Origin of the sequence: Chryseobacterium sp. Y16C (assembly GCF_022488405.1) — a bacterium.
GTDB lineage: Bacteria > Bacteroidota > Bacteroidia > Flavobacteriales > Weeksellaceae > Chryseobacterium > Chryseobacterium geocarposphaerae.
This window is the reverse complement of sequence record NZ_CP092711.1, coordinates 1,959,749-2,075,091: the sequence shown is the minus strand read 5'-3', so window position 1 is coordinate 2,075,091 and position 115,343 is coordinate 1,959,749. Positions and strand designations below refer to the sequence as shown.

General features: G+C 33.4%; 106 protein-coding genes and 1 other RNA gene (2 of these 107 running past the window's edge). 81 read left to right on the top strand and 26 right to left on the bottom strand.

Going from position 1 to position 115,343, the window contains the following annotated elements:
- Positions 1-1,164: the 5' portion of a M3 family metallopeptidase gene (locus MKS83_RS09180; protein WP_240582911.1), read on the bottom strand. It extends 855 nt beyond the left edge of the window; only the first 1,164 of its 2,019 coding nucleotides appear in the window; its start codon is at positions 1,162-1,164; the stop codon falls past the left edge of the window.
- 203 nt (positions 1,165-1,367) lie between these two features.
- On the opposite strand from MKS83_RS09180, the gene MKS83_RS09175 reads away from it, so the two are divergent.
- The 6 genes from MKS83_RS09175 to rimM all read left to right on the top strand — a co-directional run bounded on the left by MKS83_RS09175 (position 1,368) and on the right by rimM (position 4,884).
- Positions 1,368-1,901: an SRPBCC family protein gene (locus MKS83_RS09175; RefSeq protein ID WP_240582910.1), complete on the top strand. Its 534-nt coding sequence runs from the start codon at positions 1,368-1,370 to the stop codon at positions 1,899-1,901.
- Between the two features lie 74 nt (positions 1,902-1,975).
- The gene (locus MKS83_RS09170) at positions 1,976-2,425 is read left to right on the top strand and encodes a hypothetical protein (protein WP_100376562.1); all 450 of its coding nucleotides are present in this window, start codon (positions 1,976-1,978) and stop codon (positions 2,423-2,425) included.
- 156 nt (positions 2,426-2,581) lie between these two features.
- Complete coding sequence (locus MKS83_RS09165) at positions 2,582-3,091, top strand: nitroreductase (protein WP_240582909.1); 510 nt, start codon at positions 2,582-2,584, stop codon at positions 3,089-3,091.
- A gap of 1 nt (position 3,092) precedes the next feature.
- Positions 3,093-3,677, top strand: a complete 585-nt coding sequence (locus tag MKS83_RS09160) for a hypothetical protein (RefSeq protein ID WP_240582908.1) — start codon at positions 3,093-3,095, stop codon at positions 3,675-3,677.
- A 106-nt stretch (positions 3,678-3,783) separates the two neighbouring features.
- Entirely contained in the window at positions 3,784-4,329 is a 546-nt protein-coding gene (locus MKS83_RS09155) for a 30S ribosomal protein S16 (protein WP_240582907.1), read from the top strand.
- 12 nt (positions 4,330-4,341) lie between these two features.
- Entirely contained in the window at positions 4,342-4,884 is a 543-nt protein-coding gene (gene rimM, locus MKS83_RS09150) for a ribosome maturation factor RimM (RefSeq protein ID WP_100376558.1), read from the top strand.
- Positions 4,885-4,957: 73 nt separating this feature from the next.
- Here rimM and MKS83_RS09145 read toward each other — a convergent pair whose 3' ends face one another.
- From MKS83_RS09145 to MKS83_RS09135, 3 genes are all read right to left on the bottom strand, one after another.
- Positions 4,958-6,532: a serine hydrolase domain-containing protein gene (locus MKS83_RS09145; protein ID WP_240582906.1), complete on the bottom strand. Its 1,575-nt coding sequence runs from the start codon at positions 6,530-6,532 to the stop codon at positions 4,958-4,960.
- 315 nt (positions 6,533-6,847) lie between these two features.
- Positions 6,848-7,648, bottom strand: coding sequence for a helix-turn-helix domain-containing protein (locus MKS83_RS09140; protein ID WP_240582905.1), 801 nt, complete (start codon positions 7,646-7,648; stop codon positions 6,848-6,850).
- A gap of 1 nt (position 7,649) precedes the next feature.
- Positions 7,650-8,576: a helix-turn-helix domain-containing protein gene (locus MKS83_RS09135; RefSeq protein ID WP_240582904.1), complete on the bottom strand. Its 927-nt coding sequence runs from the start codon at positions 8,574-8,576 to the stop codon at positions 7,650-7,652.
- 178 nt (positions 8,577-8,754) lie between these two features.
- Here MKS83_RS09135 and MKS83_RS09130 point away from each other — a divergent pair, with 178 nt between their 5' ends.
- The 4 genes from MKS83_RS09130 (at position 8,755) to rpoN (ending at position 13,162) form a co-directional block, all read left to right on the top strand.
- Complete coding sequence (locus tag MKS83_RS09130; RefSeq protein ID WP_240582903.1) at positions 8,755-9,354, top strand: LA_2272 family surface repeat-containing protein; 600 nt, start codon at positions 8,755-8,757, stop codon at positions 9,352-9,354.
- A gap of 4 nt (positions 9,355-9,358) precedes the next feature.
- Positions 9,359-9,958 carry a CDP-alcohol phosphatidyltransferase family protein gene (locus MKS83_RS09125; RefSeq protein WP_240582902.1) on the top strand — a complete coding sequence of 200 codons (600 nt, stop codon included), beginning with the start codon at positions 9,359-9,361 and terminating at the stop codon, positions 9,956-9,958.
- A 135-nt stretch (positions 9,959-10,093) separates the two neighbouring features.
- Positions 10,094-11,542, top strand: a complete 1,449-nt coding sequence (gene asnS / locus MKS83_RS09120; protein WP_240582901.1) for an asparagine--tRNA ligase — start codon at positions 10,094-10,096, stop codon at positions 11,540-11,542.
- A gap of 156 nt (positions 11,543-11,698) precedes the next feature.
- Positions 11,699-13,162, top strand: a complete 1,464-nt coding sequence (gene rpoN / locus MKS83_RS09115) for an RNA polymerase factor sigma-54 (protein ID WP_100376551.1) — start codon at positions 11,699-11,701, stop codon at positions 13,160-13,162.
- A gap of 49 nt (positions 13,163-13,211) precedes the next feature.
- Here rpoN and MKS83_RS09110 read toward each other — a convergent pair whose 3' ends face one another.
- From MKS83_RS09110 to MKS83_RS09100, 3 genes are all read right to left on the bottom strand, one after another.
- Positions 13,212-14,834 carry an AMP-binding protein gene (locus MKS83_RS09110; RefSeq protein ID WP_240582900.1) on the bottom strand — a complete coding sequence of 541 codons (1,623 nt, stop codon included), beginning with the start codon at positions 14,832-14,834 and terminating at the stop codon, positions 13,212-13,214.
- A gap of 62 nt (positions 14,835-14,896) precedes the next feature.
- Positions 14,897-15,571, bottom strand: coding sequence for a beta-carotene 15,15'-monooxygenase (locus MKS83_RS09105; RefSeq protein WP_100376549.1), 675 nt, complete (start codon positions 15,569-15,571; stop codon positions 14,897-14,899).
- The gene (locus MKS83_RS09100) at positions 15,564-16,055 is read right to left on the bottom strand and encodes an RNA polymerase sigma factor (RefSeq protein ID WP_039367723.1); all 492 of its coding nucleotides are present in this window, start codon (positions 16,053-16,055) and stop codon (positions 15,564-15,566) included. Before MKS83_RS09100 ends, MKS83_RS09105 begins: the two co-directional genes overlap by 8 nt.
- A gap of 172 nt (positions 16,056-16,227) precedes the next feature.
- Between MKS83_RS09100 and rnpB the strand changes: the two genes are divergently transcribed.
- An RNA gene (gene rnpB / locus MKS83_RS09095) (RNase P RNA component class A) lies at positions 16,228-16,552 on the top strand.
- An 81-nt stretch (positions 16,553-16,633) separates the two neighbouring features.
- Here rnpB and MKS83_RS09090 read toward each other — a convergent pair.
- The 4 genes from MKS83_RS09090 to MKS83_RS09075 all read right to left on the bottom strand — a co-directional run bounded on the left by MKS83_RS09090 (position 16,634) and on the right by MKS83_RS09075 (position 19,167).
- Positions 16,634-17,176 (bottom strand): hypothetical protein, encoded by a 543-nt coding sequence (locus MKS83_RS09090; protein ID WP_240582899.1) that lies wholly within the window; start codon positions 17,174-17,176, stop codon positions 16,634-16,636.
- Positions 17,177-17,215: 39 nt separating this feature from the next.
- Positions 17,216-17,593, bottom strand: coding sequence for a hypothetical protein (locus MKS83_RS09085; RefSeq protein ID WP_240582898.1), 378 nt, complete (start codon positions 17,591-17,593; stop codon positions 17,216-17,218).
- A 127-nt stretch (positions 17,594-17,720) separates the two neighbouring features.
- On the bottom strand, positions 17,721-18,590 hold the full coding sequence (locus tag MKS83_RS09080; protein ID WP_240582897.1) for a polyphosphate kinase 2 family protein: 870 nt from the start codon (positions 18,588-18,590) through the stop codon (positions 17,721-17,723).
- 97 nt (positions 18,591-18,687) lie between these two features.
- A complete protein-coding gene (locus MKS83_RS09075) occupies positions 18,688-19,167 on the bottom strand; it encodes a DUF1573 domain-containing protein (RefSeq protein WP_240582896.1) in 480 nt (159 codons plus the stop codon).
- Positions 19,168-19,296: 129 nt separating this feature from the next.
- Between MKS83_RS09075 and MKS83_RS09070 the strand changes: the two genes are divergently transcribed.
- The 5 genes from MKS83_RS09070 (at position 19,297) to MKS83_RS09050 (ending at position 24,809) form a co-directional block, all read left to right on the top strand.
- Positions 19,297-21,912, top strand: a complete 2,616-nt coding sequence (locus MKS83_RS09070; protein WP_240582895.1) for a valine--tRNA ligase — start codon at positions 19,297-19,299, stop codon at positions 21,910-21,912.
- Positions 21,913-21,980: 68 nt separating this feature from the next.
- Positions 21,981-22,622 carry a DUF4241 domain-containing protein gene (locus MKS83_RS09065; protein WP_240582894.1) on the top strand — a complete coding sequence of 214 codons (642 nt, stop codon included), beginning with the start codon at positions 21,981-21,983 and terminating at the stop codon, positions 22,620-22,622.
- A 99-nt stretch (positions 22,623-22,721) separates the two neighbouring features.
- Entirely contained in the window at positions 22,722-23,567 is an 846-nt protein-coding gene (locus MKS83_RS09060; RefSeq protein WP_240582893.1) for an alpha/beta fold hydrolase, read from the top strand.
- Entirely contained in the window at positions 23,560-24,204 is a 645-nt protein-coding gene (locus MKS83_RS09055; RefSeq protein WP_240582892.1) for an HD domain-containing protein, read from the top strand. The genes MKS83_RS09060 and MKS83_RS09055 overlap by 8 nt, the downstream gene beginning before the upstream one ends.
- A gap of 29 nt (positions 24,205-24,233) precedes the next feature.
- Positions 24,234-24,809 carry a hypothetical protein gene (locus tag MKS83_RS09050; RefSeq protein WP_240582891.1) on the top strand — a complete coding sequence of 192 codons (576 nt, stop codon included), beginning with the start codon at positions 24,234-24,236 and terminating at the stop codon, positions 24,807-24,809.
- A 14-nt stretch (positions 24,810-24,823) separates the two neighbouring features.
- Here MKS83_RS09050 and MKS83_RS09045 read toward each other — a convergent pair whose 3' ends face one another.
- The 7 genes from MKS83_RS09045 to MKS83_RS09015 all read right to left on the bottom strand — a co-directional run bounded on the left by MKS83_RS09045 (position 24,824) and on the right by MKS83_RS09015 (position 30,245).
- A complete protein-coding gene (locus MKS83_RS09045; protein ID WP_240582890.1) occupies positions 24,824-25,045 on the bottom strand; it encodes a hypothetical protein in 222 nt (73 codons plus the stop codon).
- A 193-nt stretch (positions 25,046-25,238) separates the two neighbouring features.
- Complete coding sequence (locus tag MKS83_RS09040) at positions 25,239-26,129, bottom strand: DUF72 domain-containing protein (protein WP_240582889.1); 891 nt, start codon at positions 26,127-26,129, stop codon at positions 25,239-25,241.
- 181 nt (positions 26,130-26,310) lie between these two features.
- The gene (locus tag MKS83_RS09035; RefSeq protein WP_100376537.1) at positions 26,311-26,511 is read right to left on the bottom strand and encodes a helix-turn-helix transcriptional regulator; all 201 of its coding nucleotides are present in this window, start codon (positions 26,509-26,511) and stop codon (positions 26,311-26,313) included.
- Positions 26,508-26,966 (bottom strand): hypothetical protein, encoded by a 459-nt coding sequence (locus tag MKS83_RS09030; RefSeq protein WP_240582888.1) that lies wholly within the window; start codon positions 26,964-26,966, stop codon positions 26,508-26,510. Before MKS83_RS09030 ends, MKS83_RS09035 begins: the two co-directional genes overlap by 4 nt.
- A gap of 126 nt (positions 26,967-27,092) precedes the next feature.
- Positions 27,093-28,760, bottom strand: coding sequence for a ribonucleoside-diphosphate reductase subunit alpha (locus MKS83_RS09025; RefSeq protein WP_262496332.1), 1,668 nt, complete (start codon positions 28,758-28,760; stop codon positions 27,093-27,095).
- Between the two features lie 49 nt (positions 28,761-28,809).
- Complete coding sequence (locus MKS83_RS09020; RefSeq protein WP_240582887.1) at positions 28,810-29,097, bottom strand: hypothetical protein; 288 nt, start codon at positions 29,095-29,097, stop codon at positions 28,810-28,812.
- A 173-nt stretch (positions 29,098-29,270) separates the two neighbouring features.
- Positions 29,271-30,245: a ribonucleotide-diphosphate reductase subunit beta gene (locus tag MKS83_RS09015; RefSeq protein ID WP_100376533.1), complete on the bottom strand. Its 975-nt coding sequence runs from the start codon at positions 30,243-30,245 to the stop codon at positions 29,271-29,273.
- Between the two features lie 430 nt (positions 30,246-30,675).
- On the opposite strand from MKS83_RS09015, the gene MKS83_RS09010 reads away from it, so the two are divergent.
- The 5 genes from MKS83_RS09010 to MKS83_RS08990 all read left to right on the top strand — a co-directional run bounded on the left by MKS83_RS09010 (position 30,676) and on the right by MKS83_RS08990 (position 36,942).
- Positions 30,676-31,365 carry an ABC transporter ATP-binding protein gene (locus MKS83_RS09010; protein ID WP_100376532.1) on the top strand — a complete coding sequence of 230 codons (690 nt, stop codon included), beginning with the start codon at positions 30,676-30,678 and terminating at the stop codon, positions 31,363-31,365.
- 86 nt (positions 31,366-31,451) lie between these two features.
- Positions 31,452-32,681, top strand: a complete 1,230-nt coding sequence (locus tag MKS83_RS09005; protein ID WP_100376531.1) for an ABC transporter permease — start codon at positions 31,452-31,454, stop codon at positions 32,679-32,681.
- Between the two features lie 52 nt (positions 32,682-32,733).
- Positions 32,734-34,002 carry an ABC transporter permease gene (locus MKS83_RS09000; protein ID WP_240582886.1) on the top strand — a complete coding sequence of 423 codons (1,269 nt, stop codon included), beginning with the start codon at positions 32,734-32,736 and terminating at the stop codon, positions 34,000-34,002.
- A gap of 81 nt (positions 34,003-34,083) precedes the next feature.
- The gene (locus MKS83_RS08995; protein WP_240582885.1) at positions 34,084-35,286 is read left to right on the top strand and encodes an efflux RND transporter periplasmic adaptor subunit; all 1,203 of its coding nucleotides are present in this window, start codon (positions 34,084-34,086) and stop codon (positions 35,284-35,286) included.
- Between the two features lie 129 nt (positions 35,287-35,415).
- On the top strand, positions 35,416-36,942 hold the full coding sequence (locus MKS83_RS08990) for a glycosyltransferase family 39 protein (RefSeq protein ID WP_240582884.1): 1,527 nt from the start codon (positions 35,416-35,418) through the stop codon (positions 36,940-36,942).
- A 30-nt stretch (positions 36,943-36,972) separates the two neighbouring features.
- On the opposite strand, the gene MKS83_RS08985 is transcribed toward MKS83_RS08990, so the two are convergent.
- Complete coding sequence (locus MKS83_RS08985) at positions 36,973-37,347, bottom strand: Fur family transcriptional regulator (RefSeq protein ID WP_100376528.1); 375 nt, start codon at positions 37,345-37,347, stop codon at positions 36,973-36,975.
- Positions 37,348-37,431: 84 nt separating this feature from the next.
- Between MKS83_RS08985 and MKS83_RS08980 the strand changes: the two genes are divergently transcribed.
- The 28 genes from MKS83_RS08980 to MKS83_RS08845 all read left to right on the top strand — a co-directional run bounded on the left by MKS83_RS08980 (position 37,432) and on the right by MKS83_RS08845 (position 74,788).
- A complete protein-coding gene (locus tag MKS83_RS08980) occupies positions 37,432-38,331 on the top strand; it encodes an NAD(P)/FAD-dependent oxidoreductase (RefSeq protein ID WP_240582883.1) in 900 nt (299 codons plus the stop codon).
- A 136-nt stretch (positions 38,332-38,467) separates the two neighbouring features.
- Positions 38,468-38,794, top strand: a complete 327-nt coding sequence (locus MKS83_RS08975) for an ArsR/SmtB family transcription factor (RefSeq protein ID WP_100376526.1) — start codon at positions 38,468-38,470, stop codon at positions 38,792-38,794.
- Between the two features lie 60 nt (positions 38,795-38,854).
- Positions 38,855-39,328, top strand: a complete 474-nt coding sequence (locus tag MKS83_RS08970; RefSeq protein ID WP_240582882.1) for a DUF6428 family protein — start codon at positions 38,855-38,857, stop codon at positions 39,326-39,328.
- 16 nt (positions 39,329-39,344) lie between these two features.
- Positions 39,345-39,956, top strand: coding sequence for a protein-tyrosine-phosphatase (locus MKS83_RS08965; RefSeq protein ID WP_240582881.1), 612 nt, complete (start codon positions 39,345-39,347; stop codon positions 39,954-39,956).
- A gap of 6 nt (positions 39,957-39,962) precedes the next feature.
- Positions 39,963-40,994, top strand: coding sequence for an ACR3 family arsenite efflux transporter (gene arsB / locus MKS83_RS08960; RefSeq protein ID WP_240582880.1), 1,032 nt, complete (start codon positions 39,963-39,965; stop codon positions 40,992-40,994).
- A gap of 96 nt (positions 40,995-41,090) precedes the next feature.
- A complete protein-coding gene (gene glyA / locus MKS83_RS08955; protein WP_240582879.1) occupies positions 41,091-42,356 on the top strand; it encodes a serine hydroxymethyltransferase in 1,266 nt (421 codons plus the stop codon).
- A 64-nt stretch (positions 42,357-42,420) separates the two neighbouring features.
- Complete coding sequence (locus tag MKS83_RS08950) at positions 42,421-42,882, top strand: regulatory protein RecX (RefSeq protein ID WP_240582878.1); 462 nt, start codon at positions 42,421-42,423, stop codon at positions 42,880-42,882.
- Between the two features lie 74 nt (positions 42,883-42,956).
- Positions 42,957-46,328, top strand: coding sequence for a beta strand repeat-containing protein (locus MKS83_RS08945; RefSeq protein ID WP_240582877.1), 3,372 nt, complete (start codon positions 42,957-42,959; stop codon positions 46,326-46,328).
- Between the two features lie 8 nt (positions 46,329-46,336).
- Complete coding sequence (locus MKS83_RS08940) at positions 46,337-46,573, top strand: hypothetical protein (RefSeq protein ID WP_240582876.1); 237 nt, start codon at positions 46,337-46,339, stop codon at positions 46,571-46,573.
- A gap of 243 nt (positions 46,574-46,816) precedes the next feature.
- Complete coding sequence (locus MKS83_RS08935) at positions 46,817-48,772, top strand: polysaccharide biosynthesis protein (protein WP_240582875.1); 1,956 nt, start codon at positions 46,817-46,819, stop codon at positions 48,770-48,772.
- A gap of 122 nt (positions 48,773-48,894) precedes the next feature.
- Entirely contained in the window at positions 48,895-49,704 is an 810-nt protein-coding gene (locus MKS83_RS08930) for a polysaccharide biosynthesis/export family protein (protein WP_240582874.1), read from the top strand.
- 24 nt (positions 49,705-49,728) lie between these two features.
- Positions 49,729-52,098, top strand: coding sequence for a GumC family protein (locus MKS83_RS08925; RefSeq protein WP_240582873.1), 2,370 nt, complete (start codon positions 49,729-49,731; stop codon positions 52,096-52,098).
- 119 nt (positions 52,099-52,217) lie between these two features.
- Positions 52,218-53,186 (top strand): SDR family oxidoreductase, encoded by a 969-nt coding sequence (locus MKS83_RS08920; protein WP_240582872.1) that lies wholly within the window; start codon positions 52,218-52,220, stop codon positions 53,184-53,186.
- Positions 53,187-53,194: 8 nt separating this feature from the next.
- The gene (locus MKS83_RS08915; protein ID WP_240582871.1) at positions 53,195-54,511 is read left to right on the top strand and encodes a nucleotide sugar dehydrogenase; all 1,317 of its coding nucleotides are present in this window, start codon (positions 53,195-53,197) and stop codon (positions 54,509-54,511) included.
- Between the two features lie 18 nt (positions 54,512-54,529).
- A complete protein-coding gene (locus MKS83_RS08910) occupies positions 54,530-55,723 on the top strand; it encodes a hypothetical protein (RefSeq protein WP_240582870.1) in 1,194 nt (397 codons plus the stop codon).
- Between the two features lie 17 nt (positions 55,724-55,740).
- Positions 55,741-56,997 carry an O-antigen ligase family protein gene (locus MKS83_RS08905; RefSeq protein WP_240582869.1) on the top strand — a complete coding sequence of 419 codons (1,257 nt, stop codon included), beginning with the start codon at positions 55,741-55,743 and terminating at the stop codon, positions 56,995-56,997.
- Positions 56,981-58,150 carry a glycosyltransferase family 4 protein gene (locus tag MKS83_RS08900; RefSeq protein WP_240582868.1) on the top strand — a complete coding sequence of 390 codons (1,170 nt, stop codon included), beginning with the start codon at positions 56,981-56,983 and terminating at the stop codon, positions 58,148-58,150. Before MKS83_RS08905 ends, MKS83_RS08900 begins: the two co-directional genes overlap by 17 nt.
- Positions 58,143-59,240, top strand: coding sequence for a glycosyltransferase (locus MKS83_RS08895; protein ID WP_240582867.1), 1,098 nt, complete (start codon positions 58,143-58,145; stop codon positions 59,238-59,240). Before MKS83_RS08900 ends, MKS83_RS08895 begins: the two co-directional genes overlap by 8 nt.
- Positions 59,241-59,330: 90 nt before the next feature.
- Positions 59,331-60,377, top strand: coding sequence for a glycosyltransferase family 4 protein (locus MKS83_RS08890; protein WP_240582866.1), 1,047 nt, complete (start codon positions 59,331-59,333; stop codon positions 60,375-60,377).
- 222 nt (positions 60,378-60,599) lie between these two features.
- The gene (locus MKS83_RS08885; protein ID WP_240582865.1) at positions 60,600-61,706 is read left to right on the top strand and encodes a glycosyltransferase; all 1,107 of its coding nucleotides are present in this window, start codon (positions 60,600-60,602) and stop codon (positions 61,704-61,706) included.
- Between the two features lie 209 nt (positions 61,707-61,915).
- Positions 61,916-63,070: a glycosyltransferase family 4 protein gene (locus MKS83_RS08880; RefSeq protein WP_240582864.1), complete on the top strand. Its 1,155-nt coding sequence runs from the start codon at positions 61,916-61,918 to the stop codon at positions 63,068-63,070.
- 3 nt (positions 63,071-63,073) lie between these two features.
- Positions 63,074-63,988 carry an NAD-dependent epimerase/dehydratase family protein gene (locus MKS83_RS08875; RefSeq protein WP_240582863.1) on the top strand — a complete coding sequence of 305 codons (915 nt, stop codon included), beginning with the start codon at positions 63,074-63,076 and terminating at the stop codon, positions 63,986-63,988.
- 26 nt (positions 63,989-64,014) lie between these two features.
- Positions 64,015-64,566 carry a sugar transferase gene (locus MKS83_RS08870; RefSeq protein ID WP_100376502.1) on the top strand — a complete coding sequence of 184 codons (552 nt, stop codon included), beginning with the start codon at positions 64,015-64,017 and terminating at the stop codon, positions 64,564-64,566.
- 48 nt (positions 64,567-64,614) lie between these two features.
- Positions 64,615-65,748 carry an aminotransferase class I/II-fold pyridoxal phosphate-dependent enzyme gene (locus tag MKS83_RS08865; RefSeq protein ID WP_240582862.1) on the top strand — a complete coding sequence of 378 codons (1,134 nt, stop codon included), beginning with the start codon at positions 64,615-64,617 and terminating at the stop codon, positions 65,746-65,748.
- A 235-nt stretch (positions 65,749-65,983) separates the two neighbouring features.
- Entirely contained in the window at positions 65,984-69,895 is a 3,912-nt protein-coding gene (locus MKS83_RS08860) for a response regulator (protein ID WP_240582861.1), read from the top strand.
- A 20-nt stretch (positions 69,896-69,915) separates the two neighbouring features.
- Positions 69,916-70,272, top strand: coding sequence for a response regulator transcription factor (locus MKS83_RS08855; protein WP_100376499.1), 357 nt, complete (start codon positions 69,916-69,918; stop codon positions 70,270-70,272).
- Between the two features lie 5 nt (positions 70,273-70,277).
- A complete protein-coding gene (locus MKS83_RS08850; protein WP_240582860.1) occupies positions 70,278-71,351 on the top strand; it encodes a HEAT repeat domain-containing protein in 1,074 nt (357 codons plus the stop codon).
- Positions 71,348-74,788, top strand: a complete 3,441-nt coding sequence (locus MKS83_RS08845) for a sulfatase-like hydrolase/transferase (protein ID WP_240582859.1) — start codon at positions 71,348-71,350, stop codon at positions 74,786-74,788. Before MKS83_RS08850 ends, MKS83_RS08845 begins: the two co-directional genes overlap by 4 nt.
- On the opposite strand, the gene MKS83_RS08840 is transcribed toward MKS83_RS08845, so the two are convergent.
- Positions 74,785-76,023: a YaiO family outer membrane beta-barrel protein gene (locus tag MKS83_RS08840; RefSeq protein ID WP_240582858.1), complete on the bottom strand. Its 1,239-nt coding sequence runs from the start codon at positions 76,021-76,023 to the stop codon at positions 74,785-74,787. The two genes, MKS83_RS08845 and MKS83_RS08840, sit on opposite strands and share 4 nt — an antisense overlap.
- Before the next feature lie 224 nt (positions 76,024-76,247).
- On the opposite strand from MKS83_RS08840, the gene MKS83_RS08835 reads away from it, so the two are divergent.
- From MKS83_RS08835 to MKS83_RS08730, 22 genes are all read left to right on the top strand, one after another.
- The gene (locus tag MKS83_RS08835) at positions 76,248-76,670 is read left to right on the top strand and encodes a hypothetical protein (RefSeq protein ID WP_240582857.1); all 423 of its coding nucleotides are present in this window, start codon (positions 76,248-76,250) and stop codon (positions 76,668-76,670) included.
- 314 nt (positions 76,671-76,984) lie between these two features.
- Complete coding sequence (locus tag MKS83_RS08830; RefSeq protein WP_240582856.1) at positions 76,985-77,512, top strand: hypothetical protein; 528 nt, start codon at positions 76,985-76,987, stop codon at positions 77,510-77,512.
- A gap of 80 nt (positions 77,513-77,592) precedes the next feature.
- On the top strand, positions 77,593-78,396 hold the full coding sequence (locus tag MKS83_RS08825; RefSeq protein ID WP_240582855.1) for a molecular chaperone: 804 nt from the start codon (positions 77,593-77,595) through the stop codon (positions 78,394-78,396).
- On the top strand, positions 78,389-79,411 hold the full coding sequence (locus MKS83_RS08820) for a hypothetical protein (protein ID WP_240582854.1): 1,023 nt from the start codon (positions 78,389-78,391) through the stop codon (positions 79,409-79,411). Before MKS83_RS08825 ends, MKS83_RS08820 begins: the two co-directional genes overlap by 8 nt.
- Before the next feature lie 15 nt (positions 79,412-79,426).
- Entirely contained in the window at positions 79,427-82,231 is a 2,805-nt protein-coding gene (locus MKS83_RS08815) for a hypothetical protein (protein WP_240582853.1), read from the top strand.
- A gap of 102 nt (positions 82,232-82,333) precedes the next feature.
- Positions 82,334-82,906 carry a sugar transferase gene (locus MKS83_RS08810; RefSeq protein ID WP_240582852.1) on the top strand — a complete coding sequence of 191 codons (573 nt, stop codon included), beginning with the start codon at positions 82,334-82,336 and terminating at the stop codon, positions 82,904-82,906.
- Between the two features lie 30 nt (positions 82,907-82,936).
- On the top strand, positions 82,937-83,563 hold the full coding sequence (locus MKS83_RS08805) for a DUF3575 domain-containing protein (protein ID WP_240582851.1): 627 nt from the start codon (positions 82,937-82,939) through the stop codon (positions 83,561-83,563).
- A gap of 185 nt (positions 83,564-83,748) precedes the next feature.
- Positions 83,749-86,100, top strand: a complete 2,352-nt coding sequence (locus MKS83_RS08800; protein WP_240582850.1) for a GumC family protein — start codon at positions 83,749-83,751, stop codon at positions 86,098-86,100.
- Between the two features lie 73 nt (positions 86,101-86,173).
- Positions 86,174-87,655, top strand: a complete 1,482-nt coding sequence (locus tag MKS83_RS08795; RefSeq protein ID WP_240582849.1) for a lipopolysaccharide biosynthesis protein — start codon at positions 86,174-86,176, stop codon at positions 87,653-87,655.
- Positions 87,656-87,765: 110 nt separating this feature from the next.
- Complete coding sequence (locus MKS83_RS08790) at positions 87,766-88,341, top strand: CatB-related O-acetyltransferase (RefSeq protein WP_240582848.1); 576 nt, start codon at positions 87,766-87,768, stop codon at positions 88,339-88,341.
- Between the two features lie 2 nt (positions 88,342-88,343).
- Positions 88,344-88,964 carry an acyltransferase gene (locus MKS83_RS08785; RefSeq protein WP_240582847.1) on the top strand — a complete coding sequence of 207 codons (621 nt, stop codon included), beginning with the start codon at positions 88,344-88,346 and terminating at the stop codon, positions 88,962-88,964.
- Positions 88,964-90,100, top strand: a complete 1,137-nt coding sequence (locus tag MKS83_RS08780; RefSeq protein ID WP_240582846.1) for an NAD-dependent epimerase/dehydratase family protein — start codon at positions 88,964-88,966, stop codon at positions 90,098-90,100. The genes MKS83_RS08785 and MKS83_RS08780 overlap by 1 nt, the downstream gene beginning before the upstream one ends.
- Positions 90,097-91,014 carry a glycosyltransferase family 2 protein gene (locus MKS83_RS08775; RefSeq protein WP_240582845.1) on the top strand — a complete coding sequence of 306 codons (918 nt, stop codon included), beginning with the start codon at positions 90,097-90,099 and terminating at the stop codon, positions 91,012-91,014. The genes MKS83_RS08780 and MKS83_RS08775 overlap by 4 nt, the downstream gene beginning before the upstream one ends.
- Positions 91,015-91,221: 207 nt before the next feature.
- Positions 91,222-92,307: an EpsG family protein gene (locus tag MKS83_RS08770; protein ID WP_240582844.1), complete on the top strand. Its 1,086-nt coding sequence runs from the start codon at positions 91,222-91,224 to the stop codon at positions 92,305-92,307.
- Positions 92,308-92,334: 27 nt separating this feature from the next.
- Positions 92,335-93,486, top strand: coding sequence for a glycosyltransferase family 4 protein (locus tag MKS83_RS08765; RefSeq protein ID WP_240582843.1), 1,152 nt, complete (start codon positions 92,335-92,337; stop codon positions 93,484-93,486).
- Positions 93,483-94,220, top strand: coding sequence for a glycosyltransferase (locus MKS83_RS08760; RefSeq protein WP_240582842.1), 738 nt, complete (start codon positions 93,483-93,485; stop codon positions 94,218-94,220). The genes MKS83_RS08765 and MKS83_RS08760 overlap by 4 nt, the downstream gene beginning before the upstream one ends.
- Before the next feature lie 52 nt (positions 94,221-94,272).
- A complete protein-coding gene (locus tag MKS83_RS08755) occupies positions 94,273-95,547 on the top strand; it encodes a GH39 family glycosyl hydrolase (RefSeq protein WP_240582841.1) in 1,275 nt (424 codons plus the stop codon).
- A 12-nt stretch (positions 95,548-95,559) separates the two neighbouring features.
- Positions 95,560-96,684: a glycosyltransferase gene (locus MKS83_RS08750; RefSeq protein WP_240582840.1), complete on the top strand. Its 1,125-nt coding sequence runs from the start codon at positions 95,560-95,562 to the stop codon at positions 96,682-96,684.
- Positions 96,685-96,829: 145 nt separating this feature from the next.
- A complete protein-coding gene (rfbC, locus tag MKS83_RS08745) occupies positions 96,830-97,375 on the top strand; it encodes a dTDP-4-dehydrorhamnose 3,5-epimerase (RefSeq protein ID WP_240582839.1) in 546 nt (181 codons plus the stop codon).
- A 95-nt stretch (positions 97,376-97,470) separates the two neighbouring features.
- Positions 97,471-98,856 (top strand): exopolysaccharide biosynthesis polyprenyl glycosylphosphotransferase, encoded by a 1,386-nt coding sequence (locus MKS83_RS08740; RefSeq protein WP_410679503.1) that lies wholly within the window; start codon positions 97,471-97,473, stop codon positions 98,854-98,856.
- A 125-nt stretch (positions 98,857-98,981) separates the two neighbouring features.
- Positions 98,982-100,283 (top strand): 30S ribosomal protein S12 methylthiotransferase RimO, encoded by a 1,302-nt coding sequence (rimO, locus tag MKS83_RS08735; RefSeq protein WP_240582837.1) that lies wholly within the window; start codon positions 98,982-98,984, stop codon positions 100,281-100,283.
- A gap of 325 nt (positions 100,284-100,608) precedes the next feature.
- Positions 100,609-100,980: a septal ring lytic transglycosylase RlpA family protein gene (locus MKS83_RS08730; protein WP_240582836.1), complete on the top strand. Its 372-nt coding sequence runs from the start codon at positions 100,609-100,611 to the stop codon at positions 100,978-100,980.
- 90 nt (positions 100,981-101,070) lie between these two features.
- Here MKS83_RS08730 and MKS83_RS08725 read toward each other — a convergent pair whose 3' ends face one another.
- From MKS83_RS08725 to MKS83_RS08715, 3 genes are all read right to left on the bottom strand, one after another.
- The gene (locus MKS83_RS08725) at positions 101,071-101,835 is read right to left on the bottom strand and encodes an exodeoxyribonuclease III (RefSeq protein WP_240582835.1); all 765 of its coding nucleotides are present in this window, start codon (positions 101,833-101,835) and stop codon (positions 101,071-101,073) included.
- A gap of 62 nt (positions 101,836-101,897) precedes the next feature.
- Positions 101,898-102,317 carry an MliC family protein gene (locus tag MKS83_RS08720; RefSeq protein WP_240582834.1) on the bottom strand — a complete coding sequence of 140 codons (420 nt, stop codon included), beginning with the start codon at positions 102,315-102,317 and terminating at the stop codon, positions 101,898-101,900.
- 35 nt (positions 102,318-102,352) lie between these two features.
- Positions 102,353-103,897: a bifunctional response regulator/alkaline phosphatase family protein gene (locus MKS83_RS08715; protein ID WP_240582833.1), complete on the bottom strand. Its 1,545-nt coding sequence runs from the start codon at positions 103,895-103,897 to the stop codon at positions 102,353-102,355.
- Positions 103,898-104,208: 311 nt separating this feature from the next.
- On the opposite strand from MKS83_RS08715, the gene MKS83_RS08710 reads away from it, so the two are divergent.
- The 6 genes from MKS83_RS08710 (at position 104,209) to MKS83_RS08685 (ending at position 110,293) form a co-directional block, all read left to right on the top strand.
- Complete coding sequence (locus tag MKS83_RS08710) at positions 104,209-105,420, top strand: HD domain-containing protein (RefSeq protein WP_240582832.1); 1,212 nt, start codon at positions 104,209-104,211, stop codon at positions 105,418-105,420.
- Positions 105,421-105,507: 87 nt separating this feature from the next.
- On the top strand, positions 105,508-106,539 hold the full coding sequence (lpxD, locus tag MKS83_RS08705) for a UDP-3-O-(3-hydroxymyristoyl)glucosamine N-acyltransferase (RefSeq protein WP_240582831.1): 1,032 nt from the start codon (positions 105,508-105,510) through the stop codon (positions 106,537-106,539).
- Entirely contained in the window at positions 106,532-107,929 is a 1,398-nt protein-coding gene (locus MKS83_RS08700; RefSeq protein WP_100376470.1) for a bifunctional UDP-3-O-[3-hydroxymyristoyl] N-acetylglucosamine deacetylase/3-hydroxyacyl-ACP dehydratase, read from the top strand. The genes lpxD and MKS83_RS08700 overlap by 8 nt, the downstream gene beginning before the upstream one ends.
- On the top strand, positions 107,930-108,721 hold the full coding sequence (gene lpxA, locus MKS83_RS08695) for an acyl-ACP--UDP-N-acetylglucosamine O-acyltransferase (RefSeq protein WP_100376469.1): 792 nt from the start codon (positions 107,930-107,932) through the stop codon (positions 108,719-108,721).
- A 29-nt stretch (positions 108,722-108,750) separates the two neighbouring features.
- Positions 108,751-109,317: an elongation factor P gene (gene efp, locus MKS83_RS08690; protein WP_027379799.1), complete on the top strand. Its 567-nt coding sequence runs from the start codon at positions 108,751-108,753 to the stop codon at positions 109,315-109,317.
- A gap of 73 nt (positions 109,318-109,390) precedes the next feature.
- Positions 109,391-110,293, top strand: a complete 903-nt coding sequence (locus MKS83_RS08685) for an LpxD N-terminal domain-containing protein (protein ID WP_240582830.1) — start codon at positions 109,391-109,393, stop codon at positions 110,291-110,293.
- Here MKS83_RS08685 and MKS83_RS08680 read toward each other — a convergent pair.
- Positions 110,271-110,654 carry a helix-turn-helix transcriptional regulator gene (locus MKS83_RS08680; RefSeq protein WP_240582829.1) on the bottom strand — a complete coding sequence of 128 codons (384 nt, stop codon included), beginning with the start codon at positions 110,652-110,654 and terminating at the stop codon, positions 110,271-110,273. The genes MKS83_RS08685 and MKS83_RS08680 overlap by 23 nt on opposite strands.
- Before the next feature lie 136 nt (positions 110,655-110,790).
- Between MKS83_RS08680 and MKS83_RS08675 the strand changes: the two genes are divergently transcribed.
- The 4 genes from MKS83_RS08675 to MKS83_RS08660 all read left to right on the top strand — a co-directional run bounded on the left by MKS83_RS08675 (position 110,791) and on the right by MKS83_RS08660 (position 113,727).
- Positions 110,791-111,057 (top strand): hypothetical protein, encoded by a 267-nt coding sequence (locus MKS83_RS08675; RefSeq protein WP_240582828.1) that lies wholly within the window; start codon positions 110,791-110,793, stop codon positions 111,055-111,057.
- Positions 111,058-111,123: 66 nt separating this feature from the next.
- A complete protein-coding gene (locus MKS83_RS08670) occupies positions 111,124-111,909 on the top strand; it encodes a GLPGLI family protein (protein ID WP_240582827.1) in 786 nt (261 codons plus the stop codon).
- A gap of 171 nt (positions 111,910-112,080) precedes the next feature.
- A complete protein-coding gene (sucD, locus tag MKS83_RS08665) occupies positions 112,081-112,953 on the top strand; it encodes a succinate--CoA ligase subunit alpha (RefSeq protein WP_100376467.1) in 873 nt (290 codons plus the stop codon).
- Between the two features lie 129 nt (positions 112,954-113,082).
- On the top strand, positions 113,083-113,727 hold the full coding sequence (locus MKS83_RS08660; protein ID WP_240582826.1) for a porin family protein: 645 nt from the start codon (positions 113,083-113,085) through the stop codon (positions 113,725-113,727).
- 79 nt (positions 113,728-113,806) lie between these two features.
- On the opposite strand, the gene MKS83_RS08655 is transcribed toward MKS83_RS08660, so the two are convergent.
- A complete protein-coding gene (locus MKS83_RS08655; protein ID WP_240582825.1) occupies positions 113,807-115,117 on the bottom strand; it encodes an ABC transporter permease in 1,311 nt (436 codons plus the stop codon).
- Positions 115,118-115,121: 4 nt separating this feature from the next.
- Positions 115,122-115,343, bottom strand: partial view of an ABC transporter ATP-binding protein gene (locus tag MKS83_RS08650; protein WP_240582824.1) — the 3' end only. Its footprint extends 690 nt past the window's final position; the window shows 222 of its 912 coding nt (coding positions 691-912); its start codon lies off the right edge, out of view; it ends in the stop codon at positions 115,122-115,124.

Genomic DNA, 115,343 nt, shown 5'->3' with positions numbered 1-115,343 from the left:
GTCTTTGTGATACTTCGGAATATCATTTCTTTCCTCAAAAGTAAGCCCGAAAAGTTGTTTTGATAATCTGAAAACAGCTTCCTGAACTTGTTCTAATGGGAAATAAGGTTTTAATTCCTCATCATTTAAATCATATTTTGCTTTACGAAGCTTTTCTGCATAGAAAGCGTGGTCATACGATTGCATCTCTTCAATTCCATCTGCTTTTGCCAAAGATTTTAATTCCTCAATTTCTTTGTCTGCATAAGGTTTTGCTTTTACCAATAATTCATTTAAAAAGTCAATAACTTTTGATGGGGATTTAGCCATTCTTTCCTCCAAAACATATTCTGCATAATTACTATACCCTAATAATTCAGCTTTTTGCTGTTTTAAACTAAGAAGTTCTTTAATTAGATTCTGATTATCGAATTCGCCACCGTCAAAAGATTTTTTACCATTAGCCAATGCGATTTCCTTTCTCAGTTCGCGGTTTTCCGCATAGGTCATAAAAGGAATATAGCTTGGATATTGCAAGGTTACCACCCAGCCTTCCAGATTTCTTTCTTTAGCTTCTTCAGCATATTGTTCCAAAATAGCATCAGGAATTCCAGCCAAATCTTCTTTATTCGTGATATGTTTGAAATAATTATTCGTTGAAGCCAGTACATTTTGCCCGAATTGCAGCGATTTTAAAGATAAATCCATGCTGATTTTCTTTAATTTCTCCTTGTTTTCTTCATTCAATAGAGCTCCGCTTCTTACAAAACCTTTATACGTTTCATTTAAAAGCATTTGCTGTTCTTCATTTAGGTTGTATTTTTCTTTCTCATCGTAAACTTTTTTAATTTTATTAAACAAAGCTTCGTTTTGAGAGATTTTTGAAGAATATTCCGTTAAAATCGGGGAAACTTCCTGTGCGACTTGCTGTAGTTCATCACTCGTTTCAGCAGAATTCAGATTGAAAAATATATTGGAAACCACATCCAGCTGTTCACCAGAATAGGCCAATGCTTCAATGACGTTTGTAAAAGTCGGTTCTTCAGGATTATTGACAATAGCATTGATCTCTTCTTCAGATTTTTGAATTAATTCCTTAAAAGCCGGGAGATAATCTTCGTTTTTGATAGCATTGAACGGTGCGGAATGATATGGTGTGTTAAAACGTTCTGTTAAAATATTCATTTTTTGATTTTTAATAATTGTAAATGTAAGGAATCATAGTGATTCGTGAGGGAATTGCTCAAAAATGATGCCCGAGTGAAAAGATGTGACAAAATTGTTTATCTTTATTAATCTTGTCATAGGCGAAGTTAAAATGAAGGTGGAATGACTACTTTTGGCAACAGCTTTACGTTTGGAAATTTTAACTTTAAATAAATTAGACTATGAAAACGATCTTAAAAATTCTTGGTGTACTTATCCTTCTGATTGTTGTGTATGCTGTGATTGCCATACTGGCTTTCGGCAAAAACTATCATTATGAAAAATCTATCGTTATTAATGCTCCCAAAGAAAAAGTATGGGAACAGGTAAGTTCTATGAAAGCTTTTAACCAATGGAATCCTTGGCTTAAACTTGATAAAAGTATGACACTTAATTATACAGGAAATGCTGGAGAAGTAGGAGATAAGTATTGTTGGGACAGTCAGAATAAAGATGCCGGAGCAGGCTGCCAGGAAATTAAAGAATTGATTCCGAATCAAAAGCAGAAAACGGAAATGATCTTTAAAAAACCATTCGAAGGTCAGGCTACTTCAGATATTATTTTAACACCTGAAGGCAATTCTACAAAAGTAACCTGGAGTATGGATACCGAACAGGATCCTATGATGAAAATAATGAGACCTATGATGGATTATCAGATGGGTAAATCTTATGGAGAAGGGTTGGATAATCTGAAGAAATTGGTAGAAAAATAAAATCAAAAGCCTTGTAGAAAATTTTACAAGGCTTTTTTATATAAAAATATTATCTTTATATAAAGATTCGATGTATGGAGAAGATAGTATTTGAAAAAAATGACATAAGAAATTATGTGAAAAGCGTGATTGCTGAAAAGATTGAGAAGCTTAAAAACTTCATTGAATTTACCCAGGAAGCAAGTCGCGATATCAAAAAAACTCCGAAATATGACAGTATGAGAGAAGAAATGCAGGAGGAAATCTACCAGATGCAAAGACAGCTTGGAGCTTTGAATGATTTGAGAAGAAATATGGCGAAGGTTTTAACAAATTCTACTGAACGTATACAGCTGGGTTCTCTGGTAATTACCAATAAAGCCCGTTTTTATATTTCGGTTTCACTGGGTGAGTTTTTCTTTGAGGGTGATCGTTTTTATGCGATTTCCCCGGAAAGTCCGATGGCTAAAAAAATGATGGGGATGAAATCCGGTGATGATTTTACATTAAATAAAATCCATCAGGAGATCGTTGAGGTTTTATAATGGTTCCTCACTGTCATTCTGAGTGGAGCGAAGCGTAAAGAAGAATCTGTTGTTATTGCTGAGGTTCTTCCTTCGTCAGAATAACAAATAGCTTTTTAAGCTTATTTAATTTAGAATAAGTAAAGTATATTGAATTTCATGTTGTAATTTTGCTTCATGAATAAAGCAGAAGTTTTAAAAGAAATCATAGAGCAAAGAAGAAGTATCTTTCCAAAAGATTATAATGAAAATGAAATTCCTCAGGAAATTATTGATGAAATTTTACATTCAGCAACATTAGCTCCCAATCACAAACGTACAAAACCTTGGCGTTTCAAAATATTCAAAGGAGAGGAAAAAGCCAAGCTGGCTTTAGAAATGCAGTCTATTTACAAGGCAACTCAACCCGAACAACTTTTTCTGGAAAAAAAATATAACGATATCGGTTTTAAAATCAATAAAGCTAATGCAGTTGTTTCTATTGTGGTTAACTTCAGCGGTATGGTTCCGGAATGGGAAGAAATCGCAGCGATTTCTATGGCGGTTCAGAATATGTATCTTACCTGTACAGCCAATGAAATAGGATGTTACTGGAGCTCTCCGAAAATTGTAGATCATCTGAAAGAATCTTTAACGATCGAAGAAAACCAAAAGTGCCTTGGACTTTTCTACATGGGACAAATTTGAAATGAAAAATATTTACAGGAACTATAACGAAGAAGATTTAATCGTTGCCTATCTTTCGATGGTAGAGCATACGGGGAAGATCAATGATGAAATGCGAGAGGCAATCAGTCAGAAATTCGATTATAATGAATTTGTAAAGAAAGCTAATTTCAGGACGGCTTTAATTAAAGAAAAAGGAAGAATTTCTTTTGAGGTTCATAATAGGGTTCAGAAGGGAGATGATTTTAATGTTATTGAGAGCAATATTTCATCTGATATTCTTAATAAAAGGGAATTGGAACATTTTATTATCGAAAAATACTATCAATTTTCATCCTACAAAGAAAATAATATAATCGACAAAAGAACTATTTACAGAAGCCTTTTGGGTATTTTAATATCAACATTTATCGGAATCTTGGTATTAGGAGATTTAGTTTCAATAACCAATGATGCTTCGTTTCTTTTATTGATTCCTCTCTATATCGTAAATTATTGGGTAATACGATTGATTACAGGAAAAACCAGAGACAATCTTATTGTATTTTTAGCTGTTTTCATTTCCGTAATCCTATCAACAGTATTGCCTTTCATTTTATTTTATTAAAAAGATGTAAAAATATCTTAGTTTCAAACCATTGAATTGAAAATTTTGTTTATCTTTGCACTCTTAAATATTTAACTGGGACGAGTTCCCTTAAAATTCAAACATTATGTCAGTAAAAATCAGATTACAAAGACACGGATCAAAAGGGAGACCTTTCTTCCACATCGTGGTTGCAGATTCTAGATCAAGAAGAGATGGTAGATTCATCGAAAAACTAGGAACTTACAACCCAATTACTAACCCTGCAACTATCGATTTGAACGTTGATTCTGCTGTGAAGTGGTTAAACAACGGTGCTCAGCCAACTGATACTGCAAGAGCTATCCTTTCTTACAAAGGTGCACTTTACAAAAAACACTTACAAGGTGGTGTTGCTAAAGGAGCTTTTGATGAGGCTGAAGCTGAAAAAAGATTCAATGCTTGGGTAGAAGCTAAAGAATCTAAAGTACAAGGTAAAGTAGAAGGTTTGGCTACGGCTAAAGCTGATGCTAAGAAAGCTGCTTTAGAAGCTGAAGTAAAAGTAAATGAAGCTAGAATCGCTGCTGCTGCACAAGCTGAAGCTGCTGAAGAAGCTGCTAATGCACCTGCTGAAGAAGTTGCTACAGAAGGAGAAGCTGCTGCTGAATCTACAGAAGAAAACACTGAAGCTTAAGAAAACTCCTGTATGCGTAAAGAAGATTGCTATTTATTAGGAAAAATCACACGCAGACACGGACTTGCGGGAAATGTAATCCTTAAACTGGATACAGACCAACCCGAGCTTTACAATAAACTGGAATCAATATTCGTTGAAATCAACGGATTATTGGTTCCTTTTTTTATTGCTAAATCATCATGGAGCAAACTGGATGCTCTTAACATTGCTTTTAAAAACTCTACAGAAGCTCTGGTAGACCAGTCTTTGGGTAAAAATGTTTATTTACCATTGACTTCACTGCCAAAACTATCAGGAAAGCAATTCTACTATCACGAAATCATCGGATATAATATTTTAGATGAAAACGGAAATGACTGTGGCGTAATCAGATCTGTAAATGATCAGACAGCACAAGTGTATTTCATTACCAATCTTGACGGAAAAGAAGTGGTAATTCCTATTATTAAAGACTGGATTCTTGAAGTGAACAGAGAAGAAAGATTTATTAAAATGGAACTTCCTGAAGGTCTTATTGATGTCTTTTTAGTTCCTTCTAAGAAAGACGAATAATTATTTTTTCTTTTGTGATGACCAATTTCCTGTTGACCATTCATTTTTTCATATACTTTATTACCAATTTTCATTACTCATAAATCGAGGGTAATAAATAATCCTGTACAATTTTGTCGGCTTGAGAATGGGCATATGGCTTGTTGTATGCTTTGGCTGTAATAACGATCACCACTGGTATTTCTGTAAAAATGATAATTTTGTTTCCGCCATTTCCGCTGGATTGATAGGCCTCAAAATTTCTGTTCCCGACTTTATAGACTTTTCTCCAGAACAGATATCCGTAACCTTCAAAATTTTTATTTTCAGTGAAATAATTGGTAAATGATTTTTTGATCCATACTTTTTCTAAAATTCTCTTACCGTTCCAGGTTCCGGTGTTTTTATAAAGCTGTCCGAATTTGGCAAGATCTAAAGCTTTCATCCTTAGTCCTCCCGCTAAAGAAGGCTTGTGTTGAGGTGTAAATTGCCATTTGTATTCTTTAATTCCGAGAGGTTGAAAAAGTTTTTTATCGGCATAATTTTCCAAGCCGTTGGGAACTGATTTATCCAGAATATCACCCGTTACTACAACACCGGCAGTGAAATAATTCCAGTTTTTCCCTATTTTATTTTGAGTCATCGGTAAATCTAAGGTGAATGTTACCCAATTTTTTGTAGGGTACATATTTTCTTCATTTCCGGGAGATTCGTAATCGTCATCATTGCCGTTAAATGCGGAGCTCATAGTGAGTAAACTTTTAATGGTAACGCTGTCTTTTTTAGAAGAATAATTTTTGAATTGTCTTACATTATAAAACTCTTTCAGACTTTGATTTTCACTTTTAATAAAGCCATCTTGTATCGCCATTCCCATTAATGCGGATGAAAAAGATTTTCCCACAGAACGGGTATCATTTAAACTGTCTCTGTTGTACCGGTTAAAATATTCCTCCAATAGCAGTTTCTCATCTTTTATTACAACAATTCCGGTAATATCCCGAAACCTGTTTTCTGCTATTTTTTGATTTAAAGCTCTTATCCGTTCAGTGCTGAACTTTTCTTCAGAAACCTTCCAGTCACTTCCGGGTTTGATTTTCTGGACCGCAATTTGTTGTTCAGAAATACTTTTTTTAGGAATGATTAATTGAATTTCTCCTTGAGCAATTACATTTCCTACCTTCAAGGCTGATGTTTTTAAATAAGGTTTTATTTCAATTTTCAGGATATGATTTCCAGGTTCTAGTGCATCAATTCCACCGTTTGCAAGATAAAACCGCATCCATAAATATCTTCCCCAGGAATCTTCGTTTGTCGTGCTTATAAAAGGAATTCTAAAATTTGTTTTGATTTTTTTGCTTTCTGCGGTTCCTGCTCCCGGATTCAGATTTTCAGTATATATCAGTTTTCCGTCAATGATGAAATTAAGTTGATAATTTCCGTTTTTCAAGAGTTCATCTGCAGATAAATGGGGTTCGAGCTGATGTAAATAATTGACCAGTGAATTACTGAGGAAGACACGAATATCAAAATCCTTATCCTCCTGAAAGGTCATGGTTTTCAGGAAATCACTCTCTTTTATATTTTCCAGAGGAATGACTTTGTCTAAAAACATAATCTTGCTCAAATTATTTTTCTGAACGGAGTTTTCAATTGTTTCTGGTTCCACAATGTTATCAATTTGTCCAGAAGACAAACAAGACATAAGAAATAACACAAAAAAGAAGATGGGTTTCATTGTCAATTTTATCTAAACAAAAATAGATATCAGTTTTTAGAAAAAATAGAATGAAATTAACATTTTAATTTTCCTTTGTACTACATATTAATATATACTGCTAATACACACTGTCATTCTGAACGAAGCGAAGCGCAGTGAAGAATCTATTACTGAAAGGTAAGATTCTTTCTTCGTCAAAATGACAACTGAATCAAATGAAATATAAAAAATATGTGCAATATCTGTGAAGATCTGTGGGAAAGACTATTTCAAAATATTCCGATATTTCCAAGGTGTAACTCCGATATTTGCCTTAAAACAACGGATAAAATGACTCTGGTCTGAAAATCCGCACTCCAATGCAACTTCCGATAAAGACTCAAATTCATTCAAAAGTTGTAAGGATCTTTCAACCTTTAATTTTCTCAGATATTCTCCCAGATTACATTGAAAATACTTCTGAAAATCTCTGCTCAAATGTGCTGGATGAATATTTAATGTTTGGGAAAGCTCAACTAAATTCAATTTTTCTGTAAAATGTTCATGCAAAATTTCATCAAGTTGTTTTACCCAGGCTGGCTTCTTTTTTGTATCGCTTTTTTGATTTGATAATTGATCAAAAAGATTTAATAAAAGTTGATGAACAGAAAGATCAGGGAAATCATCATTTAATTTTGTTTCTTTGAAAATCTGATGCATCAACAACTTTATGGCAGGGTTTTTAATAGTAAAGCTTCCTTCAACTTGAGTTTTCGGAACGTGAAATCTTTCAAACCAATCTTCTGTAATTTCGATGTGAAATCCACGGGTAAAAACATCTGGCTTTATATTGTAATGTGCATCTTCCCAATGATGATAAAGCAATGTTCCTGCTGAGCAATCATATATTTCTTTTTTGTTGCCTTCCGTCATATTTCCCTGTAGCAGAAACGTAAGATAAGGGTTTTCATGATAATGCCAATCAACAAAAGAATGGGTGTATTCTGTATCCGTAATAGTAACTCCATCGAAATTGAGAGTTTCGTTAGTCTGCCCGAAAAATTCACCATGACGAAGGCTTTTCATATTATAGTTTTTGGGTTAAATTTTCAATTTGCTGGTACATTTTATTGAAAAATATTTTCCTATCGCGATTTCCTGAAGTGTTCAGTGATTTTGAATTTTTGATTTGATGCTCAAAATAATTTAGCGTTTCGTTGCAGGTTTTGGCATCATTAATCAAAATATATCCGAACATATTTGTTGGTAAAGCAAAAAGTGACTGTTGAGGGTGATGAAAAAAGATGTCATTGGAAAGATGCATCAGCTCGTTTTCATAGAGATGAAATTTCGGATTGTTTTCAGTTTTTTTCTCAATAAACTCTATTAATTCATTCAGCTCCTGTAGAATGATGTGTGCTTCATTTCTTTTTAAAAGCCGGGTATCGTAATAGAATAAGACCTGTTGTAAAATACTGGAAATAGTCATGTCATTCCATAATTCAGCAACATGCTGTTCTTCGTATTTTTTTCTTAGTTCCTTCGTGTCAGCTTCAAACTGAGGAGGGGAGAACTGTAAAAATGGTACAAAAACCTGTTTAGCATTCAGCAGATTCATCCATACATATATTTTGAAACGGGAAAGTAAGGTATCCGAAAGTGTATAGAAAAACGGAATGTCTTTCGCGGAATAATAAATAGTCATCTCATCGGAAAGCGGCAAATTTTCAAAAATACTGAGGTTATTCTGAAAAAAAGACTGTAAATCTTCCGTTTGGGTAACTGCTGAAGTTTTCCGAACCAGGATCTGATGGTCGGAAGTAAGAAACTGATCTAAAGAAATCTGATAATATTTAGCCAGCTCCAAAGCTTCTTCAAAACTGAATTTTGCCTTCTGTGAGGTTCTTCTGTGGGCAGCATCATAGCTTATATTCAGGATATTGGCAATCTCATCATTCAATGATTTGTCGCCAATTCTTTTTCGGATTTCCCTCAGTAAAAATTCCTGATGCATGGTTTTGTGATTTTCACAAATTTAGACATTTATTTTAATTTTTTTTCACATTCGGATTTGTGTTTTTCGCGGATAATTTTGAAACATAATTTTAGAATAATGAATTATGAGAACAAGGATTTTATTAATAATGAGCTTTTTGATAATTAATTTTTTTCATGCTCAAAATAGCTTGAAAGTGCAAAAAACGAGATTGATTGCTTTAACTCCTTTAAATGATAGAATTGATAAAGTGAATGGATTGGCCATCGGATTGGGTTTTGATTCTGAACATATTATTAAAGAACAAAATGTAAAATTGCTCCAAAAAGTGAATGGATTAAATATAGATGTTAATGCTTTAGGATTTTTATTGTGGATGTTTTACGATCCTGCAAAAGGCGAAAATACAGAATTTATAAAGATTAACGGACTTAATATTTCTGCTGCGGGATACTTACGAGGAGTGAGTCATAACGGGATGAGTATTTCTCTTTACAATTATGGTCATACGATGAATGGTATATCGGGCACCTTATTTACAACTTATATTGAAAAAGGAAACGGAATTTTTGTCTCTTCGTTGGGTGTTTATTCAAAGGAACTCAATGGAATGAGTCTCTCAGTTTTCAATGATGCAGAAATGGTAAGAGGAATACAGATTGGTGGATATAATGCTGGTGATGACGTAAAAGGGCTGCAGATTGGCTTAGTAAATACATCTAAAAAATTGAAAGGGCTGCAAATTGGTCTGTGGAACAAAAATGGAAAAAGAAGTTTACCCATAATTAATTTTTAAAATCATGAAAACAATACCCTATATTTTAATTATCATAAGATTTCTTCTTGCTCCAATTATTCTCTTCTTGGCTTATTTTCAAGGTATAGAAACACGATTCTTACTTCTCTCTTTAATGTATTTTGGATTGTTAACAGATATTTTCGACGGCATTATTGCCCGGAAAATTGGAGCTTCTTCGGAAAAATTAAGAAGATTAGACAGTCAGACTGACTTGGTTTTCTGGCTTTCGTTAGGATTTGCAGCCTATTTTCTGAATCCAGAATTGATAAAAAGCGAATGGAAAGGAATTCTTTTGATCCTGTTAATGGAAGCTTTGTGCTATGTTGTAAGTATTCTGAAATTTGGTAAGGAAACCTGTACTCATGCTTTTTTATCGAAAATGTGGGGAATAAGTCTGCTGATTGCCTTTACTTATTTAATTGGATTTCAGCAGGCAGGTTGGGCTTTTTATTTGACAGTTATATTAGGTTTTATTTCTCATATTGATGTTATCATGATTATTTTATTCCTTCCAAAGTGGCAGTATGATGTTCCCAGCTCTTACCATGCGTGGAAAATCCGGAATGGGAAAGAGCGTAAAAAGTCAATTTTCTTTAATTAATTCATATTTGAAGCATAGTTTTTCGCTAAGTAATTGATAAATCACTTTTTAATTAAGGCAGTGCAATCATCAAGTTGCGCTGTTTTTTTGTAACTTTGCGGACATTAATTTTTATATAAAAATTTTAATCAACAAATGAAAAAGCAGACAATTAAGGAAATCCTACAGGATTACAAGAAAGTATTACATCATGACATTACGGTTTACGGTTGGGTAAGAGCGTTCCGTTCAAATCGCTTCATTGCGCTTAATGATGGTTCTACGATTAATAATTTGCAAATAGTTGTTGATTTCGAAAATTTCGACGAAGAGATTATTAGTAAAATCAGTACTGCGGCTTCTTTGAAAGTGGTAGGTGAAGTTGTAGAAAGTCAGGGAGCGGGACAGACGGTAGAGATCATCGCTAAAAAGATTATTATTTTAGGAGACAACTTTACTGAGGAAAGAGATAAAACGATTCTTCAGCCTAAGAAGCATTCATTGGAAACGTTGAGAGAGCAGGCTCACCTAAGATTCAGGACCAACTTATTCGGAGCGGTTTTCAGAGTGCGTCATGCAGTAAGTTTTGCGGTACATTCATTCTTTAATCAAAACCAGTTTTTTTATATCAATACCCCTGTAATTACGGGAGCTGATGCGGAAGGAGCTGGAGAGATGTTTGGAGTTACTAACTTTGATCTAAATAATATCCCAAGAGATGAGCAGGGAGATATCGATTTCTCTCAGGATTTCTTCGGAAGAAAAACTAACTTAACGGTTTCCGGGCAGCTTGAAGGGGAAACTGCAGCAATGGGATTGGGAAGAATTTATACGTTCGGGCCTACTTTCCGTGCTGAAAACTCAAATACAACCCGTCACTTGGCAGAATTCTGGATGATCGAGCCGGAAGTTGCTTTCAACAATCTTGAAGATAACATCGATTTGGCAGAAGATTTCCTGAAATATGTGATTCAGTATGTGTTGGATAACTGTAAAGATGATTTAGAGTTCTTGGACAAGCGTTTTGCTGAAGAACAAAAAGGAAAAGCAGAAAAAGACAGAGCAAAAGAAGGATTGATCGAAAAACTTGAAAATGTTGTTGCTAAACGTTTCAAGAGAGTTTCTTATACGGAAGCTATTGAGATCCTAATGAACTCTAAAGAAAATAAAAAAGGAAAATTTGTTTATCCGGTGGAAAACTGGGGAACTGATCTTCAGTCTGAACACGAAAGATATCTGGTTGAAAAACATTTCGAAAGCCCGGTAGTTCTGTTTGACTATCCGAAAGAAATCAAGGCATTCTATATGAAACTCAATGATGATAATAAAACCGTTGCGGCAATGGATGTACTTTTCCCTGGAATCGGAGAGATCATCGGAGGTTCCGAAAGAGAAGCGAGGCTAGATGTTCTGAAACAGAAAATGGCCGAAATGCACGTAGATGAACATGAGCTTTGGTGGTATTTGGATACCAGAAAATTCGGTTCTGTACCACATGCAGGATTTGGATTGGGGCTAGAAAGGTTAGTACTTTTTGTAACGGGAATGACCAATATCAGGGATGTAATTCCTTTCCCAAGGACTCCGAAAAACGCAGAATTCTAAAAATAAAAAGCCTTAAAGTAATTTTTAAGGCTTTTTCGTTTATTTAAAATAGTTTATTATAAAGATCTATACTACAAAAATCGTGCTAAAAATTATTATTCTACAAATAAATTTATTAAATTCGTAGAATATGTATGTTAAAACACAAAGACAGATATGCTTAAACAACACTTACAGCTCAAATTAGGACAAAAGCTGGCGCCTCAGCAAATTCAGTTGATGAAGTTGATTCAGCTTCATACTCTGGAGTTTGAGGAGGAATTGGAAAGAGAGTTAGAGGAAAATCCTGCGTTGGAAATAGCAAAAGAAGACTCTAAGGAAGATGATTATTCTTCTCTTGAAGATTCTTACGAGAGTGAGGGTACAGAAAGCATTGAAACAGATTTCGATGTGAACGAATATCTTTATGATGATGAGCCAAGCTATAAAACAGCATCCAGCAACTACTCTCCTGATGATGAAGAATTTGATAATGAAAGTCTTCTTACAGAAGGGCAGTCTTTATATGATTACTTAATGGAGCAAATTCATTTGGTGAATATTTCGGATGAAGATGTGAAAATTGCAGAATATATCATCGGAAACCTGGATACAGATGGTTATCTGAGAAGGGAAATCAAGTCGATTGTGGATGATTTGGCCTTTTCTCAGGGAATTTATACGACAAAAGAAAAAGTAGAAGATATTCTTGAAAATTATATTCAGAAGCTTGATCCATCCGGTGTGGGAGCCAGAAACCTGCAGGAATGCCTTCTTTTACAGATTGAAAAGAAAGTAAGCTCTGATAAAGCAGTTTCTTTGGCTGCCAATATTTTAAGACATCAGTTTGATGCACTTACCAATAAGCATTACAATAAGATCATTCAGAAGTATGATATTGAAGAAGAAGATTTGAAGGATGCGCTGGATGAAATATCCAAACTATCACCGAAAGTAGGAGGTAATTTCGATACTCAGACGATTACTATTAATCAGGAGATCATTCCCGATTTTGTCATTCAGGTAAAAGACGGACAGGTAATTCCGATGTTGAACAGTAAGAATGCGCCTACTTTAAGAGTTTCTGAAGAGTATAAGGATATTTTATCAACGTATTCCCATGATAAGAACTCTGCAGAACATAAGCAGGCCGCTTTATTTATTAAACAAAAACTGGATGCGGCAAAATGGTATATTGACGCCATCAACCAACGTCAGAATACTTTATTGCAGACCATTACTGCCATTGTGAAATTCCAGAAGGACTATTTCATTACAGGCGATGAGAAATCATTAAAGCCGATGATTTTAAAGGATATCGCAGATATTACCGGTTTTGATATTTCCACAATTTCCAGAGTGGTAAAAAGTAAATATGCAGATACTCCAAATGGAATTGTTTATCTTAAAGATTTATTCTCTGATAGTTTAACGAATGATGATGGTGAAGAAGTTTCGACAAAAGAAATTAAAACCCACCTTCAGGAAGTTATTGATAAGGAAAATAAGAGAAAACCATTGACAGACGATGCATTGGTGGTAATTTTGAAAGAGCAAGGCTATAATATTGCAAGAAGAACGATCGCAAAATATCGTGAACAGCTGAATATTCCTGTAGCAAGATTAAGAAAAGAACTCTAAAAAAATAAAAAAAAGCATTTCGATCTGAAATGCTTTTTTTATTTACGGATTATTCTTTTATATGTTCCAGGCCAAGCTCTTTCACAGAGACTTCCCGCATCTCTACTTTTCTTATCTTTCCTGAGATCGTCATCGGGAATTCTTCTACAAACTTCCAGTATTTTGGAACTTTATAATGGGCAATTCTTCCTTTGCAATAATTTACAAGTTCATCTTCTGTTACATTGAAGCCTTTTCTTACTTTTACCCAGGCCATAACTTCTTCTCCAAATTTTTCACTGGGTACTCCAATGATCTGAACATCTAAAATATTAGGATAGGTGTATAAAAAATCTTCGATTTCTTTGGGTGAAATATTTTCACCACCGCGGATAATCAGATCTTTAATTCTTCCGGAAATGGTAACGTAGCCTTCCTCATCCATTACGGCCATATCTCCTGTATGCATCCATCTGCCCTCATCAATAACTTTTTTAGTGTTTTCAGGATCGTTCCAGTATTTCAGCATAACAGAATATCCTCTTGTGCATAGCTCTCCATGTTCCCCGCGTTTAAGGATTTTGCCGTTTTCATCAATGATTTTTATTTCTAAATGATTCTGAACAGTTCCTACGGTATTTACCTGCTTTTCAAAAGACGTTCCAATTAAAGTCTGGGTAGAAACAGGAGAGGTTTCCGTCATTCCATAGCAAATGCTCATTTCTTTAATATTCATGAGGCTTTCCACTTTTTTCATGATTTCAGGCGGACAGACAGAGCCAGCCATTACCCCAGTTCTTAAGCTCGAAAAATCAAAAGTATCAAAATCTTTTACAGCCAATTCAGCGATAAACATGGTAGGAACTCCATATAAAGAGGTACATTTTTCATCCGAAACCACTTTCAGTGTAATATCCGGATCAAAGCTGTCGTTAGGAATCACCATACAGGCTCCGTGAGTTGTGCAACAAATATTTCCGATCACCATTCCGAAGCAGTGGTAAAATGGAACGGGAATACAAACCCTGTCATTTTGTGTGTATTTTAATCGTATTCCGATAAAATATCCGTTATTTAAAATATTATGATGGGAAAGCGTTACGCCTTTAGGAAATCCGGTTGTTCCTGATGTATATTGAATGTTTACCGGATCATCAAATTGAACATGTTCTTCATAGCTATGTAGCACATCGTCAGAAATATCCTGTCCGTTATTTAAAAAATATTCCCAATTATCATCAAAGAAAATTTCTGATTTTAAAGTAGGGCAGAATTCTCTTGCATCGGTAATCATTGCTTTATAGTCACTTGATTTAAAAGCTAGGGAAGAGAAAAGGTGTGACATTTCGGACTGATTGATCACAAAAATCAGCTCACTGGTTCTGTACGCAGGATTTATATTCACTAAAATAGCACCGATTCTGGCTGTGGCATATTGTAAAAGAACCCATTCGTAACGGTTGGTAGACCAGATTCCGATTCTGTCGCCAGCTTTTGCTCCCAAAAATATAAGAGCTTTTGCAACAGCAGTGGTTTGATTATAAAATTCCTGATAAGTGGCACGGTAATTTTGATGCACACAAATCAATGCTTCTTGATGTGGAAATTTTTCTACGGTATTTTTTAGATTGGCTCCAATAGTCTGTCCCAACAATGGAATATCAGAAGCTCCATGAACGTAAGATAAAGGCATAGATTAAGATTTGATAAAATAAAATTAACAATTATATCTTTATCTTGGAACGGATGGGTGAATTAAATTTCCTGAGAATCTATTTCTTTCAGCTGTTTTAAGTTCTTATCCAGTTTTCTGATGATGATTCCATAAACAAGTTTGTAATACAGCCAGATAAGCAACACACATAATGCTGTACTAACTATAATTATGGCAATAACGATCATAAGGTCTGAACCTTTAGGCTCTATGTTTTGGGAATTCAGTGCGTAAAAAATAAATGCTGTAAATGTCAAAATAAAAACAAGTAATATGGCAATGCTTATTAAAATAAAAGCATTTACAGTTTTCTTAAACTTAATGATACGGGTGATAAGACCTTTTAAGTTTTCCTCGATTTTTATCTTATGATAATTTTGATAGAATTTAAATACAAAATAGGCTGTAACGAGCAAACTTAGAACCTTTATTGCCAGATAAATGGTGTCAAAATTGGCAATGATTTCAGGGGTTTTTTGTGCTCCCAATCTCTCCAGAAGTTTTAAAAAACTATTGGATTCATCACCTTTTATGATGTAAAATAACCCTATTCCGGAAAAGAATAATAACTCTACAACACTGATCCAGAAAATATATTTAACGTAGTTACGTGATTTTCTGTTCAGCATCTGAAGAATCTCAGTGTTGTCGTATTTTTCTTGAACAGGCTGTTCTTGCCATGTTTTCTTAAAGCTGTCTAAATCAAATTCAGGCATGTTTTTCCATCTTTTCTTTAAGGGTTTTCTTTAATCTGTTCATTTTCACACGCGCATTGACTTCGGTGATCCCGAGGTTTTCTGCAATATCCTTATAAGGCAAATCATCCAGATACATCATGACGATGGCTCTCTCTATATTGGGAAGGGTTTTAATCACGGTATATAAAAGAGAAATCTGCTGCTGTTTCTCATCGTCATCCTCTACAAAATCTTTGTGATTAATATCCAGTTCGTTCGTAAGCGGGCTTTTGCTTTTTTTTCTGAAAAGCGTAATGGCTGTGTTTAAAGCTACACGATACATCCAGGTAGAAATTTTAGAATTTCCTTTAAAGGAACCGTAGCTTCTCCAAAGCTGTAAGACGATCTCCTGGAAAAGATCTTCCTCATCCTCAAGAGAATTGGTATAAAGACGCGAAACTTTGATAATCAATCCCTGATTATCTTTAATAAGCTGTGCAAATTCTTTTTCTTTTGAACCCAATGAGGATGTGTTGTTTAGTTGCACGAATATATGATATAATTTGAGAATTTAAAAATTAAGTAATTTGAAAATGAATGAATCATGTGAAACAGGAATAATAAATCTTCTTGCGAATTGAAAATTTTCAAATTATCACACTGCTACATTTTCAAATTATCTATCTTTGCAGCCACGAGAAAATCGGCTTGTTGATTCTTACTTCGGTAAGGGTAGGAAAGTCCGGACACCATAGAGCAGCAAAGCGGATAACATCCGTCACCCGCGAGGGTAGGACAAGTGCAACAGAAAGGATGTACAGTTCGGCTGTAGTGAAATCAGGTAAACTCTTTGTGGTGCAATGATAAGTATATCGGTTCTTTTCAGTAATGAAAATAGGGGTTGCTCGCTCTGAAAGCCGAGGGGTAATCAGCTAAAGTTTTGCAGCAATGCACGACGCAGATAAATAACAGGCGCTTCTTTTTGAAGAACAAAATCCGGCTTATAGATTTTCTCGTTTTTTTTTTTCTGAAAATTTAAATTGCATAAAATAGAAAAGCGGAGAGATTATCTCCGCTTTTTCTGTTATCTAAGGTCTTTAATTATCCTATAAATAAATAAACAATAGAACCTACATATGCCCATTCTACAGGAATACCGGTATTAGCTCCAAGTTGATTTGTATATACAACAAAACTTGCATTGGCAGCAATTACCGGATTTCCAATTGCAAAACTATCAATAGAGTCTCCTGTTGCAGGATCTACTAAGTTAAAAAGAAACCCTGCCCATTCATTTAATGTGGTCATTGAACTTACTGCAGGAGAGTTATAAGCCTGAGGTCCGTTGTATGCAGGATTGGGATTATTGATGATATTCCAGCCGGGAATGGGAAAAGATACGGAAGAGCCTCCTGTTGTATCAAAATGATCATAATCTGCAGTTTGGCCGGAAGGAACTGTGAATGTGCCATAAGGAGGATTAGGAAATGCAAACATTGCAGGTCCGCCGGGAGTTGTACGGCTTGCTGTAATAAGTCTGCCTACAGCATCAAGTCCTGTATTATTAACAATGACTAAAGTATGGCTTTGAGAAAATGCGAAAATTCCTAAGAATAGGAATATAAATAGTGTTAGTTTTTTCATGGTGAATACATTTGTTTGGATTAAATAATAATAAATGAATTAATTTTCAAGCTTCAGACTTCTATTGATTTGCTTCTTTTTTTCAAAATAAATCTTATTGGCCCAAACAATTATTTTTGTTTTATCACCTCCGGTTTCATGCATCATTTCTTTTTCGGAAATACCTGTAGAAAGAATTAAATCCTTTGAAGCGGGAACTAAAAGTTCTTTTCTTGAATCGCTCATTTCTAAAGAATGTTGTTTTCTTTCTTCTGCAGTAGGTCTGTTTTTAGGTTGGTTTACACTTCTCAATGCTTTGTTGAAATTTTCCATTTCTGGACTTTTCATACTTTCCACATTGTCGATTGCCGCTCTTTCATTACTGCAAGATGTTAAGCCTAATATTAGAAAGGCTGATAACAATAAATGTTTTTTCATGTTTAAAGTTTAATAATTTAGTGTTATAAATATAAATAAAAAAAATACACTAAAATGAAATTATTCACTTTTTAGTGTATTTTTTAATCACAAAACTTGCAATCAGTTATTGAAAGAGCTTTAATGTTTACTCGTTTTCCAGTTGTTTTTTTGCATCTTTCAGTTCCTGTTTATCTTTTTCCGAAAGTTGGGGATATTTTAAATTCATTTTTTCCATAGTATCAATAATGATCTGGATAGCAGCTACTCTTGCAAACCATTTATCATCTGCTGGCAAAACATACCATGGTGCATAATCCTTTGACGTTTCGTTGATAGCCTGTTCATAACAGTTCATATACTGATCAAATAATGCCCGTTCCGGAAGGTCACCCATAGAAAATTTCCAGTTTTTTTCCTGTTCATTAATTCTGTCCAAGAATCTTTTCTTTTGTTCATCTTTGGAAACATTTAAAAATATTTTTACAATAGTGGTCCCGTTTTGAGAAAGATGTTTTTCAAAATTTCGGATACTTTCATAGCGGTTTTCCCAGAATTTTTTATCAAAATCTTTGACCGATTTCCAGGTTTTTTCACTTAGATTATATTCAGGGTGTACCTTGCATACCAAAACACTTTCATAATGTGAGCGGTTGAAAATCCCGATCATCCCTTTTTGTGGTAATGCTAAATAATGTCTCCATAAAAAATCGTGGGAATACTCTTTTGAACTGGGAGTTTTAAAACTTGTCACATTACAGCCTTGCGGATTCACTCCTCCGAAAACATGTTCTACTAAACTGTCTTTTCCTGCGGCATCCATGGCCTGCAGCACAACGAGAAGAGATTGGCTGCCATCCGAATACAATTTTTCCTGCAGCTCGCGAAGCTTTTCTTTTTCCTGAACCAGAAGAATTTCTCCTTCCTCTTTTGTAAGTTTCCCTTTATATTGAGTTGAAGCTTTTTTTATAGAAAAACTTCCTTTGATGAGAAAATTGTCTGAAAAATCTTTATCCATAAATTGTATGTGTTTAAATTTTAATGAGTAAACGTAGTATAAATGTAATAAAAAAACCGTCTCAATGGAGACGGTTTTAATTTTTTTGAGTAGAGATTTATTTTGCTGCTGCAGCTTTTTTAGCTTCTTTGGCAGCTATCTTAGCTGCTTTCTTCTCAGCTTTTGCTTTTGCTTTTAGCTCTTCAGGAGTCAAAGGTTTTGGCTCAGGAGCATTAGGATCTACATTACCTTTAATATAGATTACGCTTCTGCTGTTTACCGGATCATTAGAAAATACTTCAATCATTTTGTTGAAAGCACCAGGATTAGCTGTGTTGTATCCAACTTTGATTTTTGCAGATTTTCCAGGAAGAATAGGATCTGTGCTAAATTCAGGAGTTGTACATCCGCAAGATGGTTTTACGTTTGAAATAATCAAAGGCTTATCTCCTGTATTCGTTACATTAAAAAATCTTGTTCCGTCTGCTCCCGGTTTAATAGCACCATAATCAAATGTTGTAGTGTCGAAAGTGATGCTCTGTGCAGATGCAACAGCAAATGTCCCGAATAATGCAATTCCTGCAATTAATTTTTTCATATTCTTGAATGTTAATACGTTTGTTTAGATAAATATTAAGAAACAAAGTTAAAAATTATTTTAATTCATACTTAAAATTTTTTTTCTTTAGACTATTTTTGCAAATTGTAAATTAAAGTAATAGAATTTATGCAGATTTCAGAAAAGTACAATCCACAGGAAACAGAACAAAAGTGGTACAATTACTGGTTGGAAAACAAATATTTCCATTCAGAGCCGAATGACAAGCCGCCTTACACTGTTGTAATTCCTCCGCCAAACGTTACGGGGATCTTACACATGGGGCATATGCTGAACAATACCATTCAAGATGTTCTGGTCCGTCGTGCAAGAATGCAGGGCTTCAATGCTTGTTGGATTCCGGGAACAGATCACGCTTCAATTGCTACTGAAGCCAAAGTTGTTGCTAAACTGAAATCAGAAGGGGTCAGCAAGTCTGATATTACCCGTGAGGAATTTTTGAAACACGCTTGGGACTGGACAGATAAATACGGAGGAACAATCCTTGAGCAGTTGAAAAAGCTAGGTTGCTCTTGTGACTGGGACAGAACCCGTTTTACCATGGAGCCTAAACTTTCTCAGCAGGTTATCAAATCTTTTGTTGATCTATACAATAAAGGATTGATTTATCGTGGCTACAGAATGGTAAACTGGGACCCTGAAGCGAAAACCAATATTTCAGATGAAGAAGTAATTTTCAAAGAGCAAAACGGAAAACTTTATTTCCTTAAATATAAGATCGAAGGTTCGGAAGAATTCCTTTCGGTAGCTACAACACGTCCGGAAACTATTTTCGGGGATACTGCGGTTTGTATCAATCCCAATGATGAGCGATATGCTCATTTAAAAGGTAAAAAAGTTATCGTACCGATTGTTGACAGAGTCATTCCGATCATTGAAGACGAATATGTTGATATTGAATTCGGAACGGGAGCTTTGAAAATTACTCCGGCTCACGATATCAATGACTACGAAATCGGACAAAAACACAATCTTCAGATGATTGATGCTTTGGATGATGATGGTAATCTGAATGATTACGGTTTACATTATGCCGGAAAAAACAGATTTGAGGTAAGAAAGCAAATTGCAAAAGAATTAGAAGAAAAAGATCTTTTGTTGAAAGCAGAAGATTATGTAAATAAAGTTGGAACTTCTGAAAGAACAGGAGCGGTGATCGAACCTAAAGTTTCCGTTCAGTGGTTCTTAAAAATGTCTGAAATTGCAAAACCGGCTTTGGATGTTGTAATGGATGATGAGGTTAAATTCTATCCTGAAAAGTTTAAAAATACCTACAAACACTGGATGGAGAACATCCGTGACTGGAATATTTCCCGTCAGCTTTGGTGGGGACAGCAGATTCCGGCGTATTATTACGGTGATGGAGAAAATGATTTTGTAGTTGCCGAAAATCTCGAAGACGCCTTAGCTTTAGCTAAGGAAAAAACTGGAAACCCGAATCTCGAAATCTCGAATCTAAAACAAGACGAAGACGCTCTTGATACATGGTTCTCATCATGGTTATGGCCAATGTCAGTGTTTGATGGATTGCTCGATCCTGAAAATAAAGACATCAATTATTACTATCCGACTTCAGACTTGGTAACAGGTCCGGATATTATCTTCTTCTGGGTGGCAAGAATGATCATGGCAGGATTGGAATACAGAAAAGAAGTTCCGTTCAAAAATGTTTATTTCACAGGAATTGTAAGAGATAAGCAGAGAAGAAAGATGTCAAAATCTTTAGGAAATTCACCTGATCCGTTGGAACTGATGGACAAATATGGAGCGGATGGAGTTCGTGTAGGAATTTTATTGAGCTCTGCAGCTGGAAATGACCTTCTTTTTGATGAAGATCTGATGCTTCAGGGAAGAAACTTCATGACAAAGATCTGGAGTGCATTCCGTTTGATCAACATGTGGAATCATGAAGATAAACCTGCCAATACAACGGAAATTCAGACGATCGAATGGTTTGAAAATAAATTGAATAAAACGATTGTTGAAATTAATGATCAGTTTGAAAAATTCAGAATTTCTGATGCCTTGCATTTGATTTATAAACTCATCTGGGATGATTTCTGTGCTTGGTATCTGGAAGCGATTAAGCCAAATTATGGTGAAGGAATTTCTAAAGAGGTTTACAATAAAACAATTTACTTCTTTGAGGAATTAATGAAATTATTGCATCCTTTCATGCCGTTCTTAACAGAGGAGTTGTGGCAAACAATTTCTGAAAGAAGTATTGAAGAGGCATTAATTATTGCTCAGCAGAAAAAAGCAGATGCATTCAGTGAAGATATTATTAAAAACTTCGAAACAGCATCTGAAATTATTTCGGGAGTTAGAAACTATCGTCAGACAAAAGGAATTTCCCCAAGAGAGACCGCTGAAATTTATACTAACGCATCAGAATTTGCGAATGAATCTGTTATTAAAAAATTAGCAAACGTTTCTGAAATTCATTTTGGTACGAAAACTGATAAACCTAGTTTTACATTCCTGGTGGGTGCAACGGAAATTTCAATTCCTTTAAGTGAAAACTTAGATTTGGAGGAGGAAAAAATCAAAACGGAAGAAGAATTGAAATATCTAAAAGGATTCTTAATTTCAGTTGATAAAAAACTTTCAAACGAAAAGTTTGTTGCCAACGCAAAACCGGAAATTGTAGAAGTTGAGCGCAAAAAACAAAAAGATGCTCTTGATAAGATTGCGATTTTGGAAGAAAAGCTGAAAAGTTTATAATTTAAAGGTTTAGGTTAAGGTTGAGTCTCAAGCTTAGCCTAAACCTTAATCTTAGCCTAAAAAATAAAATGACACACCTAGAAAATATACAGAAATTATTCTCTAAGAACTTCGTGGAAAGTCCGTTACTGGAAAGCTTCGAAGTTGGGAAAATCTACCTTTCAAGCGGAAAGCTTGTGTCTTGTGATCCTCTGATTACAAACGATATGCAGCCTTTCTCAACAGAATTTCCAAAAGGAGATTTTTCTGTTTTACTGCACAAAGAAAGAGAAAGTAATTGTGTTGCCTATGCTGAAATTATTTTCAGTGATTCAGAGATTGCTGAGTGGAAAATGGCGACAACAGTCGGACAAAATGTGAAAGATTTAGCTGAAGGAGAAGTTTTTGGTTACCCTGTAGAAAGTGGAATGGGCTGCTTTATGGATGTTGATACCCAAAACAGTCTTAATGAGCTCGAACAGAAATTATACAAAAGCAAAGGAGTAGACTTCATGGGGATTTATGAAGAATTTTTTCATGAATATTTCTTTGATGAAAACGGTGCGATTGATCAGTATGCATTCTTGAAGCCTTCAGAAGAACATCCGGGAACTATTTTTGCTTTTGAAACCGGATATGGAGAAGGATTTTATGCGAGCTACATAGCTTACAACAAAAATGGTGAACCTGTAAAAATTGTAACCGAGTTTATAGAAGTACTTGTGAGTTAATCAATTTAAATAACTATTTACCGCATACTGAAATAAAGTTTTCAGATAAAATATTTTAAAATAAAAAGTCCATTTTTGAAGTGGACTTTTTATTGTTTTATGGAAAAAATTATTCTTAAAACTGAAGATAATGTAGATCTGGCAGTTCATGTTTTTATTCCCGAAAGAAGTAATCATCGAGTTTTGCTGATTAATTCTGCAACAGGAGTAAAGCAGCAGATCTATTTTTCATTTGCTCACTTTTTCGCAGAACATGGGTTTACGGTCATTACCTATGATTATGCAGGAATTGGTCTCTCAAAACCTTTAAAGATGAAGAATTTTAAAGCTTCCATGAGAACTTGGGGAACAAAGGATTTTAAAACACTTACCCATTATATACAGGAGAATTTCCCGACCTATAAAAAATATTGTTTAGGACATTCTGTTGGCGCATTGATTTTAGGAATGAACCGGGATGCTGAGATATTTGATGAATTTGTCTTTGTGGGTACACAGAATGCTTTTGTAGGGAATTTAAGATGGCGAACGAAGGTAGAGGCATTTTTCGGATTTGGTGTTGCGCAACCACTATTTACGGAGCTTTTTGGCTATTTTCCTGCAAATTGGTTTGGCTTGGGAGAAAGTCTTCCAAAAAATTGCGCTTATGACTGGAGAACCTTAATTTTGAACAGGAAATCTACCAACCGATTGTTGGATCAAATAGAGGACTATTCTAAAAAATTAACTCAAAAAGTATTTGTGATCCGTGCAGAAGATGATGTATGGCTAACCGAAAAAGGCGTAAAAAGTTTATTGGAAGACACTTATCCGAATCTTAAGCCAACGTATAGAATTGTAAAAACCTCTGAATCGGAAAAAGGAGAAATAGGGCACATTAATTTTTTTAGAAGTTATAATAAAAAACTTTGGGAAATTATTTTAAAAGAATTGGTAAATGAATAATTTAATTGGAAACACGATAGAATTTGTAAAAGAAAAATTGGAAGGAGCGGAAGCAGGGCATGACTGGTTCCATATTGAAAGAGTGTGGAAACTTTCCAGAAAAATTGCGGAAAAGGAAAATTGTAATATTGAAGTGGTAGAACTTTCTGCATTGTTGCATGATATTGCAGATCCTAAGTTTCATAACGGAGATGAAACATTAGCTTTAAAAATTTCCCGTGAATTTTTAGAAAGCCAGAATGCTCCTGAAGATATCATAGAACAGGTTTTATTTGTGATTAAAAATATTTCATTTAAGAATAGAGGTGAAGCACCTAAAAATCTTCCGATTGAACTTAAGATCGTACAGGATGCAGATAGAATTGATGCAATCGGAGCGATTGGAATAGGCAGAACTTTTAATTTTGGTGGTTTTAAAAACAACCCGATGTATGATCCGAATAGTAAGCCTAATCTGAATATGACGAAAGAAGAATATAAGAAGTCTAATGGCACAACGATTAATCATTTCTACGAAAAACTCCTTTTACTGAAAGATTTGATGAATACTTCTGAAGGAAAAAAAATAGCAGAGGAAAGACATGATTTTATGCTGAAATTCCTTGATCAATTCTATAAAGAATGGAATGTTGATTAGATGATTTCTTAATTGACTATCTTTGTAATATGGGGTATCTTCTTTTTATCATATTGATTACTTTGATCATCTCGCTTCTTTTATCGAAGGTAAAGTTTGGGTGGGCAAAGATTTTCAGAGCTGTAATATTGGTTTTTTCCATTTCTCTTTTTACGTATTGGTTTATTAAAAAAAGTTCAATTGGTGTTGTGCAGAATGCCGTTGCTTTACAGCTTATCAATAAACTTCCCCAACCGCTGGACTTTTATGTGTTAAATATTAATAACAATAAAAATGATGCGTTAGAAGTTATGCACCTGGGTAAAATTCGTCCCGAATATTACAGAGTTGAATACCTGAAAATGACCAACTCGGATGAATACTGGATTATTGGTTATCTGGGTAAAAAGAATGCTGTTTATTTTTCTCAGCATTCGGTTCCTAATAAAAATATTGATCAGATGATCGAGGTACAGAATTACATCAATCAAAGTGTAAAACTTTCGGGCATTGCCAAAAAAGAAATAGAGGCCTATAATCAGGAAAACACTAAACTTGGAGTTTTAATTACTTTAAATCTCCTGCTTCTGTTTTTAAATCTTTCTTTATTCGTAAGAAAAAAATAAATTAGATTATCCTGTTAAGGATAATCTAATATTTGCATTACGATTTCTTTCACATCTTCCGGACAGTTTCTGATGATTCTGTCTTTATTATGTTTGTTGATCTGATTGGGGGTAACCCATTCAATTAATGGACTAGTATCATTATTTTCTACTTTTTTTATTGTATTGTCATTGTAGAATGTATACTGTTCCGCCTGGTCTCCTGTGAGGGTGATGGTACAAATTTCTTTTTCCATTATTTTAGTTTTATTAATTAATCTACATAGTGTGATTTAATCTGTCACAATATAGTGAATTTTATAAAATATTTAAAAATATTTTAAAGTATTGATTTTTTGTGCTTTTCGATGTGTTTTTTTGTGCTTTTAGGAGAGTGTTTTTAGATATTTTTTATTGATAATGTTGTTTTAATAAATTTTTCGTTGGCTATTAAAATAAAGTTTGCATGCTTTCGGTAGCCATTTGAGGTACTTTAAGCTCGGTTTTCCATTCTTCATTCATTTTTTTGATAAAATAAGCCGATAAAAGTGGAGAGGCTTTTTCAATATTTTGATGGACGAAGAAATAAAGATTTTGGAGTCCTTCTTTCTTCCATTCTGTAAGATGTTTTAGCCAGTCGTCCAATCTTTCATAATCGCTCTCTGCATTCGCGCCCACATATCTGATAAAAGCGTTGGGAGTAGTAAGCCTCATGTGAAGCATATCTCTTCTTCCGGCTGTGTCTACAATGATATTGGTTATGTTGTTTTTCTCAAAAAGGTCACAGGTTTTATTCAGAATTTCCTCATCACTGAACCAGTCTGTATTTCTTAATTCTATGGCTAACGGAACTTCTTGTGGCCAGTTATTCACGAATTTTTCCAATCTTTCATAATCTTTTGGCTTAAAGTTGTCATGAAGCTGAAGAAAAACCATTCCTAATTTTTTATCAAAATTCAGTACGGCTGAAGCAAATTGTGTGACCACATCATCAACATTTAATAATCTTCTAAAGTGAGAAACTGTATTGGTGATTTTAGGGAAAAACTTAAAATCTGCCGGTGTTTTTTCTTTCCAGGTTTCTACCTGTTCCGGAGTGGGCATTCCGTAGAAAGTAGCATTCAGTTCAATAGAATTGAATTGCATAGAATAGTAAGAAAGCTCGTCTTTAGTTCCCTTGGGATAAAATCCTTTAAGATCGGTTTTGTTCCATTTAGCACACCCGATTGAGATATTTTCAAGCCCTTTTTTATTTTGCTTCAAAATGTCTTTCGTTCTGGGGTGATCTTTTGGTAAAGTGAAATCTATTTTTGAGGGGTCTTCTACTTGTCCGAATTTCATAAGAATAACATTTTAGTCTATAGCTAATTTAAGAATTTAAGGGGGTAATAGCATTATTTATTCATTCTAATATTTGTGAATTAGTTCTTTTTTTCTGTAAAAAATGTTTGTTAAAAGATAATCATAAACAAAAAAACATAGAATTTCTATGGTTTATTTTTCGGATGAGATGAAATAATAATCAATCATTATCTTCAAGTAAAAAGATATTTTCCACATTTTTTTCGAAATATCTTGCAATTTTTAAGGCTAAAACTGTAGAAGGAATATATTTTCCTGCTTCCATTGCATTGATGGTCTGCCTTGAGACACCTATTATTTTTGCAAGGTCTTCCTGAGTAATATTTTTTACCGCTCTTTCTATTTTAATCGTATTTTTCATTGTTTAAGCAATACATAATTAAATCTGAAAACATACAGAATCAGTGGTAAAAATATAATAAGAATCATTACGGTAAAAAATGCGATCCCGAATACGGTCAGAAATAAGAGTAAAATAAGAGAGTAGGTCACTGCTAAGCTCCAGAATACAGATTTTAACCTTAAACCTGAAATATACTCATCTTCAATTTTTTCTTTTGAGAATCCGATTAATATTCCTCCTATAATGATGAGTATTCCAAAAATATTCGGAAAGAGATCGATCTCCGCTTTTGTAAATAATCCGGACTTTTCATTGCTTAGGGGAAATCCTGAATTGTAAAAAACAGGTAAAGAAATTTTAGGAAAAGCGAAAAGATTTGTCAGCGTTAATATTCCCATAATTAAAGAAGGAATAAAAATAAACCATCCTATTTTTTTGAAACGGTTCGGGAAAAGTTTTAATGTATTTTTCATAATCTATTTTTGGTATCCAAATGTAATAAATATTTTACAAAATGTAAAGTTTATTTTTACTTTTTGTGAAAATAAAAACCGCAGAATATTCTGCGGTTCCCTAGTTTTTCAATTGTTTATTATTTGCTATGCTTCACAAGCTGAACAAGTAACAAAGTTTACCATCAGTTCTTTAGAAACTGAAGAACTTCTTTGATAGTATAATGTTTTTACTCCTTTTTTCCATGCTTCGATGTAAAGGTAGTTTACATCTTTTACAGGCATGGTGGAAGGAATCTGTAAGTTCAATGATTGAGCCTGGTCAATATATTGCTGTCTCTGTGCAGCCTGAGAAATGATCTCCATTGGAGAGATTTCTTTAAAGGTTTTAAATACAGCTTTTTCTTCGTCAGTCAATTCTTTCAAATGCTGAACAGATCCGTGATTCAACATGATGGTTCTCCATGTTTCTTCGTTGTCAAGGCCTTTCTCTTCTAATAATCTTGCTAAATATTTATTCTTACGCATAAAGTTTCCTTTAGCAAGCCCCGCTTTATAATAGTTGGAAGCAAATGGTTCAATCCCCGGAGAAGTCTGTCCTAAAATAGCAGAACTTGAAGTTGTAGGAGCGATCGCCATTGTGGTGGTGTTTCTTAATCCGTAACCTTTCAGTAATTCCGGCTCTCCGTAGATGTTCGCCAATTCTCTTGATGCCTGTTCAGCCTGTTCTTTAATATGTCTGAAAGCTCTTGCGTTGAACTGAGTTGCCTCAAAACTTTCAAACGGAATCATATTTTTCTGTAGGTAAGAATGGTATCCTAAAACTCCCAATCCAAGTGCTCTGTGACGCATTGCGAAGTTTCTTGCTCCCTGAAGATAATAATTACCTTCTGTTTTGTCGATAAATTCTGATAAAACCGCATCAAGGAAATAGATTGCCAATTTTACTGCATCTGTGTCTTTCCACTCATCATACAATTCTAAGTTCATGGATGATAAACAGCAGATGAAAGACTCCTCCATAGAAGAAGGAAGCATGATTTCAGAGCAAAGGTTACTTGCATTTACAGGTAATCCTAAGTCTTTATAGACCTGTGGTTTATTTCTGTTCACGTTATCGGTGAAGAAGATGTAAGGAAGTCCTTTTTGTTGACGGCTTTCCAACACTCTTGCCCAGATTTTACGTTTTTCCATGTCTCCATCGATCATATCCTGCATCCAGTAATCAGGAACACAAATTCCTGTAAATAGGTTCTGGATCGGACTTCCGATGTCTTTAATGGATAGAAATTCTTCAATATCTCCGTGGTCGATATCAAGATAAGCTGCAAAAGCTCCTCTTCTTACACCTCCCTGAGAAACAACGTCCATTGCTGTATCAAACAATTTCATGAAAGAAACTGCTCCTGAAGATTTTCCGTTATCTGTTACGGCAGTTCCCCTGTTACGAAGTTCTCCGAAATATCCTGAAGTTCCGCCTCCGATTTTTGTCTGCATGATTACTTCACCCATTTTATGCGTGATTCCTTCAATACTGTCCGGAATATGAACGTTGAAACAAGAAATAGGAAGACCTCTCTGTGTTCCCATATTGGCCCAAACCGGTGACGAGAAGCTGATCCATCCTTTTGTGATCATTTCTTTGAATGCCGGCTGAAGTTCAGGCTTATATAATCTTTTTGCAGCAGCAGTAGTAATTCTGTCGATGGCTCCTTCCACGGTTTCACCTTTCAGCAAATAGCCTCTGTTTAGCATTTGCTCAGACTCTTCATTGAGCCACCATATATTTGCGTTTTGTTCTTCCATAGTCTTTATATTTTCGAATTCCTGAATGCTTTTACACGCTCAGGAATTTTGTTGTTGTTTATATTGATTGTAAAATTTCTATTGTATGCGAACCGTTCAGCCCGCTTTCATCTCTTAATCTTTGAAATTCTTTAAAAGAAGGAACATTCAAAACCTCATGCTGTACCTCTTCATTGATGTAGTTTGAAGAATGTAAAAATGTAACACCATCTTCTTTCAGATATACTTTATACTCAAAAGTAGCTGGATCTAGTTTTTTAAAGTCATCCAAAAACTTCTGAATATTCGCTTTATTTTCTGAAACAAATTCCGGCTTTACGGTATAGGTTACCATTACATTGATCATGTTTTTGTGTTGTATTTTATGTTTTAAAAACGAACTGTCATTCCGAGGAACGAGGAATCTAAAAGATGCTTCGTGAACTTCGCTCGCAGATTTACAGTCAATCTGTGTTCATCATGACATCGCTAATACTAACTGCTTTGACGCTCGCTTCGCTCGCGCCTTTCGATTCAATTTTAAAAAAGATCGTTTGCAGTAATACTCTTATCGTGCTTTGTGTAATCTACCGGTCTTTTTGCAAAGAAATCATCCATAGAGTTAGCGAATACTTCTTCTTCGAACCAAACCATCGGTCTGTATTGTTCTGGAGAAACGTTGTATTTTGTATTCATGTTGATTTTCTTTAAACTGTCGTCAACACGGTATTTCATGAAGTTTAGAAGGTCTTCTTTTGAGAAAACGCTTAGTTCGCCCAATTCAAAAATCCAGTCTAGGATTTCTCCTTCCAATTCTACAGACTGATCAACCAAAGTATAGATGTCTTCGATATCTGAATCGGTTAATAAACCAGGTTGCTCTTCACGGATTTTATTGATTAAGTAAATTCCTGCATTGGCGTGAATCTGCTCATCAACAGAAGTCCAGGCAATGATATTGGAAACGTTTTTCATATACCCTTTAAATCTTGTGAAAGAAAGGATGATGGCAAACTGAGAGAAAAGCGAAACGTTTTCAATCAGAATACTGAATAATAAAAGAGAAGACACATATTCTTTAGGTGTTGCGGAATTGGCGTGTTTCAAAACATTTGACAGGAAGTCAATTCTCTTTTTTACAGCTGGAATTTCTACTACGTTTGAAAATTCTTCATTATACCCTAAAACTTCCAAAAGTCTTGAGTAAGCTTCTGAATGTCGGAATTCACATTCTGCAAAAGTCGCTCCCAAGCCATTCAGTTCGGGCTTTGGTAAATGATTGTACAGGTTTCCCCAGAATGTCTTTACTGATACTTCGATCTGTGCAATGGCCAACAATGCGTTTTTTACTGCATGTTTTTCATGAGGTTCAAGTTGTGAATGAAAATCCTGAACATCTGCAGTAAAGTCTACTTCCGAATGCACCCAAAACGATTTGTTGATCGCTTCTACGAATTGAAGAACCTCCGGATATTCAAATGGTTTATAACTTACTCTTTTATCAAAAATTCCCATATTAAAATAATGTCTTTAAAATTTTACAAAAAACGATCCGTGTGAATAACATTCAAGAAATAAATAATGGATTGATTGTCAAATGGTTGTTTAATAAACTTATCCACCTGAATTTTCCCTTCATCTCTTGTGACCTGCGAAGCACAAAGTTAGAAAACGGTAATCTATTTTGAAAGGGGAAAAGCTTAAATGTTTGAATTTTAAAGCTAAAAGTTTTCCACATTTGTTAGGAACCTGCTCTATCATTGGTTTCGAGATACTTAGCTTTAAAAATTAAATGATTTAGCATGTTTTTAATTAAACGTTTTATTTTAAAATGTTGATTTTTAATTATATAAATATTAAACAATTAAATATTTTAATTAATTGTAATTCTTGTAACAAAATAAAAATATCTTCTACTTATAAGAAAACTAAATGAAATCACTTAATGTTAGTAATTCAGAATTTACATAAATCATACGATACAGGTAAGAGTAAACTGCACGTTCTCAAGGGGATCAATCTGAATATTGATGAAGGAGAATTTGTTTCTATCATGGGAAGCTCGGGTTCTGGAAAATCCACTCTCCTTAATATCATCGGTATTTTGGACGAAAAAGATTCGGGAACTTATGAACTGGATGGTGTTCCTATTGAACACCTGTCTGAAGTGAAAGCTGCAGAATACAGAAGTAAGTTTTTAGGATTTATTTTTCAGTCTTTTAATCTGATCGGATATAAAACCGCATTGGATAATGTCGCGCTTCCTTTATACTACCAGAATGTATCGAGAAAAGAGAGAAATCAGAAAGCTATGGAATATTTGGAGAAAGTAGGTTTGGCTCAATGGGCAAATCACCTTCCGAATGAGCTTTCCGGGGGACAAAAACAAAGAGTTGCCATTGCGAGAGCTTTAATCACAAATCCAAAAGTCGTTTTGGCGGATGAACCCACTGGAGCTTTAGATTCTAAAACGACGCACGATATTATGAAGCTTCTTCAGGATATTAATAATGAGGGAAAAACAATCATTGTTGTAACGCATGAACCTGATGTAGCTGCGCAGACGAAGAGAAATGTTATTCTGCGTGACGGGATCATAGAGAGTGATGAGTTTATAAAGCAAGTTGTTTTATAAAAAACTTAATAATGAAAGAGCTTGAATATTAAACGTGTTCATGATGCTTTAATATTTCAATTTTTTAATCTTTTAATAATAAAAAAATGTTCGACCTAGATCGTTGGCAGGAAATATTCAGTTCAATTCGCAGTAATGTATTGCGGACGGTGCTTTCCGGTTTTACCGTGGCTTTAGGGTTATTTATTTTTATTGTGCTTTTCGGAATTGGAACGGGACTTCAGAATGCTTTCACACAAGGTTTTGCGAGAGATGCTCAGAATTTGATTTCAATTGTTACAGGAAAAACAACCATTGCCTATAAAGGGCTTCAATCTGACAGGACTGTCACGATGAATAATTCTGACTACGATTTCCTGGTAAATGTAGATAAAGAAAAAGTAGGAAGCTCTACACCCAGGTATACAGCAAACCTATTAGTAAAGTATGGTAAAGAAAGTGGGAATTATCAAATTAACGGAGCAGAACCTGAAGAGAAAATCATCGAAAATCGGAAAATGCTGGACGGTCGCTATCTGACACCAACGGATTTGGAAAGAAAGCAAAATGTTGCGGTAATTGGAAGAATGGTGCAAAGGGATTTAATTAAAAACGGAAGTCCGATTGGAAAAGAATTAAATATAAACGGTACGATGTTTAAAGTTGTAGGCGTTTTCTCCGATGACGGCGGTGACTGGGATGAAAGGCATATTACAGTTCCTATCACGACATTGCAGCAAATGAAAAAAGGTTCTGATACAGTTAGTATAAATTATATCGCTTATAATGATAAGCTAAGTCCGCAGGAAGCTATAAAATATGGTGACGAATTAAAAGAAAGATTAAAAGCCAGAAAAAATGTTTCTCCTAACGACGAAAATGGTGTAAGAGTCTGGAATAATGCTCAAAACATGAACGATACATTTACCTTCATGGCGGTTCTTACGGCAATTGTAGGATTTATAGGTATGGGAACATTGTTGGCGGGGATTATCGGAATCAGTAATATTATGGTTTATATCGTGAAAGAAAGAACCAAAGAAATCGGAGTTCGAAAGGCTATTGGTGCAAAACCGAGAAGTATTGTTGCTTTAATCGTTCAGGAAAGTGTTGTGATAACAGTAGTTTCAGGCTTTGTAGGAGTAGGATTGGGTGTTTTAGCTTTAAATTTAATCGGAAATAATCTTGAAGAATATTTTATTAAAAGTCCGAGTGTAGGATGGGGAACGATTGTTATGGCATTCATCGCGTTGGTTTTTTCAGGGCTGATTGCAGGGTTTGTACCTGCATATAGAGCATCTAGAATTAAGCCGATTGAAGCGTTAAGAACAGAATAGTTTAGACTGTAAGTGATTATTAATAATTCATCATCAATAATTTAAATAAAAAGTGAACATAATATTTAAAAAAGATACTTGGCAGGAAATTTATTATTCATTAAGAAATAATAAGCTTCGAACATTCCTTACCATGATTGGTGTGGGTTGGGGTATGTTTTTGTATGTAAGTTTGCTTGGAGCAGCAAAAGGGATGGAAAACGGTTTCGATAAATTGTTTTCAGGATTTGCAACTAATTCTATTTTCCTTTGGGCTCAGAATACATCGATTCCTTACGATGGTTTCCCGAAAGGAAGACAGGTTCATCTGAAGCTTGAAGATATTGAAATATTAAAAAGGAAAATTCCGGAAATAGACTACATTTCTCCTCAGAATTCAAGAGGAAATTTTGGAAATGCAGGAGAGCAAATGTCCAGAAACGGAAAATCTGCCACCTATACTTTGAATGGTGATTATCCTTTGGGAAATAAAATCTCAGAGAAAAAATTAATATTCGGAAGATATCTCAACGATGCGGATATTTCACAAAATAAAAATGTTGTAGTGATCGGAGAAGAGGTTTACAAAAACTTTTTTGATGCTAAAAAGAATGAAAATCCATTGGGAAAATCCATTAACATCAAAGGTATTTTCTTTAATGTGATAGGAGTTTTCAGGGTGAAAAAAGGAGGAGGAATGGAAAACGACCAAACGGTTTTTATCCCGCTTTCAACTTTTACAAAAATGTATAATAATGGTGATAATGTGGATTTTTTTGCTATTGTAAGCAAACCAAATGCAGATGTAAATAAGGTAGAGGAAAAAGTAAGGCAACAATTGAAATCCAAAAATAATGTGTCACCGGATGATACGAATGCTTTCGGAACTTTTAATCTTGGAAAAGAATTTAAAAAACTGACCGGATTTTTATCGGGAATGCAGCTTTTAACAATCATTGTTGGAACATTAACGATTCTTGCGGGAGTAATTGCTATTTCGAACATTCTATTAATTACGGTAAAAGAAAGAACCAAAGAAATTGGAATCAGAAGAGCTCTGGGTGCAAAACCTTCTGAAGTGAGAAACCAGATTTTGCTGGAGAGTGTGGTCATTACGCTTTCGTCCGGATTGCTCGGATTCATGTCGGGAATTTTCGTATTAATGATTTTAGATATTGCTACAAAGGGACAGGATTCATTTCCGTTTTATAATCCGACAGTAAATTACGGAAACGTTTTCGCAGCAATGGCGGTAATGGTTATTCTGGGATTAATCATCGGAATGATTCCGGCGCAGAGAGCTGTAAAAATCAGACCAATTGAAGCTTTAAGAACAGAATAATTTGAAAATAAGTCAATTTGAAAATTTGATAATGGAAAGTAACCTTTCATTTTAATAAAATTTAAAAAATAAACTATACATATGAAAAAGAAATTCACTTGGAAAAAAGCCATTTACATTTTCTTGGGGCTTTTATTTGTAGTGGCGTTATTCTCGGGAATCGGGTATTTGGTGAAATCAAATTCTAAAGAGAGCGAAGCTTTCCTTACTCGTAAACCTATCATTCAGAATATGGATGATAAAGTGATGGCTACCGGAAAAATTGTTCCAAAAGAAGAAATTGAAATTAAACCGAATATTGCCGGTATCATAGATAAAATTTTAGTAGATGAGGGTGATAAAGTAGAGATAGGACAGCTGATCGCAACGGTGAGAATCGTTCCGAATCTTTCTGATGTAAATAATGCCCAGCAAAATGTTGCCAACTCGCAGCTGCAGATCAACAATGCCAAGCTGAATGTAGATAATATGAGAAAGCAGTTTGAAATGCAGGCTAAATTATATAAGCAGGGAGTGGCTTCAAAACAGGAGTATTTAAATGCTCAACAGCAGTTGTATTCTCAGGAACAGACCCTTAAAAATGCTCAGCAACAATTGGTGACTGCACAAAAAACATTGCAGATTGCCAAAACAGGTTCCACCCCCGAATTGCAGGGACTAGCAACTACGCAGATTCGTTCCAAAGCATCAGGAACTGTGCTTGAAGTACCGGTAAAAGTCGGAAGCCAGGTGATTGAAGCTAACTCTTTTAACGCAGGTACAACTATCTGTTCTATTGCTGATCTTAATTCATTGATTTTCCAGGGAGAAATTGATGAGGCACAAGCCGGTAAGCTGAAGCAGGGAATGAGTATGAACATCGTAATTGGTGCTTTACAGAATAAAACTTTTCCTGGAAAGCTTACGATGATTGCTCCTAAAGGAAAAGATAATAACGGAACGATAAAGTTTCCGGTAGAAGGTGATGTTGAAAACCCGAATAATGAATATATCAGAGCCGGTTTTTCTGCTAACGGAGAGATTGTTTTGAAATCTGAAAAGAACGCTTTGTTATTGGATGAATCTTTGGTTCAGTATGAGAAGAAGAACGGAAAAGATGTTCCTTTTGTAGAAGTGAAGCAAAAAGACGGAAAGTTCAAAAAGACATATATTAAACTGGGAGCAAGTGATGGTATCAATGTTCAGATTCTTCCGGGATCAGGAATTGACCAAAATTCTGAAGTGAAAGTTTGGAATCCGTCCGATAAAGACAAAGAAGAATTAAAAGAAAAAACAAAAAAATAGTAAACTAACACTATAAATTTTAAACTGTGATCCTGGGATATCTTCTCAGGATTTTTTATTCCATTGATAATATGTAACAGAAACACAATTTAAAATGTCTTAATTTTAAATCTATAAATAACCGGTTCCATGAAAAAAGATTACCTGATTCTCTTTCTTTTTGTTCTTGTAAAATTCATCTTACAATATTCCCTGATCGATCCTGAATACGAACTTCACCGTGATGAATATTTACATCTGGACCAAGGTGATCATTTAGCTTGGGGATATTTGTCGGTTCCGCCTGTAAATTCTGTGTTGGCTTTTATTATTAAATCTTTAGGCAATTCTGTATTTTGGGTTAAATTTTTTCCGGCATTGTTCGGAGCTTTAACAATTGTTGTTGTCTGGAAGATTGTTGAGGAATTAAAAGGAAATTTATATGCTAAAATTCTAGCTTCAACCGGAATTTTATTATCTGTTTTGCTCCGTTTAAATATGCTTTTTCAGCCGACATCTCTCGAAGTTTTGCTTTGGACGATGTTATATTATGTTTTAATTAAATATTTTAATTCGGAAAAAGTAAAATGGCTTTACATGGCTGCTATCATTTTCGGCATAGGTTTTCTGAATAAATACAATATTACATTTTCGGTTTTAGGATTAATTCCGGCGATGTTGATCACCAAACAACGTAAAATTTTCCTTCAAAAGCATTTGTACTTTGTCGCATTATTGGCTTTGCTTATTATTTTACCTAATATTTTATGGCAGTATCATAATAATTTTCCGGTCATTCTTCATATGAAGCAGCTTTCGGAAAGACAGCTGGTGAATGTTGACCGTTTTAGTTTTGTGAAATCTCAGATTCTGTTTTTCTTTGGGGTGATTTTTGTGGTTGTTGCAGGATTTTATGCACTTATTTTTTATAAGCCTTTCGAAAAAATCAGATTTCTGTTTTGGGCATATGTTTTTACGATTGCACTGTTCTTGTTTTTCAGGGCCAAAGATTATTATGCGATAGGACTGTATCCTGCTTATATTGCTATAGGTTCGGTTTTTCTGGCTCGTCTTTTTGATAAAGGCTGGAAGAGACGCATTTTAGAGCCGGTTAGTATTTTAATTCCCGTTTTGTTATTCTTGCCTTTATACAACTTAGCTTTCCCCAATAAGAGCCCTCAATACATTGTAGAGCATCCTGAGAATTATAAGAAATTCGGATTGCTGCGCTGGGAAGACGGAAAAGATCATGCTTTACCACAAGATTTCTCAGATATGCTGGGTTGGAAAGAGCTGGCTCAAAAAGTGGATAAAGAATATTTAAAACTGTCGAAATCCGGAAAAACTTTAGTTCTTTGTGATAATTATGGGCAAGCCGGAGCAATTAATTATTATTCCAAACAAAACGTAAAAGCAGTTTCTTTCAATGCAGATTATCTTAATTGGTTTGATCTAAGTGAAAAATATTCCAACGTAGTTCGGGTAAAAGAACCGGGTAATGGTAAAAATGAGTTGAAGGAAACGGGTCCGATTTTCGGAAAATCTGAAATAGTAGATTCAGTGACCAATCCTTTTGCAAGAGAAAAAGGAGCAACCATTTTCAGTTTTGAAGGGGCAAAAATTGATATAAGGAAGAGATTACAGGATGAAATTAATGAAGAGAAAAACGGTTATTAACGTTGAAAGCTAATATCTAAATCCAGTCGATCAAGAGCAATCTTTACAATATCCCGAAATAAAGCCATTAAAATTCACCGATTGATAACCTTCGGGTAATTTAACTTCCATTTCATTTGGGAGGCATTCAATTTTGCCACATGACAAACATCTGAAGTGGAAATGATTGTGTTTATGTCTTTTTTCTGAACAATTTAAACAAATTGCAAAATAATATTTCCCGTCATCCCCTAAGATTTTATGAACAATTCCGTCTTCACAAAAACTATTCAACACTCTGTAAATCGTTGCTCGGTCTACAGCTTCTCCCAATTGCTTCTGTAAAATTTCCTGACTCACTGCTGATTTTGAACCTTTTAATGAATCTAGAATCAGCTGTTTGGTAGCGGTGTTTCTTTTTGCCATGTTGCAAATATAAAAATTATTATTGCGATTAAGTCGCATTAGTGAAAATTTATTTTACCTTTGCAACTATCAACAAGAAATATTATGGAAAATAAGTTTGACGTCATTATCATCGGAGGAAGCTATTCCGGTTTATCAGCGGCAATGGCTTTAGGAAGATCATTACGGAATGTTTTAATCATTGATAGCGGAAAACCCTGTAACAGGCAGACTCCACATTCGCACAACTTTATTACCCATGACGGGAAAACTCCGAAAGAAATTTCTGAATTGGCTAAAGCCCAGGTTTTAGAATATAAAACAGTAGAATTTCATAACGGAGCAGTGGCAAAAATGAAAAAAGAATCTGAAGGCTTCACAATAAAGACTGAAACGGGAGAAGAATTTAATACTAAGAAATTGATTCTCGCTTCAGGAATTAAAGATCTGATGCGCAATATTTCCGGATTTGCAGAATGTTGGGGGATTTCTGTGATTCATTGCCCATATTGTCATGGATACGAAGTGAGAGGTGAAGTAACGGGAATTATGGCAAATGGTGACCTGGCTTTTGATTTTACTAAGCTCGTTTATAATTTAACGAAAGATGTGACTTTGTTTACCAATGGAAAATCAACTTTAACCGAAGAACAGACTGAAAAACTTCATCAGAATAAAATCAATATTATTGAAGATGAGATAGAAAATATTCTACATGAAAACGGATACATTCAAAAAGTGATTTTTAAAAGCGGAAAAGAAGTTTCCTTAAAAGCATTGTATGCAAAAATCGGCTTCGAACAGAATATCAATACAGAAGATTTAGGAATTGAATTAAATGAAAATGGTTTCATTAAAGTAGATATGATGCAAAAGACAAATGTTCCGGGAGTTTTTGCGTGTGGAGACAATGTGACGATGATGAGGTCGGTTGCGAATGCTGTTGCACAGGGGAATTTTGCCGGAGCTGTTGTGAATAAGGAGCTTTCTGAAGAGGAGTTTTAGAATTTTACATATCTAATCTGTTTAAACTGATTTAAAAAAGTATAATTTTAGGATTCTATCAACCTTTGAATTAATTTTTTGAAATTTAATTGGCTGTGAAAATTTATTATCGTAATATTGCGATATAGTTTTGAATATGGGAGCCACCAAAACCGATTTTTTTACCGAACAGCAAAATAAAATGGCGATGCTTGCAAAAGCATTAGGACATCCTGCAAGAATTGCGATCATTGAATATTTAATGAAAGTGAATGAATGCATTTGCGGAGATATTGTGAATGAGCTTCCATTGGCACAGCCTACCGTTTCTCAACATTTAAAGGAATTGAAAAATGCAGGGCTAATTAAAGGGAATATTGAAGGAAATTCAATTTGCTATTGTATAGATGAGAAAGCATTTGAAGTTTTGAATGTATTTTTCTCCAATATCATCTCGACCGTAAAAAAGCAAAACTGTTGCTAAAAAATTTTTTGACACCAAACATCGTAATATTGCGATATTGCAATTTAAATATATACATTTATGACACTTGGAGACATTAAAGAAATTCTTCCGACATTAGACAATGTAGAATTTGAGCTTGAAAACGGGCAATTCGTACCCGAACATTTTCATGTAACAGAAATAGGAATGGTTACTAAAAACTTCATCGATTGCGGCGGAACCATCAGAAAAGAAGAAAAAGTAAATTTCCAACTTTGGAATGCCAACGATTATGAACATCGTTTAAAACCCGGAAAGCTACTTCGTATTATTCAGCTTTCAGAAGAAAAACTAGGCATCGGAGATTTTGAAATCGAAGTAGAATATCAGGATACAACGATCGGAAAATATGATCTTGAATTCAACGGAAAACATTTTGTTTTAAAAAATAAACTAACAGCTTGTCTTGCTCAGGATGCATGCGGAGTTCCTCCTCTAAAACAAAAAGTGAATTTGAATGAGCTATCAGGAAATAAACAAAATACTTGTTCTCCTAATTCCGGTTGTTGCTAATATTTAAATTACTATAATGAATTCAAAATTGTCAACTTATATAGAAATTATCCTCCAACAGGTAATTACCGATGATAGAAAAGAAGTTTTACAGCCTTTAATCAATTATATTCAACAGAAGGCTAAAGGTATGCAACCTATTTATCTTAATTTTATCTGTACGCACAACTCCAGAAGAAGTCATTTAGCTCAGGTCTGGTCTCAGGTTGCTAGTCATTATTATGGTATTTCTGATACTCAGTGTTACTCAGGAGGTACAGAAACGACAGCTATGTTTCCGAAAATTGCAGAAACATTTTCAGAGGCAGGTTTTGAGGTGTGGAAATTAAGTGAGGCTGAAAATTCTATCTATGCTATTAAGTACGATGAAAATGCATTGCCTATTATTGGGTTTTCTAAAAAATATGATGATACATTTAATCCTGTGAACCATTTTGCAGCAATTATGACCTGTTCACAGGCTGACGGAGGCTGTCCTTTTATCCCAGGCGCTGAAAAACGTATTCCGATTACTTTCGAAGATCCAAAAATTTCGGACAATACCGCTGAACAAACGAAAGTGTATAATGAGAGAAGTTTACAGATCGCCTCAGAAATGTTCTATGTTTTTTCACAAATAAAGAAATAATTCATCATGCAGCCTAAGTTAAAGTTTCTTGATAGGTATTTAACACTTTGGATATTTCTGGCAATGGTTTTCGGTGTGGCATTAGGATATTGTTTTCCTAATATTTCACTGGTTACAAAATCATTTTCTTCCGGAACAACCAATATACCTTTAGCGATCGGTCTCATTCTTATGATGTATCCTCCATTGGCAAAAGTGGATTACAGCTTACTACCGCAGGTTTTTAAAGATAAAAAAGTAATATCGATTTCATTATTTCTAAATTGGATTATCGGTCCGGTTTTAATGTTTGTACTTGCAATTATTTTTCTTAGAGATGAACCTGATTATATGATAGGGCTTATTCTGATTGGTTTGGCAAGATGCATTGCTATGGTAATTGTTTGGAATGACCTTGCAAAAGGCAATCGTGAATATGCGGCTTTACTGGTGGCATTAAATAGTGTTTTTCAAATTGTGTCTTACAGTTTTTTTGTATGGCTCTTTATTAATGTTCTTCCTCAGAAATTAGGACTGGGAAGTTTCACTGTTTCTGTTCCGATATACGAAGTGGTAGAAAGTGTGCTGATTTACTTAGGAATACCTTTTATAGCTGGTTTTTTGTCACGTTATTTTCTTATTAAGAGAAAAGGAAAAGAATGGTATAACAGGAAGTTTATTCCAATGATTTCACCAATTACTCTTTACGCATTATTGTTTACAATTGTGTTGATGTTCAGTTTGAAAGGAGATAAAATATTAGAATTACCAATGGATGTAATAAAAATTGCAACCCCGCTGGTTATTTATTTTGTCATAATGTTCTTTATCAGCTTTTTTATAAACAGGTTGATTAAAGTTCCTTATGATAAAAATATTTCGATTGCTTTTACAGCCACGGGAAATAATTTTGAACTGGCAATTGCTGTAAGTATTGCTGTATTTGGAATTCATTCAGCTCAGGCTTTTGTAGGTGTTATTGGCCCACTGATAGAGGTTCCGGTGCTTATTCTTTTAGTAAAGATAAGTTTGTACTTTAAACACAGATATTATAAGTAATAATTTAGAATACAGTTTTTTAATCGTATTTGATATACTAATCTCGCTGAAAATTTCGTATTTTTGACGTGAAAAATTTCAAAACTAAAAAGTAAAATGGACATTATTTTCGACCTGATTGAAAAAGAAAGACAAAGACAAACCCATGGAATTGAGATGATTGCATCAGAAAACTTTGTTTCTGATAACGTTATGAAAGCAATGGGAAGCGTATTGACTAACAAATATGCAGAAGGATATCCCGGAAAAAGATATTACGGAGGATGTGAAGTAGTAGATGAGGTTGAAACTTTGGCGATCAACAGAGCAAAAGAGCTTTTTGGAGTAGATTATGTAAATGTTCAGCCACATTCTGGTTCTCAGGCCAATGCGGCAATTTACTTGGCAGTTTTGAAACCTGGAGATAAAATCATGGGAATGGATCTTTCTATGGGAGGTCACCTTACTCACGGTTCTTCCGTGAATTTCTCTGGGATTCAGTATGATGTGGTTTCTTACGGAGTTCAGCAAGAGACTGGTCTTATTGATTATGATCAAATGAGAGAAGTGGCTTTGAGAGAAAGACCAAAAATGCTTATCGCTGGTTTCTCTGCCTATTCAAGAGATCTGGATTATGCTAAATTCAGAGAGGTTGCAGATGAGATAGGAGCTACACTTTGGGCAGATATTGCTCACCCTGCAGGTTTGGTGGCAAAAGGTCTTTTAAATAACCCGTTCGAACATTGTCATGTAGTAACCACTACGACTCACAAAACATTAAGAGGTCCAAGAGGAGGAATGATTATGATGGGGAAAGATTTCGAAAATACTTACGGTCACAAAACACCGAAAGGAGAGATCAAAATGATGAGCCAGGTTCTTGACGGAGCTGTTTTCCCAGGAATTCAGGGAGGTCCGTTAGAGCATGTAATTGCTGGTAAAGCAGTTGCTTTTGGTGAGGCTTTGGATGATCAGTTCTTAACCTATGCAAAACAGGTACAGTCTAATGCACAGGCTTTGGCAAAAGCAATGATCGACAGAGGATTTGATATTGTAAGTGGAGGAACAGACAATCACTTAATGCTTGTTGACCTTAGAAATAAAAATGTAAACGGTAAGGAAACAGAAAAAGCTTTGGTTCTTGCTGATATCACTTGTAACAAAAATATGGTTCCGTTTGATGATAAATCACCATTCACGACTTCGGGGATCCGATTGGGAACTGCAGCAATCACAACTCGAGGATTGAAAGAAAATGATATGGATACTATTGCCGGATTTATTTCTGAAGTGGTTGATAACATCAAAAATGAAGAAGTAATTACTTCTGTAAGAAAGAAAGTTAATGAATTAATGGAAGGTAAGGCATTATTCAATTATTAATATTTATCTTCGTCAACAAAATATAAGAATGGGCAATTGCTCATTCTTTTTTTATCCCTAAACTATGGAAAAGAAGTCTTTTACTTTTGATGAAATTAAGCTGAAACTGGTAAATTATTGCGTTTACCAGGATCGATGCCATGCGGAAGTGGAACAGAAAATGAAGGAGTTCCTTTTGATAGATGAAGCAAAAGAGGAAATTATGCTTTATCTTTTAAAAGAAAATTATTTAAATGAAGAAAGATTTACACGAAGTTATATCCGTGGAAAATTTTATATCAAACATTGGGGCAGGAATAAAATCAGGTTGAATCTCAAGCAGAAACAGATTTCCGAAAAACTCATCAATTCCTGTTTTGATGAAATTGATGAAACGGATTATGAAGCAACTCTTCGAAAAATATATGAAGATTATTACAGTAAACAAAAAGGGTTGAAAGAATTTCAAAAAAAAGCAAAAACTATTAAATATGTTTTAAGTAGAGGATTTGAATATGATGAAATTTTACATTTTATTGATACTTAACATTTATATAATTTTGATATTCTTGCTTTTTAAGAAAAAATATATAGTTTTGCTACATACTTAAAAATAAAACTATGATTTCAAAATTACAACCTCTGTCAAAGATGACCTTGGCATTTTTGATGGCGCTCTTTTCGGTTTGGACGTGGGGACAAACTATTACAATTAACTTAACATCTGCAGGAGGTTCTGCAAACCTTAGTTCTAATGCTTATGATAGTGGAGCAGAAAGAACCTGGACACAGAATGGAATTTCTTTTGGGGGTAAAGCTATTACAGCTGCTATATCTCCAAATTTAGGAACTATACAAGCTCAAGCAAGTAATGGTGTTATTTATAATACAATTGCCTTACCTGGTAAAATTAAAACTATTCAGATCAATCAAAGTGCTTCAACAAATTTTACTTTATATGGAGGAGTTTCAACAAGATTAGTAAATTCTGCTACGGGTAATTACACTGTAACTGGTGGTACATCAGAAGGTACAGTGACAGGAACTACTTGGACGTCGAGTGACTTATCTTCTAAAAATTATACTTTTTTTGCTTTAAAAAAAGGTGCAAATGTTGCATATATTAATTCTATTGTTATTACGTATGAAACAACTCCCAATCTAACTACTTCGGGAGCGTTTTCTTCTTTTACATACTTCCAAGGCAATGGACCATCTGTAAATCAATCAATCACAGCCTCTGGAAGTAACTTAGATGGTGTAACGCCTGTTACAGTAGCGGCTTCTTCTGGTTTTGAGGTTTCTTTAGATGGAACTAATTTTGCAGACAACCAGACAATTTCATATTCAAATAATACATTTACTAACCAAAACATATTTGCTCGTTTAAAAAGTGGACTTGTTGCAGGTAATTATCCAGGAAATATTACAATTTCAGGAGGAGGAGCATCTGACGTTATTAAAACAGTTAACGGAAATGTTGTGGATGTTCCTAGTGTTACTGCTTCATCATTTACCGGAACAATAGGAACTTCTTTTTCTCAAAATATCCAGGCAACTCAAAACCCCACTTCATATGCAATTGTTAGTGGAAATAGTTTACCAACAGGATTATCACTGAACACGACAACTGGACTTATTTCGGGAACGCCTACAGTAGCAGGTAGTTTTACGACAAATGTTACAGCAACGAATGGAGCTGGAACTTCTGCACCTGCAACAATTAATTTTACAATTGCTAAAGGAACTCAAACGTTGACGGGTTTTACAGATCAATCAAAATATTTGAGCAGTACTCCTTTCACATTTCCTGCAAATACAACCAATGCTAATTTGACGGTAACTTATGCAAGCTCCAACTCTGCAGTGGCAACGGTTTCAGGAAATATAATTACAATTACAGGTGTAGGAACATCAAATATTACAGCTACTCAGGCTGGTGACAATAATTGGAATGCTTTCAGTCAACAAATTGTTTTAACGGTTGCTAATGATCCGGTAGCCTATAATGGAGTAGGAAGATTTGAGAAAATTACTTCCTTAGCAGATTTAACAGATGGCTATTACGTAATTGTGGGCGACGGAACAAATGCTATGAATACAACAGTTGCAAGTAACAAGTTGCAAGCGACTACAGTTAGTGTTGTAAGTAATCAAATTGCCAATCCAGCAACGTCTATTGTTTGGAAGGTACAAACTGATGCAGGAAATATTAAAACAATTTTTAATGAAGCAGTCAATAAATATATTTCTAATGGGGCAAGTAATACAGATTTGTCATTAGTTGCTTCAGTATCTGGGAATGGGCAAAAATGGGGAGCAAGTTTTGTTTCGAGTTTATTTAGATTAACAAATCAAGCGGATACAAGTAGAGCTCTGATTTACAATGGCTCTGTATTTGGAAAATATGCCACAAGCAATGTTGATGGATCCTCTTATTTTGATTTAGAGCTTTACAAAATGGTTGAATCTACAACTTGGAACGGCTCCGCATGGTCAAACGGAAATCCAGGAAATAAAGATGTTATTATTACAGGGGTATATTCAACAACTTCACAACCGGCTTTTACTGCTAAGAATATTACCATTAAAAATGGAGGTATTTTAGAAATAACTTCTGGAAATACTATTTCAGCGACAGCAGTTACGGTAGAAGACGGTGGTAATTTTATTCAAAGAGATGGTTCTACTTTAACTAATACAGGAGCTTTTAACGTTTTGAAAAACACGACAAGTGCTGCTAATAAATATGTATTCTGGGCATCGCCAACGGCTTCTCAAAATATGTACGGAATTCATACCTCTGCACCACAGTATGTAATGACTTATAATAGCGATACAGACTTTTATACGACTTTGAGTAATCCCGCAACTTCTACACCTGGAGTAGGATATTCAGTGAAAATGCCGGCAGCAAATGCTATAGCTACTTTTGGAGGTGCTACTGCACAGCCAAATAACGGAAATGTAGCAGTTACCTTAAATAATACTTCTACAAACAAATATAATTTGATTGGAAATCCATATCCGTCAAATCTTGATCTGAATGCATTTTATAACGCAAACTCCTCTTCTGTGAATTCTACATTCTGGTTCTGGGATAATACAAGCAATAATGTAACTACACAAACGGGAAATACAACAACCAATGTTGGATATGCTACGTACAATGCGGCAGGATCCGGAACATGGACAGAAGCACCGTCTTCTTTAGCATCACATTCAGGAAGTTCGGCTGCGGTAGGACAAGGTTTCATTGTTGAAGCAACAGGGACCACAGCAACATTTACCAACGTAATGAGGGTTTCCACTACTGGAAATACATTTAATAAATTGAATGTTAATGATACAGGTAAGTTTTGGTTAAAACTGGCAACCCCTTATGGAAGTCATACTACATTAGCGGTTAATTATGAATCAGGAGCACAAAATACATTTGATAAGTTTGATTCAAGAGCTATGGGAATGGGATCAGATGCCTTCTATAGTATTGTGGGGGCTGAAAAATTAGTAATTCAGGGAAGATCACCATTTACTATTGATGATGTTGTACCACTAGGAAATAAACATTTTGAAGCAGGTAACTTTGTCATTTCACTGACTCAAAAAGAAGGTATTTTCAATAATGGACAGGCAATTTACCTTCATGATAAAGAATTAGGTACTTACACCAATCTTCAGAACGGAAACTATGGTTTCTCAGCTAACGCAGGTGAATTCACTAATAGATTCGAAATTGTATATAAGCTTGGAACTTTAGCAATTCAGGAAATTGAAAAAATGACTTTTGAAGTATACAGAGACGGAGAAGATTTTGTTGCTAGAAATTCTAAAAATATTGAGAGAATAGAAATATTTGATGCTTCAGGTAGAAAAATAGTAGAATTAAAACCAAACACTAGCTCTGCTAAATTCAAACTAGAAACAAAAGGAATGTATATTCTGAAAGCATTATCGGCGGGTAAAGAGTATACCAAAAAATTAATTAAATAAGAAAGAATATGAAAAAGATAATAATTATAGGTTCAATAGTTTTTTCAGGTCTTGCTTTTGCACAGCATTCAGATAATCCCTATATATATGATGAGCCATCACAAACTTCGGAAGTAGAAAAAAGTCCGGGAGAACCCGGCGATCCTTCTGCACCGATAGATGAGCAAGTTCCATTTTTGATGGTAGCAGCTATAGGAATGGCGATTGTTTTTGCCAAACGCAAGAAATCAGTTGACTCTTTTTAATGATGATATTTACTTCCCAAAGCTTCCTAGCTTTGGGATTTTTATATTGTTTATGATCTAAATTAATAACCAAAATAACTAATTAATTTATGTTGAAATAGATATGAATTTCTATTATTATATAGATTTTTTTATTGTTTTTAATATTATATTAACCAAATGAAAAATAAATTCAAGACTAAGTGATAAGAATGAATAATATTATTATCTTTGTCCCAAAATTATAAAACCAATTGATGTTGAATGAAAAAGCTGCTTGATGCTTTTAGGGTACTGTACGATGGGGATAACATATTGAAGATTACTAAATTAAGATATGTCCCTCGTTGGTTAGTTATTATTATAGATGTTCTTATTGTACTGTTTTCTATAGTGCTCTCTTCTCTGTTTTTAGAGAAGCTACATGTAAGAGATAGTTTTCCGGAATATACATTTCAAAAAATAGGAGGAATTATTCTTATTAACTTACTGTTTATGTTTGTATATAAAACATATGCAGGAATTATAAGGCATTCAACTTTTTTTGATTTCTTTAAAATTATGTTTTCATCAGGGAGTACTCTGGTAACACTTCTTACAATTAACTATTGTACGGAAATACTGGTAGGAAAAGCTCCATATCTTTATCCTAATCTATTTCTATATTTTTTTATTTCTGTTTCGGCGATGTTCTTTTTTAGAATGGTGACTAAACAGTTTTTCAATATGCTGATTGATTATAAAGGATTTTCATATAAAGTAAAAGTTGCTGTTGTAGGAGTCGGTGATGCATCAGTTTCAGTAGCGAGAGCTATTATGCATAATCCTAGTTATCCTTATAGACTTTATGGTTTTTTAACAAAAAGATCAGATTCTAACCGGGCAATGTTATTAGGTCATAAAATATATAACCAGGAACATTTCTTTAAAAATGAAAATCTGATCAAAAAGTTTGATGCAGTATTGATTATTAAGGAAATCATGACCAAGCAGGAGCTTGAAGAATGGATGACTTTGGCATTAGATAATGGCTTAAAAGTATTGAAAGCTCCTTCATTAAGTAAAATGAGAGATTCTGACTTGGTGGGCGGAATACGTCAGCTTCAGATTGAAGACTTGTTGAACCGTAAGCCTATCAAGATTGAAAATGAAGAAGTGAAAAAAAGACATTTCAGTAAAAATGTTTTGGTTACAGGAGGGGCTGGGTCTATTGGAAGTGAGATTGTAAGACAGGTGGCTCAATTTAACCCATCACTGATTGTAGTATTGGATCAGGCGGAATCTCCCTTATATGAGCTTGAACTGGAATTAGTAGAAAAATTTCCGGATCAGAATTTTAAATTTATATTAGCAGATATTTCAAATAAATATAGATTAGAAAAAATATTTGAAGAGTATCAGTTTTCAATGGTGTATCACGCTGCAGCATACAAGCATGTACCTTTAATAGAGGATAATCCTCACGAGGCAATTTTTGTTAATGTGTTAGGAACTAAAAATGTAGCACAGCTTTCAAAAGAATATAAGGTTAACCGTTTTGTAATGGTTTCTACAGATAAGGCGGTAAATCCTACAAATGTTATGGGAGCTTCAAAAAGAGCTGCAGAACTTTTTGTACAATCTCTACAGAATTCGGAAGGTAACATAACTAAATTCATTACAACACGTTTTGGAAATGTACTAGGCTCAAATGGTTCGGTTATCCCTCATTTTAAAAAGCAGATCGAAAAGGGGGGGCCTATTACCATTACTCATCCTGATATTATACGTTACTTCATGACAATTCCTGAAGCTTGTGAATTGGTGTTGCAGGCTGGAACAATGGGGAATGGTGGAGAAATTTATGTCTTTGATATGGGAGAACCTGTTAAAATTTTGGATTTGGCAAAAAGAATGATAAAATTGTCAGGATTTACCCCGGATTTGGATATTAAGATTAGTTTTATAGGGTTGAGACCAGGAGAAAAACTGTACGAAGAATTATTAAGTGACAATGCAACAACAATTCATACGCATCATGAGAAAATCATGATTTCTAAAGATCCGACAATAGAGTTTGATGAGATTGATATATTGTGCATACAGATTATTAAATCGGCGGTTAAGAGAGATCGATTAGAGGTAGTGCGAATATTGAAGAAGATTGTACCTGAATTTATTAGTAATAATTCGGAATTTGAGGTGTTGGATAGTAAAGATGAGGAATTTATAATTCCATAGAGAAGCTGATAATATATAAAAGGAAAAAAGGATCAAATAATTTTAGACTTTGATTCTTGTTTTAGAAATTGAGATTTTAGTTTAAAAATAATAATCATATTTTTGTGAAAAATATATCAGGAATGAATTGGAAAAATTGTATTTGGGCCGGTGCGTTGTCGGTGTTATTGTTTTCATGTGGGACAAGACAGGAGATCAACTATATGAAAGATATTGAAAACCTGGCATTAGACAATTCAGTGAAAAACAGTAGAAGCACGCTGCAGCCGGGAGATCAGCTGGTAATTACGGTGTCTGCAAAAGATATGGATGTGGTTAAGCCTTTTAATCAGGTCTATTCTTCAGCTTCTACGATTACGCAGTATTCTACTCCAAGTTCTAATAATCTTCCTCAGCAGATCCCAGTTTCAGGACCTACCTATAACGTAGATACGGATGGGAATATCATATTCCCGCAAATAGGAAAGGTAAATACCAAAAATGAAAATATTGAAACTTTCAGACTGAAACTGACAGATTTAATTCGCGAGTATGTCAAAGACCCAGTGGTAGATGTGAAGTTAATTAATTTTAGAGTTTCTGTATTAGGAGAAGTTGCGAGACCAGGAACATATTTGGTTCCCGATGGTAATGCTACACTATTAAGTGCTTTAGGGTTAGCTGGTGATCTTACAGCTTTTGGAATCAGAACTAATGTATTGGTGGTAAGAAATGTTGATGGCCAGTTTACAAAAGAGAGAGTTGACCTTACGAGTGCCCAGTTTATAAATTCTCCGTATTATTATCTAAGACAAAACGACATCATTTATGTACAACCAAATGCCAACAGGGAAAAAGCAGCAAGAGTAGACCCTAATACAGGGCTGTATATATCTGTAGCATCGGTGATTGCTTCTTTGGCCATCGGTATTTTAGCTTTAACAAAAAATTAATTTTTACACACCTAATCATTTATAGTGGATCAGAATTATTTGGATCAGAATCAGGAAGAGTCTTTAAACCTAAGAGAAATACTTAAGCCTTATCTTCATCGATGGTACTGGTTTATCATTGGTGTTATTATAGCGATTATAGCGGCTTGGTTTTTTTTAAGATATAGTATTCCCGTTTATAATACAGAAGCTACACTACTTATTAAAGAAGTAAAAAAATCAACCTCTGGACAGCCTGAATTGTCAGTAATTTCCGAATTGGGTGGAATTGGTGGAATGGGTACGAACTCAGTAGATAATGAAATTGAGATTTTCAAATCCAAAAAGCTGATGCTTTCCGTGGTGAGAGAACTGGGATTGGAAACAAGTATCTATGCTAAAGGAAATGTAAAAGACACGGAATTATATAAAGAAACGGCGCCATTCACGGTAAGAGTGATTGAAGAATTTCCTAAAGTTCAGTATCCAGCTAAACAAGTATTAGCAACAATACAAAATGGACGTATCGTATTAAAATCAGAGTCTTTTAAACAGGATGTATATGCAGCTTTCAATAAAGCTGTCAGGTTGCCTTTTGGAATTGTAATTTTTCAGAAAAATCCGCGTTTTAAGAAGATTGCTAAAGATGAAGGAAAGTATGCCCTACAGTTTATGTCAGGAATGAATCGTACACGGGATCTTTTGTCTAAGTTAAATGTAACGTTAGTACAGAAAGAGGCAACCGTATTGAAGATCTCAATGAACAATGTTGTTCCGGAAAAAACAGAAAATATTCTGAATCATTTAGCCATTAACTATAATAAAGAAGCTATTAATGATAAGAGTTCGGAAGCTCAAAAAACAGCAGCATTCATTGATGATCGAATCAGGCTTATAGGGCAAGAGCTAGGAAAAGTTGAAAATCAAAAGGAAGATTTTAAAGTTAGAAACAATATTGCAGATATCCAAACGGAGGCAGAGTTATCTCTGAAAAGTGTTGCCGCTACACGTGATATTCAACTAGAAAATGAATCTCAATTGGAGCTAGTAAATAGTTTAATAAATTATTTGAACAGACAAGGTAATTTTCAGGTATTACCATTAAATGTAGGACTAAAAGATTCAAATACTGCTTCTGATATTGCAGCATACAATCAATTGGTTATTGAAAGAAACAGATTGCTGGAGAATTCTACCACAGCAAACCCATTAGTACAGGATATTACCAAACAGATCAACGGTATGAGGACTGCAATTGGAGCAAGCTTGCAGAAAAGTAAATCAGCATTACAGATTGCGGGATCCAATATTCAGATGGAGCAGAACCGTCTTTCTGGAATGATTTCTAAAATTCCGGTTCAGGAAAAATTATTCAGGAGCATTGAGAGACAACAGAATATTAAAGAGCAGTTATATTTATTATTACTACAGAAAAGAGAAGAAGCTGCCATTTCATTAGCAATTGCAGCTCCGAAAGCACGTATTGTAGATGATGCATTAACGAATCCTATTCCGGTCTCACCTAAAAGAATGATTATTTATTTAGCCGCTTTGATTGTAGGATTATTGATTCCGTTCGGAATTATTTATTTAATTGAGTTGTTTAATAATAAGGTGCAGACAAAACATGATTTGGAAAAATTATCTGAGGAAGCTTCAGTAATTGGAGAATTACCCTCATTGGAAAAAGGAGATCCTGAGTTGGTACAGCTGAATGATTTATCTCCATTAGCAGAAGCCTTCCGTATTTTGATTACCAATCTTAATTTTATGTTGCCTAAAAATAAGAAAGGAAATGTTATTTTTGTTACTTCCACAGTAAAAGGAGAAGGAAAAACATTTACTTCTGTGAATTTAGCGCTAACATTGGCTACTCCTAGAAAAAAAGTAATCATTATTGGTTCTGATATAAGAAATCCTCAACTACAAAGATATAATGAAAGCAGGAGAGGATTGATTGGTCTTTCAGAGTTTATGTATGATGATCAGATGCAAACTTCAGAGATTATCCATCCTACTTCATTTAATCCATATTGTGATGTAATTTATTCAGGAGCTATTACACCCAACCCTACTGAATTGTTGTCAAATGGCAGGTATCAGGAATTGGTAGAAAGTTTAAAACCTCATTATGACTATATTATTTTAGATACAGCGCCATTAATGTTGGTAACAGATTCCTTTCTGATTGCTGATGTAGCAGATGTTACAGTCTATGTTACAAGATCAGGACACACCGAGAAAGAATTGATTAGATTTGCCAACCACCAGATTAAAGACAAAAAAATCCATAATGTAGGCTTTGTATTGAATGATGTTTCAAAAAGAAATAGTGGATATGGATATGGATATAAATATGGGTATGGTTATAATGCAGATATAAAAAAGCCTTGGTGGAAAAGATTGATGAATTAATTGAAACATATACATATCGTGATCATCATTTCGAATAGATTCTTATAATCGTATAGATAGATTACTCCAAGTAGAGTCAAAAAGTTAAATTGAGAAATATAAGAAACGTTAAAACATAAATGAAAAAAATTTTAATAACGGGAGGAGCCGGATTTATTGGCTCTAATCTTACCGAATATTTTTTAAATAAAGGATATGAAGTGTGTTGTTTAGACAATTTTGCAACCGGGCACCGCCATAATATAAAACCCTTTCTTCAAAATCCAAATTATCAATTGATTGAAGGTGACATTCGTGATTTAAAGACATGTCATGCAGCGGTTCAAGGAATAGATTATGTTTTGCATCAGGCTGCGTTAGGATCGGTACCTCGTTCCATTAAAGATCCGATTACAAGTAATGAGGTAAATGTATCCGGTTTTTTAAACATGCTAACAGCAGCTCGTGATGCTAATGTTAAACGTTTTGTGTATGCTGCCTCCTCATCTACTTATGGAGATTCTGAATCTCTACCTAAAGTTGAAGAAGTAATCGGTAAGCCGCTATCACCATATGCAATTACAAAATATGTTAATGAATTATATGCAGATGTTTTTTCTAAAACATATGGAATGGAATGCATCGGATTACGATATTTTAATGTATTTGGTCGTCGTCAGGATCCAAACGGAGCTTATGCAGCAGTAATTCCTTTATTTGTAAAAAAATTAATGAATCACGAATCACCTGTAATAAATGGAACTGGAGATTACTCTCGTGATTTCACTTATATAGACAATGTAATTCAAATGAATGAATTGGCAATGTTAACAGAAAATAAAAATGCAATTAATACAGTATATAATACGGCTGTTGGAGACAGAACAACATTGAATGATCTGGTTCAATATCTAAAACAGTATTTAAGCAACTTCGACGAAGAAATTGCTGATATTGAGATAATATATGGTCCAAATCGGCAAGGGGATATTCCGCACTCATTGGCTTCTATAGAAAAAGCAAAAAAATTATTAACATATCAACCCACGCATACTATTGATAAAGGCTTAAAAGAGGCTGTACAATGGTATTGGGAAAACTTAAGATAAATACATAGATGAATACTCAACATAAAATAGCGATTATAGGATTAGGATACGTTGGCTTACCTTTAGCACGCTTATTTGCGACAAAATATCCTGTAGTAGGATTTGATATTAATCAAAAAAGAATTGAAGAACTTAATTCTGGCAAAGATCTTACACTTGAAGTAGATGACAATATATTACAAGAGGTTTTAATACAGGAAAACCCGTTTTCTCAACAATTTAACAACTCAACGATTCAACAAAAAAATGGTTTGTTTTGTTCCTCAAATTTAGAAGATATTTCTGGGGCAAACATTTATATAATCACTGTTCCTACACCTGTTGATAAAAACAATCGTCCTGATTTAACGCCACTTATCAAGGCAAGTGAAACGGTAGGTAAAGTCATAAAAAAAGGAGATATCGTTATTTATGAATCTACTGTTTATCCTGGTGCAACAGAAGAAGATTGTATTCCTGTAGTAGAAAAACAATCAGGATTAAAGTTCAATCAAGATTTTTATGGAGGATATTCACCGGAAAGAATCAATCCTGGAGATAAACAGCATACAGTTGAGAAAATCTTAAAAGTTACCTCTGGTTCCACACCAGAAATTGGAAAGATTGTTGATGATTTGTATAAGTCTGTAATTGTTGCGGGGACTCATTTGGCACCTACAATTAAAGTAGCCGAGGCGGCTAAAGTAATCGAGAATTCTCAGCGGGATATTAATATTGCTTTCGTAAACGAATTGGCGAAGATCTTTAATTTACTTGATATTGATACCCATGCGGTATTAGAAGCGGCTGGAACTAAATGGAATTTTTTACCGTTTAAACCAGGCTTGGTTGGTGGGCACTGTATTGGTGTTGATCCTTATTACTTAGCGCAGAGAGCACAGGAGTTTGGCTATCACCCTGAAATTATTTTGGCAGGACGAAGACTGAACGATTCCATGGGAGAATATGTTGCATCACAAGTTGTAAAAACGATGATAAAGAAAAATATCAATGTTAATGGTGCGGAAATTCTTATGTTGGGAATTACTTTTAAAGAAAACTGTCCGGATGTTCGTAACACAAAAATTGTAGATGTGATTTCGGCTCTAACAGACTATGGAATTAAGGTATCTATTTATGATCCTTGGGCTAATCCTAAAGAAGTGGAACATGAATATAACTTAATTACAACAGACCAATTACCTGCAAAGAAGTTTGATGCCATTGTTCTAGGTGTTGCACATAAAGAGTTTTTAAATTTGGATTTAGAAGTATTAAAACATGAAAATACAGTTCTGTATGATGTGAAAGGTATTTTGAATGGTAAAGTTGATGGCAAATTATAGCTTACATAATCAGGATATATGTATAAAAAGCTATTGTCAACATCTATAATAAATGCTGCAACCGCCGGGTTGAACTTTTTCGCAAGTTTTATAACTGTGAAGTTGATGTCATTAAAGATATTTGGAGAGTTCGCTATTTTTAATTCTATTTTAGCTTTCGGAGGATTACTATATGCTATAATACCAACTAATTATTCTATTTTTAAGTTACAAGATGATAATAGATATAAATCAAAATTGCTGAGTTTTTTTATATTGTCAAGTATTGCTTTTTCTATTTTTGTTTTCATAACAAATATTACTGGAATTGTAAATATTGATTTTTTCACTGTTTATTTTTTTGGAATCAGTACATTCTTCTTAGGATATTTTGATATTAAATTCCAAGCATTGGGTAAGCTCAAACAGTATTTTATAATGCTTTTTATTACTGCAATCTTAAAAATTATATTTTTAGTTCTTTTTTATTATTTTAAACAACTAAACAATTTAACAAATTTATTATGGACTGTTACAGTTTCTCAAATAATGATCATAATATTTTATTTACTTGATGATAAAGAAGACGTTAAATTTATTATAAAAGATTTTAAGTTATTTAAGGAAACATTTTTATTTATTAGAATTAATTTCTCAAGTTTTACACCATACTATTTGAATACTTGTTTAAAAAGATTAAGAGAAAATTTGATAGTGCTATTATTCGGTAAATTTATGTCAAACGAAACGATAGGTTTGTTCTCAGTTTTTGTAAAAATTTCATCATTTGTATTCGGACTTAGTAGAACAATGGAAGCATTTTTTATGAACAGAGAAAATATTGGTAAATACAAGGAAACGTTTTATCAAAAAATTATTTATTTTGCCATTCTATTACAGTTCATATTCCTATTGGTAGGAATTGGTTATTTTAAAATTTTTATTAATAAATTTTTTTTCGTTGAAATATTGATTTTGAGTTTTCTAGTATATCCACATATGTTTTTTTTAGTAGCGAGATCTGAAATGCTTTCAAAGTATTCTAATAAGGAAGTGAATATCAGTGAAGGAACAAATATGTTAATAGTATTGATTGGTGTATTACTGTGCTATATATTCAAAATTACATCTATTTATGGAATGTTATTTACTTATGGTTTTGCTACTTTGGGACTTCAATTGTATTTAATAACATCATTAAAAAGTATGAAAAAAGGAAATATAGATATTTGATAGTTATTTTTGAATCAATGAACCCCTCTTTAAAACAAAATAAGTTTTTTTTCTCGGCATATATAGGTGTCCTGCTATTGTATGTAAAATTATTTTTTATACAGCCTATATTTTCTTTTCAAGGTGTTGGAATAACATTGTCTTTGATTTTACTTTTTGTAGTTTTTTTTAGAATTGTTTTTAAATTAACCATTCTGAAAATTAATTTGTTCGGGAAAAACAAGGCTGCTAGTCTGTTCTGGATTTTTATTTTTATTTCTACGATTAGTTCATTTTTTCTATCTCCAGATATTGCCACTGGTGTAGTTACAGTGAACATACAGCTTTTTTTTGTTTATTTAATTTTTATTGATTTCAAGACTATTAATATAAGTTCTTTGGGACTCCAAAAGATTATTAAAGCATTAGTAAATTTTGCAAGCCTAAATGCAATTCTAGTTTTTTATACTTTCTTTTTTGGTAAGATATCATTGATTGGTGAAGTGTCAGAATCTGGTAACATTACAAGAGCATTTGGCTTAATGGGAGACCAGGTTGCATGGTTTCTTTCTTTCTTTTCGATATATGCACTTTATAATGGAAAAAGAATTCAATATTTAATTTTTTTAGTAGCTATTTTAATGTGCGCATCTCTTGGAGCAACTTTAGTCTTAATAATTGCTACTCTCATTTATTATATAAAAGAAAAACGTGCAAGCGCATCATTATATATTAAGGCTGGATTTTTCAGCATCATCTTTATTGGTGTTTTGTTAATTTCTCCGAATATCTTCGATAAAATTGGATTGTTACAAAGAGTTAATCAAGGAGATTTCGCTGATGCAAATTCTCAAACTACTGGACATCGCTTTAATGCCATCAATACCGCAATAGTGAATATCGGTGAAAAACCTTTATGGGGATTCCAAAATTATTCTCTGGCAATGTTTAATAAATATGATCATTTATTGTCAGATATGGAAAAAGGGAAATTAACCTATTTAACAACACCGAACAATCAAATTCTAGCGATTATATGCGACTACGGCTTGATAGGTTTTGTTTTTTTTATTTTTTTTATTTTTAGTATTATGAAAATTGTTCGTCCTTCGGCAATAAATATTAATAATAAATTATATTCTTTCAAGAAATCTTCTTATACGTGGCTCATAGTCTTTTTTATCTGTAATCAAAGTGCAACATGGTTTTTACCGGGGAGCTTTCTTTGGATATTGATATGTATTATAGTAGGCATTTGTTATAAAATAAATAAATTGTATGATTATAAAAAATAATAAATTAATTTATATACTCAATAATTACTCGGTTAATAGTACAGAACATTTTTTTCATGTTTTGAATTTATTAGAAGAAATGGCAGATAATGGTATTGATATTTTACTGCTTATTGAAAAATCAGATGGTATTCCTGTTGTGAAAAGTCCTAAAATAAAGGTCAAATGTATAAAAAATTCTGGAATTGGGCGCTTGATAGAAATTTATAAACTAATAGCCGCAGCTCAAAAGAAAGATTATAATACGCTTTTTGTTCGTATTTCAAATTGGGCTGCTATCACTGCTATTTTCAGATCATTTTTTTCAAAGTTAAATGTTTATTATTGGCATAGTGGAACTGTTTTTGAATTTGATAATCAACAGCCTTTAAATATAAAAAAAATTAAATGGTATTTGAAAACACGCATCCCTTTTAATTTTATAAAAAAGCATACAACTTATTTTGTTACCGGCCCCGAAAGTATGAAAGACTATTATGTAAATATTGTGGGGGTTAGTAAAGAAAAAATCAAGATTTTATATAACGATATTGATTTATCACGTTTTTCGATTATATCACAAAAAGATAAAAATATTTTAAAAGAAGGTTTAGGAATTGACCTAAACGTTAAAGTTATATTATTTGTACATAATTTCTCGCCTGTCAGAAAATCAGGCATATATATTGGTAAATTCTTAAAGAGTTTTTATTCTGAATCTGAACTTACGAATTTTAATTTCTATTTTATAGGAGGAGGTAAAGATCGTAAAGAAATTGAAGAACAAGTTCAATACATGGGTTTAAACGATAAGGTTTTCTTTTTAGGTTCTTTACCTAATGCTGTTGTACATAATTATTACCAAATTGCTGACATTTTTATAAATCCGACAGCTGCAGAAGGCTTTCCACGTGTTCTTATAGAAGGAATGGCATGTGGTTTACCAATTGTAACTACCAACGCTGGGGGAATAAAAGATATACTTGGAGTAGAACAGCAAAAATATATGTCAGATGTAAATGATATTGACAGTTTTACTAACAACTTAATAAAGATGGCTAAATTGTCTTCAAGTGATATTGCAAAATTAAAATCTGAAAATATTGAAATGGTAAAAAAATATAGTACCGAAAAGGTTGCACTAATGTATATTAATACAATTTTTAATGAATAATTTATTACATGTTTCAGCTAATCAATTTAGCGATATTGAAAGTTCAGGACACACTTATAAAATATGGAGAGAGCTCTCGAAAGGTTTTGATAATTACTACATTTTGGGAAGATCAAGAAATAATAAGTTTGAAAAGTATAAAAAAGATAATATTACATTAATTTTAATCCCCCAAATAATTGATAAATCAAGTATTTTTATTCTTTCTAGTTTTGTTATATTTTATTATGTTAGTAAATATAAAATATCTCATATTTTATGCCAAAGTGCAATATTCGGTGGCGCAGCTTGTATCTTAGTTCAGAAGATTTACAAAATACCAGTAATGGTCGAAATACATGGTGAAGAATATTTTAGAATTATGGAATCCCCCAAAAAAATTATAAAATTTTTTGGAATATTTTTAAAAAAAATCTATTTGAATGCTAATAAAGTTAGATCATTGAATGACTTTATGACTGAAAAATTGAAAAGACATGGTATTGTAGAAAATGTAGTTGAAATTTATAATCGAGTAGATTTAGAATTGTTTAATGAAGTAAAGCAAAATTTTAAAAGAGGTGATGTAGTTAAGATCGCATCAGTAGGTCGTTTTGTAAAAGAAAAAAACTATGAAAATTTAATATTGTTTCTGAAAAATTCAGGAATAAAGTTTCATCTAACATTGATAGGTGGTGGCTTATTGAAAGAGAATTATAATACTTTAATCAAAAAATTAAATTTAGAAAATGATGTCCTTCTTCTGGATTGGGTTAAACAAGAAGAATTTATTGATATTTTAATCAGTTGCGATCTGTATATTCAATCATCAATTAGCGAGGGTATGCCAAGAACAATTGTTGAAGCAATGGCTTTACAGTTACCAATAGTTTCTACTAATGTAGGTTCGATAAGTGGAGTAGTAAAAAATGAAGTTAATGGACTGTTAGTCGAGCCAAATGAAATTGCAATCATCGATGCTGTTAAGAAAATGGTGAATTCAGAATCATTGAGAGAATCGTTAGCTAAACAGGGACGTAAAGATGTTGTTGAGAAATATGAATGGAATAAAGTCTTCTACAAATATAGATCGGAGATTATTTCTATGTAATTAATGATTTTAAAAACTTATATATCAAAGTTGAAAACGAAACTGAACATACTAAGAATATATTATAAGATTCCTCCCGTAAAGGGAGGAATGGAAAAGCATATTTATTTCTTAACTAAATATCAGAATGAATCACAACAGGTTTCTGTTTTCTTTAATCAGGGTGATAAGATCAGTTTAAATGATAAGAAAATTTTGCCGGTTGTGAGACTAGATAAAATAAAACCTTCATTTATAGGGATATTTGCTTTCTATATGTCAATTATTTTTAGTTTACTACTTTATAGAAAAAAATTTGATGTAATTCACATACATGGAGATTGGAGCTCATTACTTTTTGCAAAAATAATAAAGCGATTAACAAATGCAAAAATCATAGCATATACCAACCATGGTTTAATAACCAATAGTTTACAACATAGAATATTACTGCCTTTTACGCTTAAAGGTATAGATCTAATTTTTACAACGGGTTATGAATCTGCAGCAAAGCTTAGGCTGGCAGTTAGAAATCAGGAAGTAATAGTTCAACCTAGCGGCATTAATTCAATATTCTTTGACTCACCTGAAAAGAATATTGAAAATGAAATATTCACTGTAATAACGGTTGCTAATCTATTACCTATAAAGAATATAAGTCTTATAATTAATATTGCAAGTCAGCTCCCTGATATTAAATTTATGATTATTGGAGAAGGTCCTGAAAAAGAAAGTTTACAAAACAAAATTAATCATTTTAAATTGACGAATATAGAATTATGTGGATTTAAAGCTGCAAATGAAATTAAGAAACTTTATAATTTGTCAGATTGTTTCCTTATGACTTCTCTAGGTGAAGGTACACCAACTTCTATTTTGGAGGCTTTAGCATGTGGTTTACCAATTGTTTCTAGTAATGCGGGTGGTCTTAATAGGGTTTTGGAGAATGGTAAAAATGGCTTTATAATTGAGGGATATTTAATTACTGATTATATTAACGCAATTAAAAAAATACAAAATGACAAAATTTTGAGGTTAAAGATAAAGGAAGAAAATAAAACTTTAGCTAGAAATTATTGTTGGAATAATGTAGAACATAATATAACAAATTTAATAAAAAGAAGATTAGATGAAAAAATTAATAATATTTCTACATAATCAAATGGAAAAAGTGATTATAAAATTTTAAGTTGCCATGAAAAAGTATAGTTTTAAATATAAGATTATTAATTTCGAAAAACGAACATAATATAAATAGCATTGATACTCAGAAAAGGTTGAAATGGAAGTTTTGTATAGTAAATAAATGTTAACTCTAATTTTAATAAAATTAAATTTGCAATCAAAGAGCTGATTTGAATAATTAGTTCAATAGTAAAAATGAAAATATTACAGATAATTAATTCCTTAGAAAGTGGTGGCGCAGAAAAGTTGCTATTAGAAACAATTCCACTATACCGAAAGGCTGGTATCGAAATGGATATACTTTTGTTATGGGACAATGATCATCCTTTTACGATGGCGTTAAAGAAACTGAACTGCTGTAAAGTTTATGTATTGAATAAATCATATAATAACAAAGACATTTATTCAGTTGCTAATATTTTAAAGTTAAGAAGGTATTTAAAGCAATACCATATTGCTCATGTACATTTGTTTCCTGCGCAATATTTTGTACCATTAGCAAATATTATGAATGGTAATAGAACAAAGTTGATTTTTACAGAGCATAACACAACTAATAATCGAATTAAAAATTACTTTTATAAAATTATTGACAAATATTTTTATAAACTTTATACTTTACAGATCGCTATAACAGATGAAATAAAAAATATATTTCAGAAAGAATATAATTTACCTGTAAAGTTTTACAAGGTAATTGAAAATGGAGTAGATTTACAGAAAATTAAAAAAGCGACAAAATACAGTAAATTTCAGATTTCAAATTTAATTTCGGAGACTGATAAATTAATTATTCAAGTTTCAGCATTCAGAGAGCAAAAAGATCAAGACACTTTAATAAAATCATTAGTTGAATTGCCAAAAAATATTAAATTGATTTTAGTAGGAGATGGTGAAAGAAAGTCATTGTGTCAAGATTTAGTAAAAAAATTAAATTTAGAGAATCGTATTGTTTTTTTAGGACAGAGAATGGATGTACCTGAATTATTGAAATCTTCAGATTATATAGTTTTATCATCAAAATATGAGGGGTTGTCGCTATCTAGTATCGAAGGTATGGCATCAGGTAGGCCTTTCTTGGCATCCAATGTACCTGGTTTAAAAGAATTAGTGGATGGTGCTGGAATATTGTTTGAACAAGGTAATGTGAGAGAATTAGTGACAAAAATATTAGAACTAGAAAATAATCCTTCTTTTTATAATCAAGTCGCACAAGCATGTCAGGTGCGCTCCATGAATTTTGATATTCATACGATGGTGGATAAACATATTAAGTTATATCGTAAGATCTATAAGAATTAAGTTCTGTATACCTGAAAAATATAATATTCCAAAAATTAAAGCTTTTATTATAAATATTTTACGTCCTACGAAACACAATAGATATTAAAAATTATGAAATCATATCTACGAAAATATACTGAATCTGCAATTTTTGCATATAAACTATTCCATAGGCTTATTATCTTTATTCACATTAACAGGAGCAAAGTATAGACAGAATTAAATTTATGAAAAAGAAATCGGCAAAGAAAGTTTTACACGTGATAACGATATCATTTGTCATAAAACATTTTTTTGGGAATCAGTTTAAATATTTAAAAAATAAAACGGGTAATAAATATTATTTAGCATGTACTCCATCCAAAGAACTTGTTTCGTGGCAGGATGATTTTGATTATCATGCTATCCCAATAGAAATTACTAGATCAATAAGTCCGTTTAGAGATATAATTGCAATTTATAAACTTATTAGATTTATTAAAAAAGAAAAAATAGATGTTGTAGTTGCTCATACACCAAAAGGTGGGCTTGTTGGAATGATTTCTGCAGCATTATGTAGAGTCCCTGAGAGGATTTATTTTAGACATGGTATTGCTTATGAAACATCTAAAGCTTTTAAAAGAAATCTTCTGAAAAATATTGAGAGAATCAGTGGATATTTGGCAACAAAAGTTGTTAATGTTAGCAAAGGTGTTGAAAAGTTTGCAGTGCAAGATAGATTAAATCAAAAAAATAAAAATTTGATTTTAAAAAAAGGGACATGTAATGGTATCGATGCAAGAGAACGCTTTAATCCGGGAAAATACTCCGAGAAAGACGTTAACCAACTTAGAAACACTTTGAATATTGCAGCTGGAGATTTTGTTATTGGCTATGTAGGAAGGCTTGTGCATGATAAAGGTATTGATGAATTATTAGAGGCTTGGCAAAAGCTGAAGCAGTATGCAAATATGAAACTATTACTTGTAGGCCCTTTTGAAGATAAAGATTCTGTAAATGATTTGACGAAACAAAGAATATTATCAGACAGTAATGTTATATATACAGATTATGTCCCTGATTCAGCAATATATTTCAGACTCATGAATATTTTTGTTTTAGCTACTTATAGAGAAGGATTTCCTACAGTTTCTCTTGAAGCATCTTCTATGGAATTACCAGTTATTATAACTCGTGCAACTGGGTGTGAAGAAGCTATTATTGAAAATGAAACAGGAATATTTATTAATAATAGTTCAAAGGATATTGAAGTTACTATTAAAAAATATTATAATGAATATGATTTATGTAAAACGCATGGTGAAAAAGGACGTCAATTTGTTTTAGAATTTTTTGAGCAGTCAATTATTTGGAATACCATTAATAAGGAATTAGAATATTAGTATATGGCTACCAATATTTTAGTCACAGGAGCGTCCGGCTTTGTTGGAAAAAATCTTTCAACTTTTTTACAAAATAAAGAGTGCAAGACAAATGCTCTTTCTTTAAGAAATGAAAATTGGAAAGCAGATTTTCTAAAATCTGTCGACGCAATTATTCATCTAGCGGGTAAAGCCCATGATATCTCAAATGTTTCAGATTCTGATGAATATTATAAAATAAATAGAGATTTAACCATTGAACTATTTAATGGGTTTTTGAATTCAGATATAAAAAAATTCTTTTATTTCAGTTCTGTAAAAGCTGTGGCTGATTCTGTTGAGGGTATTCTAACGGAAGATGAAGTTGCAAACCCTGTAACACATTACGGAAAATCAAAAATCGAAGCGGAAAGATATATCTTAAGTCAGAATTTACCAGAAGGAAAGAAAGTTTATATTATTCGACCTTGTATGATTCATGGTCCAGGAAACAAAGGAAATCTAAATCTTCTCTATAAAATTGTTGAAAAAGGCCTGCCTTGGCCTCTCGCATCATTTCATAATCAAAGATCTTTTCTTGGAATAGATAATTTGAATTATCTGATCTATGAAATGTTAATAAAAAATGATTTACAATCAGGAGTTTATAATTTTGCAGATGATAAAGCTTTATCTACCAATGAACTAATTTCTACTGTAAATAAGGCTCTAGGGAAAAAAGCAAAGCTTTGGAAGGTTTCTAAAGGTTTAATTGAGAAAACTGCTGGATTAGGTGACAAATTAAAGCTACCTTTAAATTCAGAAAGATTAAAAAAACTTACGGAATCCTACGTCGTTTCCAACCAAAAAATAAAATCAGCACTTGGCATTGAAAAGCTTCCTTTATCAGCAGAAGAAGGTCTTATTAAAACCATTAAAAGTTTTAAAAAAGAAAAGTAAACTTTAAAAACTATTACACTTAAATTATGATTCGCATATTTGATTTTTTATTTTCATTTTTCGGGCTTTTATTTCTTTGGCCAATTCTTGTAATTTTATATATAATAGGATTGTTTGATACTGGTTCGCCGATATTTGTGCAGGAGAGAGTGGGACGTCATAAAAAACCGTTCAAACTGATTAAATTCAGAACGATGCATGTCAATACTAAATCTGTAGCTACCCATCTTTCGAATCAGGCATCTGTCACAAAATTCGGAAGCTTTCTACGTAAATCTAAACTCGATGAACTTCCGCAATTGATTAATGTTTTAACCGGAGATATGAGCTTAGTTGGACCAAGGCCTAACTTATTCAACCAAACTGAATTGATTGAAGAGAGAGATAAAAGAGGAGTTTATAGTGTAGTACCTGGAATTACAGGCCTTTCGCAGATCAATGAAATTGATATGTCAACTCCTGTTGAACTCGCTATTAAAGATGCTGAAATGATTCAAAACCTCACACTTTCAGATTATTTTAAGTATATTTTTGCAACCGTTAGCGGAAAAGGTCAGGGAGATAGAATCCAAAAATAATTTTCTTATTTTGCTTTAAATCAATTAAATTTACTTTAAAACAGTAAAATGCAGGATAAAATATGGCTTTCTTCACCCCATCTTTCAGGAAAAGAACTTTTTTATGTAAACGATGCTTTTGAGAAAAATTGGGTAACTTCAATTGGAGAAAATATTGATGGTTTCGAACAGGATTTAAAACAATACTTAGGGAATAACCATGAATTGGTGGTATTAAATTCTGCTACTTCCGCAATCCATTTGGCATTGGTGATGTTGAATGTAACACAAGATGATGAAGTTCTTACTTCTACATTTTCCTTTGTTGCTTCAGCCAATCCCATTACCTATTGCGGAGCGACTCCCGTATTCGTAGACTCAGAAAAAGAGACATGGAATATGTGCCCGAAAGTATTACAGGAAGCTATTGAAGATCGCATCGAAAAAGGGAAAAAGCCAAAAGCGATCATTGTTGTGCATTTATATGGAATGCCAGCGAAAATGGAAGAGATTAATGAAGTCGCAACAAAATATAACATTCCGGTGATTGAAGATGCAGCGGAAGCTTTGGGTTCAAAATACAAAAAACAGGCTTGTGGAACTTTGGGACGTTTCGGGATTCTGTCGTTTAACGGAAATAAGATTATTACCACTTCAGGTGGAGGAGCTTTGGTTTGTCATACCAAAGAAGATAAAGATAAAGCGGTATTTCTTTCTACTCAGGCAAGAGATAATGCACCTCATTATCAGCATTCTCATGTAGGATATAATTATCGTATGAGCAATATTGTAGCAGGAATTGGTCGTGGACAGATGGAAGTTTTGCCAGATAGAATCGAAGCTCGCAGAAAAATGCATGAATTTTATGTAGAGCTATTTAGTGGAATAAACGGAGTCGATGTCTTTTCGGAGCCAACACCTGATTATTACTCCAATCATTGGCTGTCTGCTATTATTATTGATCCGGAAATAACAGGACGAAACCGTGAGGAATTACGATTGGCATTGTTAGAAAATAATATTGAATCTCGTCCGCTATGGAAACCAATGCATTTGCAGCCTGTATTTGCAGATGCTCCTTACTACGGTGAAAATGTAGCGGAAGAATTATTTAATAATGGGCTGTGTTTGCCTTCGGGGTCTAATTTGTCTGATAAGGATCGTGAAAGGATAGCCAATGTGATAAAAAATTTCTTTAACTAAAATATTTTAGCGTTAAATACTAGAATCTGTGGGAAACTGCGGATTTTTTTATGTAAAAGTATCATGATAATGATTGATACAGTGATATTTTTTAATTCCTTATTTTTATACAAAATTGAGAAATTATGTTTCATAAAAATATTTTGATATTTTCTAAAACGAGTTTTTAGTCTTTTTGCAATTTTTAATGTTTAATTTTAATGCTTAAATTGAATAAAATACAAACTTATACTGTATGAATAAATATCCTGTTCCTGAAAATGAAGCAGAAAGATTGGAAAGACTGAAGATATATGATCTTTTAAATCTGGGAAAAGATCCAGACCTGGATGTATTTGCAGAAGCAGCCTGTCTTATTGCTGATTGTCCTGCTTCACTTATTGCTATGATGGAATTGGAAACGCAGACCATTCAGAGCTGCGTGGGAATTTCTCTGGATTTTGTAGCCCGTAGAGATACCGTTTGCCAATATACAATCATGGATAGAGAGGTGTTGGTGATTAACGATACTTTTTTAGATGATCGTTCCTCTTCTAATCAAATTATTAGAGAAGGAGGAATACGTTTTTATGCGGGAGTTCCTTTGATTGATGATATGGGTTTTATATTGGGAACGGTCTGTGTGATAGACTACAAGCCGAAAACCCTTTCTGAGAAGCAGATACACTCCTTGAAAAAACTGGGAGAGGCAGTTACCAAAATACTGATAAGCAAAAGAAAGAATATTCAGGCAGAGTATTTTTCTGAAACCTTTGCCATTACCAATAATATTATTTGTGTTCTGGATAACGGATTTAAATTGAAGAATGTAAATCCTGCATTCGAAAATGCCTTTCAACTTAATAAAAGTGAGGCTATTGAGAAAGATTTCATAAGTCTGTTGGGAGTAAATAATGAAAAACTGAGAGAATTATACAGAGATTTACCGGCAAATGAAAATGGAATAGACTATACCACTTGTACAGCAACCGATGATGAAGATATAATTATAGAATGGCAGCTGAAGCAGAATATAGGTAAAACAGAGATTTTCTGCTTTGGAAGAAATATTACCCAAGAAAGACAAGAACGTCAGAAATTAGAAAGTTCGGAAAGAAGATTCAGAAACTTTTTTGAAAATGCCATTGGGTTGATGAGCATGCATGATATGGAAGGCAATATTCTGTCCGTTAATGAAAAAGGGCGGGAAGTTTTGAAATATGCCAAAGATGAGGTTACTTCTTTAAACCTGAAAGATTTGGTACCTGCTGATCATCGGGGTTTACTGGATCAGTATTTATTACGTATCACCGTTAATAAAGAAGATTCGGGCATGATGATTCTTCAGGCAAAAGATGGGGATCAGATCTACTGGATGTACCACAATATGGTAGAGACTGACGAAACAGGTGCTCCATATGTAGTAAGTACCGCGCTCAATATGACTGAACGTATACAGCTGGAAAGAGATTTAATCAATACAAAAAAAATACTGGAACAAACGAGTTCTGTCGCTCAGGTGGGAGGCTGGGAAATGAATCTTAAATCACGTGTAATGCTATGGTCGGAATCGACAAGGGAGATTTATAAAGTCGATAAAAACTTTACTCCGGATTTTGAAAACCTGATTGCATTTTATGAAAAGGAAAGTGAAAAAAGGATGAGGTTTTTGCTGACAAGAGCAATAGAAAAAGGTATTTCCTTTGATGAAGAGTTTCAGCTTAAGAGGGCAGATGGAACAATTATTTGGGTAAGAGTAAAGGGAATTCCTGAATTTGAGGGAGATGATTGTGTAAGGATTTTCGGGATTATTCAGGATATTGATGAAGCTAAAAAAACATATCTGGAACTGGAACGTAAAGAAGCTATGCTTCAGTCTTTTGTTAATAATGTACCTGCAGCGGTTGCAATGTTTGATAAAGATCTGAATCATGTTTCAGTAAGCAAAAGGTGGAAGGAAGAGTTCCACCAGGAAACCCAGGATATTATTGGCAAAAATCTATTTAGTATTTATCCTAATGTACCAGAAGAAAGAAGAAAGATCTATGCAGATGCATTAAAGGGTATTCCATATAAAAATGAAAACCAGGTATTTGAGATCGTAGGATTTGATGAACCTCAGCATTTTAATTGGGAAGTAATTCCCTGGAATATGAATGACGGTGAAACAGGAGGAGTAATTATTTTTACACAGAATATTACAAATTCAGTTAAAATTAATGAGGAGTTGAAAAAAGCAAAACAGCTCGCAGATCTTGCAAGCAAAGCAAAATCTGAATTTCTAGCCAATATGAGTCATGAGATCCGTACCCCTCTGAATGGAGTGATAGGATTCTCAGATCTTTTGCTAAAAACTCCGTTAAATGAGACACAGGTTCAGTATCTGAATTATATCAACGAATCAGGGAATAGTCTGCTAAACATCATCAACGATATCCTTGATTTCTCCAAAATAGAATCGGGTAAGCTGGAACTGTTAATTGATAAATATAATATCTATGATCTGGCAAACCAGGTTGTGAATGTGGTGCTGTATCAGGCACAAAGAAAAGACCTGGAGCTGCTTCTGAATATAGAGCAGGGATTACCCAGAACACTATGGCTGGATGAATCCCGAATTAAGCAGGTACTGATCAATCTGTTGGGGAATGCTGTGAAATTTACGGGACAGGGAGAAATCGAGCTTAAGATTGAAAAACTGAAGAATGACGAGAAGATGATCACAATTCGTTTTTCTGTAAGAGATACAGGAATAGGAATTCCTTTGGAAAAACAGCAGCGTATTTTTGATGCCTTTACACAGGAAGACAGTTCGGTAAGTAAAAAATATGGAGGAACAGGTCTTGGACTCACCATTTCCAACAATATCCTGAAATATATGGGAAGCAACCTGTCATTGAGCAGCAAAATGGGAGAAGGTTCCGTATTCTTCTTTGATCTTGAAATTCCTTATGAGATAGAAGATCTTGAAGACCTTTCAGATTTAGACATAGAACGTGTGCTTATTGTGGATGATAATGAAAATAACAGAATGATCCTTAAGCACATGTTGGAATATAAAAACATACAATCCGAATTAGCGGCAAACGGAATGGAAGCCATTCAGCTATTGATGCAGGGTGAACGTTTTGATGTGATTCTGATGGATTATCATATGCCGATATTATCCGGGCTTGAAACAATAGAAAAAATAAAGAAATTGTTTGAAAAACAGGGTGAAATGACTCCTCTTATTGTGCTTCATACCTCTTCAGAAGAACATGAGGTGATTTCCTCTTTCCGACAGGATGAAAAATCATACTGTTTATTGAAACCTATTAAATCTGACGAACTCTATACAACATTAAGCCGGGCAATTCAATACACCAAAAAGAATTCTGAAATCCCGGTTGCTAAAAAAGATATCGACCAATCTGTATTCACCCAGCGTCTTAGAGTATTACTGGCAGATGATAATCCTGTGAATATGGCTCTCAACTTAAGAATGATGAATTCACTTACTCCTAATGCAGAATTGGTCGAGGTAGTGAATGGACAAGAAGCTTTGGATCAAAGCAAGCAGCAGGTTTTCGATCTTATTCTGATGGATGTTCAAATGCCGGTAATGGACGGAATTGAAGCAACAAAACACATCCGTTTATTGCCAGACTATAAAAACGTTCCGATTATTGGGGTAACCGCAGGAAACATTACGGGGGAAAAAGAAAAATGCTTAGAATCTGGAATGTCAGATTTTCTGCCTAAACCTCTTAGACAGAATGATCTTCTGAATATGCTGAAAAAATATTTGGCTCATGAACAAGGAGAAGCAACAAAAGAGGATGATCTACCGATTGAAGAATATCTGAATATGGATATGCTGAAAGAGCAGATCGGAGACGATGAAGGGTTTAAAACATTCTTCTTAAATTTGGTCATTCAGGAGCTTACCCAGTCCTCAGAAAAACTAAAAAAGATTACAGAAAAAAGGGATTTGGATGCAGCAAAGGCCTTTTTACATAAATTAAAGGGAACCTCTGGAACCGCCGGATTATTCAAACTGGCACAATTAGCAGCAGACTGGGAAAAAAATATAGATCAGAATTCTGATTACGCAGTGATGGAAGCTGACATAATGGAGGAAATAACAAGAGGAGAAAACTTAATAAATAAACTAATAAATCAATAAAAACTAAAAATAAATAAAGTATGTTAATCTTGATTGCTGAAGATGATGAGCTGATATTAAAAACAATAGAACACAAACTCTTGAAAGAAGGGTACGAAGTAGTGGTTACACGCAATGGTAAAGACGCTATTGATGCCATTAAAGAAAGAGAAATAGACCTCATCATTACAGACATTATGATGCCTTTTGCTTCAGGTACGGAAATACTTGCGGCAGTAAGATCGTTCGGTAAAAAAATACCGGTGATCATGCTTTCCAGTTTAGGACAGGAAGAAGTGGTATTGGAGGCCTTCGATTTAGGCGCTTCAGATTTTATGGTAAAGCCTTTTAGTCCTAATGAATTAATACTACGTATAAAAAGACTCACCGCTAAATAGAAAAAATGACCACACTATTTCTATATGTTTCGGTACATGAGCTGTTCCTTACTTTTTTAGGAATATTAATATTGGTACTTATATTAATTATAGTCGTACTCTCGTACAGCTTCTATCAGTATAAAACCCTGAATCATATTCATCAATGGTCTGAAATGATAGATGAAAAAGTTTCAGAAGCGATTGTGTATGGCCCCGAAGACCAAAAAGATAATGAAATCTTTAATACCTATTCCCGGGAATCCTCATTCAGAAATCTGTTTTTAGAAAGATTGGTGGCTTCGGAGAAAAAATTTTCAGGAGGAGCACAGGATGAGATCAAAAAAATTTTTACGGATTATAACCTTCAGAAAGAAGCCTTCAAAAAGTTAGGACAAAAAAAGCCTCATCTTATTGCAGAAGGTATACAGGAGCTTACAGCGATGAAAGTAGAATCGGCGGTTCCTAAAATTATGCCGTTTCTTAAGCATCCTTCTCCTCAGGTATATCAGGAGGCTCAGTATGCAATGGTAGTTTTTAAAGGGTTTCAGGGGTTACATTTTCTTAATGACTTTCCTTATATAATCTCAGACTGGCAGCAGCTTCGTCTACTCCGGTCTATCAATCTAGATCCCGATCAGTGTCAGCAGGTTGTGAATGTTTGGTTAGACAGCCAGAATACTTCAGTGATTATTTTTGCATTGCGGTTGCTGAGAAAATTCCAGATGCTGGCTTTTTATGATAAAGCACAAGCATTACTAATGCATCCGGCTATTGATGTTCGTATAGAAACGGTAAAAGCATTGCAGGCACTGGAAACTTCCTCTACCATTGCCGAGTTTAAAGAAATCTATGAAGAGCAGCCTCTTGAGGTCCAGATAGAAATACTGAAAGCTATGAAATTGTCTCATGATCCTCGCTGTGCCAATTTTTATAAAGAAAAACTGAACGGAACAAATCTTCCGGGAGTAAAGATTGCTGCAGCTGAAGCACTTCTTGCTTTAGGGTATCATGATTATCTTCTTGAAATCATTGAAAATGATGCTTCGTGTCCGCAATTGGTTCAGATTATTAAACACGCATTACAGGAAAAAATATGATAGAATTCTCCCATATTATTTATGAGATTGTTATTTGGCTGTTTTTACTCTATTCGGCTGCTGTTTTTCTCATCTATGCTTGGATAGGAATTTATGCACTTGGGGCGGTTGTTCGGTATAAAAACGAAAATACCTTTACAGATTACAGTATCATAGCAGCCAATCCGAATGCTCCAGTTTTTAGTCTTATTGCTCCAGCATACAATGAAGGGATGACCATTGTTGATAATGTAAGATCCCTATTGTCGCTCTATTATCATAACCTGGAAATAATTATTGTCAATGATGGGAGCAAAGACGATTCCATGGAAAAGCTTATTAAAGCATATGAACTGGAGTCCGTTTCCTTCTTTGTACAGGGGGATATCGAAACAAAACCGATTCGTGGAATTTATAAAAGTAAAAATCAGGCTTTTAAAAAGCTTATTGTTGTAGATAAAGAAAACGGAGGAAAAGCCGATGCTTTGAATGTGGGAGTTAATATTTCTTCCGGAGAATATATTGTATGTATAGATGTCGACTGTATTCTTGAGCAGGATGCAGTTCTGAGGCTGGCAAAACCATTCCTTGAGCAGACTGATAAAAAAGTAATTGCTTGTGGAGGAGTAATCCGATTAGCAAACAATTGTAAAATAGAAAATGGTAAAGTTACTGATGTGAATATCCCTAAAACCTGGCTGGGAAGAAGTCAGGCATTAGAATATATCAGAGCATTTGTATTAGGTCGTATGGCGTGGTCCAGAGCCTCAGGACTGATTTTGATCTCAGGGGCCTTCGGAGCCTTCGACAGAAGTATTGTATTGGCTTGCGGAGGATATGACAAAAATACCGTTGGAGAAGATATGGAGCTGGTAGTGCGGATGAGAAGGTACATGGAAGAAAAGAAAGAACCCTATGAAGTTGTGAATATCCCGGATCCTTTGTGTTGGACGGAAGTACCGGAAACCAAAGATATTCTGAAAAAACAACGAAATCGTTGGATGCGCGGTACAATGGAAACCCTTTGGAAGCATAGAAAGCTTATGTTCAATCCTAATTATGGGAAATTGGGAATGGTAAGTCTTCCATATTGGTTCTTCTTTGAATTTTTGGGACCATTGGTAGAATTTTCAGGAATTATTATATTCTTTATTTTTCTAATTCTTGGAATAGTCAACTGGCCGTTCTTTATGGTACTTTTTGCATTAGTCATCTCCACCGGGATCCTTTATTCTATCTATGCCATTCTTGTAGATCTTATAAGCAGGCAGGTCTATACCAAAAGAAAGGATTTTCTTACCTTAATTTTTACGGCCGTAATAGAACCTTTCTATTTTCATCCGGTAGTGGTAAAAGCAGGAGTGAAAGGTTTTGTAGATTATTTTAAAAAATCCCATGCCTGGGGTGAAATGGCAAGGCAGGGCTTTAGCCAGGAAGATAAAAACTTACCATGGAAGAAGCGTGTTGTGGCCATATTTAAACTTGGACTTAGACAGTGGGGAGTATTTGCTGTAGTATTTTTGTTTTTATTTTTGTTAGGAGTATTGGCAGAATGGGGTTGGTACCGGTATAATTTTAAAACTTTCGATACTTTTTTATTAATAAAAAGCCTTTTTATAAACAATTTACTATTTGTATTTCAGATTATTTTCGGAATGGGGATCTTGTATTTGATTCTGAACTTTATAAAAGAAAAATGGGCTAAAACTTTAATAATTATACTTTGTACAGCGATTGTAGTCGTTCAATATGTACTGTTTTTATATTTCTTTGAGTCTCATAATATATTAGGGGCAGATATACTGTACTACAGTAAAGATGAAATGAAGCAGATTCTTCAGGCAAGTGGGATGCTGAATACTAAAAATATTGCATTAATGTGCCTCTTAATAGTAGGTGTATTTATTCCTTTCTGGTTTGCAGCCAAATCAAGTTTTAAATCATTTTATATTGGGGCAATCACTTTAGTGATCGGATTATCTGCATTTTTTATTCCCAAAGAAACGTTGTTCTCTTTAGAGGCAAAAAATGAGAATGAATTTGAACAAAAAGCAGGGCAAAGTAAATGGGCTTATTTTCTTACTTCGAATGCCGATAATTTTATCAGTGACCATCCGGAAATATCAGACCTTATTAATGGTTCAGAAACATTAGCTACGGATCCTGAAATGCTCAATCAGGCATTTCCGTTCTGGAGAAAAGAAAAGACCAAAGACTTTTTAGGTACTTATCTTAATCAGGCGGCAACAGCTCCAAACTTAGTATTCATTACGGTAGAAGGGCTTGGTCATGCTTACAGCTCGTCTAACGGATATGTTGGTAATTTCACACCATTTATAGACTCTTTGGCAGGTAAAAGTTTATATTGGGAATTTAATTTGAGCTCATCAGGAAGAACATTTGGTGCAATTCCTACTCTTACAGGCTCCCTACCTTTTGGGAAAAACGGATTTCTGGAAATTGAGAAAACTCCTGAACATTTCAACCTATTCAATATTCTGAAAAAGAACGGATTTGAAACCGGCTTTTATTACGGCGGAAATTCTTCGTTTGATCGTATGAGAGAGTTTTTAGAGTATAGTAAAGTAGATCATATCATAGATCAGCAGTCGTTTAAAGCTCCCTATCGTAAGTTACCTCAGAATAACGGTGAAAGTTGGGGATATGAAGATCAGGCTATTTTTGGAAAAATGTTAGAAGTACAAAAAGTGCAGAATCAGCCTTACTTTAATATGCTTCTTACGCTTTCAACTCATAATCCGTTTTTAATTAACAATTCAAAATATTACGAACTGCTGTTTGATAAAAGGCTGCAATCAGGTCAGATTTCAGTATCACAGAAAAAATGGGCGTTAGAAAACAGAAAGCAGCTGGTTTCTGTGCTCAATCTTGACGATGCACTACAGAAATTTTTTGAAAACTATAAAAAGCGTCAGGATTTCAATAATACAATTTTTGTGATTACCGGAGATCATAGTATGCCGGAAATTCCTTTTGAAACAAAAATTGACAGGTATCATGTTCCTTTGATTATTTACTCGCCTTTATTAAAAGAAGCGAAACGTTTTAAAAAACGTGTCAGTCATTTTGATCTCACTCCATCTATTTTGGCTTACTACAGAACAAATTATAAGCTGTATACTCCATCTTCTGTAGCATGGATCGGAAAAGGACTGACTAATGATGATGAAGATAATAATGAAGAGACTCCTTTAATGGAGACCAAAGATAAGCTGATTGACTATGTATATCGAAAGTACCATTTTGTAGATAATCAATTGTTTGAATTGCAGCCTAATCTTGACGAAGATTTGATAAATAACGAATCTGCTAAAAATGATATGACCAAACGTTTTAACGTATTTAAAGCTAAAAACAATAGGTTCTATTCTTCTAAGAAATTGTTTCCGGATTCTGTAGTGTCGAACTTTATGAATAAAAAAATACCAAAACCTTAAAAGGTTTTGGTATATCCTATATTAATATCAAATTGATTTCCTTTTTCGTCCGGCCGGTATTCCTGGTTGTAATAGGTGGCTGAAACCGAGAACAGATTGGATTTATTAACAGAGAAATTATATTCTCCACCCACCTTAAACGTTTTTAATTTATAGGTCTCGTTTTCCAAAAGGTTATTGATGCTCTCTTCCGGGCTTATTCCTGTCCCGATCTGGAACCCAAAATAATCATAGGCTCCTTTGGTATAATAACGCATTGTTCCTGTATAAGACTGGGAAATGTTTTTATGATCCGGAGAAATATAAGTACGAAGATTGAACCAGAAGTTTTTGTAATACTTTCCTACAGAAGCGGTGTACATCCAGATATTACTGCTGAAATAAAGCTGTCTGTATCCAAGTTCTCCTTCAAAACTGTGAGGAAGATTGGCGAAAAGAGAAACTCCGGTACGGTATTTTGGGAATATGCCTACATCATTAGAATACCCTGCTCCTGTATACAGATAAAATGTCTTTGAGATTCTGGGATAAGCTTCCAGTTCAATTTGAGTTCCGTTTTGTGCAAATTTATTAGCATAATTACCCCTAATGATAAAAGAACCTATAGAGGTCGCTCTTTTGTAGCTGACTCCTATTATATGCCAGTCATTATCAAACTGCTTATCGAAATGGGAATAATTATAAGTAATTCCCAAAGCATTTTTAGAAGTTAAATCTTTGATTCTGTTGGAAAGGGTTCTGGCTTCAGTATTTTTAGGGTTGATTTCCAAGACCGATGAGGTAGCCTTTTCAGCTTCAGCATATTGATTGTTGCTGTTGTACACTTTTGCTTTCAATATCCACAATTCTTCTGATTGAGGATGATAACCAAGCCCCTTGTCAATAATACTGATTGCTTTATCATATTGATTATTCCAGTATTCAAGAGAAGCATAGGCGATAAAAAAATCTTCATCTTTAACATTTCTTTGGTCAAGCTTTTCGAAAACCTGTCGTGCCGAAGTAAGATCATCACTCCACGTATATACTCTGCCTAAAAAAACTGAAATATCTGTGTAGTCTGGAGATTTTTCTAGTGCTTGTTGGGCAAGTTTAATTGCAGTAGGATAGTCTTTTTCTTCAAAAGCTGCTTTTCTGGCTTTAGCAAACAAGTCATCTGAAGTCAGATTTTCTTGGCCGTACAAGGTAAAAGGTAATAACAGGAGGAGTAAAAAACTAAAAAATGCTTTCATCATAGAAATAAATAATACCGTAAAGCTAATATATTTTACAGAAATTATAATAAAGATTAGGTAGATTCTCAACTTATTGATGTCTTTTTTGAAAACTAAATTGGTGTTGAATAAGGATTTAAAAAAAAGTGTTAAAAAAGATGAATAAAAATATCCCTAAAATATGAAATAGTAATTTTTTTTTCCTATATTTACTAAGTATCTAATTGGTGAAAAATCTGGAGGATATGTACTGTAAACACTTTGTATTGATATTTTTCTTGCTTGCATCGCTGAAATGCCTTGCACAAGAATCAGTGAGACTAAATATAAAGTTGTATCCTATCCAGACCATTTCAGTTCCCAGCAACAATTCTGAAGCTCCAGTGGAAAATAAAACATCTGTAGTGTCAGAATCAAGATATATTAAAGTATCAAGCCTTTCAGGTTTTCAGGTCAAAATGCATAAGGAAGTATACAATGCCGAAAAAAAAGCTTTTACCAGAGAAAATAACAATAATGGATATGCAATTATTGATCAACGTAAAGGCGGAATTGATGAGAGAATTGCTATCGATAGTAATTTTCTTTCAGGAAATGAAGTTGAAAAAATTAATTCAGATTCAAATTCTATATATCACACATTAGTGTATACGATTATTTCGCAATAAAATTTTAATTTTTTATGCACATTAATTATGCGTAGAATAATAATATTGTGATTTTTTATTTATTGTATATCTAATGTTTTGTGATGATAACATTATGATTTCGCATTTGTAAATTTTTATGATTGTGAAATTGTCTTTAAATTTTTCTTTTTATCTTAATTATTCTCAATTTTTATTTGTGAGATAAGATTCGAAAACTTGTTTAAAATTACAAGTTTAAAGTCTTTTTTTACAAAATAACTCTAATTTATTGCCTCTACTTTTGCAACCGATAATTTAATGAATAATTAATAAACAGAAAATATAACTTCACAATGAAAAAATTTATCTTAACTTCATTCGCTCTTTTAGGATTTGCAACAGTAAACGCTCAAAATAACCAAGTTACATTAAACGTTAAATTAAAGCCAATCCAGACTCTTTTAGTAAACCCGGCTCAAAAAGAAGTAGACTTACTCTATACAACGGCTGCGGATTATTCAGGAGGTGTTTCTTCTACTCAGGCAGATCATTTAACAGTTTACAGTACAGGTGGTTTTGAAGTAAAAGTAAAAAGTGGTGATGCTAACATAGTAAACGGTTCAAAAAATATTGCAGCAAATACAATTACTATTACAGCTAGTAACGGATCAAATAACTCAATTACAGGTGCTACTTATACACCGATATCGCTTTCTAATAACGATCAGGTGATTGCTACTTCTGCTACAGGAGGTGTAAATAAAAATATTAACGTTACTTATGCAGGTGCAGGTGCAGATACTTATGTTAATAACTATATCGCTGGTCAAACGCCAACAACATATACAACTACACTAACATATACAATTCTTGCAAAATAAAATATATAATTAGGATATGAAGGGGAAAGTGTTGCAGAGAAATGTGGCACTTTTTCTGTATTATTACAAAAAATATTTTAATGAAAATACGGGTTGTAACTTTTTTGTTATTTATGGTTTCAGTTTTGTGTAAAATAAATGCACAAACCGGTGTTTCAGTCTCTCCTCCCAGATTGTATTTTGAGTCAGATTTAGGGCGTAGCAATACACAGCAGATTACCATTACTAATGTAAGTGTGAAAAACTCTTTAGACTTAGCAGTAAGTTTAGGAGATTGGGAATATGACGGTAAAGGTGAAAACTTGATGTATCCTGCCAATACATTACCTACTTCTTGTGCCAATTGGATTTCTGTAAAAAAGGAGGATTCTTATTTTACTCTGGCTCCAGGGGAAAGAAAGGATATTGATGTTACCATTACGGTTCCCAATACATTGTCGGACAAGCTGGCTGCTCATACTGCAGTTTTATATGTAAGTCAGATGAATCCGGTAGATGATGTGGATAGTAAAGGAGCCAACATAAAAGTAAGCATCCGTTCTGGAATTAAACTTTTTCATAAACTGTCTTCTGCAAATATCAAAAAGGTGGAAATTCAGAATCTGATTTATGATAAAGCCAAAAATAAGCTTTCGCTGTTTTTTGAAAATCAGGGAAATGTATGGATAGACGGGAAGGTGTATACTGATTTGGTTAATACGCAAACCGGTAAAAAGACCACATTGGATAATATTATTTTTTATACCATGCCCGGAAATAAAAGAGAAATGGATATTGTTCTTCCTACAAAATTGGAGAAAGGAAAATATACAGCCTCTGTGATGATTGACTATGGCGATGCCAATAATTTGGAAGTTGGAGAATTAAACTTTAATTATGAGTAAAAAAAATTTTATTATATTCTTGTTCATTTCAATTCAATGCTTTGCAGGTAATGTGACTTTTAAATCCTGGGAGAATAATAGTTTTCTTCAGATTAACTCCTATAACGGGAACATGAGTCAGAATGCATGTACAATAAGATTTGACGGAAATGGAAATATCTATGAACCGAAATGGAGAGTTTCTGCACAATTAAAGGGTGCTATTACTAGCGGAGCATATACATTTCCTGCAGATAAAGTTTCTCTTCAGCCGGTTTTTACAACAGGAGCAGCGAGTCCGGGGCCGATTCCTACCATTCAGCAGATCGGAATGCCTGCAAGTGTGTTTTTACAGGTGAATACGGAGAAATATCTGGTGCCGAGCTCAAATGCTCCTCTGTCAAATAATTCTAATTCAAATGGCCCCTTCTATATGGAAATGGGATTTAGCCTGACTGTTGCCGGTGGAGCATATCTTGGAAACTATCCAACCTGGACGGAATTTATGGTTCCTGTAGAAATGGCGGCGTATGATCAGTATAATAACTTAATGGGGAAATCGGTCATTTATTTTAAGCTTCAGATTGCACAGCTTTCGGGGGTACCACCTACGTCCACTGAAATGTCTTTGAAGCTCGGATCTAATGCCGTGAATGGAACATTAGAGTTTAAAACAATCCAGGACTATACCAACGGGGTAAGTGTGTCTTATCCAAGCGGACTTATTGTAAAAAGTAATACTAATTATCAGGTAAAAGTAAAGTCATTGCAGAGCCAGTTTATTTCTGCAGCAGGAAGCACATTGCCGCTAGATGCTGTAAAGATGGTATTGAGCCCTGTTTCAGGAAATACAGGAAGTGTTTTTCCTGTATCATTAAGTACATCTTCTCAGCTGGTTGCGAAAGGAGGAACTACCCAAAGTACCGATGTATATTACGATATAAAATATTCTACATCAGCCAACGACAATAGATTTGTTCAGGCGAAAATGGAGGATTATGCTACTACTCTTCAGTATGAGATAACTCCTCAATAAAAAAACTAATCCAAAATGTTTCATTATTTATTCAGGAAAATAGTTCTTATTTTTTTGATATCAATTTCTTTTGTTTTTACTTCGGCACAGGTCTATTCCGGAATAGACATGGAAATCCGTAATGAATCTACTGCAGATAAACCCAATATTGTAGATCTTGTGGTATTGGTGAAAAATGAAACTTCTTCAAAATTTGAGGGTAACATTTATATTGATGTTCCTAAAGGATTTAGAAGTGTTTCCGGAAATCAGATAAAACTAGAGCTGAACGTTGGAGAAAAAAGGTTTTTACCTGTAAAGATACTGGTAAGCAATGATGCAGGATACGGAGATGAAGAAATTGTCTTTAGCTGTAAAAGTTCAGCAAACGAACTCATCGTAAAAAAGAAGCTCATCTATAGGGTTCAGGAGAATAATACTCTTAGACTGAATGCCGAAAACCCTCTTATCTACATGAATGAGAATAATATCAACGATTCTGTAGAGATAAAAGCAAGAGTAACCAATATGGGTAACAAGAGGCAGGATATTACAGTGGTGTTTAAAATCCCCGAAACAGCTCAGGGAACTATTTTTGTGGAGAGAAAGGGAAGTGTTGATGTATTGAAAGATACTGTGTTCAGCTTTAAATTTATTCCTGCCCATATTCTGAAATCGACACAGATGACAATAAACATAGCCGGATTTAGAGAACCTGAAAAAGAAATTTTCGGAAATACTTCCGTTTCTGTACAGAATATTTCTTCTACACAGCGTTATCGTGATATGCAGCCTCTGATGGGCTATTCTAGTTATGCAAAAAACAGTATTACAGCAGGCTACAGAAGAATTGGTGATAATGCGGATATGTATCAGTTGATTGGATCGGGGGGATTTAATCTTCCTGCAGGTTATATTTTCATTAGCGGAAATATATATACCATGAACAATCAGGATGATCCGATAGTGAATAATACCTATATTTCTTATCATAGGGGAAATTCTGCAGTCACATTGGGAAATGTGAATAGAATGCTCGAAATGCCTCTGTTTGGTAGAGGTGCAGAATATAGTCTTACCTCTGCAGATAAAGATAAAAAAGTAGAGATTGGATTTATTGATCAAAGTTTTAACCTGATCGAAAAAACGCCTTTCCTACAAAATGGTTATGGTTTGTATGCAAAAGGGACTATTGGAGCTCAAAATACTTCCAGAAGCATATCTGGAGTCTATGTTTTCAGGAATGATCCTTACGAAAAAGCAGATCATAATCTCTTGGGTACAGATGTTCAATATCTTTTCAGTAAAGACTGGAGACTGAATGCTAAGCTGTATTCCGGAATGAGTTTTTATGAGGCGGATCGTTCTACGAAACCTTCCCTTGGAGTGGAATCTCAATATTCGGGAGTGATTAGTAAAATAAATCTTAATGGAAGTTATTTCTACAGTACAGATTATTATCCGGGAAACAGAAGAGGGGTTTTGCAGATACAGCAAAGTTTCTCAAAGAATATTTTTAAAGAACATTATTGGTATGCCAACATTCTGGTTTCCGATTTCTCTCCTAAATATTTTTCTTATGATTACAATACAAGATCTAAGAATCTGAGGTTGGATACCGGAATTAATTTTGCTAAAAAAGGAGATTTCGGTTGGGGAATAGGGTATCAGTATCAGGAAGAAACATCGAATAATTATAATTCTTTTCTTGGGATATTTAACTCTTTTGAGCAGAATCAGTTAAAAGCTCAGCGATTAACAGAATATACGAACTGGACAAGTCCGGATAAAAAACATTCCTCAATTTTAGGAATTGAAGCAGGATTGGTTACCTATCCGGATATGGAAAAACCGAGACTCCAGATGAAATTATCAGGAAATTACGGATATAAGGCATTCAGTTTCAGTTATATTTATCAGTATGGAGCCTATTTCCTTTCCGAATATGCTTTTTCAAAAGTGATGAACAAGACGGAAGATTATAAAAAACTTTCTTTATCCGCTTTTTATAATAAGACTCTTTTTAAGAATAAGATTAACGTTATTTCAGGAGTATCTTATACGGATGATATTTTGTATGGTAAAGCGCCATCTGCGTTTTTTAACCTGAAATATTTAGGAAAGCAATATGGGCTTTATTTAAACTCATCCTGGTATAAATATTCTATAGGAAGTTTACATACTAATATGCTGACGATTGAAGCCGGCGTTACGCTTAATCTTCCAACCAATACGTTGGATCCGGGTAAAAAAGGAAGTATAAAAGCTTTTGTTTATTACGATAATAATGATAATAACAGATATGATGAAGGGGATGAAGCAGCTGACGGATATGTTATTATGATTAATACTATTTCATTCAAGAGCAATAAAGAAGGGAATATCGAATATAAACAGATTCCTTACGGAAAATACCGTTTGAAGCAGGTAATTCAGCAGGGATGGTATTATGATGATATGGATATAGAAATGGACTCGCACCGACGTTCATTAGAAATACCGCTTCACAGAAACGGAACCGTTCGTGGAAAAATAACGTATGACTTCGATGCAAAAACCGCACAGGAATTCAATCCAAAATTAGGAGGTATTATCATTAATATTTTTCAGGGAGAAAAACTCTTACAAAGAATTTCTACAGATGATAATGGGGAATTTTTAGCATTTCTGAGAACCGGAGAGTACAGAATTTCATTAAATGAAAGTACACTTCCTGTCAATACATATTGTGAACAAACGTATACAGATATGGAAAGTATTGCGGGTAAAATCACTGTACTGAATCCATTCGTCATAAAAGTAAAAGAAAAGAATATCCGGGTGAAAAAATTCGGCAATTAGATTTATATCTTATCAACCTCATCTTCTCAGATGGGGTTGATATTTAATATAGCGTTTAAAACTATATCTGCCATATTTTATATCTTTGTTGGTAATTTGAAAATGGTGAAAAAATATCCTTGGTGGAAAGCTTTAATGGACTATGGTTTGGCATTAATAATGGGAGTGCTTTTTCTTCCTTTGTTTGTAATATTGGTTATTTTAACTTCTATTGATACAGGCTTTCCGGGAATTTTTACACAAAAAAGAGTTGGACGTGAAGGAAAACTTTTTGTAATCTATAAATTCCAGACCTATCATTCATACACTTCTCAAAAGTCTAATTTTGGAAAGTGGATGCGTAAAACCAAACTGGATGAGCTTCCTCAGCTTTTCAATATCCTTAAAGGAGAGATGTCTTTTGTTGGTCCGCGTCCTGATATACCTGGTTATTATGATGTACTGAAAGGTGAGGATCGATTGGTGTTAGGATTAAAGCCGGGACTTACCTCCGAAGCAGGTATTAAATACAGAAATGAATCAAAAATTCTTGACAATCAATCAGATCCACTGAAGTATAATGATGAGGTGCTTTTTCCGGATAAAGTGAAAATGAATTTGGAGTATTATCATCAGCTTTCGTTTAAAACAGATATTCTTATTCTGCTCAAAACGTTTTCGATTCTCAAAGGATAATATTTATATGAAAAAAAAGTTATTAGGGGTATGAGTTTTATGTTGAAAGATATTTCGTTAATTATAGGTTTGTTTTCCACTACTTTATTAAGTGCCCAAACCGAACTAAAAGTCAATACAGTGTTTATTCCTATGGGAATTTATAATATAGGAATTGAAAAACCGGTAAATTCTAAAGTTTCCTTACAAGCTGAAGTTTTTGTGTCTCCCTGGAAATCATTTCTTGGAAAAAACCTTCAGATTTATATGGGAACAATGGAGGGAAGATATTACTTTAAAGAAGCTGGAAATAAATGGTATGTCGGAACTTATCTTTCTATGGCTGCTTTCAATCTTCAAAAATGGAATTATTGGAACAAAACAACAGTAGAAGATAAAAATGGTATCCCTGAACTATTGCCGGATGGAAGTGTCCGTCTTACGGAAAGATATCAGAAAGGTTTAGCATTTATATGGGGAATAAGCGCGGGTTATCATTTTGTGTTAGACAAAAAATGGGGGCTGGATGTTTTTGCAGGTGCAGGCTTTACTCAGTCACTATACAAAGGCTATTTTGAAGATAATAATGAAAGGTACGACGGAGCCAAAAAATGGAATAAAAGCGGGGAGGTTTTGCCCACAAGAGCAGGAGTGATGTTGACATATAAATTGGAGTAAGCAGAATAGATTGTTATCAGTAAAATACTCTTATCTTTTATTCGATAAATCAAATTTTGGAAATGATAACTAAAAAAACAATTTAGAAGCAGAATAGCACAGGCTTTTTATAAAAAAAATATATATTTGCAGGATTTCAGATGAAATTCTGAAAATATATAAAATTGATGTGATAATCCGGAAAAATGGATAAAAAATATTTAAAGGAAGAGACTAACGTAAAAGAGCTTATAGCTCCATATTTAAAAAATTGGAAATATTTTGTTGGTTCAGGAATATTAATGTTTATTCTGGCTGTTCTGTATATAAAGTCTACACCTCCAGTTTATAAAGCTCAAACTTCGGTCCTCATTAAAGATGCTAAAAAGATGTCCGTTGCTTCTGGAGATATTGGAGTACTTCAAAGTTTAGGAGGATTGAGTGGAATGGGAACTAATAGTATTGAAAATGAAGTGGGAGTTTTTCAATCTAAAGCGATTGTAGAAGATGTTTTGAAAGAACATAATTTTCAGACGCCAGTATATGCTAAGCAAACATTTTATAATCTCGAGCTTTATGGTGTTACGAATCCTTATATCATCCATATTATTCAAGAAAAAGAAGATGCCGAGCTACCTCAAAAACCTATTTTTATTAAATCGAAAGGAGAAGGAATTATATTATCGTCTGATGAATGGAAAGATGAGATAAAAACGTCTTTTAACAAAACAACGATTTTACCTTTTGCAACGATAATGATAGGAAAAAACCCGATGTATAAAGCTCCTAAAAAAGTTAATTTAACAGAGGTTTTTTTTAGTTATAATAATTTTGATAACACAGTAAATGATTTTCAAGAAGCTTTAGCAGTTGATTTATTAGATAAAGATGGTACTATTATAAGTCTTTCTGTAGACTTTGAAAATAAAGCAAAAGCAAAAGACTTTCTTAATGGTTTGGTCAGACAATATAATGTATATGCAATTAATGATAAGAATATTGAATCTAAGAAAACCAAAGATTTTATTGATAGAAGAATTGCACTTATTTCTAACGAATTAGGAGATGTTGAAACTCAGAAAGAAGGGTATAAGGCGAGTAATAATATAGTTGATTTGCCTACAGAAGCTAAAATTAATCTTCAATTAAAAGAGCAAAGCAAGGCTCAAATATTGGAACTAGGTACCCAGTTAGAACTTAATAAGATTCTTCAAAATACTTTAAATAAAAAAGGTAAGGGAGATGTTTTACCAATCAATATAGGATTAGAAAGTGAAGCGGCTGCAAAGTCAATCCAGGATTATAATACTCTTGTTTTACAAAGAAATAAATATCTAGAAAATGCTACTCCGGATAACCCTTTGGTAAAAGATGTTAATCAACAAATTGAGGAGATGAAATCTTCTTTATCTCAATCTTTACAAAAAAACATTACTACTTTAGAATTGGCAAAAAGAAAGGTAGAAAGTCAATTAGGAGGTTCAGAGCATATGATAGGTAAAATACCGACTCAGGAAAAACTATTTAGAAGTATTGAGAGACAACAGCAAATAAAAGAAAATCTTTATTTATTACTTTTACAAAAACGAGAGGAAGCCGCTATCAGTATGGAAATTACTGCGGAAAAAGCTAGAGTGATTGATAAAGCATTTGTATTTAAAAAACCGGTTGCTCCTAAAAAATTAATGATATTGGGCGTATTCCTTTTAATAGGAGGGCTAATACCATTTTCATGGATTTATTTAAGGAGTATTCTTCAAAGTACAATTGTCAAGAGAACAGATATTACAAAATTAACTGGCCTGCCAGTAATTGCTGAAATTCCAAAATTGACAAGCAAGGATAATACTCTCGTAAGCTTTAACGATGTTTCACCTATGGCTGAAGCATTCAGGATCTTTGTCACAAATTTAAGATTCTTATTACCTGGTAAAGAATCTCCATATACTATTATGGTTACTTCATCCGTAAAAGGAGAAGGGAAAACATTTATTTCTACCAATCTTTCAATTATATTGGCTTCTTCGAGAGATAAAGTATTGGTAGTCGGAGCAGATGTCAGAAACCCGCAGCTTCAGCGTTATAATCCTTCCATGAAATCAGCAAAAGGGTTAACTGAATTCTTAAGTGAAGATGTTTTGGATGTTAATGAAATTATTCATCCAAGTGGATACAATGAGAATTGTGATTTTATCTATTCAGGTTCTATACCACCTAACCCCACAGATCTTTTACAGAATGGCAGACTGGATGAACTCTTAACGGCTGTTAAGGCAAAAAATAAATATAAATATATCGTTTTAGATACTGCTCCTCTTTTATTGGTAACAGATTCTTTCCTGATAGCTGATAAAAGTGATGCGATTGTATATGTTACAAGGTCTGAAGTCTCTGAGAAAAGCTATATAGAATTTTTAAATCATTCTGTTGAAGATAATAAGCTTAAAAATGTGGGAATTGTCTTAAACGGAATAAAAGAATCTAATTTCGGATACGGAAATAAACATGGATACGGATATCACGCTGAAGAAAAAAAATGGTGGCATAAATTTTTTTAATAAGATTTAAAAAGATTTATCTTTATAAGAATGTATGAAAGTTGTACATCTGTAACAAAAAGAAATTTAAATAATGCTTTCTTCCAAAAAAATTACAATAAATGCTTTTTCAGCAGTAATACAAGTTGTATTTACAGCTTTATTGTATTTTTTTTTATATAAGTATTTATTGGCTACAATTGGAGTACAGCAATTAGGCATATGGTCATTAATATTATCGTTTTCTTCCATTGCTAATTTGGCGAATTTAGGAATGACTTCGGGACTAGTAAAATTTGTTGCAGAATACATTTTGGAAAATGATAAGAGCAAACTGGGAAAACTGATTTTCACCTCTGTCCTATCAATGTCAGTTCTTTTTGTAAGTTTAAGCCTGATTATTCTTTTAGGCGCAAAATTTTTCTTACAATATGTAATTGATGAACATTTTTTAAATATTGCATTAGAAATACTTCCTTATTCCTTGGCTTCACTTTGCATTAACGCAATAGGAGGGGTATTTACTTCAGTTTTAGAAGGATATCAAAAAAACTATATCAGAAATTTTATTTATATCGTCTCTGGAATTATTATGTTTGGGGGAACGGTTTTATTAACTTCGACCTATCATCTTAAAGGGGTTGCTATTGCACAGCTTATACAGTCTGGTTTTATTTTTTTTGCAGCCTTAGTATTTACAGTGAAAATTAGCCCGAATAATCAAATCCGTTATTGGAAATGGCATAAACAATCTTTTAAAGAATTGTTTAATTACGGTTATAAATTTCAGTTTGTTTCAATAAGCCAGCTTTTATATGAACCGGCCACCAAACTGCTTTTGAGTAAGTATGGTGGACTTGTGTTGCTTGGCCATTATGAAATGGCAACCAAAGCAGTGAATCAGTTTCGTGCTCTATTAACAAGCGCTAACCAGGTTGTGGTACCTGTTGTTGCAGAAAAAGCTAAAACAGAAGATTCTTCTTTTTTACAAAGCTTTTACATAAAGATGAATCGTATTTTACTTTTATTTAATCTACCTTTATCTACTTTTTTAATTTTAGCAACTCCCATAATTTCTTTATTGTGGCTTGGTAGCTTTAATTTTGATTTTATTTTTTCAATGTTTGTTTTGGTGATATCCACTTTTATTAATATTATGTGTGGGCCGGCTTATTTTAGCTCAATGGGAGAAGGTAAGCTTAATGTTTTAGTAATAGTTCATGTAAGCATGGCTATTATTAATATTATTTTAGGAATAATTTTAGGCTTATATGCAGAAGGTTACGGAATTATTTTAGCATGGGCTATTGCTCTTTCTATAGGATCACTAGTTGTTATTGTTAACTATAATAAATCTTTAAAAATTAGTTTTTTTGATATTTTCCGAAAAGAAGAAGCGAAATTATTATTGGTTAGCTTTTTAATTATTTTCTTAAATATTCTTTCATATCAGTTTATTTCGGCTGAAAGAAATAGTCTGAAAATGATTTTAGGTATATTTTCACTTTTTTTATATTTACCTGTTATTTTTAAAAATGAAAATGTTAGGCAATTAATTTCATCCATAAAAAAATAAAAGGAATGTTTGATAGATCTTATTTGCAAAATCCCTTTTCTACATATTTGAAATGGTTGATAACGAAAATAAAATACCAATCTAAGTATGAGCATTTTAGACTGGGTTATATGTCTAGATTAATAAATGTTGTTTTCGGAAAATACAATTGGGTTGGAAATAATGTGATTATCATAAATTCGTCTATTGACGATTTCTCATATATTTCTGATAATTCGGTAATTTGTGAAACTAACATGGGAAAGTTTTGTTCGATAGGTCCTAATGTTAGAACGGCGCCTGGAAAACATCCGACACACACATTTGTAAGCACACATCCAGCAATATATTCCAATCCAGATTATTGCTTGAAAAATTTCCAAAAAAAAGATCATCATAATCCTAATAGAAATGTTACTATTGGAAATGATGTTTGGATATGTGCTAATGCAGTTATTGCTGACGGTGTAAGAGTTGGTGATGGAGCCATAATTGCTTCAAATTCTGTAGTTACTTCTGATGTTGAGCCTTATACAATTGTTGGAGGAGTTCCTGCAAAATTTATTCGAAATAGATTCAAAGAGGATCAAATAAGTATTTTAAGTGAATCTAAATGGTGGAATAAGGATATTGAATGGATAGAGAAAAACTCTGATATTTTTCTCGATATTGAAGATTTTTGCAACTTCAATACTAAAATAATATAATAATGTCATCAATATATACACTAATAAAAACAATCAGTTTTAAATGGTATAGATTTAAAACGATTTTTTGGTATAAATTTTTTTTTCAAAAAATTGGAAAACATTGTATAATATTAAAACCTATATTTATTACACCAGAATCAATAGAAATAGGAGATAATGTTTCTATAGGATGGCAAGCAAGGATAGAGGGAGTGAAGCAATATCAAACTGAACAATTTACTCCAAAAATTATTTTTAATAACGGAGTAACTATTCAACAAAATTTGCATCTTACTTGTGCTGAATTTATAGAGATCGGAAAAAATACTGCTATTGCAGCAAATGTTTCTATAACGGATATCCATCATCCTTATGATGATATTCATTTGCCAATAGAGCAACAAAATATAACAACCAAGCCTGTTTATATAGGGGAAAATTGTAAAATTTATAATAATGTTATAATAATGCAGGGAACAAAAATTGGAAAGCATTGTACAATAGGAGCTAATAGTATAATTTCTGGTCATTTTGAAGATTACTGTGTTATCGTTGGCGCACCAGCAAGAACTATAAAGCGTTATTCATTTGAAAAACAGGCATGGCTAAAAACAGATGCTAAAGGCAATTTTATTGAGTGATGAAAAATATATTAATTACTGGAGGGGCAGGTTTTATAGGTTCAAATATAGCGTTGAAACTTATAAAAAGAGGATGGAATGTGACGGTTTTAGATAATCTGTCACCACAAATTCATGGTGATAATCCCGAAATCACTTCACCTCTTTATCAAAGTATACTTAATAAGGTCAGATTTATCAAAGGTTCTGTCACTTTAAGAGAAGATTGGATGAATGCTATAAAAGGACAAGATGCAATCATTCATTTAGCGGCAGAAACAGGAACAGGGCAGTCGATGTATGAAATTCAAAAATATATTGATGTAAATATTGGAGGAACCGCTCTTATGCTCGATATACTTACGAACACATCTCATCAAGTGAAAAAAGTCATTATTGCTTCTTCCCGGGCTATATATGGAGAGGGTAAATATAAATGTCGAGAGCATGGGATTGTATATCCGTTCGAAAGGCTAGATCAGGATATGGCAAAGGGAGATTTTTTATGTAAATGTCCTATATGCCGCCAAACTGTTGAAATACTTCCCACTACCGAAGATAGTAAAGTTCATCCCACTTCTGTTTACGGTATTACCAAACAAAATCAAGAACAGTTAGTTTTAACAGTATGTAAGTCTTTAGGAATTGCAGCAGTAGGATATCGGTTTCAAAACGTGTATGGGCCGGGACAATCTTTATCGAACCCTTATACAGGAATACTATCTATTTTTTCAACCCGGATTAAAAATGGAAATTCAATTAATATCTTTGAAGATGGGAAAGAAACAAGAGATTTTGTTTTTATAGATGATGTTGCAGAAGCCACCATTTTGGGATTGGAAAAAAAAGAAGCCAATGGTGAAGTTTATAATGTAGGAACTGGTGTTGCAATAAATGTGATGACAGTAGCTGAAACGTTATCGGTGTTTTATCAACGACAAGTACCCATACTGGTTTCAGGGAATTATAGATTGGGGGATATACGGCACAATTATGCGGATATTTCCAAAATAAAGCGACAATTAGGATTTGAGCCAAAGTGGAGTTTTGAGAAAGGTATAGAAGCGTTTACAGGTTGGGTCAATAAGCAACAAATTCCTGAAGATAGGTATGATTTATCTATTGAGGAAATGAAAAACAAAGGCTTATATAAATGAATGAAAAAATAGGTATAGTAACCGTTTTATATAATAGCGAATCTGTTCTTGAAGAATTTTTTGAGACCTTAAGTAAACAGGATTATACAAACTTTGTATTGTATGTCGTAGACAATCTTTCTCCGGATAGCTCTTTATCGTTAAGTATAAAATTAGCTTCAAAATATCAGTTTGAAACTGTAATTATTAAAAATGAAGCAAACTATGGGGTGGCAAAAGGTAATAATATCGGAATCACAAAGGCTATTGAAGACCAGTGTGATTTTGTACTCCTATCTAATAATGATATTGCGCTTGAGCACGAAACCATCGGAAAATTACTGAAAGGGTTACATAAGCACCATGCAGATATGGCAGTACCTAAGATATATTTTTATGGAACACATAAAATTTGGGCAGCTGGAGGGGGATACAATAAACGTAATGGTATTACTATACAATATGGACAAGAAGAGGAGGATAATGGCCAATTTAATATAGATAAACAAATAGCATATGCTCCTACTTGTTTTATGCTTGTGAGAAAAGAGGTGTTTGATAATGTCGGAATGATGGACGAAAACTATTTCGTATATTATGATGATACAGATTTTGTACATAGAGCACTCAACAAACATAAAAAAAAGTTGTGGTATATCTCAGATACAGCTATTTATCACAACGAATCTACTTCAACCGGTAAAATGAGTGATTTTTCAGTGAGATTCTTATGGAGAAATCTAGTTTATTTCGCTTTGAAAAACTATAATCCTTTATATGCAGCATATGTTATAGTATATAATTATTTATATATATTAATCATATTATACTTTAGATACTCTAGACATCAGAGGTTTATCGCATTGAAAGCCTATCAAGAAGGATTGAAATTATATTTAGATAATAAATTTTCAAAAAAGAATGCTAGTTTTTAAATTAATTATAGAAATTGATTGTTATTCATTTATTTATATTTGCAATTAACAAAATATCTGAAAATGTGATAATTCATGGAGCCTACTTTTAGTTTTACATACTCAATACCATACATTATTCTTTTTTTGATTTATTTTGTTCTTTTTCTTTGGGAAAATAAATTAAGAAATAGCGACGGAGATATAAAAATAATCAGGTACCTGGGTATGTTTATATTTTTTATTTTTTTTGGATTTAGAGGATATATTGATACGGACTTTGCTGTTTATTATCCATTATATGAAACAGCGCCTACCCTTTCTGACTTTCGTGGAATCTCAGATTTTTTCTCCGGAGGTGAAGATTTTCTTTTGAAAGTGGAGCCAGGATTTAAAGTCATATTGGTTCTTCTTAAGAGTATTAATAAAAGTTATTTTTTACTTCAAATCGTTTCTTCTTTTATAGATGTATTGTTTCTCAACTATTTTTTTAAGAAATATTCTCCTCAGTATATATTGGGTTTTATAATGTTTTTGATTTTTTCAGGCTTGGTCATAGAGATTAATCTGATTAGAAATTCAAAAGCGATATTTCTTTTTATCTATTCTTTACAGTTTATTAAAGAGAGGAATGCTCTTAAATATTTTATATGCAACGGAATAGGATTGCTTTTCCATTCTTCTTCCATTTTTTATTTTCCTCTATATTTTTTTCTGCACAAAAAGTTGGCGACTGCGTTTGTTTGGGGAACTTTTATACTGGGGAATGTATTGTATTTAGGACAGATTAAATTTATTACACCAATAGTTATTGCAATCGGGAATTTTTTTGGAGGATTTTATGCTATCATGGCAGAAGCCTATTCAAAAAGTAGTATATACAGTAGCGGTTATGGAATTACAATAGGATACCTAGAAAAATTTTTAACCTTTATAATATTTTACAAATCGTATGATAAAATAGGGGAATATATAAAAGATGAAAAATTACTTAATATTTTCTTCAACCTGTTCTTTATATTTACGACAACCTATTTGTTTTTATCTGAATATTCCGTTCTGATTGACAGGATGACTACACTTTTTGTAGTTTCCTATTGGATACTGTATCCTTATTTATATGTTGTACTCAATCGGGTGGTAAAAATTATCTTTACTTTTGTATTGTTATTATTTGGGATTTTGAAGATGTATAAAGCAAATAATTTTATTATCAGAAAATATGAAAATATTTTGTGGAATAAACCTACTATCAGTAGAGCTTACTTTATATTTAATAAGCATATAGATAAGATTCTTACTCCAAAGAAATAAATAGGATATAAAAAGGAAAATTTTACAATGAAAGTTGCTTTCTTATCTACATTCGCTCTAGATGCCAATATTTCTTTGATTCATGCACTCAGGAAAAAAAATGATGTATATTTTTTTACAGAAGCGCTTCATGAGGTTTATAATTTTTTAAACAAAGATAAATTAACAAAAAATATTTCGAAGGGGACAGAAGTTGGTGAACTCATCCGTTTCCATGAGCTTATAGATCTTGATAAGACATATGTCATAAAGGGGACACGCACAGTAAATATTTTCAGAAAGCTTTATGTTTCATATAAAATAAATCAATATCTCAGAAAAATCAATCCTGATGTGATTATTATTGATAATTATATGCTTACGTATTTTTTTTCAACATTACGATACCGAAAGAAAATGCTTTTCATTGTGCATGATCCGTTCTTACATTCTGGTGAAAATTTCGTTATTGACAGATTTTTACGCAGGTTACAGTTTAATCTTATAAATAACAAAATACTGTTAAATGAAAATCAGAAAAAAGACTTTATAGAACGTTACCAATACAATCCAAATACTATTTTTACCTCTTTTTTAAGCGTATATGATTATTTAAGATATTGTAAAACAGATAATAATTCACAATCTTCGCCAGAATTTAATATCTTGTTTTTTGGTAGAATTTCACCTTACAAAGGAATCAAATTTTTGCTGGATGCTTTTGTAAAGATTATTTCATCTCATCCGGATATAGATATGAAACTCACAATTGCTGGAAGCGGAAATTTTGATTTTGATATTGAAGTTTATAAACAATATCCTCAAATAAATATCCTTAATGAGTATATTTACCCTGAAAGTTTAGCAGATCTTATTTCTCAGGCTTCGGTAGTCGTTTGCCCATATATAGATGCTACCCAAAGCGGTGTGATTATGTCTGCTTATGCGTTTAAAAAGCCTGTGATTGCAACTAATGTAGGAGGACTTCCCGAGATGGTGGAAGATAAGAAAACAGGATTAATAATTGAGCCCAAAAGTTCCGATGCTATTTACAATGCTATATTGGAGCTTTACAATAATAAAAATATATTGGAAGAAATGTCCCGAAATATAGAGAAAGTATACTTTTTTGGAGAAAAAAGTTGGGGTAGCTCGGCAAATCAATTTATGGAGGCATTTACAAAACTAATAAAGAAATGAAAGTAAGTGTATGCTTGGCGACTTATAATGGGGAGAAGTTTATATCGGAGCAAATTACCTCGATACTGCAGCAAATTGATCAAAATGATGAAATCATTGTTTCCGATGACGGGTCTGCTGATAAGACATTGGAAATTATCAGAAATATTAATGACAGCAGAATAAAGATGGTAATTAACAAAGGAAAGAAAGGATATACTCCAAATTTTCAGAACGCATTGAGGGCATCAGTTGGAGATATTATTTTCTTGTCAGATCAGGATGATGTGTGGATGCCGGGTAAATATAATGCTGTTTTAGAAAGTTTAAAGGAAAATGATTTGGTGGTAACGAATTCTATGGTTACAGATGAGCTTTTGAATGTTACCAATCATTCTTTTTTCAGCTTATACAATTCCGGAACAGGTATTCTGAAAAATATAATTTGCTGTACCTATTATGGTTCTTGTATGGCTTTTAACAGAAAAGTTTTAAACCATTCTATGCCATTTCCTAAAAATGAGGAAGTGGCCATTGACCTTTGGATGGGATTAGTTGCGGAAGTGACAGGCAAAGTGAAATTTATAGAGCAGCCTTATTTACTCTATAGAAGATCAGAAAATACGGTCACTCAGTTGGGAAGCTTATTGAATAGAAGTGATAGGCCATTCATTATGAAGCTTTATAAAAGATGGATATTATTAACTTCCATATTAAAATTTGCTTTTTTGCATAAAGTAGGGCTGAAAAAATAATCTAATACTAAATTAATAAATGAAATTAAACACGAGCTGCAAAAAACGGAGAATGATTTTTACGATCATTTCTGTTTTTATCTTTTGTATGATGAACAGTCAAAGAATAAAAGACTCGGTAAGTGTCGATATTGATTTCAATAAAAAAAGCTTGCATGTAAAATCAATGTCTGGTTTCCTACACTATGATGATATCAGAGCACTTCAGAATAATATCATGGCATTACAACCAAAGTATTGGAGGATAGGTTGGTCGTACAAATCTATTTCTGATATCAATTATCTGAGAAGTTTTAATATTACTCCCATTTTGGTTTTGTCGGATATTTATGCATATCCTGGAAAAAAAAATAATAAGGAATGGTCTCATCCTTTATACACAGATAGGTTAAAGAATATAGTAACTGCCGAGTATCAGAAATTCAAAAATACAGTCATCTATGATATTTGGAATGAACCTTTTCATCAGGAAGGTTTTGGTGATTTCGATACGGACGAATACTATCAGATTTTTAAAAAGGCTCATGACATCATTAGATCTTTACCTGGAGGAGATAAAGCTCTGATTACAGGACCTTCTTTTGACCGTTATGATGAAAAAGAAATAGAAGGATTTTTGAATTTTTGTAATAAAAATAATATAAGAGTTGATGTTTTATCCTGGCACGAATGGAGGGATCAGGATTATCTGAAAAATTTTGCAAAAGATGTTAAGAAATTAAAAGAAGTAATTTTGCCTAAATATCCTAAAGTGGGAATTAAGAAAATCGTTTTAGGTGAAATTATTAATCAATATTCACAATTTTCAGGATCGGAAATACTGGAAGTTTTTAGATATCTGGAAAATAACGGTATAGATGGTGCATGTAAAGGGTGTTGGGCAGAAAGTAATGGCGTTTTTAATTGTAATAATTCAATGAATGGACTATTAGATAAAAACGGAAATCCCAGATCTGTTTGGTGGGCTTATAAGCTATACGGCCAAAGTATTAAAAACAGAGTGAAATATATTTCCAATTATGAATATGTTTCTGCATTTGCCTCTTATGATAATAAAGGTCAATATGTAATAATTAATAATAATAGTGGTAATAAGGTTATCAATACGAAAATTAATCTGAAAAATTTATTTCAGTTCTATAAAAACGGCAAAACTTTGGAATTGAAAGTTTATGAGGTACCCAATACTAATGAATCTGTGTTGGAAAGTATGATTTTGATCCAGAAACAGAAAATTAGTATTGGGAAAAATATGATAGCACTCAAGATACCAAGTATGACTCCTAAAACAGTTTATTATTTGACCGTTTCAAATAATTTTAAATAAAGTATTTATTCAATGAAAATAGCTTTAATCCATGACTGGCTGGATAAATATGGTGGGGCCGAACGGGTTGTAACTTCAATGGATGATTTCATTGATTTTGATTATTACTTTGCCTATGCAGACATAATGAGTGATGTGGACAAGCTAAAAATGTTTAATGGTAAAGCCCCGGAAGTTTTAACAAGTCGGCTTTTAAAACTTTTGGGTAAAAATTTTCGTTATGCACTACCATTTTTTCCTATTGTGAGTAAATTATTTAACAAACAATTTACAAATCTTCCTGTTGATTGGATAATAAGCTCTTCCTGGTGCTTATCTAAAGGCTTTAGGATTAATAATGAGAAACATATTAGCTATATACAAGCCCGAAACTTTAAATATATTTGGGATGAATATGATAATTATTTTAAAGGTATTTTGGGAGTGATTTTTCTGCCATTGAGAAAATATCTTCAGTCTTTTGATAAACGGACGGCTCAGAACCCTGATTATATAATTGCTAATTCTAAATATGTTCAGGATTGGATTGAAGAACATTATAATAGAAAGTCAGTGGTAATCTATCCTCCTGTTGCTGTTGATCATTTTAATTTACGGACTACAAAAATACAGGATTCAGATTATTATGTAACGGTAGGACGGTTGGTACAATATAAAAGGTTTGATTTATTAATTAAGGCTTTTATCAATCTTAATAAAAAATTAATTATTATCGGTGATGGATCAGAAAAATCAAAACTTGAAAAATTATCAAAAGGTAATGAGAATATTATTTTTAAAGGATTTTTAAACTCGAATGAAATTAATCATTATATAAGCAATGCAAAAGCTTTTGTTTTTTCATCTTTAGAAGATTTTGGAATTGCTCCGGTTGAAGCACAAGCTTGTGGCACTCCTGTAATAGCATATGGACGAGGAGGAACTTTAGAAACAGTTTTAGAAAATAAAACAGGTGTTTTATTTTATTCTCAAAATGTGCAGGAAATAGAAGAAGCTGTAAAGAAATTTGAAAATAAAATATTCAATTTCAATCCAATTCTAATCAGAGAACATTCCCGAAAATTTAGTGTGGAAGTATTTAAAATGAAATTTAAGTCTTATTTAGCAGAATGTAATTTAATGGAAGAAAAAATATAATCTCAGATACAAAATGATAAAAATTTCTATTTAATAATTTATTATAAAAGTAATAAAATGAAATTTTATTTATAGAATGTTAAGATTTATATTTGTAACTGTTCCAAAACTGAATAGAATCAATAAATAAAAATTTTCAATATTTATGAAAATAAAATCTACACCACTTAAAGACTGCTATATTATAGAACCTACTGTTTTTGAAGACGACAGAGGTTATTTTTACGAAAAATTCAATGAACAAACATTTAAGGAACTTACCGGGATGAACGGACATTTTGTTCAGGATAATATTTCAAAATCTAGTTATGGAGTTCTTAGGGGGCTGCATTTACAGAAAGGAGCTAAGGCTCAGGCAAAACTGGTTTCTTGTTTGGAAGGGAAAGTTCTTGATGTGGCAGTTGATTTACGTGCAGATTCGCCAACTTTTGGAAAATGGTTTTCAATCGAATTAACGGCAGAAAATAAATTACAATTATATGTTCCCAGAGGATTTGGGCACGGATTTTCTGTTTTGAGCGAAACAGCCATATTTTCTTATAAATGCGATAATTATTATGATAAAGCTTCTGAAGGCGGTGTTCTTTGGAATGATGCAGATTTAAATATTGATTGGCAGTTACCCTTAGAAGATATTATACTTTCAGAAAAAGATAAAGTTCAGTCTATGTTTTCTTTGAAAAATTTTTAATATATTCGAAAACAGAATAAGAATTAATAACCCAATTTTTAATTTACGTTGAATATGCAGCAACTTTAAAAATTTAGAAGAATCATTACCGGATTATGTTAGTTTATTTTTTTAAACATTTACCCAAAATTTTTCTTATTGGGGATTATATTATTATCAATCTTTTTTTGATTCTGGGAAAGTTATATTTTTTTAACTTGGATAAAGATTTTGCTCAGGGATATATTACTCAGTTCATTCTTCTTAATATTTCTTGGTTTGTTATCACGTCGATGACTAAACCTTATAAATGCCTTGCAATAAAAGAATCTTCATTACATTTTAATGCTCTAACAAAATCTTTTATTTTGTTAGCTGTGTTTTCTGCCATTTATTTTAGTCTTATTCTGCCTGTAAAAATCAATTATAGATATGTTGTGTTCTATTTTTTGATTATAGGCTTTTTCATGACGCTTACCCGATTCGTACTTTTTCTGTATCGAAAAAAGAACAGGATTAAAATTGGACGAAAATTTTATTCTTTCAATACCGTACTTGTTGGTGAGAATAAGCTGGCGACATCATTGTTGTCAAATGATGATTTGAGAAGGTCTATGGGAATAAGAGGAACTTATACATCAGGAGATACGGAAACTAAAAATAAATACTTAGGCAGAATAGATAAATTATTTGAAGATTTGGAAAATTCCAAAATAAATAATATTATTTTTTGTGATAATAAAATTGACGTCGGTCTATATAAACAAATCGTTGAGGTGGCTGAGCATAAAATGGTAAGAATTTATATGGCTCCGGATTTTAAATACGTCAATCTTGTGCCCCATTATTATGATATCGTTCATGAGATTCCATTTCTGAAACTTATAAGGGAGCCATTGGCAAATCCGAAAAAACAAATATTAAAAAGAACATTTGATATTGTATTTTCACTTTTTGTAATTGTATTCATCCTATCCTGGCTTATACCTGTTATTGCACTAATTATAAAATTAGAGAGTAATGAATCTGTGTTTTTTAGACAAAAAAGATCAGGATTGAATAATGAACCATTCGAATGTATTAAATTCAGAAGCATGACTACAAATGCAAAAGCTGATTTTATAACAACCACAAAGAATGATGCAAGAGTAACAAAATTTGGGGCATTTATGAGAAAAACGAGTATAGACGAATTGCCTCAGTTTATTAATGTTTTTCTAGGTGATATGTCTATTGTTGGTCCAAGACCGCATATGTTATCTCAAACCGAAATGTATTCAAAGATTACTAAAAAGTATATGACCCGACATATTGTAAAACCTGGAATTACGGGTTGGGCGCAGGTAATGGGTTCCAGAGGGGAGATATTTTCACATAAAGATATGGAGAAGCGTATTGAAAAAGACATCTGGTATATTCAGAATTGGTCTTTTTTCCTTGACATAAAGATCATTTTTCTTACCTTATATAATATAGTGAGGGGAGACGAACAAGCTTATTGATTTTGTAATTGGAATTATAAGATTAAAGAAAATAAACAGAATATTAAAACCACTTTTTAAAGGTGGTTTTATTTTTTAAATATCATTTTTAATATTTGTATCTTTGCACCCTGAAAAATAGAAAGATGCGAACAAAATCTGTAGGTAAGAAGAAAATTAATGTAGTCACACTGGGATGCTCTAAAAACGTGTACGATTCTGAAGTTTTAATGAGCCAACTGAAAGCCAATGGTAAAGAAGTAGTTCATGAAGACAGAGGAGATATCGTGGTGATCAATACCTGTGGATTTATTGATAATGCCAAGGAAGAATCTATCAATACTATTTTAGACTATGTGGATGCAAAGAACAGAGGAGAGGTTGAAAAGGTTTTTGTTACCGGATGTCTTTCTGAAAGATATAAACCGGATTTAATTAAGGAAATTCCCGATGTAGATCAATATTTTGGAACCAGAGATCTTCCGGTTCTTTTGAAACATTTAGGGGCAGATTATAAGCATGAGTTAGTCGGAGAGAGATTAACAACTACTCCCAAACATTATGCTTACCTTAAAATATCCGAAGGTTGCGACAGACCTTGTTCGTTTTGTGCTATCCCGTTAATGAGAGGAGGTCATGTTTCCACTCCGATCGAAAAATTGGTGAATGAAGCGGCTAAACTTGCCAAAAAAGGAACAAAAGAATTAATCCTTATTGCTCAGGATCTTACTTACTACGGATTAGATATCTATAAAAAAAGAGCATTGGGTGACCTTCTGAAAGAATTGGTAAAGGTTGAAGGAATCGAATGGATCAGATTACATTATGCGTTCCCAAGTGGATTTCCGGAGGATGTATTAGATATTATCAGAGAAGAGCCTAAAGTTTGCAACTATATTGATATTCCTTTGCAGCACATTAATTCCGATCTTCTTAAATCCATGAAAAGAGGCACGACTCATGAAAAAACGGATGCCTTATTGGCTAAGTTCAGAGAGAAAGTTCCGGATATGGCAATCAGAACTACGCTTATTGTAGGGTATCCTGGAGAAACTGAAGAAAGATTTCAGGAGCTAAAAGACTGGGTAAAAGAACAAAAGTTTGATAGATTAGGATGCTTTACTTATTCACATGAAGAAAATACTACAGCTTATGTTTTGGAAGATGATATTCCACAGGAGGTAAAAGAAGCCAGAGTAGAGGAGATTATGGAACTTCAATCACAGATTTCTTGGGAAAAGAATCAGGAGAAAATCGGAAAGACCTTCAAATGTGTTTTTGACAGAAAAGAAGGAAACTATTTTATCGGAAGAACAGAATATGATTCTCCGGATGTAGATAATACTGTTTTGGTGTCCGCTGAAGATACTTATATCTCTATCGGGGAATTTGCCAATGTAAGAATTACCTCAGCCGAAGAGTTTGATCTGTACGGAGAACTGGTATAGAATATTTAATACAAATAGACCAATGATTGTTTCATTGGTTTTTTTTATTAATTATAATAAAGATTTTAATACTTTAAATTGTTGATTATTAAAGGATTTGTTGCATTGTGTAGAATGAATTATGCTGTAGCGAGTTAATTAAATTAACTTTTTACTCTTTTTTTTAACATTTTTTAACACTATGATCTAAAGTCCCTAAAAATAGGGAGTTATAGGCTTAATTAACATTTTATTAATTTTTCATTAACGTTTTTTAACAATTTGAATAGGTCTGTATAGATAATCCTGTTACTTTTGCTCCGTCATAAACCCCAAAATATTCAAAATGATGAAAAGATTCATTCTCGTAATCATAATGATGATTTCAACCTTTGGTATTTTCTCTTTTACGAGCAATACCACAGATGCGAAAAGAACAAGTTATGCATCGTACTACCACGATAAGTTTAATGGTAGAAAAACAGCCAGCGGTGAAGTATTTGATAATTCAAAGTTCACAGCGGCAAACAGAACGCTTCCATTTGGAACTAATATTAAAGTGACCAATTTGGACAACGGTAAGTCAGTAATAGTGAGAGTAAATGATAGAGGACCTTACCATTCATCAAGAGCATTAGATATGTCTAAAGCCGCGTTCGATGAGATCGGAAATACTAATCATGGTACTATTCCGGTTGAATATGAAATTGTCGATTAACTTATGATTTTAAAAGGTAAAAGCCAACTGAATACAGTTGGCTTTTTATTTTTATGATTTTCAGAAATCAATTAGGTTAGAATATATTTTTTAAACATTTAATTCTACCAAAGCAGGACAGTGATCAGAATGTACCGCTTCTTTTAAAATAACCGCTCTTGTAAGTTGATCCTTTAATGTGTGGCTTGTAAAATTATAATCAAGTCTCCATCCTTTATTTTTTTCTCTCGAATTTTGTCTGTAGCTCCACCATGTATAATTGTCCGGATCCTGATTGAAAAACCTGAAACTGTCTATAAGTTCACATTCATTGATAAAATCACTCATCCATTCCCTTTCCATAGGAAGGAAGCCGGAAACGTTTTTTAGACGTACAGGATCGTGAATGTCAATGGCTTCGTGACAGATATTAAAATCACCCGAAATAATTAGATTAGGGATTGTTTGTTTTAAATCTTTAATATAATCTAAAAAATCGCGGCAAAACTGCATTTTAAAATCCAGTCGTTCAATATTGGACGCAGAAGGTACATAGACTGAAATAGCAGAGTAGCCATCAAAATCAGCTCTTATGATTCTCCCTTCATTATCATAACTTTCGATTCCGCAGCCAAATTCTACGTGATTAGGTTTTATCTTTGACGCGATTCCAACCCCGCTGTAGCCTTTTCTTATCGCAGAATGCCAATAACTGTGATATCCTAACTTTTCAAGGCTTTCAATATCTATCTGGTCATTACCTGCCTTACTTTCCTGAATGCAGATAATATCAGGATCAGCAGTTTTCAGCCATCCTAAAAAATCTTTGGTAAAGGCGGCACGTATTCCGTTTACGTTATAAGTAATTAATTTCATATTTGAAATATATCAAAAGCAGGTCTAAAAAACAAATGTCAGCTCAAAGCCGACATTTAATTTTATTTAATTCCTTTAAAAACTACTTTTCCGTCTTTCGAAAGTTCGTTTTCCGGTCCTTTACCTCTTAACTCCCAATGATCATTTTTATAATAAATTCCTGAACCGGTTGGCTGCCCTTTCAATTCAATAGTTTCTCCTTCATAGACAATGGTTGCTGTATTTTTATTATTATCAAAGGTCATATCAATACTTTTTCCGCCAGCATCAGTAGATTTTGCCTTTATAATAGGATTTTTATTTACAGCAGCAGAATCTGTTGGGGTAGCTGCAGACAGGTCTGAAGTATTTGTCTTTATAGAATCTGAATTGATTACCGTTGTAGAATCTGATGAAGTTTCTGAACTCTTACTGCCTTCTTTTTTACAAGAAACAAGTGATAACGTTGCCAATAAAGGTAAAATTAAAATTGATTTTTTCATTTTTATATTTTTAATGGTGTATTTGATTCAAAAGATTATTTAGGCTCTAAAATACTGATTGGAATGATACATTCTTCCAATGAAATTCCTCCGTGCTGATATGTTTCTTTATAATAATTTACAAAGTGATTATAGTTTTTTGGATAGGCTAAGAAGATATTGTTCTTTGCAAAAATATATTTCGAACTCAAATTTCCTTTAGGAAGGAATAGCTTTTCCGGATTTGAAATTGCCCAGACATCACTGCTGTCATATGTTAAACTTTTTCCTGTTTTATAACGGATATTTGTAGAAGTTTCTCTGTCACCCACTACACGGCTTGGTTTTTTCACATACACCGTTCCGTGGTCAGTAGTAATCACCAGCTTGAAACCATTTTCGGCGGCAACCTTAATTATTTTTAATAAAGATGAATTTTCAAACCAGTTTAAGGTGAGGGAACGGAAAGTTTTATCGTCTCTGATCAGCTGATCTACAATATGATTGTCAGTTTTTGCGTGAGAAAGAATATCAATAAAGTTATAAACAATCACTAAAAGGTCATTATTTTTATGCTGATTAAAATCATCATAGATTTTTCTTTCAAAATCTGCATTAAGAACTTTCAAATACTTCATTGATTTAGAAGCTAAACCAATTCTTTTCATTTGATCTTCTAAGAAATCGCGTTCAAATTCGTTTTTGTTGCCTTCTTCATTATCGTTAAACCATTTATCCGGAAAACGTTTTTCTATTTCAGAAGGCATTAAACCTGCAAAAAATGAATTTCTGGCATATTGGGTTGCGGTAGGAAGGATACTGTAATAATAATCCTCCGAAACCTTATTATAATGTTTGGTGAATAAAGGTTCAATCACTTTCCACTGGTCATATCTCAGATTGTCTACCATCAGCAAAAGAACTTTTTCTTTTTCTACTTCAGGTTTTATTTTATCTTTAAATAAAGTATGGCTCATCATAGGTTTTTCAGAACCGTTCAACCAGTCTTCGTAATTGTTTTCTATAAACTTTGCAAACTGAATATTGGCTTCTTCCTTTTGAGACTGAAGCAGATCAGCAAATTCATTATCGGCAACCTTATCAAATTTAAGTTCCCAGTTCACGATTTTCTTGTAATATTCTGCCCAATCCTGGTATGTTCTCAGATAAGAAAGCTCCATAGAAAGGTTTCTGAATTCCTGCTGATATTGTAAAATGGTTTTCTGTTCAACCAAATTATCTTCCTGAAGATTCTTTTTAAGAGAAAGCAAAATCTGGTTGGGATTTACAGGCTTTAATATGTAATCCGCAATCTGAGAACCTATGGCTTCTTCCATGATGTGCTCTTCTTCACTTTTCGTAACCATTACAATTTTTAAAGAATTATCTTTTTCTTTAATCATAGGAATGGCTTCAAGTCCGGAAATTCCGGGCATATTTTCATCAATAAGGGTCAGTGCAAATTTTTCGGAATCCATCAATTCCAAGGCTTCATTTACATTATTAACAGGGGTTACCTGATACCCTTTTTTTTCTAAGAATACGATATGAGGTTTTAGTAAATCTATTTCATCATCTATCCATAATATCTTTTCCGACATAATATTTATTTTTCATGGTTATTGTATCAAAATTTCGACCAAATTTCTTTTCAAACAATAAAAATAGTGCTTTTAATAGTTAAATATTAGTTAAATCAAAATATTGTTTATTAATTCCCTGTTTTTACATAGTCAAGCACTCTTTCGAGGACTTCGTCTTTTCTTTCTGTATTACTTATAGGATAGAATCATCCACTCCGATAGCAACTGTACTGAAGGAGCAAAAGATAGAAATAAGGTTTTAAGATTAATGAAATTTAAATAAAAGCTAAAGTTAAATTTTCCCTAACTTTGTTACAATATCGACATCAATGCAGAATAAGCTAAAAATTATCAACGATCCTGTTCACGGTTTTATCAAAATTCCACACGAAATATTATTTGACATTATTGAGCATCCTTACTTCCAGCGATTGAGAAGAATAGGACAGACCGGTCTTTTAAATTTGATTTTTCCCGGGGCTACCCATACAAGATTTCATCATGCGATAGGGGCAATGCATCTGATGTTTACAGCACTGGAAACACTGAAACAAAAAGGTGTGAAGATTTCTGAGGACGAAGAAAAAGGCGCTATGTTGGCGATTTTAATGCACGATATAGGACATGGTCCGTTTTCCCATGCCTTAGAAAGTATGTTGATGGATGATTGGCATCACGAAAACCTTTCACTGCTTTTGATGAACAAACTGAATGATGAGTTTGAAGGTAAACTATCTGTTGCTATTGAAATGTTTCAAGGGAAATATCATAGAAAATTCTTTAATCAGCTTATCTCTTCACAATTGGACGTCGATCGTTTGGATTATCTGAACAGAGACAGCTTTTTTACAGGAGTTTCGGAGGGGAATATTAATACACAACGAATTATTTCCATGATGAATGTCTGTGAAGAAGGTGAATTGGTAATCGATGCAAAAGGTATTTATTCTATCGAGAATTTTCTTACCGCCAGGATGTTTATGTATTGGCAAGTTTACTACCATAAAACTTCGGCGTTGGCTGAATTTCTTTTGGTGAAAATTTTGGAACGAGCAAAATATCTGGTTTCACAAGGTGTTGATCTTCCGGCAACTGAAAATCTGAGATATTTTTTACATAGAGGTAAAAATTCTGCTACAGACGAAGACGTGGAAAGGTTTACACAGTTAGACGATAACGATGTTATTCAGGCGATGAAAAACTGGCAGTCGGCTGATGATTTTATTCTGTCATACTGGTGCAAATGTGTAATCCAGAGAAACCTGCCCAAGACCATTATTTCGTCACACGCATTTGAAGCAGAGTTTATTGAAGAAAAAGTAAAAAATACCAATGAATTTTTCGGAATCGATAACGGAAATGAATTGGTGCATGAAATTAAACGAAAACTATTGCCTTACGATACTCAAAAACAGCCGATCTTTCTATTGCAGAAAAATGGAAAAAAGATAAGGCTTGAAGAATCGGAAGACCAGCTTCTATCGGGATTAATTACTAATAAGACCACCCGATATATTCTTATGTTTCCAAGAGATATTTAGCACATAATTTCTTAAAGAATATTAAAATTCACAATCCGAAAATTAAAAAATGTTTGCGAATTACAGAATTTCTTATCTTTGCAGAATATGGAATTTACAGCTTCGCAAATTGCAAGTTTTATTGACGGGAAAATAATAGGTGATGAGAATGCACTTATTACTGGAGTTTCACCTATTGAAGGAGGGGAAACAGGACATCTTTCTTTTATAGCACAAGATAGATTTTCCCATTATTTGGATACGACCAAATGCTCCGTTATCATCGTTTCAGAAAAACTTTTATCAAAAGATATATATAATCCTACTGTGATTGCGGTAAAGGATGCTTACCTTTCTTTTCAGGTTTTAATGAATCTGTACCAGGAAATGCAAGGTAAAAAGCAAGGGATTGAAGATGGTTCTTCAATTCATGATACTGCTATAGTCGGAGACAAGGTATATATTGGTGCTTTTACTTATGTATCTGAAAAGGCAAAAATTGGAGAAGGAACTCAGATTTATCCTCATGTCTACATAGGAAAAGGGGTAAAAATCGGTAAAAACTGCAAAATTGACAGTGGAGCGAGAATCTACGATTATTGTATCATTGGTGATAACTGCATTGTTCATTCCAATACCGTAATTGGAGGTGACGGATTTGGTTTCCAGCCGACTTCGGAAGGTTTCAAAAAAATTCCCCAACTAGGAAATGTCATCATTGAAGATGATGTTGAGATTGGTTCAAACTGTAGTATAGACAGAGCTACGATTGGTTCTACTATAATCGGGAAAGGAACTAAAATCGATAACCTGATTCAAATTGCACACAACGTAAAAATCGGACAAAACAATGTGATTGCGGCACAGGCCGGAATTGCAGGATCTACAATCATTGGCGACTGGAACCAGATTGGAGGTCAGGTTGGTGTTGTAGGGCATATTAAAATAGGAAATCAGGTAAAAATTCAGGCGCAGAGCGGAGTAAACTCCAGTGTGAATGATAAGGAAACTATTTATGGTTCGCCGGCAATCAGCTATAACGACTATTTAAGGAGTTATGTACATTTCAGAAATTTACCTGAAATTGTAAACAGAATAAACAATCTTGAGAATAACTCAAAAGATAAAACTAATGAGTGATATGCAAAAAACACTTCAGCAAGAAGTGACACTTTCCGGAATCGGACTTCATACGGGTAAAGAAGTAAAACTAACCATCAAACCTGCAAAAGAAAACACAGGTTTTGTATTTGTAAGAACAGACTTGGAAGGACATCCTCAGGTGGAAGCTGATGTGAATTATGTAGTAGCGACAGAAAGAGGAACAACATTAGAAAAATTAGGAGTAAAGATCAATACCTGTGAGCATCTTTTAGCGGCTTTAGTAGGTTGTGATATCGATAATGCCATTTTGGAAATGGATGCTTCTGAACCTCCTATTTTAGACGGATCGTCGAAGTATTTTGTTGAAGCCATCGAAAGTGTTGGAGTGGTAGAACAAAATACTGCGAGAGAATACCTTGTTGTAAAAGAAGTTCTTACCTACAGCGATCCGGCAACAGGATCAGAAATCACAATCATTCCTTCAGATACTTACGAAGTGACTACTATGGTAGATTTTGGGACCAAAGTTTTGGGAACTCAAAATGCTACACTAAAAAATATTTCTGAGTTTAAAGAAGAAATTTCATCAGCAAGAACATTTAGCTTCTTACACGAATTAGAAATGCTTTTAGATCACGGTTTGATCAAAGGTGGAGATATTTCTAATGCCATTGTATATGTAGATAAAGATCTTACTCCTGAAACTACAGAAAAATTAAAGAAAGCTTTTGGGAAAGACAATGTTTCTATAAGACCTAACGGAATTCTTGATAATTTAAATCTAAACTATCCAAACGAAGCCGCAAGACATAAGTTACTTGATGTAATCGGAGATTTGGCTTTGGCTGGTGTGAAAATAAAGGGTAAAGTAATTGCTAATAAGCCAGGACATTACGTAAATACTCAGTTTGCAAAAAAACTGAACCGCCAGTGGAAATTACAGAAAAAGAAAAACGTTCCTGATTTTGATTTAACAAAAGAGCCTGTTTTTGATATCAACGGAATTATGAGATTGATGCCTCACAGACCACCGTTCTTATTGATTGATAAAGTTCTTGAGCTTTCAGACTCTCACGTTGTAGGTCTTAAAAATGTGACAATGAATGAACCTTTCTTCGTTGGACATTTCCCGAAAGAGCCCGTAATGCCGGGAGTTCTTCAGGTAGAAGCTTTAGCGCAGACAGGTGGAATTCTTGTACTGGCAAGTGTTCCGGATCCTGAAAACTATTCTACTTATTTCATTAAAATTGATAAAGTAAAATTCAAGAGAAAAGTAATTCCTGGAGATACCCTTATTTTCAAGATTGAATTAATTGAACCTATCAGAAGAGGTATTGTACATATGCAAGGTTACGGTTATGTTGGAGATACAGTAGCGGTAGAAGCAGAACTAATGGCCCAAGTTGCAAAAAATAAAGTTGATTAAATGATCCATCAATTAGCAGCCGTAGATAAACGTGCGAAAATCAGCAAAAATGTAATCGTAGAACCCTTTACTACCATTGCGGGAGATGTGGAAATAGGAGAAGGAACCTGGATTGGGCCCAATGTTACCATCATGGATGGAGCAAGAATTGGTAAAAACTGTAGGATTTTTCCTGGGACTGTAATTTCTGCAATCCCTCAGGATTTAAAATTCGATGGTGAAGATACACAGGTTATTATAGGTGATGATACTACGATCAGAGAGTGTGTAACAGTCAATAGAGGTACAAAAGCTTTAGGACATACTAAGATCGGAAAAAATTGTCTGATTATGGCTACATCTCACATTGCTCATGATTGTGTAATCGGAGATCATGTTATCATTGTAAACGGTTGTGGTATTGCAGGCCATGTTGAAATTGGTGATTATACGGTCATGGGAGGTCTATCAGCTGTACACCAGTTTGGTAAAATTGGAAAACATGTAATGATTTCCGGTGGTACTTTGGTGAGAAAAGATATTCCCCCTTACGTAAAAGTAGCAAGAGAACCGATGTCTTATGCCGGAATTAACTCGGTAGGTTTAAGAAGAAGAGGATTTACCAATGAAAAAATCTTCGAAATTCAAAAGATTTACAGAGCGATCTTCCAAATGAAGATGAATGTTTCTCAGGCAATCACTCATATTGAAAAAGAAATGCTTCCTACTGCTGAAAGAGACGAGATTCTTCAGTTCATTCAAAACTCACCTAGAGGTATCGTGAAAGGATACGGAACAGGAAAGGAAAACTAAATATAAAAACAAAAAGATAATATACATTAATGGCAACAAGTAACGATATCAGAAAAGGTCTGTGCATTGAGTACAGTAATGATATTTATAAAGTAATCGAGTTCCTTCACGTAAAACCAGGAAAAGGACCTGCTTTCGTAAGAACAAAATTAAAATCTGTAACAAACGGAAAAGTAATTGATAACACTTTCTCTGCAGGACACAAAATCGATGAGGTAAAAGTGATCACAAGAAAATATCAGTATCTTTACGATGATGAGAATGGATTCCACTTCATGAATAATGATGACTTCTCTCAATTATATTTAAATAAAGAAATGATTGAAAATTCAAACCTGATGAAAGCAGGTGAAGAAGTTACAATCATCCTGAAAGAAGCTGATGAAACTCCGCTTTCTGCTGAATTACCACAGTCTGTTTATTTAGAAGTTGTAGAAGCAGATCCGGGAGTAAAAGGAAACACAGCAACAAATGCCCTTAAAAATGCTATCGTTGAAACCGGAGCAAGAGTAATGGTTCCTTTGTTCATTGAACCTGGAGACAAAATCAAAGTAAGCACTGAAGATGGTTCTTACCTTGAAAGAGTAAAAGAATAATTTTAAATAAAATTTACATCAATTCGGTTTGCCTTTGCATTCCGAATTTTGTTTTATAAGAAAATCAATTGTTATGAGATTTCATTCTCCACAAAAACTGAAAACTATTGCGGATCTTATCGGTTCAAAATTTGTTGGTTCAGAAGACTTTGAAGTACTAGGAACTAATGAGATTCATATGGTGAAACCGGGAGAAATAGTTTTTGTAAACCATCCTAAATATTACGATAAAGCTTTAAATTCTCCGGCAACAATTATTTTAATTGATAAAGAAGTAGACTGCCCGGAAGGGAAGGCTCTCTTAATCTCTGAAGATCCTTTCAGAGATTTCAATAAGATTAATACCCATTTTACGAGAATATATAATTTCAGGGAAGAGCTTCATGATGCCGAAATTGGAGAAGGGACACATATTCACCATTCTGCAATGATCGGAAACAATGTGAAGATCGGAAAGAATACCCTTATTTTCCCAAATGTTGTGATCGGTGATAGAACCGTTATTGGTGATAATGTTGTCATTCAGTCCAATACCGTTTTAGGTGGTGATGCCTTCTATTACAGAAAATTAAATGGAAATTTCGACCGCTTGATTTCCGTAGGAAATGTTGTCATCGAAAATAATGTTGAGATCGGAAACGGCTGTACGATTGACAGAGGAGTTACAGATTCTACGATTATTGGTGAAGGTTCTGTTTTAGATAACCAGATTCAGATCGGTCACGATACAATTATTGGTAAAAAATGTCTGATCGCTTCACAGGTAGGAATTGCAGGATGCTGTGTAATCGGTGATGAGGTTACATTGTGGGGACAGGTAGGAATTGCTTCCGGAAATAAAATTGAGAGCGGATCTGTACTTTTAGGGAAAACCGGGGTCAACAGAGATCTTGAAAAAGGAACCTATATCGGGATGTTTGCAGAAGATTACAGATCGTATCTTAAAAAAGAAGTTAAACTGAGGAAATTGGAGTAAAATTATTTTTGCTCCAATTTTCCTTTAGCTCGTCATTCTCTTTTTTCAGAATCTTTATGTAATCCAAAATATGAGCGAGCATTTCTTCGTTTACATTGCTGTAATAATTGTAGTTGCCAAAATTTTCTCCTGTAGTTTGATTTTCAACATTAATTACTACTTTTTGTTCATTTTCTTGGAAAATATCATCTTCTGAAACTTCTAAAAATGCAGCAAGCTTTTTCCATTCGATTTTAGATATTTTTATTTCTCCGTTTTCTTTACGACAATAGTTGGTTGTTGTCCTGTGTATTGCTTTAGCTGTTTCCTTTTGTGTTAATCCTTTGGCAATGCGTGCATTTTTCAATTTTTCTTTAATCATTGTTTTGTGATATATTGCAAAGTTATAAAAAATGCATAAATATTTGCAAATTGCGCAATAAAAAAAGCAATAGGTTTTACTATTTTTTATAAATGTGTTTGGTATTTTTGTAATGTTAAACAAAAAATATTATATTATGAAAAAGTTATTTTTAACTTTGTCTTTCCTAACTGTAGGGTTTGCAAGTGCTAATGTTACTTATACATCAAGTGAGAATTGTTATAGTGATGTTCAAACTCTAAAAACTCATACAATTACTTTTCAACTTTCTTGTAAGAATGTATATTGCGTAACTGAAAAAGAATATACTGATGCTGAACTCCAAACGGCAGCCGCTGGTCTAGAAGAAGCTTTCTGTAATACATCTGGTAGTCCAAAAGATTTTGAAATAGTAAGGAATTAACTTATTTTTGAAATTCAATTTCATTTTTGGATGAAATTGAATTTTTTTTAATCGAATTTTATTTATATGAAAAGTAAAGTAGTAACATTTATTTTAGTTTTGTTTAATATTCTTTCATTTTCTCAAGAAAAAGTTGATATTTCAATTTCTTATAAATTAACTTATAAAATAGATTCAACATCGGAAAAAGTAAATAAGGAAAATTTTATTCTTTTTGCTAATAAAGAAAAAAGTATGTATGAATCTATAGCAAAATATTTTAAAGATTCATTATCAAAACAACCAAATCAAGATCAAGCAGCTATAGCTATTAAATACGGTACAGAAAATGACTATTATATAATTTATAATTCGAAAGACAAGGTGTTAAGTCACTTTCAACCAAACTTGGGTGCCAATATATATTATTCTACGAACTATAAAATACAGTGGAAGATCGAACAAGAAACAAAAGAAATTTTAAATTTAAAATGTCGAAAAGCAACTGCAAAAATGTTTGGTAGAAAATGGATTGCTTGGTTTACAGAAGAATATCCACTACCTTTTGGTCCATATAAATTCAATGGATTACCAGGTTTAATTCTTGAATTATATGATTCAAAAAACTATTATCATTTTAATGCATACTATATTAAAAAGGAAAAGAACACATTAGTAAATTTTAACATTCAAAATGATTATTCAAAAACAACAAAAGAAAAATTTTGGGAATTAGTCTTTAAAAATAAATTTGATGTAGATTATAAGTATAGAGATTTTACATTTCAAGATCCGAATGTGATTCAAACTATGCGCAAAAAAATGATCGAAAAACAAAAAATATATAACAATCCTATAGAGTTAATACACTAGGTTTTTTTGTAGAAATGGTGTATAGAATTAAAGACTATCTTAAATCTATAATTTTTGAACGATTGCAAATTTGCAATCGTTTTTTGTAATCTAAAATCATCTTTTTTCAAACAAAAATTGTAAATTTGTGAGCATTAATAAAAAATAAAAATAAATTAAAACAACAATAAAATGTCAATTTTAGTAAACAAAGATTCTAAAGTAATTGTACAAGGATTTACAGGGAACGAGGGTACTTTCCACGCAAGCCAGATGATCGAATACGGAACCAACGTAGTAGGTGGTGTTACTCCGGGAAAAGGAGGCAGCGAACACCTAGGAAAGCCTGTATTCAATACTGTTGCTGATGCTGTAGCAAAAGCTGGAGCTAATGTAAGTATCATTTTCGTACCACCTGCATTTGCTGCAGATGCAATTATGGAAGCTGCAGAAGCAGGTATCAAAGTTATCGTATGTATTACTGAAGGGATCCCTGTAGCAGATATGGTAAAAGTAAAATCTTACATTGCTGACAGAGACTGCAGATTGATCGGACCAAACTGTCCTGGAATCATCACTTCTGAAGAAGCTAAGATTGGTATTATGCCAGGTTTTGTTTTCAAAAAAGGTAAAGTAGGAATCGTTTCTAAATCAGGAACTCTTACTTATGAAGCTGCTGACCAGGTTGTAAGAGCTGGTTACGGTATTTCTACTGCAATTGGTATTGGTGGTGACCCAATCATTGGAACAACAACAAGAGAAGCATTAGAATTGTTCATCAACGATCCGGAAACTGAAGCGGTTGTAATGATTGGTGAAATTGGTGGTGGATTAGAAGCTGAAGCGGCAAGATGGTATAAAGCTAGCGGTTCTACAAAACCGGTAGTAGGTTTTATCGCTGGGCAAACTGCTCCTAAAGGAAGAACAATGGGACACGCAGGTGCTATTGTAGGTGGTGCAGAAGATACAGCTCAGGCTAAAATGGAAATCATGAGAGAAAACGGAATCAACGTTGTAGATTCTCCTGCTGATATTGGTGCCACTGTAGCAAAAATATTAGGATAATTTCTTTTTAAAAATAAAGTATAAGCCTCGTTTTTACGAGGCTTTTTTTTGAATTTTTATACAGAAAATTAGAATAATTACTATCTTTAAACAATTAAAAAATAAACGATACAAAAACTCAATATCAAAATGAAAAAACTTTTATTAACCTCAGCACTGGCTCTGTCTACTTTATCTTTTGCGCAAATAGACTTCAGTAGTACAAGATTCGGAGTTACCGGCGGACTTAATTATTCCCGAGTTAAAAATGCACATAATCCCTCCGGACCAAGATTTACATTCCAGGGCGGTGTTTTAGCCCTTATTCCTATTGGAAAAGCGAATCAGTTTTATCTTCAACCTGAAGTGCTATATTATGGCGCCGGAGAGACAGGAAAAGATAAAGACGCTAAAGGAATGAAAGGTTATGATGCATTATATGCCAATAATTATCTGAGTGTGCCTGTATTTTTTAAAGGGTATTTCTCAGAATCAGAATCAGAATTTTTTGGATTGGTGGGCCCGAGATTTAATTTCTTGATAGATCAAACTGTAAAAAATGAATCCAAGGATATTTATAGAGAAGACGCACAAGGAAAAGCGAATTCCTTTAACTTTGGAATTGGGCTTGGAATAGGGTATAGCTACAAAAGGCAGCTGGAAGTGGCTTTTAAATATGATTTAGGATTGTCTAATACATATCCTGATTTAAATGAATCAAAATTGGATCCCAATTCCTCGAAGAAAAAATCTGAACAAGTATTGAGCTTAAGCCTAAGCTATATTTTTAATTAATTTGTTTTCAACAAGTAATAAAAAATCCCGGAAAGTAATTTCCGGGATTTTTTATTGTTAGATAAAGATATGTTTATGATTAACTTTTAATCCATTTCCAGATTTCCTTTAAAGTCGCTTTATTTCCATACATCAGAATTCCTACCCTGTAGATTTTCCCTGCAAGGAATATCATGAAAAGAGTAGTTCCTAAAAGCAATACGATAGACAAAGCAATTTGCCATACAGGAACTCCGTAAGGAATTCTTGCAATCATAGCCACAGGAGACGTAAACGGAATGATTGATAGCCAGAAACCAAGAGGTCCGTCCGGATTATTGATGAAAGAAAAGCTCCCGTACATTCCCAGCATTAAAGGTAATACCGCAAATAAAGTAAACTGCTGTGTCTCCGTTTCATTATCCACAGCTGAGCCGATGGCTGCATAAATTGAACTATAAAAGATGTATCCTAAAAGGAAAAAAATGATAAATACGAAAATAATTAAAGGGAAGTTTAACTCTAATAAACTATGTGATACCTGAGTGGCAATTTGAGTAACGTCCAATTTGCTCATCACCGCATCCTCACCTCCCGGAATATTTTTCTGCATGGAAGAAAATCCTGTATTTAAAACCAAAGCACCAACTACAGACATCGTAATCCAAACGATAAATTGAGTTAAGGCAACCAGAGTTACCCCAAGGATTTTCCCCATCATCAGTTCAAAAGGCTTTACCGAAGAAATAATAATTTCCACAACACGGTTGTTTTTCTCTTCCAAAACACTTCTCATCACTCTTACCCCGTAGATAATGATAAACATGAAGGTAACGTACATCAGGAGCATGCTCAATACGCTTTTTACCCCTAAAGCAAGATCGGAATCTTCCTTATTGTTTTCTGAAACATTGATTGTTTTAAGGGTAAAACCTTTATCAAGATCATCAATCTGGGTTTCTGCAATTCCCAGCTGCTTTATTTTTTCTTTTTTAATGACATCACTAAGATCAGAGATGATATGCTGCTTAGTATCGAGTCCGATTTTGGTATTGACAATCAGTCTTGTATTTTTCTGAAACTCATCATAATTTCCATTCTGTACCTGAGGAAGAATAAGAATTCCATCTATTGCTTCGTTGCTTTTTAGAGTATTTACTTTTGACTGTTCTTCAGAAGATGGGATGATTTTATATTCTATTTTGTCGGTAGATTTCAGTTCATTTTTAAAAAGACCGCTGTTATCAACCACTTCAATGATATTGTGAGATTCATTGGCTTTGAACATCAGTCCGATTACCGCCCCAAATGCAATTAATAGGATAGGAGCCAGCAAAGTCAGTACAATGAAAGATTTTTTCTTAACCTGAGTAAGAAACTCTCTTTTAGTAATTAAAAAAATATTATTCATAAAATTAAGAATGGTTACTTACGGCATTGATAAACACTTCATTCATGCTCGGGATTCTCTCTTCAAAAGCACGTACCTTTCCGACATGCACAAGATCTAAAAGAATATTGTTTTGATCGGCTTCATTTTTTAAATCAAAAGAAACCAGATTGTTTTCATGGGTAATATCAAAAATTCCATACTTATTTTTGAAACTCTCCAGTTGAGTATCATTGACCTCAGAAAG

What these genes read in the sequence shown, in the direction of transcription:
- MKS83_RS09005 (WP_100376531.1), top strand. Translation starts at nt 31,452, where the DNA reads ATGTTCGACCTAGATCGTTGGCAGGAAATATTCAGTTCAATTCGCAGT.
- MKS83_RS09040 (WP_240582889.1), bottom strand. Translation starts at nt 26,129, where the DNA reads ATGAAATTCGGACAAGTAGAAGACCCCTCAAAAATAGATTTCACTTTA.
- MKS83_RS08710 (WP_240582832.1), top strand. Translation starts at nt 104,209, where the DNA reads ATGCAGAATAAGCTAAAAATTATCAACGATCCTGTTCACGGTTTTATC.
- MKS83_RS08805 (WP_240582851.1), top strand. Translation starts at nt 82,937, where the DNA reads ATGAGTTTTATGTTGAAAGATATTTCGTTAATTATAGGTTTGTTTTCC.
- MKS83_RS08985 (WP_100376528.1), bottom strand. Translation starts at nt 37,347, where the DNA reads ATGGCAAAAAGAAACACCGCTACCAAACAGCTGATTCTAGATTCATTA.
- MKS83_RS09165 (WP_240582909.1), top strand. Translation starts at nt 2,582, where the DNA reads ATGAATAAAGCAGAAGTTTTAAAAGAAATCATAGAGCAAAGAAGAAGT.
- MKS83_RS08880 (WP_240582864.1), top strand. Translation starts at nt 61,916, where the DNA reads ATGAAAAAGAAATCGGCAAAGAAAGTTTTACACGTGATAACGATATCA.
- MKS83_RS08740 (WP_410679503.1), top strand. Translation starts at nt 97,471, where the DNA reads ATGTTAGTTTATTTTTTTAAACATTTACCCAAAATTTTTCTTATTGGG.
- MKS83_RS08865 (WP_240582862.1), top strand. Translation starts at nt 64,615, where the DNA reads ATGCAGGATAAAATATGGCTTTCTTCACCCCATCTTTCAGGAAAAGAA.
- glyA (WP_240582879.1), top strand. Translation starts at nt 41,091, where the DNA reads ATGGACATTATTTTCGACCTGATTGAAAAAGAAAGACAAAGACAAACC.
- MKS83_RS08770 (WP_240582844.1), top strand. Translation starts at nt 91,222, where the DNA reads ATGTTTATATTTTTTATTTTTTTTGGATTTAGAGGATATATTGATACG.
- MKS83_RS08845 (WP_240582859.1), top strand. Translation starts at nt 71,348, where the DNA reads ATGATAGAATTCTCCCATATTATTTATGAGATTGTTATTTGGCTGTTT.
- MKS83_RS08655 (WP_240582825.1), bottom strand. Translation starts at nt 115,117, where the DNA reads ATGAATAATATTTTTTTAATTACTAAAAGAGAGTTTCTTACTCAGGTT.
- MKS83_RS08930 (WP_240582874.1), top strand. Translation starts at nt 48,895, where the DNA reads ATGAATTGGAAAAATTGTATTTGGGCCGGTGCGTTGTCGGTGTTATTG.
- MKS83_RS08760 (WP_240582842.1), top strand. Translation starts at nt 93,483, where the DNA reads ATGAAAGTAAGTGTATGCTTGGCGACTTATAATGGGGAGAAGTTTATA.
- MKS83_RS08895 (WP_240582867.1), top strand. Translation starts at nt 58,143, where the DNA reads ATGAATAATTTATTACATGTTTCAGCTAATCAATTTAGCGATATTGAA.
- MKS83_RS08840 (WP_240582858.1), bottom strand. Translation starts at nt 76,023, where the DNA reads ATGATGAAAGCATTTTTTAGTTTTTTACTCCTCCTGTTATTACCTTTT.
- MKS83_RS08885 (WP_240582865.1), top strand. Translation starts at nt 60,600, where the DNA reads ATGAAAATATTACAGATAATTAATTCCTTAGAAAGTGGTGGCGCAGAA.
- rimO (WP_240582837.1), top strand. Translation starts at nt 98,982, where the DNA reads ATGCGAACAAAATCTGTAGGTAAGAAGAAAATTAATGTAGTCACACTG.
- MKS83_RS08825 (WP_240582855.1), top strand. Translation starts at nt 77,593, where the DNA reads ATGAAAATACGGGTTGTAACTTTTTTGTTATTTATGGTTTCAGTTTTG.
- MKS83_RS08920 (WP_240582872.1), top strand. Translation starts at nt 52,218, where the DNA reads ATGAAAAAAATTTTAATAACGGGAGGAGCCGGATTTATTGGCTCTAAT.
- MKS83_RS08945 (WP_240582877.1), top strand. Translation starts at nt 42,957, where the DNA reads ATGATTTCAAAATTACAACCTCTGTCAAAGATGACCTTGGCATTTTTG.
- MKS83_RS08810 (WP_240582852.1), top strand. Translation starts at nt 82,334, where the DNA reads ATGGTGAAAAAATATCCTTGGTGGAAAGCTTTAATGGACTATGGTTTG.
- MKS83_RS08830 (WP_240582856.1), top strand. Translation starts at nt 76,985, where the DNA reads ATGAAAAAATTTATCTTAACTTCATTCGCTCTTTTAGGATTTGCAACA.
- MKS83_RS09155 (WP_240582907.1), top strand. Translation starts at nt 3,784, where the DNA reads ATGTCAGTAAAAATCAGATTACAAAGACACGGATCAAAAGGGAGACCT.
- MKS83_RS08785 (WP_240582847.1), top strand. Translation starts at nt 88,344, where the DNA reads ATGTCATCAATATATACACTAATAAAAACAATCAGTTTTAAATGGTAT.
- MKS83_RS08730 (WP_240582836.1), top strand. Translation starts at nt 100,609, where the DNA reads ATGATGAAAAGATTCATTCTCGTAATCATAATGATGATTTCAACCTTT.
- MKS83_RS08680 (WP_240582829.1), bottom strand. Translation starts at nt 110,654, where the DNA reads ATGATTAAAGAAAAATTGAAAAATGCACGCATTGCCAAAGGATTAACA.
- MKS83_RS08765 (WP_240582843.1), top strand. Translation starts at nt 92,335, where the DNA reads ATGAAAGTTGCTTTCTTATCTACATTCGCTCTAGATGCCAATATTTCT.
- MKS83_RS08965 (WP_240582881.1), top strand. Translation starts at nt 39,345, where the DNA reads ATGAATTCAAAATTGTCAACTTATATAGAAATTATCCTCCAACAGGTA.
- MKS83_RS09045 (WP_240582890.1), bottom strand. Translation starts at nt 25,045, where the DNA reads ATGGAAAAAGAAATTTGTACCATCACCCTCACAGGAGACCAGGCGGAA.
- MKS83_RS09050 (WP_240582891.1), top strand. Translation starts at nt 24,234, where the DNA reads ATGGGGTATCTTCTTTTTATCATATTGATTACTTTGATCATCTCGCTT.
- MKS83_RS08720 (WP_240582834.1), bottom strand. Translation starts at nt 102,317, where the DNA reads ATGAAAAAATCAATTTTAATTTTACCTTTATTGGCAACGTTATCACTT.
- MKS83_RS08715 (WP_240582833.1), bottom strand. Translation starts at nt 103,897, where the DNA reads ATGTCGGAAAAGATATTATGGATAGATGATGAAATAGATTTACTAAAA.
- MKS83_RS08795 (WP_240582849.1), top strand. Translation starts at nt 86,174, where the DNA reads ATGCTTTCTTCCAAAAAAATTACAATAAATGCTTTTTCAGCAGTAATA.
- MKS83_RS08815 (WP_240582853.1), top strand. Translation starts at nt 79,427, where the DNA reads ATGTTTCATTATTTATTCAGGAAAATAGTTCTTATTTTTTTGATATCA.
- MKS83_RS08870 (WP_100376502.1), top strand. Translation starts at nt 64,015, where the DNA reads ATGATTCGCATATTTGATTTTTTATTTTCATTTTTCGGGCTTTTATTT.
- MKS83_RS09015 (WP_100376533.1), bottom strand. Translation starts at nt 30,245, where the DNA reads ATGGGAATTTTTGATAAAAGAGTAAGTTATAAACCATTTGAATATCCG.
- rpoN (WP_100376551.1), top strand. Translation starts at nt 11,699, where the DNA reads ATGCTTAAACAACACTTACAGCTCAAATTAGGACAAAAGCTGGCGCCT.
- efp (WP_027379799.1), top strand. Translation starts at nt 108,751, where the DNA reads ATGGCAACAAGTAACGATATCAGAAAAGGTCTGTGCATTGAGTACAGT.
- MKS83_RS09110 (WP_240582900.1), bottom strand. Translation starts at nt 14,834, where the DNA reads ATGCCTTTATCTTACGTTCATGGAGCTTCTGATATTCCATTGTTGGGA.
- MKS83_RS09175 (WP_240582910.1), top strand. Translation starts at nt 1,368, where the DNA reads ATGAAAACGATCTTAAAAATTCTTGGTGTACTTATCCTTCTGATTGTT.
- MKS83_RS09160 (WP_240582908.1), top strand. Translation starts at nt 3,093, where the DNA reads ATGAAAAATATTTACAGGAACTATAACGAAGAAGATTTAATCGTTGCC.
- MKS83_RS09125 (WP_240582902.1), top strand. Translation starts at nt 9,359, where the DNA reads ATGAAAACAATACCCTATATTTTAATTATCATAAGATTTCTTCTTGCT.
- MKS83_RS08935 (WP_240582875.1), top strand. Translation starts at nt 46,817, where the DNA reads ATGAAAAAGCTGCTTGATGCTTTTAGGGTACTGTACGATGGGGATAAC.
- MKS83_RS08855 (WP_100376499.1), top strand. Translation starts at nt 69,916, where the DNA reads ATGTTAATCTTGATTGCTGAAGATGATGAGCTGATATTAAAAACAATA.
- rfbC (WP_240582839.1), top strand. Translation starts at nt 96,830, where the DNA reads ATGAAAATAAAATCTACACCACTTAAAGACTGCTATATTATAGAACCT.
- MKS83_RS08780 (WP_240582846.1), top strand. Translation starts at nt 88,964, where the DNA reads ATGAAAAATATATTAATTACTGGAGGGGCAGGTTTTATAGGTTCAAAT.
- MKS83_RS08890 (WP_240582866.1), top strand. Translation starts at nt 59,331, where the DNA reads ATGGAAAAGCATATTTATTTCTTAACTAAATATCAGAATGAATCACAA.
- MKS83_RS08835 (WP_240582857.1), top strand. Translation starts at nt 76,248, where the DNA reads ATGTACTGTAAACACTTTGTATTGATATTTTTCTTGCTTGCATCGCTG.
- MKS83_RS09060 (WP_240582893.1), top strand. Translation starts at nt 22,722, where the DNA reads ATGGAAAAAATTATTCTTAAAACTGAAGATAATGTAGATCTGGCAGTT.
- lpxD (WP_240582831.1), top strand. Translation starts at nt 105,508, where the DNA reads ATGGAATTTACAGCTTCGCAAATTGCAAGTTTTATTGACGGGAAAATA.
- MKS83_RS09075 (WP_240582896.1), bottom strand. Translation starts at nt 19,167, where the DNA reads ATGAAAAAATTAATTGCAGGAATTGCATTATTCGGGACATTTGCTGTT.
- MKS83_RS08700 (WP_100376470.1), top strand. Translation starts at nt 106,532, where the DNA reads ATGAGTGATATGCAAAAAACACTTCAGCAAGAAGTGACACTTTCCGGA.
- MKS83_RS09105 (WP_100376549.1), bottom strand. Translation starts at nt 15,571, where the DNA reads ATGCCTGAATTTGATTTAGACAGCTTTAAGAAAACATGGCAAGAACAG.
- MKS83_RS08750 (WP_240582840.1), top strand. Translation starts at nt 95,560, where the DNA reads ATGAAAATAGCTTTAATCCATGACTGGCTGGATAAATATGGTGGGGCC.
- MKS83_RS09020 (WP_240582887.1), bottom strand. Translation starts at nt 29,097, where the DNA reads ATGATCAATGTAATGGTAACCTATACCGTAAAGCCGGAATTTGTTTCA.
- MKS83_RS08875 (WP_240582863.1), top strand. Translation starts at nt 63,074, where the DNA reads ATGGCTACCAATATTTTAGTCACAGGAGCGTCCGGCTTTGTTGGAAAA.
- MKS83_RS08975 (WP_100376526.1), top strand. Translation starts at nt 38,468, where the DNA reads ATGGGAGCCACCAAAACCGATTTTTTTACCGAACAGCAAAATAAAATG.
- lpxA (WP_100376469.1), top strand. Translation starts at nt 107,930, where the DNA reads ATGATCCATCAATTAGCAGCCGTAGATAAACGTGCGAAAATCAGCAAA.
- MKS83_RS09030 (WP_240582888.1), bottom strand. Translation starts at nt 26,966, where the DNA reads ATGAAAAATACATTAAAACTTTTCCCGAACCGTTTCAAAAAAATAGGA.
- MKS83_RS08790 (WP_240582848.1), top strand. Translation starts at nt 87,766, where the DNA reads ATGTCTAGATTAATAAATGTTGTTTTCGGAAAATACAATTGGGTTGGA.
- MKS83_RS08675 (WP_240582828.1), top strand. Translation starts at nt 110,791, where the DNA reads ATGAAAAAGTTATTTTTAACTTTGTCTTTCCTAACTGTAGGGTTTGCA.
- MKS83_RS08980 (WP_240582883.1), top strand. Translation starts at nt 37,432, where the DNA reads ATGGAAAATAAGTTTGACGTCATTATCATCGGAGGAAGCTATTCCGGT.
- MKS83_RS09055 (WP_240582892.1), top strand. Translation starts at nt 23,560, where the DNA reads ATGAATAATTTAATTGGAAACACGATAGAATTTGTAAAAGAAAAATTG.
- MKS83_RS09090 (WP_240582899.1), bottom strand. Translation starts at nt 17,176, where the DNA reads ATGAAAAAACTAACACTATTTATATTCCTATTCTTAGGAATTTTCGCA.
- MKS83_RS08905 (WP_240582869.1), top strand. Translation starts at nt 55,741, where the DNA reads ATGAACCCCTCTTTAAAACAAAATAAGTTTTTTTTCTCGGCATATATA.
- sucD (WP_100376467.1), top strand. Translation starts at nt 112,081, where the DNA reads ATGTCAATTTTAGTAAACAAAGATTCTAAAGTAATTGTACAAGGATTT.
- MKS83_RS09065 (WP_240582894.1), top strand. Translation starts at nt 21,981, where the DNA reads ATGACACACCTAGAAAATATACAGAAATTATTCTCTAAGAACTTCGTG.
- MKS83_RS08725 (WP_240582835.1), bottom strand. Translation starts at nt 101,835, where the DNA reads ATGAAATTAATTACTTATAACGTAAACGGAATACGTGCCGCCTTTACC.
- arsB (WP_240582880.1), top strand. Translation starts at nt 39,963, where the DNA reads ATGCAGCCTAAGTTAAAGTTTCTTGATAGGTATTTAACACTTTGGATA.
- MKS83_RS08915 (WP_240582871.1), top strand. Translation starts at nt 53,195, where the DNA reads ATGAATACTCAACATAAAATAGCGATTATAGGATTAGGATACGTTGGC.
- asnS (WP_240582901.1), top strand. Translation starts at nt 10,094, where the DNA reads ATGAAAAAGCAGACAATTAAGGAAATCCTACAGGATTACAAGAAAGTA.
- MKS83_RS08820 (WP_240582854.1), top strand. Translation starts at nt 78,389, where the DNA reads ATGAGTAAAAAAAATTTTATTATATTCTTGTTCATTTCAATTCAATGC.
- MKS83_RS08970 (WP_240582882.1), top strand. Translation starts at nt 38,855, where the DNA reads ATGACACTTGGAGACATTAAAGAAATTCTTCCGACATTAGACAATGTA.
- MKS83_RS09010 (WP_100376532.1), top strand. Translation starts at nt 30,676, where the DNA reads ATGTTAGTAATTCAGAATTTACATAAATCATACGATACAGGTAAGAGT.
- MKS83_RS09140 (WP_240582905.1), bottom strand. Translation starts at nt 7,648, where the DNA reads ATGAAAAGCCTTCGTCATGGTGAATTTTTCGGGCAGACTAACGAAACT.
- MKS83_RS08950 (WP_240582878.1), top strand. Translation starts at nt 42,421, where the DNA reads ATGGAAAAGAAGTCTTTTACTTTTGATGAAATTAAGCTGAAACTGGTA.
- MKS83_RS09070 (WP_240582895.1), top strand. Translation starts at nt 19,297, where the DNA reads ATGCAGATTTCAGAAAAGTACAATCCACAGGAAACAGAACAAAAGTGG.
- MKS83_RS08850 (WP_240582860.1), top strand. Translation starts at nt 70,278, where the DNA reads ATGACCACACTATTTCTATATGTTTCGGTACATGAGCTGTTCCTTACT.
- MKS83_RS08900 (WP_240582868.1), top strand. Translation starts at nt 56,981, where the DNA reads ATGATTATAAAAAATAATAAATTAATTTATATACTCAATAATTACTCG.
- MKS83_RS08685 (WP_240582830.1), top strand. Translation starts at nt 109,391, where the DNA reads ATGAGATTTCATTCTCCACAAAAACTGAAAACTATTGCGGATCTTATC.
- MKS83_RS09170 (WP_100376562.1), top strand. Translation starts at nt 1,976, where the DNA reads ATGGAGAAGATAGTATTTGAAAAAAATGACATAAGAAATTATGTGAAA.
- MKS83_RS08860 (WP_240582861.1), top strand. Translation starts at nt 65,984, where the DNA reads ATGAATAAATATCCTGTTCCTGAAAATGAAGCAGAAAGATTGGAAAGA.
- MKS83_RS08660 (WP_240582826.1), top strand. Translation starts at nt 113,083, where the DNA reads ATGAAAAAACTTTTATTAACCTCAGCACTGGCTCTGTCTACTTTATCT.
- MKS83_RS09080 (WP_240582897.1), bottom strand. Translation starts at nt 18,590, where the DNA reads ATGGATAAAGATTTTTCAGACAATTTTCTCATCAAAGGAAGTTTTTCT.
- MKS83_RS08995 (WP_240582885.1), top strand. Translation starts at nt 34,084, where the DNA reads ATGAAAAAGAAATTCACTTGGAAAAAAGCCATTTACATTTTCTTGGGG.
- MKS83_RS08670 (WP_240582827.1), top strand. Translation starts at nt 111,124, where the DNA reads ATGAAAAGTAAAGTAGTAACATTTATTTTAGTTTTGTTTAATATTCTT.
- MKS83_RS08755 (WP_240582841.1), top strand. Translation starts at nt 94,273, where the DNA reads ATGATTTTTACGATCATTTCTGTTTTTATCTTTTGTATGATGAACAGT.
- MKS83_RS09085 (WP_240582898.1), bottom strand. Translation starts at nt 17,593, where the DNA reads ATGAAAAAACATTTATTGTTATCAGCCTTTCTAATATTAGGCTTAACA.
- MKS83_RS08990 (WP_240582884.1), top strand. Translation starts at nt 35,416, where the DNA reads ATGAAAAAAGATTACCTGATTCTCTTTCTTTTTGTTCTTGTAAAATTC.
- MKS83_RS08775 (WP_240582845.1), top strand. Translation starts at nt 90,097, where the DNA reads ATGAATGAAAAAATAGGTATAGTAACCGTTTTATATAATAGCGAATCT.
- MKS83_RS08940 (WP_240582876.1), top strand. Translation starts at nt 46,337, where the DNA reads ATGAAAAAGATAATAATTATAGGTTCAATAGTTTTTTCAGGTCTTGCT.
- MKS83_RS09135 (WP_240582904.1), bottom strand. Translation starts at nt 8,576, where the DNA reads ATGCATCAGGAATTTTTACTGAGGGAAATCCGAAAAAGAATTGGCGAC.
- rimM (WP_100376558.1), top strand. Translation starts at nt 4,342, where the DNA reads ATGCGTAAAGAAGATTGCTATTTATTAGGAAAAATCACACGCAGACAC.
- MKS83_RS08800 (WP_240582850.1), top strand. Translation starts at nt 83,749, where the DNA reads ATGGATAAAAAATATTTAAAGGAAGAGACTAACGTAAAAGAGCTTATA.
- MKS83_RS09035 (WP_100376537.1), bottom strand. Translation starts at nt 26,511, where the DNA reads ATGAAAAATACGATTAAAATAGAAAGAGCGGTAAAAAATATTACTCAG.
- MKS83_RS08910 (WP_240582870.1), top strand. Translation starts at nt 54,530, where the DNA reads ATGTATAAAAAGCTATTGTCAACATCTATAATAAATGCTGCAACCGCC.